The sequence below is a fragment of the Nodosilinea sp. FACHB-131 genome, assembly GCF_014695395.1.
Classification (GTDB): domain Bacteria; phylum Cyanobacteriota; class Cyanobacteriia; order Phormidesmidales; family Phormidesmidaceae; genus Nodosilinea.
Genome location: NZ_JACJOF010000027.1, coordinates 228,159 through 341,892, shown reverse-complemented (window position 1 = coordinate 341,892; position 113,734 = coordinate 228,159). Strand labels below are relative to the sequence as shown.

Sequence of the window (113,734 nt, the reverse complement as noted above, 5' to 3'; positions counted from 1 at the left end):
GGGACTGCTGGGCGACTACCGACAAGCTCTCGAAGACCAGCGCCAGGGCTTAGAACAGCGCCAGCAGGAGTTAGACCAGCAGGCTAGCCAGCTCAATCAGCGCTGGGTCGACTGGCGTCAGGCTGAAACCGCGCTGGTGGCCAAACGCGAAGATCTAAAGCTGCGTCAGCAGCTGGTTAAAACCCACCAGGAGCAGATTCAGACCCTAACGGATACCCTGCAAGCCCAGGCGAACCTGCACCAGAAAATCTACGACCTGCTCAACACTACTGACAAGGTGCGGCTGAGCAAAAAGGTCGATGTAGCGGCCTTGGAGGCTATGGATTTAGACCACCTCCAAACCATGGTGGGCGATCTGGAAAAAGATCTGGAGAAGATGTCTCGCTTTGTCTCTGACCAGGAAGAGGAGCTGAACCTAGAGCAGCAGGCCATTGATGAGATCAAGCTCAAGATTGAGCAGGCCAGCGAGTTTGAGCGCCTTCAGCTAGAAACCGAGATTGAAGAGGAGCAAGACCGCTACCAAATGCTCAACGAGACCCTAGTGGGCCAGCGGCGCAATCTGCTAGAGCGTGAGGAAGTATTAAGTCAGCATCAGGCGGTGCTGCGGCGCCGCCAGGGCCTAACGGTGGAGGAAACGCCGGTTAGCGCTGTCGATTTAGAGCCTTTGCTCAACACCATTGATACTCAGCGTCAGCACACGACGGATACGATTCAGGCTCTAGAGACTGAGGTGAAGAAGCTGCAGGATGGCATTAGTCAGCTTAAGAAGGAGATTGAAGCTGCTGAGGCGGCCTTGGCAACCCGCCGCACTGAGGTAGAAGCCTTTGAGGCAGATCTGCGGCGGCAGCAGCAAGATCTAGCAGGCTTGATGGGCAAGCTAGCGGTTTGCGAAGAACTGCTCAACCCGGCGCAGGAAAGCGTCAACGGGCTGAGACAGTCTTTGGAGAACCTAACTGGGGCGGTGACTAAACTTCAGGAGGTTAACGATTACCAGTTGCAGGCGATCGCAGAGCTGCGCCAAACCGTAGTTAGCGTCGGTGCTCCTCAGGTGGCGGCTTCCTAAGGTCTACCTCAAAAACAGAGGTTCCAAGTGCTAGAGTCGGCTAAGAGACGTCTAGAGGCACAACCGCGCATGATTTGGGTCAACGAACAGATTGATCCGTCAGGGATCATTTACTCGTGCATTGCCTGTAGCGACGAAGCTCAGGCCCAGGACTGCTACCAATCATTCTTAGACAACCTATCCGACGAGCAACGAGCCGCTGGCTGGGTCGCCCAAATACGCACCGTCGAGTCGTGGGATGAGGTGCCTGTGAACGCATTAAAGCTGAGCTATTGAGACCTTATAGCTGAGGGTACAAGTAGCTAGGCAGGACAAAGGCTAGTGACTGGACTGCCGCCAGCGCCAGCGCCGATCGAGCAGCGTGCGGCTCAGCACTCGCACAGGATCTTGAGATTCACCGGAGAATAGGGCAAAGTCTATAGGTCCCCAAGTTTGCTCTGCCTCTTCTGCCAAGGCCAGTAAACAGGGGTCGTCGAGGGCAATGCGATGGTCAAACCGCAGGGTGAGCAAGGGCAAGCCCCCGTGCCCGGCGCCAGTAATAACCCCCCAGTCATACTGGTCTAACAGCGTTTGGAGCGACGCGCTGGCGGCGCGGCGAAACTGCTCAAGCTGCTGTTGCTTCTGTCTAAGTTCTTGTAGGAGTTGGTGATTGGTCAACTTCGAGCCCCTTCACTGACAGCAGTGATATAAACACTCTTACTTGAGTGTAAGGGGCGGCTTAGACTCTAGAGTTGAAGACTTTCTATTGCTCTTTCACGCCATTCTTCTAATCGCCCTATGCCCAGTATGGATTACATCAAACTTGACCAGTTCTTGAAGCAAATGCAGGCGGTCTCTACGGGGGGACAGGCCAAGCTAATAATTCAAGATGGCGAGGTGAGCGTCAACGGTGAGGTCGAAACTCGGCGGGGACGCAAGCTGATCACAGGCGATCGCGTCTCCTTAGATGGGCAGACTTGGGTGGTTGATCTAGCGGCTCTCGGTTAGATGGCTTCCGCCTAAAATGACGCTACTGATCCAGCGGGTCTGCGACAAGGGCTGCCCTACAAAGTTTATCGATGTGTTAAGCAATCTCGAATCTTACCCAGGGAATGCTGATCTAGCCTTAGGGCTATAGAAGATTGAGACCAGTACAAAACCTTTTACTGAGATTTTTAGCGCTATGGGGTTAAGCGATATTTTAAGTGACAAAGCTGTGAAGGCTCAGGTAGTGGCTGACTGTGCCTCCCTAATTGATGGCCAGGTGGCGTCTAAGGGTGGCTTTGGCGGTATGGCCTTAAAAACCACCTACGGAGTCATCAAGGGGATGAACTCAGGCTACATTCCTGGAGCCATTGAGCGGATGTTGCCCGAGGTGGTGACCTCCCTAGAACCCCTGTGGGCTGAGGGCGAGCAGGCGGGCGACCCAGTGGCCTATCTGACTCAGAACCAGGTGCGAGCTGCCGATGTCATCTTAGGCGTGACCGATCGCCGCATTGCCAAGACCGACAACGGGATGGTGCGATCGTCGTATACCAAGCTGCGCCAGTCGGTCAAGGGCGACGTGGAGAGTGCTGTAGCGGGGCTAGCCGAGATTTTTGGCCGCCATAGCGTAGTTGTCTCCTAGGCACTAGAAGACAGACTGCTTAGCCAATGCTTTGGTAGAGCTGATCCCAGTAGGGTTCAGCAAACTTAACTAGCCAGTCTTTGATGTGGTAAGTGGCCCGGCAGTCGTCTTCGTTGTAGCGCAGGATGGCATCTAAGTAGGTGCGATCGCCGGTTTCAGCCCAGGCGTTGTACCAGCAGATTGACTGGGCTCCGTTGGCTCCCTCGTCGCGCCAGTCAAAGCCCATCCAGCGGGCAATGTGCTTGAGGGCGTAGCTTTCGATGGGCAAAGTGACGCCATCGGTGATGCACTTGTGGATATCAAAGAAGCGATCGAGTAGCGCCTCAATGCGGCGGTGGGGTGTGCCGTAGAGCTGCCCCAGCTTGCGAACCGCCTGGGCCTCGTAGGGGCAGAAGTGGTAGATCGGCGCGTAGGGATAGGTGTGCACCAAATCGAGAAAATCGTTCCAGGCGCGGCGCTCCTGGTGGTGGTTTTCGGCCAGCAGGGCGTGGAAGTTAGTCTCACCAGTGCGGTGGTTAACTACCAATACCCCGTGAAGATAGATGAGGTTCTGATCGGGGGCGGCCTCGATATCAAAGTACAGCTCGACTTCGCCCTCGGGTAAATCTTCGGGCCACAGCGGGAACCCATGGGGAGCGTGGGGAGCGCTGCGCGGAATAGCGCGGTTGTCGATTAGGGCCTGAGCCTGGTGAACCAGCTTTTCGGCCACTTGTTCGCCAAAGCCGGGCAGGGGAGCAAGGTGGGCAGGACTGGCCAGGGCCAGGGCGGCAACGGTGGTGAGGTGATGCTGCTTCAGCAATTCGTAGCGGGCAGGGGTAACCCCTGGCAGCAGCGATAGGTGGCGGGTTGCTCTGGCCTCGGTGTAGCAATGGTTAAACCAGTGGCAGAGATCGCAGCGGCTGTGGGAAATAAACAGCTCAGGCGTAGCGGTACTGCGCAGTTCCCTAAGGCAGTCGTTGAGCACCATTTGCAGCTTGGGTACCAGCCGCGCCAAGTCGATGTGGTAGGTTTGCCCACCGCGCAGGGATAGGCAACTGGTGTCAGGCCACACCCCCTGTACCCGCGAGAGCACGTAGGCATGGTAGGCCGCGACCACCTGATAGTCGAGCTTCGGCTTTTTGCCCAACTTGATATCTACAGGTATGTAGACCCAATCGCCCCAGCATGACCAGCCGGGCCGCTTGATCAGCAGGTCGGGCTGGCTCACTAACTGCACCCCATCTACCGCCGAGGGGGTTGCCAATACCCCTTGGCGAATGGCCTCAACCCCCTCAGCCATCAGGGCTAAAGTAGCTCTTGCCCCAGCGGCCCAGTCGCCCGATGGAAACTCGGGCCGGTAGAGGGGATAGTAATCTTCGAGCACTCGCTCACGGTGGGAGAAGCTATCTTGGCGCAGCTTGAGCAGGTAGTCAGAGGGGGACGCCTGCTGGGTGCGATCGCCATACAGATCTAAAAAGGCCCGTCGACTACAGCGCTGGTAGTGAAACAGCACATCGTCGGTGAGCCATTTAATTAGAGGTTTAGGCGTTGTCGTTTCAGCTGGAAAGCTCAGGGGGCTTTGCGGGCCACCCCCTGAACTGGAACGCGGTGGCAGGGGGTGACTAGCAGACAAAACGAGTTGTGGGGCAGGTGCTAGAGAACAAAGAAAAAGGCTGCTGTTGCGGATGCATCGAAGCTGTAGCAGCGCTTAGAGTGCCGACGGGCATGGCCACGCCACAGTGCTGCGACAACCATTGCTGGGTATCATCGCTCCACTGCTGCTGCCAATCACTTCCCATAGCTGACCACTGGGTTGGGAATCAATCCCACGGTTTTTATTTTCTTATTCTAAGCATGTTATACCCTATGGCAGCTTCCGGGGAAGCGAGGCACGGTTTAGGTCGCTTGCGAATGGGCTAAAGCTGCCCCAGGGTTGGGCTGGGTGATATAGGGTTGAAAAGATGCCCTTAATCCCCTAACCGTGATGGATTCTTCTGCCGCTGTGCTCGATCGCCTGGCTCTTCACCGCCAGCAGTTTCCGGCCCTGAGGGGTAAGCAGTACTTTAACTATGGCGGGCAGGGGCCGATGGCCCAGGCTACCCTAAACGCCATTTTTCAGGCCTACCACCGCATGCAGGAAATGGGGCCCTTTTCGGGGGCAACCAACCAGTGGGTGATGGCCGAGGCGGCCCAAACCCGGGCGGCAATCGCCGCTGAACTCGGCACCACCGCCGACACCATTACTCTCACCGAAGATGTCACCGTCGGCTGCAACATTCCCCTATGGGGCATTGCTTGGAAGGTTGGGGATCACATATTGCTGTCAGACTGCGAGCACCCCGGCGTAATCGCCGCCGTGCAGGAAATTTGCCGCCGCTTCGACGTCACCTACAGCCTTTGCCCCCTATTCGAAACCATGAATGGCGGTGATCCAGCCGCAGTCGTGGCTAATCACCTGCAACCCAACACCCGGCTGCTGGTGATCAGCCACATTTTGTGGAATACCGGCCAGGTGCTGCCCCTAGAAGGCATTGTCGGGGTGTGTCACGATCGCCCCAACCCGGTGCTAGTGCTGGTGGATGCCGCCCAGTCGGTCGGTGCTTTGCCGCTGGATCTGCCCGCGCTTGGAGTCGATTTTTACGCCTTTACTGGTCACAAGTGGTGGTGCGGCCCCGCCGGGCTGGGCGGGCTCTATACGCGCCCTGAGGCCATGGCCCAGATTGCTCCCACCTTCATTGGCTGGCGCGGCATTACCACCGATGCTGCCGCCAACCCCACCGGCTGGAAGCCTAACGGTCAGCGCTACGAGGTAGCGACCTCAAACTATCCGCTGCTGGCGGGGTTGCGGACGGCGATCGCCCATCAATCTGAGTGGGGCACTGCGGCTCAGTGCTACCAGCGCCTGGTGGAACTCAGCCAGCGGCTGTGGTCGCAGCTGCAAGAGCTGCCCTACATTCGGCTGGTGCGGCAGACCCCGCCCGACTCAGGTCTGGTTTCCTTCTGGGTTTTGGAGAACGGCGAACCTTCCCCAACCTGGCACAAGCGACTGGTGGATGAGCTAGAAACCCAAAGCGTGTTTTTGCGTACCCTGCAAGCGCCTAACTGCGTCCGCGCCTGCACCCACTACCTCACCCTGGAGTCAGAAATAGATGACTTGGTTGCTGCTATTAAGAACATCCTCTCAGACCTGACATAAATTCAAAGACCCGCTGGCTAGAGACCCACCGGCAACCCGCTAAACTAGAAGTCCGTGAGTACTATTGTGTCCAGATTGCATGATCGCTTCAGGTGCTGCTGACTTTCTCGATGAATACGATGTGGTTGTCGTTGGTGCCGGCCACTCGGGCTGTGAGGCGGCCCTGGCCTCGGCGCGTCTAGGCTGTCGTACCCTGATGATTACCCTCAATCTCGACAAAATTGCCTGGCAGCCCTGCAACCCCGCTGTGGGCGGCCCGGCAAAATCGCAGCTCACCCACGAAGTCGATGCATTGGGGGGCGAAATTGGCAAAATGGCCGATCGCACCTACCTGCAAAAGCGCGTGCTCAACAATTCTCGCGGGCCAGCAGTGTGGGCTTTGCGGGCGCAGACCGACAAGCGCGAATACGCCGCCGTGATGAAAACTATCGTCGAAAACCAGGAGAACCTGGTGATTCGCGAGGGCATGGTGACGGATCTGGTGCTCGGCCCCAACGACGAAGTAGTGGGGGTTGAGACCTACTTTGGTGTCGCCTTCAAATGCAAGGCCGTTATTTTGACGACCGGAACATTTCTGGGCGGCACTATCTGGATTGGCGATAAATCGATGGCGGCGGGCCGAGCCGGAGAGTTTGCCGCCACCGGACTGACCGACACCCTCAGCCGTCTCGGGTTTGAAACCGGGCGACTCAAAACCGGCACTCCGGCGCGGGTTGATCGCCGTTCCATCAACTTCGATGTGCTCGAACCCCAGCCCGGCGATGATGACATCCGCTGGTTTAGCTTTGACCCCGAGGCCTGGGTTGAGCGTGAACAAATGCCCTGCCACCTCACCCGCACCACCGCCGCCACCCACCGACTCATCCAAGAAAACCTGCACCTGTCGCCAATTTACGGCGGCTGGGTCGATTCGAAAGGCCCTCGCTACTGCCCCAGCATTGAAGATAAAATCGTGCGCTTCGCCGACAAAGAGAGCCACCAAATCTTTCTGGAGCCCGAGGGGCGCGACATTCCTGAGATCTATGTGCAGGGCTTTTCGACCGGCCTACCCGAGAGCCTGCAACTGGCCATGCTGCGGACGCTGCCAGGGCTAGAGCAATGCGCCATGCTACGCCCTGCCTACGCTGTGGAGTACGACTACCTGCCCGCCACCCAGTGCTACCCCACCATGATGACCAAGCGGGTTGAGGGGCTATTTTGCGCGGGCCAGGTGAATGGCACCACTGGCTATGAGGAGGCTGCTGCCCAAGGCTTTGTGGCTGGGGTCAACGCTGCCCGGCTGGTGCGCGGTCAGGAGATGCTGGTGTTCTCCCGCGAGCAGAGCTACATTGGCACCCTGCTTGATGATCTGTGCACCAAGGATCTGCGGGAACCCTACCGCATGCTGACTTCGCGCTCAGAATATCGGCTGCTGCTGCGATCGGACAACGCCGACCAGCGCCTGACCCCCCTGGGCCGCGAGATTGGGCTAATTGACGATCGCCGCTGGGACGTCTTCACCCGCAAGTGCGCCAACATTGCTGCCGAAAAAGAACGCCTGCACGAAACCCGGGTCAAAGAGCACGATGAGCTAGGCCAGCAGATTGCGGCGGATACCGATCAGCGGATCAAAGGCTCGATTACCCTGTCCGATTTGCTGCGCCGTCCGGGTCTGCACTACGGCGACCTAGACCGTTACGGCCTCGGCAATCCAGCGCTGATTCGTGAAGAAAAAGAGGGGGCCGAGATCGATATTAAGTATTCGGGCTACATTCAGCGGCAGCAGAACCAGATCGACCAGGTGGCCAAGAGCACCAATCGCAAGCTGCCTGAAACCCTCGACTATATGGCGATCGACACCCTCTCAAAAGAAGCCCGCGAAAAGCTGAACCAGGTCAAACCGCTGACCATTGGCCAGGCCTCGCGCATTGGCGGCGTCAACCCTGCCGACGTCAACGCCCTGCTGGTGTACCTGGAGATTCAGTCGCGGCGTGGGCAGGCGACCCCCGCTGCAATTCGCTAGGATCAAGCTGATTCTCTCTAGCTAACTCTGTTGAGGGCAAACATGGCCAAGCCAATTCTGATCACCGGGGCTTCTAGCGGCATTGGCTATGAGCTGGCGAAGGTATGTGCCGCCCACGGCCACGACTTGGTGCTGGTTGCTCGCCGAGAAGAACCTCTGCTAGCGCTTAAGGATGAGCTACAGTCGGCCCACGGCGTGCTGGTGCTCACCTATCGGGGCGACCTCACCGATACCAACACCCGCTACCAGTTCTATGAATGGACTCAGTTCAAGGGCATTACGCCCTACGCTCTGGTCAACAATGCTGGGTTTGGGTCGGTGGCCGCCTTCGCAGAGGCCGATTGGGAGAAGCAAAACGCCATGCTTCAGCTCAATATTGTGGCGCTAACCCACCTGACTCGACTCTATCTGCCCGCCATGATTGCCCAAAGTCAGGGCCGGATTCTCAATGTGGCTTCTACGGCAGCGTTTTTGCCGGGGCCTTATATGGCGGTGTACTATGCCAGCAAGGCTTACGTGCTGTCCTTTACCGATGCGATCGCCACTGAACTTGAGGGTACCGGCGTCACTGCTACCAGCCTCTGCCCTGGCCCCACTCAATCAGAGTTCCAAACTCGAGCTGAGATTAAAGACGCCAAGCTGTTTGCCAGCAAAACCCTACCCACTTCGGCGACAGTTGCTGACTACGCCTATACAGCCATGGAAAAAGGCCAGCGCATTGCTGTCCACGGTACGAGTAACAAAATGATTTCGCTGGTGACCCGGCTGCTGCCCCGCAAGAATTTGGCCAACATCACAAAGGGACTGCAAAAGCCTGCCTAGGTGAAACCCTTGCGCGATACTGTCCTCAAATCTCGGCTAGTGGCTCATTTGGAGCAGGTGGTGGGCGATCGCAGCCCCTACTTTGCCTCTGCCAACCACTTCTTTGTGCAGCAATACATCCAGCAGGAGTTCTCCCGCTGGGGCCAAGTTGCTGCTCACAGCTTCGAGCATCGCGGTCAACAGCACACCAACTGGATCCTGAACCTGCCGGGGCGAGATTCCCATCGTCCGCCTATTCTAGTGGGGGCCCACTACGACTCAGTGCCCGGTTCCCCTGGAGCCGATGACAATGCCACCGGCGTTGCGGTGCTGCTGGAGCTAGCCCGCGCCTTCGCCGAGCAGCCCGGCAAATCTCCCCTACGCCTGGTCGCCTTTGACCTAGAAGAACTGGGCTTCGTCGGTAGCGACCACTACGCCAGAGATCTACACCAGCGAGGTGAGGATCTGGGGCTTATGCTCTCCCTGGAAATGCTGGGCTACTGCTGTCACCAGCCCCACTCCCAGAAGTACCCACCCGGGTTAGAGCGCATCTACCCTAACCAGGGCAACTACGTCGCCCTGATTGGTCCCTGGCAGAGCATTCCGACTATGGCAGGGCTGTGGTGGGGGTTTCGTGCTGCTGGGGTGCGTAGCCAGTGGCTACCCGTTGTGAACCAGGGAAAGGCTGTGCCCGACACCCGTCGCAGCGACCATGTCCCCTTTTGGGATTTGGGCTACCCGGCCATTCTGGTGACCGACACTGCATACCTGCGCAACCCCCACTACCACCAGCCTACCGACACCCTGGAGACGCTAGATCTAGATTTTCTCACCCAGGTTTGCCAGGGATTAATCTACAGCCTGCGCCGTCTGTGAGGCCTGCTGATAGTCGAAAGCTGCCTTGAGTACCAGGGCCGGATCGACCCACGCCCCGTCATACTTGAGTCCCCAGTGTAGGTGTGGGCCAGTGGTGCTGCCGGTCATGCCCACGCGACCAATGCGTTGGCCTGCGGTCACCATTTGCCCCTGGCGAATCTCAATGCCACCGTCGCGATCGACCAATACCCGGCCGCCTTCTTTCTCGATTACAATGCTGCCCTGCATATGACAGTAGACGTGGGTCCACGAGCCGGATTGAATAATGGCGGCGGTGCCGCAGGCGGTGTGGTCGTGCACCTCAACTACTTTGCCCTCCCACCAGCTGCGAATATAGCTGCCCATGGGGGCGGCCAAGTCTAGCCCGTAGTGAAAGCGGTTGCCCCCCATGGGATGTTGTCGGTAGCCAAAGGGTGACGTGTAGCGCGAAAAATTTTCTAGGGGGAACGATGACCCCAACCAGGGGTTAGCGGCGATCTGCTCTTCGGCAACCACTTGGGGAGTTGATTGAGTGAGTTCTGTCATCGTGCCAATGCCAACGCTAAGCGCAACAATCCAACCCAAGGCTCGCGCCCTGTCAAAGCGACTATCCATAGCTGCAAAACCGAGTTGCTGGAGCCTGCAACAGTACAATTGCATTCATAATAATAGTGCAATTGTACTAATTTGCCAAGCTTTTCCCTTTGGAGATCTGAAGGGGTTGATGGGGTGTGACTCTACAGGCCAAGCTTGGGCCAACTCTGTGGAGCCGGTCCTGATTAGGCAGGCCAAACGCCATTTGCACCTACAGAGCTGCCTCGGGTTAAATCGGGGTTGTAGAATGCAGAGCTGGGCTCAACCTATTGCTCTATTCGCTACCCGCTCCCAAGGCCAGACTGTTCGCGGGCGGTTCTAGCACCTCTACAACGCCGGTTTCGCCATTTACCCGTACCCATTGGCCGGTGTGTAGCCGCTGAGTGGCGTTGGTCACATCCATTACGGCGGGGATGCCGTACTCGCGGGCAATGATCGCTCCGTGGGAGAGACGACCGCCCACTTCGGCAATCAGGCCCTGGGCGCGGGCCAGCAGGGGCGCCCAACCGGCATCGGTGTAGGGCACCACCAGAATGAAGGGGCCATTGGCAGCAGCTACGGCTTCAAGCTGCGTCACTACCAGCACTGGACCCGCAACGGTGCCGGCACTGGCGCCAATGCCAGTGAGCTTTTGCTGCACGGTAGCCGTTGGCATGAGGGGAAGCTGGCGGCTGGGGGGCTCGTTGCCAAACACGAGGTAGGGAACGGCGGGCATCTTCTTGTCTCGCTCGTACTGGGCTTTGCGATCGCCAATCCGCTCCTGCACCGCGCGCCAGTCGGGCATCCTATTCCCCACCAACGCCTGGATTTCTTCCAGGGTGAGCAAAAAGATGTCATCCCGTTCCTGCAAATGCCCTTGCGTTTGCCACTGGGTTGCCAGGGCTAAAACGCTCCAGCGCAGCTCGGCTAGCAGCCGGTTGTAGATAGTATTCACCTGTCCCTTGAGATCGAGGCGACGCTGCACTGTAGTGGCTTTACCTTGTGCGGCGGCAGTTTTTGGGGGTGGTGGCTGCTGCACAAACTGGGCTAGCAGTTCGCGTACTGGGCCAGGGCTTTCTTGCCAGGTGGCTACGGCAATGTCAGTGCCCACGGGGCTGAGGTAGCCATATTGCTCAATAAACTGTCCCATAGCCTTGAGCAACGATTCGCCGTCGGTGCTTTCGGCCAGGGCCGTCATCAACGACGAGCTGTCGGTGATGCGGGCCAGCTCGGGCTTCGAGAGCGTCTGGCGAATGTCTTGGGCGATCGCCCGCAACGCCTCCAAGGCCGCAATCTCGTCATTTTGCATCGGGTTAAGGCTTTCTTCCGGCACCTTAAGCAGGGCGCGGCGCAGGGCAAAGCTCAGCGGGCCAAGGATGTTGTAGTAAGTGACTCGCTTCAGCAGCTCGAGAATCGTGTCTACTCGGTCGAGCAATTCCTGGGGCGTGAGGGCATCCCTGGGGGTATTGGCCAAGGCCTGCAGGGCGGGCTCAAAGCGATCGCGATTCTCCTGGGTAAACTGCTGCTCCAGCTTGAGTTCACGACGCAGCAGGCGTACCAGACCGGGCAGATTCCGCAGCGTGGAGCCCAGGGGAGGGCGACTAAACTTAGCCCCGCGGGTCAAAAACTCCAGGCTTTCGGCGGGCAGGCCCATGCGGCGGAAGATGTCCCCCAGCAGGGTGGCGTTGAAGTAGGCGTGGGCATGGTGCAGCGTAGCGGTGGCTTCAAAGTCGAGCCCACGGGCGCGATCGCCCAGCACCACCGTAAAAATCTCGCCCCACACGCCGCAGGTCAAAGGCCGATTGATCGACCAGGTCAGCGGGCGAATCGTGCCGGGGATCACCTCGGCGGCAATCTTGCGCGTCCACAGCGGTTGCAGCGTGGTGATGGGGCGGCTCTGCAACAGCCATAGGGTGTTGCCGTCAAAGCTCCACTCAATGTCTTGGGGAACGCCCTGGTAGCGGCTCTCGAGGTGGCGAGCTAAGTAGGCCACCTGCTGAAGCAGCCGCGAGGGGGTCTGGCCCTCGCCCTCTACCGTCAGTGTCAGCGCGTCGGAGAGTTGCCAATCGGCTTCGGCGATCGCCGCTAGGGGAGGCACATCGTCGGGCTGCACCAGCACCCGATACTGCTCGGGTGTTACCTGGCCCCCTACCACCTGGTCGGCCCCGCCAGGTAACGCTTCGATCACCACCGCATCGCCGCAGCGGGCAATCGGGTCACGGCTAAAGGCCACCCCCGAAAACTGCCCCTGCACCTGCTGCTGCACAATCACCGCCAGCCCCTGCTCGGGTAAACCCTTGCTCTGCCGATAGGCCTTGGCTTGAGGTGTGCTATAGGACGAGAACACTCGCACGATCGCCGCCGCTAGGGCCTCCTGACTAGTGATGTTCAGAAATGACTGATACACTCCCGCCGCTGAGGCGGTGCCCGTATCTTCGTCCTGGGCCGAGGAGCGGACGGCGAGGGGCTGGGTGGGGGAGGGCTCGGCGATCGCCAGCAGGGCGGTTGGGTCATCTCCGGCGGGCAGCACATAGCCACGCGGCACCGGGTAGCCCCAGGCTGTTAGCTGGCCCAGGGTGGCCGCTTTGTGGCCAAACTTGGTGGGGTCAAGGGGGCGATCGAGGGCAACAAGGGCGCGATCGCCGCGAAAAAACCGAAACATGGTGCGAGACTCCAATCGTCCTTGATCGTCAGGCAAATCGAGATCGTCAGGTAGCTTTTGATAAATCCAGGCGATCAGCCCGCTGAGGCAAGACATCGCCAGCACCAGCTCTCCATCTGAGTGGCGCAGAGCGGTGATCAGCGGCAGCAACACCAGCGACAGCAGCCGACCCTGACGCCGCTCGCGAAAGATGGTAAACCCTAACCCGCTGAGCATAAACGTCAGCAGCGCTGTCGGCCAGTCGTACGCCGCAATGCCCCACACCACGTTGGTGGTACCCGCTCCCTTAGCAAACCAGTAGCGGCCCATCACCAGCCCAATCAGAGCAATAATTTCCCACACTGGGTCTGCCGGAAAGTAGTGCCGCGCCAGTAGCACTACCCCAATGCCCTTGGCCGCCTCTAGTAAGACCGCCACAATGCCCGCCACTTTGCCACCGTGGTAGAAAGCAGCCGACACCCCGACATTGCCCGTGCCCACTCGCCGCAGCCGTTTCCCCGAGAGCAGCCGAGTTGACCACCCTGTCAGGGGCAACCCGCCTACTACCGGAGACAGCACAAAGATTAAAAAGGCACCCCAAACCTGGGTAAGGGTCATAGCCATTGTCGTTAGGGGTTAGATGACATCAGCAAAGGGCCAGGGCATTGTACTACCCCTTAAACCTTACACCGGGAACCTTCAACCCTCTGTATCCTTGAGCCATCATAGGGGTATAACCCTATTCATAGGGTCTAACGTCGTACTGGATGTAGGGCTGTGGCTGAGCTGGCGGCGGCAGGGGCTGCTTTTCGTAATAAAAGTAAGGGCTGGGCGGCATGCGCACCGGATACATCATCGGCTGAGGTGGCGGCTGATAGGTGCGCCGCTGAATGTGCATCAGCCACAGAGCAATAACTGCAAAGGCCGTGCCACCCCCCAAGACCAGCAGCATAAACAGACCCAAAATGCCCCACAGCAGCATGGTCTGAGTCTCGTTGCTGCGCGGTATCGACTCAATCAGTCGCACTTGCTGAGAGGTCATCTCCTCCACCGCCGTCTGGTAGGTGTCGAGTTGCTCCATCACCGCTTCCGTTTCAGCCTGCTGCCGCTCGAGCTGAGCTTTGAGGTCATCGGCCAGATTCTCCTGGGCGCGCAGCTCGTCTTGTAGGCTGTTCACCAGATCTTGCTGCCGGTTCAGATCGCGCTCAAAGCGGTCTTGCTGTAAATCTTGGCCAGCAGTGGGTGGCGATGGCACCGGCACGGTCTGAACGTTCAGACTTTCTGCACTGGGAGGAGGTGGCGGCAGCGACGGCGTTGTTCCCGTGCCGGTTTTGACCAGCAGCGTCAGAATAAACAGTGCACCACCGGCAGCGCAACAGGTGATTAAGATAGGTTTTTCCCTCGTCAATCCCTGCAAGATCTCATTCCCTTGTGGTGGTAGTGTTAGTTAGGATTTTCAGGAACGGTCTTAAAGACGATCAAACCCAGCCTAGAAGAAGGGTAACGCAGCGGTAGGTTTCCCAAGAGCGGTCTAGTAACCGACCTGCTGTGGGAATTGTCAGATATCCTGAGACCTGCGGCCTGCTGCATCCCATTAACAGTAAACAAGATGCAGAAAAAACCCGTGATTTCTAGGATCTATACATCAGATCATTATACATCGGCCCAGAATTGGCACAACAAAAAGCGGGTTTCTGCCAGGGTAGCCAACAAAAGCTAGCTATTTTGGCCGAAACCCGGCTGGGTGACGATGATTTCTAGTCCTAGGGGCTGCTTAGTTGAACGAGCACTCTACTGTAATTTTCAAGTTGCTCTCTGCGGTGCCTTTAGTAACATAGGGAACGCCTGCCTCTCCGCCGACCTTGAGGCCAAACTCTAGGGTGACTTTTTCGACATTAGCGGTGGCCATGTCTTTGAAGGCACTCATGGTGTGGCTGGTATAGGTGCGAATGGTGCCTTCAATGGCCTTAAAGCTCTGAGCTGCCTGAACTTGAACAGCTGAGTTGGCGCTGTTCCATCCCTTGGCGGTGCGGAAGGTTTCGCCAGAGGAGTCGGGGATCGGGGCCGAGTCAGGAGCAACCACGTCGTCGGTGGCCTCCATATAGATCTCGGTGCCATCCTCTAAGCGGATGGGGACCAGTTGAGTCATAGTGCACACTCCGATGGTTAAGATGCGTATCCAATCGCTAGCATTCCCAAAATCTAAGGCTGCTTGCCAAATCTAATACCAATCCTTCTTGGTTACACCCGATCGAACAGGGCGAATGCCACAGAGCCTCTGGCTCGGCTATGCCTAAGCCCCACGGTTTGGGCTGTGGGGAATCGGGGATGTGCGATTCGAATTTGGTAGGTGACATTTCTAGGCAGCGCAGCGCTCGGCTTAAGGCTGATGTTCTGCGCCATCTAAAAAATCGCGGAAGTTAGTCCAGGTGGTTTCGTTTGGGCGATTGTCGTTCAGGGGAGGCGGGGTTTGATATAGAGCAAAGTTATCCGCAATCTGGCTCCGCAGGGGTTCGGGCAATTGCTGCCACGACCCTACGCGAGTGCCGGCCACATGGACCACGAGTTCGCCGGGTTGCCCTCCCATCTTCATCCAGGGTAGCCAGGGAGATATACGGCTCCAGCTGACGGCTATATCGTCTATGTCCTGATCCGCTGAGGCCAGTAGGTGCGATCGCCGCGCCGAAAAGGTGAACATTTCCATCGCATGGTAATGGCCACCAACATAGTCTTGATAATCTCCCCCTAACGGATCAGCGTAGAACAACGGCAACGTCACCGTAAAAAAGAGGAGGTCTGTATCGCCAAAGTTTTGGAACTGAAGGCGTTGCCCAGTGGTGTCGGCCCAAAACGGGGAGGAATTGACAGGATCGTTGGCTACTGGGTGTACGGTCGTGGTTTCTCTAGTCCAGGGATTTTCCCAAGTGTTTAGCAGGGCGTTCGTGTCAGGGTCAAGTAGATCATCACCTCTCGGGTGACTTGTCGAAATCCGGCAGTACCGGTTTCAGACGTCAGTGATGTGCAGGCACGGGTACTCACACCTTGCACATTGAACAAATGGCGATCGGCTTCTCCGGGCCGGCGGCTAAAAACCTTACCCTGCCAGACAAAATACACGGTTTTGCCGTCTTCCACCGAGCAAAGCAATTTGCGAAATACCTGAAGCGCGTCCTCAGGGCGATTGAGATCGAGGGGGGTGGCGATCGCCGCCCCAGACCAGGCAGTGGCAGTCCAAAGCCCGACCGTGACTCCCAACAATTTTGATAGCATGAGCGTTCTCCTCAACGACAGGTAGCTGATGGACCGCTGATGCTGGTTGACCGGTCCGCATGCTTGGCCCAAGGCTGAGATCTCCAACCCTATCAAATCAAGCTATCCGGCCGTTAACCCTGGTTCAAGGTTGCTGGCTTGCACCAGCAGCTTGCGATCGCTCAAGTCTGTGACAATAGGTTTCCCGTACCCCAACCGCCCCCGCAAACGTTTAGATTTTGTTTATAAGAAAAGAGAGAATCTCGGCTCAGAGGGCGACGATGGCAGATTTGGCAACAGATGCTTACACCAACAATGGTGAGTTCTTATACCCGGCTGAGGATGCTCAGCAAATCTTGAGTATCGCGATCGCCCGCCAAACCGAGTCAGGTGAGCTTTCCCGTGCCCAGCTATTAGAAATTGCCGATGAACTGGGCATTTCCGCCGACACTCTAGCCGCCGCCGAGCGCGAGTGGGATGTGCAAAAGTACGAAGTTGCCGACCAAAGGCTGTTCGATAGCCAGCGACAGCAGCGGTTTCACCATGGGCTGTCTCAATTCGCTATCTATGGCGGTTTTTTGCTGCTGTTTTTGGTGCTGACGGGCGGCGTTGGGTTCTGGGGCGGGCTGGTGAAGGCTTTGCTGTACCTCACGGTGGCACCCTGGGGTCTAAAGCTCAGCTGGGATGCCTGGCGCATCTATCGCCCCAATGAATATGGCTACCGCAAGGAATTTCAGCGCTGGCGGCGCAAGCAGCAGATGAAGCGGGTGGTTGGCGGTGCCATGCGGCGCTTGCTGGGGCCATCCTAGCGACTTGCCAAATCTCTCCCTCTGCTGAAAGTTGGGGAGCACAAACAACGGCGTGCAGCCGCGCCGCGATGTAGCCTAGGCGTGGGTATGGGTCTTGGTTAGAGGTGATGCTTGAACGCGCGATCGCACCCAACCAAACCATTCCTCTAGTCCTTCGCCAGTTTTCGCCGAAACCGAAATGATCGTGCAGTGGGGGTTCATCTGCCGCACGTTGGCCGCGATTTGCTCGATGTTCACGTCTAGGTAGGGAGCCAAATCTACCTTGGTGATCAGCAGGCAGTCGGCCTCTTGAAACATGATCGGATACTTAAGCGGCTTGTCTTCTCCCTCAGTGATGCTCAGCAGGGCGACTTTAGCGTGTTCGCCCACCTCAAATTCGGCGGGGCAGACCAGGTTGCCCACGTTTTCGACCAGCACCAGATCGAGGGCATGCGGGTCGTACTGATGCTCTAGGGTGTGGATGCCACCGGCGACCATCTTGGCATCCAGGTGGCACGATCGCCCCGTGTTGATTGCGATCACCGGCACCTCGTACTGGCGCAGGCGATCGGCGTCGAGTTCGGTGGTCATATCGCCTTCGATGACGGCGATCGCTAGCTCTTGGTGCAGCCCCGCCAGCGTGCGTTCCAGCAGTGCCGTCTTCCCTGCCCCTGGGCTGCTCATGATGTTCATGCAGGTGATGCCCCAGCCGTCGAAGTGGGCACGGTTGTGGTCGGCCCCGGCCTGGTTGACGTGAAGCAGATCGATACCCAGGGCGACGTCAAAAGTCTGGTGCATTAGAGATCTCCTTGGGGTTATCGGGTGGCAGGGTCGGGAGTGAGGTGGCCCACCTCTGCGCCATCGTACTCAATGCGATCGATCTTCAACTCCCGCCCCGAGCGAATGTCATCCATTGGGGCTTGGCAGGTGGGGCAAGCATATTGCCGCCCAATCTCGGGTTGATACTCCTGCTGGCAGGGGTGGCAAAACGCAACCAGCGGCACGTCTTGAATCACCAGGGCAGCATTTTCAAGAAACGTTTGGCGAGTCTGCACTTCAAAGGCAAACTGCAACCCCGCCGGTTCCACACAGGTAAACTGCCCCACCATCAGATGAATTTTGGTGATGTTGGGGCGATCGGGCTGCGATTCCCACCAGTTGCGCACGGTGAGAATCAGAGCCTTGGTCATGTCGGTTTCGTGCATAGCGGGGAACAGGGGGGATAAAGAAGGTGAGGGAGATGAGGACGATAAGGGGGAGGGCTAGGGCCACGATCTTCCCCATCACCTCATCCCCCTATCGCCTCATCTTTTCTTCCTACTGCCACGGCTCGTCCACACTCATATTCGCCTCTTCGTGGATGTAGCTGGGCTTCTCGCGGCGGGGTAGCTGGCCCGACTTCACCAGATGGGCCATGGTGTCGCAAATCACGCGGGTGGCCATCAGCGCCGTCATGTCGCTGACATCGTAGGGGGGCGAAACTTCCACTACTTCAATGCCGCAGACGGTGGTTTCTTGCACGATGCGCTTGAGCAGGTAGAGGGCTTCGCGGGGCAGCAGGCCGCCGGGTTCGGGCCAGCCGGTGCCGGGTACAAAGCCCGCGTCGATGCAGTCGATGTCGAAGCTAATCCAGACGCAGTCGGTGCCGTCGGTGGCGCAGGCGATCGCAAAATCGGCAGCGGCGTCGAGGCCCATTTCGGTAATGTCGGTAACGGTGAGAATGTTGGTAGCTCGCTCGCGACACACCTTCACCCCCTGGCGGGGCACCTGCCAGCCGCCGATGCCCATCTGCACCAGGTTTTTGGCTGGGGCATTGGCCATATTGGTGGCGTGGAACCAGGGGCAGGTATGCATGCGCTCATCCAGGTCAGTCTCCTGGGTGTCAACGTGGCGATCGAAGTGGATGATGCCGACTTTCTTGTCGCCCAGGTGGCGGCAGATGCCCCGCACCGTAGGGAAGCCAATGGAGTGGTCGCCCCCCAGCAAAATTGGGAACGCGCCCGAGGCAAACACGTGGGCCACGCCTTTGGAGATCTGGTCGAAGGACTTTTCGTTGTTGGCCGGAATGGTGAACACATCGCCCACGTCGCAGAGGGTAATGCTCTCGCGCAGGTCAATCCCCATCTCAAAGTTGTAGGGTGTGTAGAGGGCTGAAATGCGACGAATGCCCTGGGGGCCAAAGCGGGTGCCAGGACGGTAGGTGGTGCCCGAGTCGTGAGGAATGCCGACGATCGCCACGTCGAATTCCCCAACCCGGCGCACATCTTCTATGTAGGGTGCCTTCAAAAATGTGTTGATGCCCGCGTAGTGGGGCAGCTCGCCGCGAGAGAAGGTGGGAATGGTGCGATCGCGAATGCTCGCCGCTGCCTCTAGGCCATACTCTAGGCCCTGAGAAACTTCCTGCTGCCAGCCGGTCATGGGTAGGCGAGCTTCCATTTCTAAGGCGCGCTGGGCCTCGGTCGAGCTGCCGTTCGGGCTTTGAAATACAGGGTCATTGGATGGGTCGGTAGTCATCGGAAAGCCTCACAGGGTTGCATTGAGCCAAATAAATCGCAGGTTTGGGAAGTGAGCAAAAAGCCCAGGAGATTTAAGCAGCAGCTAGATCTCACTGCTCCCTATCAATCTCCCGGGCTTTTATCCCGCCGTGTAGTTGGCGATTACCAACCCGCCTCTCTCGGACCAGCCGCTTAGCTTGGCAACCAAACCGGAACCCTAGAGGCATAATTTTTGATGCCAACACTCTAAGCCCAGAACCTCCCCCGGTCAAGGCTAGGTCGCAACCGCGTCTTGACTGGAGTCGGAAGGGGTGACTGAGCCATGACGCGGTCGGAACAGGTGGGTATGGTTGGGGTTGTAGAGCTGAGACCTGACCTTCTGCCCTCGCAGCGCTGGGCTAATGATGTACAACGTGGTGCGAATCAGGTCTCTTTCGCGGGTGGTTTTGGCCATCTCCGACAGGGGCACCACTAAGAGCTGCTCATCGGGCCAGCCGATGCGAAAGCAGATTGCCACTGGAGTATCCGGCTCGTAGTGCTGCAAAAGTTGTGCTTGGGATTCTTCCACGTGGCGGGCGCTCAAGTAAAGGCACAAGCTGGTCTTGTGGGCCGCTAGGGAGGCTAAATCTTCTGCTTCTGGTACCTGAGTGCGCCCGCTGATGCGGGTGAGAATGATCGACTGCACCAGACCCGGAATCGTCAGTTCGGCATTGAGCTTCGCCGCCGCCGCCTGGTAAGCGCTAATGCCCGGTACCACCTCAAAGGGTACCTCGGCTGCCGCCAGCGCCTGAATTTGCTCGTGAATGGCGCTGTAGAGGCTAGGATCACCCGATTGCAGGCGAATTACCGATTTTCCGGCCCGCACTCGCTCCACCATCAGCGGCAAAATACCCTCCAGGGTCATGGTGGCAGTGCCGATGCGCTCGGCGTCAGGGCGGGTCCAGGCCAAAATTTGCTGAGGTACCAGAGAGTTGGCGTAGAGAATCACATCGGCCTGACTCAGCAGCCGCTGGGCCTTAATGGTCAATAGCTCCGGGTCGCCTGGCCCCGCCCCAACGATATACACCCCCGGCGCCAGGGTCGCCCCTGCAGCGGGAGCATCGGTAGGAAAATCTTGAATTTTAGAGGAGGTCACAGGGCTAACCATAGGGCAAACGTCAACAATTCACATAGCCACTGGATCATAGCCACTTTGTTTCAAGTAACCGTGAACTCTAGGTATTTCACCGGAATTTAGCGATCGCTCTAGGAGATTGGAGCGGTAGATGCACCCTGATTCGGACCCCTGAGGATAGCTAACTCAGGGGTCTTTTTGTATTGAGACCTGGGCTGTTTCTTTGCCCAACTATACCGGGGGTGGCCCGCTTGAGCCGTTCACAGAAACAGCACGGGTTTGCGCTAATCTGTGACAAATGCATCGAACGCAACACTAGATAGCTGGATTCAGCAGTACGCACCTATGGCTGAAGCAGGACAGGGAGAACGATTGCTCGGAGGCCACTACCGGGTGCTGCGGCAGCTCAGTCGGGGCAGCTTTGGCGATACTTATCTGGCCGAAGACACCCACCGATTTCAAGAACTCTGCGTGCTGAAGGAGTTTAACCCCCAGGTACCAGGCAAGCTGGCTTTGGATAAAGCCCAAACTCTGTTTGAACGCGAGGCCAGCATTCTCTATCAGATCAACCATCCCCAAGTGCCTCGGTTTCGTGAGCTGCTGCGGGATCAGGGAAGGCTGTTTTTGGTCCAAGACTACGTCGAAGGCCCGACCTACCAGGAACTGCTCGATCGCCGTCGTGCCGTCGGCGAGAGCTTTAGCGAAGCGGAAGGGGTGCAGTTTCTCATGCAAACGCTGCCGCTGCTGCAATACCTGCACAGCATCGGCATTGTTCATCGCAATATTTCACCCGACAACTTAATTCAGCGCAATGCCGACGGTCGCCCGGTGCTGATCGACTTTGGCGGCGTGAAGCAGCTGGTGGTGAATGTGCGCTATCAGCTCGGGGTAGCCCAGCCCTACCAGGCGGCCGATGGCACGATCACCCGCCTGGGCACCGTGGGCTATGCCCCCGAAGAACAGCTTGAGTCGGGCCAGGTGAGCCCGGCCACCGACCTCTACGCTCTGGGCATGACGACCCTGGTGCTGCTGACGGGCAAAGACCCCAACGCCCTCTATGACGACCGCCGAGATCGCTGGATTTGGCCAGAGCAGGTTGAGCTATCGGCTACCCTGAGCCAGGTGTTGACTCAGCTGGTGGCTCACGATCCAGGCGATCGCTACCAGTCTGCTGGACAGGCGATGGCTGCCCTTAACCTGGCCCACCCCGACGCGCTCTCGGCATCCTGGTCGCAGCCCATGCCCATTCGCATGCAGCCCACGGTGCCACCGCCCCAGCCTGAACCGCCGAGGCCAGCGCCTACGGTGGCGATCGCTCCGGCGGCTCCCTACGCACCACCCATGGCCTACGATCCCACGGCTACCGTGGCCCCGCCGCCTCGGGCAGTGCCGGTGCAAAAAACATCGTCGGGGTGTTGGCCTGCCCTGGCTGGGTTGCTGGTTATGGTGGGAGTCGCCGGAGGGCTATGGTGGTGGCTAGACCCCCTGAGCCAGTTGGGGGGGGATGGCTCTGACGTTGTTTCGCCCGGCGGCAGTGATGTCAGCAATCCCAACCTCAGTGAGGCTGAGCGCGAGCGCAAACAGGCCCTGCGCGATCGCGCCGTCACGCTCAGCGTTGACTGGTCCTACGTCACCAGCCTGACCGACCAGCTATTTTATGAGCAAAACCCCGATCGCCAGGGTACTCAGCTCACCGATCAGCCCCAGGATGAGCCTTTGCGGGCGGCGTGGGATGCGATCGCTGCCGACAATCTAGACCTGATCGAAGCCAACCTCAGTACTGACGCCCGCAGCAAGCTAGGCCGCTATAACCCCACCGACAGCGATCGCTGGAAGCGCCAGGTCAACGCCCTCTACGTCAGCAGCAACGCCCTCTACGATTTGGCTGATGCCCGGTTCAGCCAGCTGTTTCCAGGGCGGGCAAGAGAGGGTTTTGTCGAAACTGCCGTCGACCAAATTTGGTTTGCTCTGGCCCAAGACCAAGTCAACGCCATGGAAAATGGCGAAAACCTGACCGAAGTTACCTTTGCGCAAGGCACCTTCAACCAGCAGCAGGAAGGCAACCTCAACCCTGGCCATGGCCAGATCTATGTTGTCAATCTCACCGCTCAGCAGCTGCTGCGTCTAAATCTGCAAGCCCCCCCGGAGAGCACCCGCCTCTCGCTCTACGTGCCGGTGCCCACCGACGAGCTGCCCCACATTCTGGCCGATGCCGAGCAAAACACCTGGGCTGGAGAGCTGCCCCAGTCGGGTTATTACGAGATTGTGGTGGTATCTCAATCAGAAAATGTCATTCCCTACCGCCTCACCGTGGCAGTTGATAACGTCATCAACGACATTATTAACCAGCCAGATCCGCCTGAAAAGAACAATTGATGTCAGCACAGCCTGCTTTCTCTAAGCGTTTCCAATTATTACCTTTTGCAACTCCAGGTGCAACTTAGGGCGATATTTGTTTGGGTCAATGCACTTTCCCCGGCTATGAACCACACTCTGCTCAACTCCATTCGGGAGTCTGACGGTCGCTACCTCAGCGATTTAGAACTACGGCCCCTAGCCCAGTTTGTGGCGTCCTTTGATACACGTTTTAAGACCTATACCCGCCTGAGAGCAGACGGTAAAACCCTGGTACTCAACGCCCTGCGCCAGCTCATGGTGGGTTCCTATCGCGAGGTGGTGCAGGTCCACGGAGCCAAGTGTCAGCGCGACATGCTCTATACCCTAGAGTGCATTGCTAAAGCCGTTCTGCTCGATGACCCGGACGGCTTTATGGAAGAGTATGTGATGTGGATGCAGAACATTACCCGCGCCCTGCATAAACAGGACTCTGCGATCGCCGCCTACCGCAGCTTGCAAGCTCAAGTGTTGGCTGCCTTACCGGAGGCGTCAGCCCAGCTCATCAACAGCTATTTAGACAAGCTCATTCAAGCTTTAAGCGATGGCCTGTAGAACAGCCGCAACAACACCGTAACTTCATCCCCAACCTTGATACTGGCCCGAGTCGGTTGGGAAGACTTAGGGTACTGGTGCTTTCATGGTTTGGCGCTCATGAGTCTACGCAATAACGCCTACGCCATAGTTGCTTCGAGGGCAAATATCTTGACTCATTCCGCTGCGCCTAAGCCCTACCTGATCAGGCTTTCGACCTTTCAGCAGCAGCCGCTACTAGGCGACTACAGGCAGGGCCAGCTGTGTCTCAACGACTGCGGCTTGATCGTGGCTGACGAGTGGGTCCGCTCTGCCGCCAATCGCAAAGGCATCGACCTCGATGTTTGGACAATTACCCCTACTAGCCTGCAAAGCATTGTCTTTTTACAGGTGCCAGCTACAGTTGGCGCCGGGCTAACCGGCATTGATGAAGGCCAAAAGCCCTGGCTGCTGTCGTCATTTATTGCTAGCTTTAAAGCGGTAGCGGCCAAGCGCATCAATCTGCGGCTTAACCAGTTGGGGCAGTCGGTGTGGCAGCGCAACTACAACGAGCACCTGATTGGTGACGACGACTATCTCACCGAGCTGCGCTACAAGCTGCAAAGCCAGAACCAACAGCCTACTGTATAGACATCACCCCAAAAGGCTGTGCAGAGTGTTTTAACCGGTCTAGCGATGGCTAGATCTTGTGGGAGCGATCGCCATTTGCCCCAACGGATTGAGTATGAAAAGGCTTAAATTCGGTTCTAGCCCGCTAGTTTGGCCTTGACCAAAGCCTGCACCTTCCCACCATCGGCGCGGCCTTTGAGCTGCTGCATGGCTGGCCCCATCACTTTACCCATATCTTTGGGCAACGAGGCCCCGGTCTGGGCGATCAGATCGTCAATGACGGCTTCGACTTCGGCATCGCTGAGCTGCTGGGGCAGATATTCTTCAATAATGGCTAGTTCTTCAGCTTCCTGGGCAGCCAGCTCGTCGCGCCCGGCTTTTTGGTACTGCTCGATTGAGTCTTTGCGCTGTTTGGCCAGCTGGGTCAGCACCTCTAGTTCTTGGTCGGCGGTAAGCTCATCTTGTCCGCTGGGGCGCACCAAAGACTCTTTTTCGAGAATCACTTTTTTAATGCTGCGAACCGTCTCTAGGCGCACCTTTTCTTTGGCCTTCATGGCGGTTTTGATGTCGTCGCTGATGCGGTCTTTCAAGCTCATGGGGAATCCTTACGCCTATCTCGACGGCGCGTTGTAGGCTACCCTTTCACTTTAATTCAAACCTCTGCTGGGGCGAGCAGGAGATGGGGAAGGTGGGGAGATGGGAAAGATAGAGGGAGAGAGCCAAGGTAAAAGGCAGCATCCCAAACACTCCCTCATCTCCCTTATCCCCCTATCTCCCTCATCTCTTCATTGCGACTCTCCAACTGCTGCTCTAAAAAGTTCACTAAATCAGCGCAGGTGAACAGCTGAGTTTCGTCGAAGTGCTCGCTGATATCAAGGCCAAAGGTTTCGTAGAAATCTTCACAGAGGGTGAGGCTCCAGTCAAACCAGCACACCGCTGGAAACGACAAATCGTCAACCAGGTGATCGCTGGGCTTGACGCGACCGATCTCGAGGCCGGAGTAGTCGGTGAGCTGCTGGTAAGTAAAGTCAATCAGCGGTTTGGGCAGCGGTCGGCGCACTGCCGGCGGGGTCCAATGGTAGCGGTACCACTCGTCGCAGGTGAGGCACGGGCGCGATCGCAGCCACTGGTTCACCCGTTGTCGGGCGACCATGTCGGGGCTGAGGGCCATGTAGGTGGTCAGGCTATTGACAAAGTTTTTCAACGGTTGCCACATCGGTTGCTGGAACGTCAAGCCCTAAAATTGCCTCTTGGGCTTGCTTAGAGTGTGCCCAGGGTGACGGTCTAAGTCATGGTTTGGGCACGAACTTAACTCAACCTACGCTCAATCCGCAAAGCTCAGCTAAGGTAGCGGTAAAGCTCGGGTAGGAAATCGCTGCTGCTTCGGCCCGCTGGATCTGCATTGAGCCTTTGGCTCGTAGGGCGGCGATCGCCAGGCTCATGGCCACTCGATGATCAGTATAACTATCCACGCTGGCCCCCGTGAGGGGGGTGCCGCCGTGGATGGTGAGGCCGTCGGGGTGTTCTTCGATGCGGGCACCGATCTGAGCGAGCTGGCTGGCCATGACCGCGATGCGATCGCACTCTTTGACCCGCAGCTCGGCGGCATCAGTAATGGTGGTGGTGCCCTTGGCAAACAGAGCCGCCACCGCCAAAATCGGCACCTCGTCGATCATGCGGGGAATTAGATCACCGCTGAAGGTGGTGGCCTTGAGGTGGCTGTGGCGTACCCGCAGGTCAGCCACGGGTTCTCCGGTGACCTCACGCGGATTTTCTAAGGTAATGTCGGCTTCCATCGCCTCTAGCGCGTCGAGAATGCCGGTGCGGGTGGGGTTGATGCCCACATTCTCAACGACTAGATCGGAGCCGGGGGTAATGGCTCCGGCTACCAGCCAAAAAGCGGCCGAGCTAATGTCGCCGGGTACTACCACGGTCTGCCCGGTGAGGGTGGCCGGTCCGCGTACGGTGACGCTACAGGTGTCGGGGTCTACCGAAATATTGGCCCCAAAAGCTCGCAGCATCCGCTCGCTGTGGTCGCGCGACAGGCTGGGTTCGGTGACGGTGGTGCTGCCCTCGGTCATCAGCCCGGCCAGCAAAATGCAGGACTTGATTTGGGCGGAGGCGACGGGGGAGTGGTAGTGAATTGGCTTGAGAGATTGCCCCCGCACTGCTAGGGGGGCAAGGCGATTGTTCTGTCGGCCCCAAATCTCTGCGCCCATCAGGCTCAGGGGTTTGATGACGCGATCCATGGGGCGCGATCGCAGCGAACCGTCGCCTGTCACCGCAAAGTAGCGAGCGGGGTGTGACGCCAGCAGCCCCAGCATCAGCCGCAGAGTGGTGCCTGAATTTCCGGCGTTGAGCACGTCTGCCGGTTCCCGTAAATTGCCCAGGCCCACTCCCTGCACCGTTACCCATTCGTCTTCAAGCGATGACATGGTAACGCCCATGGCTTGAAAGCAGGCGGCGGTGCTACGCGGGTCTTCCCCTAGCAGCAGGCCTTGAATGCGGGTCTCGCCCTGGGCGATCGCTCCCAGCATTAGCGATCGGTGGGAAATCGACTTATCCCCCGGCACTCGCACCCGGCCTCGCAGCGCCACCCCGTCGGCAGGGAACTCAAGAGTCAGGGTTTGGTGCGGGGCAGCGTCGGTTAGCTCAATGCGGGCGGTCATGGCAACGGTAATGAAAAGCCGATGCTGATCGTACCCTATTGCAGTCCGGCCTAGGAGGCCACTATAGAGGTCTTGGGGCGGGCAAAGATCATGCGTCCAGCGGAGGTTTGCAGTGACCCGGTCACCACTACCTCTAGCTCTTCGCCGATGTAGTCGCGGCCTTCTTCAACCACCACCATGGTGCCGTCGTTGAGGTAGCCTACGCCCTGGGAGGGCTCTTTGCCCTCTTTGAGAATCTTCAGGTCAATGTCGTCACCGGGCAAGTAGGCGGGGCGAATAGCCTGGGCCAAGTCATTGATGTTGAGGACTTCAACATCTTGAAAGCTGGCGACTTTGTTGAGGTTGTAGTCGTTGGTGAGCAGCATGGCGTTGAGTTCCTGGGCCAGCTTTACCAGCTTGGCATCCACGGTGGGGATGTCATCGTAGTCGACGGAATTGATCAGCAGGCGGTTGGGGTAAGACTCGCGAATGCGGTTGAGTACATCGAGGCCACGTCTGCCGCGATCGCGCTTTTGGTCATTGCTAGCATCGGCCACGTTCTGAAGCTCTTGCAGCACAAACTGGGGCACCAGCAGCTGCCCCTCCAAAAAGCCGGTATCCATTAGCCCTTCAATGCGGCCATCGATAATGCAGCTGGTGTCGAGCACCTTGGTCTTGCTGGGCTTGAGGGTGCCCTCGGCCACCAGGGTTGATTCCAGCGTGCTGGGGCTGATCAGGCGCAGCAGCGATCGCCCATGGGTGTCGGCCAGGTTCATCCCCGATACCGCAAACAGCACGCTGCCTAACACTGCCGTCATCGGCTTAATAAAGCCAAACTCCGAGGGAATGGGCAGCAAAAACAGCGGCGCCAGCATCAGGTTGGCGATCAGCAGGCCCAGCACCAAACCCACGGCGCGGGTGAGAATGCGATCGGGCGGCAGTTCTTTAACCTGGCTTTCTAGGCGGCGGTAGCTGGTCTGCATGACCAGGCCCAAGCCCGTGCCAATCAACCCGCCGAACACGGCGGTCACTGCACCCAGCGCCTCAATGTTGGTGACCTGCTGCAAAATCGGCTGGGGCAGCAGATCAATGCTGTAGAACCCAATGCCCGCCCCGGCCAGGATAAATGAAAAGATGATCAGTGCGTCTAGCATGGTGGTCTGCGGTTCTGGCCTTGATTTTGCAGCGGTTATAGGCTAAGTGCCTATCCCTCTCAGTGTACTCCCCTGGATCAAAAGCAGCCGACGAAACGCCACTAGGGGAGCCAGGTTGGCAAAAGTATACCGCTAATGCCCATCTTCCTAGCCGTCCCACCGGCTCTGCAATAATGGGGGGGTTACTGCACTTGCGTTCTCCATGGCTTTGCCCTTTTTGCGATCGGCGGTGGTTCAACTGACGGCCTACACCCCTCACGTTGAGTCAGCAGACGACCCATCCCCCGCTAATTTCGACATTCTTGACACCAACGAGTGCCCCTACGATCTGCCCGAGGCGCTCAAAGAAAAGCTGGCCTGGCAACTGCACCACGACGTCGCCGCCAACCGCTATCCCGACGGTGGACATGGGGCACTGAAGAGCGCGATCGCCCAGTACGTCACCGAATCTGCCAGCGGAACCGCCATTAACGCCGACCATATCTCCGTCGGCAATGGCTCTGACGAACTGATTCGCTCGCTGCTGATCGCCACCTGCGTCGGCGGTGAAGGCTCGGTCCTGGTAGCCAACCCCACCTTTTCGATGTACGGCATTCTCGCTCGCACCCTGGGCATTCCGGTGGTGTCAGTAGGCCGCAGTGAAGCTACCTTTGAGCTCGATCTGGCCGCAGCGCAGCAGGCGATTGACCAACCCCAGGAAGCCCCGGTGCGAGTGGTGTTTGTGGTGCACCCCAACTCCCCCACGGGCAATGCCCTCACCGCTGCCGAATTGGACTGGCTCAAATCTCTGCCTCCCGAGATTCTGGTCGTGGTGGACGAGGCCTATTTTGAATTCAGCCAGCAGACCACCGTGGCGGAGGTGCTGACTCGACCCAACTGGGTGGTGATGCGGACGTTTTCGAAAGCCTTTCGCCTAGCGGCTTATCGGGTGGGCTATACCGTGGCGAATGCAGAGTTGACTCAGGCGCTCGAAAAGGTGCGCCTGCCCTACAACTTGCCCAGCCTCACCCAGGCGGCGGCTCAGCTGGCCCTCGCCCACAGGCAGGAGTTGTTGGCGGTGGTGCCCGAGATTCAGCAGCAGCGGCGGGAACTGGCCGATGCGATCGCCCAGCACACCCCCCTGCGGCTCTGGCCCAGCGACGCCAACTTTCTCTACGGGCGACTGCCAGTGTCCTCTGGTCAATCTCCAAGCGCAGAGCTAGAGCGCTGGTTCAACTGTCTGCGCAGGCAGGGAACGCTGGTGCGCCACACAGGTGGCGGCTTGAGAATTACCATCGGCACTCCGGCGGAGAATCAGCGAACCTTAGCCCACATGCGGCAGCTGTAGGGTGCTTCGCCAAAATCCTGTCTGTTACTCTCAGTGCGATCGCGCGAATGCCATCTGCCCCTACACCAGGGCTCTAGCGCGGCGGACAGTATAGGGGAGCACGCCTACGAGCAGGGCAAAGGCCTCGTCGGGCACGTTGTCGACAATGCTCTGGTCAAAGTAGCTCTTGAACTGTTCGAGGATAAGCTGGGCGCGATCGATGGGCACCGGCTTATCGGTAAAGTTTTGGGTGAGCCGCACCCACTGTAAGCGAATTTTGAGGGCTTTTTGCTGGGCCTCGGCTGACTCGGGAGAAATGAGTGACAGGCTGCCCAGGGGAATCACAGCCCGGCAGTCGGCGTCCAGGCCACCGCCTACAGCGGCACCAGGACCGGCAAACTCGGTGTAAAACTCTTTGTGGATAATCAAACCGTTGCGACGGCGGCTGTTGACAACCCACAGTTCGCCACCGCGAATTCTAGCCAGAATGTCATCGTCTTCTGGCAGCAGCAGGCCAGACTCAAAAAATGGGTTTGACAGGCTACTCACTGAGCTAACGGCGTAGGGACGCATAGACCGAGATGCCGCAGAAAATCCAGGGGAGTGCAGAGAACTCCCGTAACCTGGCCCTGGAATATTCTGCTCAAAGTTGGAGATCATCCCCGTCACATAGTAGCGACAACAGCTCAATTAGCTACAGTCTGGGTCAGTTTTGGGTGCTCTGGTTACCGAGGTTCCCAGGCCTTCATTCTAGGGTAAACGTCTACCAGGCCCTCGGTGAAGTGTTTAGCTACGCTGAAGTAGGGATAAATTTCTCTGCTTGTAGCTTGATGTTTCTGTGAAGTTGTCCGGCCGGACTAGGGCTTGGTTGGCTGAGGCGGCGGCTGTAGGGTTTTGTGCATCATGAGCCGACGGGCCTGTAGCCCTAGCCACGAGGCTGGTGAGTCCTCGGTCTGCACGACTGAAAATCCTGCCTTGCGGTAAAGCGCTCGGGCCGCTAAGTTGTCTTCCATGACGTGGAGTTGTAGCTCACGGATGCCCCATCGTTGCGCTACCTGTTCGCACGATCGCAGCAGGGCAATGGCAATGCCCTGGCGCCTAAAGGTTTGATCTACAGCCAAATTTGAAATATAGACGTGGCGATCGCCCTGCCAGGGCCAGGGCTGGCGTAGCGAGGCTTCCACAGTACCGGCGATGGTCTCTCCATAGGTTGCAGTAGACCCTGCGGTGGGGGCGGCGACGGCAGCCAGACAGGCGTAGCGAGGCGATTGGGCCTTGAGCCGCTGCTTCAAATCTTCGTAAATGCCGAGCCGAATGAAGGGATAGACCCACAGCCGCCAGCCGTCGCGATCGTAAAAGCTGGTGGTGAGCACATCGGTAAGGCGATCGAGATCGCGCAAATTGGCCGTGCGAACATGCGGCTGGGATGCTGCCGAGGCCGAAAGGGGAGAAATATTTGGGTCGGCCTGTACCATGAGTCTCTGCGGCAAACACAACTATTGCCAGCGCTGCCGTTCGCGGAGCGAGTGCCCAGCACTTAACCGGACGTTTGGCCATCGCCTTAGCAGTCAATATACCCTTCTCCCCCTGCCCAAGGGGTACGATCTAGAGAATCGTTTTATTTACAGCTCGACAACGCTGATACTGTCTTTGGTCTGCCCTAGCGAGGGCATCGCTAGCTATGGCCAACTCTCCGTTTCTGACGACCTTTGCTCGCCACCGCGACCCCAAGCTGCTGTGGCCAGTGGCCGCTGTGGCCTCAGTGCTAACCCACGGCCTGGCCTTGGGCATGGTGCGCACCCTGTCTATTCAAACCCCAGCCCAGCCTGAGGGTGAGATGACTCCGTTACCCATTCAGCTAGTGAATCTCTCTGCCGACCAGGCGGCCCCTGGACTGTCCAGTGCAGCCCCAGGGGCATCAGTTGGCGACGATACCTCGACTGCGGCCACAGTCGAGGCAGATGCTGCTGCGCCCCTAGCGGCTCAAACCGCTCCAGCAGCAGCAGAGGCTCCATCTGTTACCCCCCTTCCCCCGTCGGTAGCACCGCCTGTTTCCTCGCCGCCTCAGCCAGCGACCTCCCCAGTGGATAGCCCCCCGGTTGCCCCGGCCCCTCCGCCTACCCCGGCTCCAGTGACGTCGGGGCCGCCAGTGGCTCCACCTCCCCCCCGTCCGGAGCCTCCAGGGGCACCAGTGCCAGCGGTCAGTCGACCACCGGGGGCAGGGGGCCAGCCGGGGGGCAACAATCCGTTCCCTGGAGGTGCTGACGGCGGCGAAGCACCAGGGAATGCCGCACCGGGTGGAGGCGGGGCTGAGGGGCAGGGCGGACAAGTGGTGCCCATAGGAATTCGCCTTGACCCCAATGGCAGGGATATTCCAGAAACGGCTCCGCAGCTGTTGAACACCAGCGCTATTGCCATGCAGCCTTTGGCCTCGAGCTGTGGGTTTGCCAACTTAGATGCGCTGCTGGTAGGAGTCCCGGCTGCCTCGGTGCAAATGCAGATTCGGGTAGAGCCCAGCGGCGAAATTTCCAATGTTCGGCTGCTGCAGGGCACGGGCAGCAGCGCGGTGGATGATTTGGTGAGTTGCGTAGTGCGTCAGCGTCTGCGGCTGCAACCGGCTAGCTCGGCCGGGGTGTCCCAGCTGACAGATGCATTTATTTTGGATGCTCAGATTCAGTTCTAGAACTGTCTATATTGGATGGGGCTTTTGTATGCCGGGAGCGAAGTTTCTAGGAAAGAATTTGGGACGACGGCGCAACAACCTCGCTTTTTACGATCAGCAGGCTGCCCGCTGGTGGGACGAAACTGCCACCATTGCGCCGCTCAACCGCTTGAACCCGCTAAGGTTCAAATATTTTGATCGGGTCATACCCCACTGGAAAGGACTGAGGGTGCTAGATGTGGGCTGTGGCGGGGGCTTTACCTGCGAGTTTTTGGCTCACCAACAGGCTCAAGTGTGGGGGCTAGACCAGTCAGCCCGCTGTATTGCGGCCGCTCAGGCCCATGCCGAAGCGGAGGGCTGGCCGATTACCTACCGCTGGGGCGTGGCAGAGGCGTTGCCCTTTGAGGCAGCTGCCTTTGATGTGGTGGTCTGTGTGGATGTGCTCGAGCACGTGGCCGACCCCCTGAAATCAGTGCAGGAAATCAGCCGGGTGCTGAGACCTGGTGGGTTGTTTTGCTTTGACACGATCAACCGCACGGCGCGATCGCGTTTAGTCATGATCTGGCTGCTAGAAAATATCCTGCGCCAGATTCCGGTAGGTATTCACGACTGGGAGAAGTTCATCACCCCCGATGAGCTGCGCGCCATGCTGAGTCAGGCGGGCTTTGAAGCGGTGAAGATGGATGGCTTCAATCTGTTTGGCAGCACGGTGAGGGAAGCGATGGCGGCCTATCGGCTATATCAGACGACAGGCAAGTTTGAGGCGCGCTTTGATGGGGATATGCGGGTGATGTATATCGGCACGGCGGTCAAGGGGGGTGCGGAGCAGACAGGTGAGCGAGGTTAACATTCGCGCGGACGGTGTAGATGGGTGGTGGCGTTGAAGCGTTTGATGCGCCACAGTTCGCTATTAAGACGGTTGGGGCCGGGTTGGAGCCAGCGATCGCGATCGAGCCAAAACTCAAACAGGGCGGTGTTGGCCATGGGCAGACCCCAGGCGCGATCGCAGCCCATCAGGCAGGCGATTGCGTGCTGCAAAATCCAGTGGTGACCAATGACGAGAACGCGATCGCCATTGCGGTGACGTTCGAGCAGTCTACCCACCACTCGCTGGGCTCGGTTGTGGCCCTGCTCCAGGGTTTCGGCCTGAGGAATAGGCTGCCAGTCGAGGTTAGTTTCGAGCTGGTGGCAGAGGTCGGGGTAGCGATCGCAAGCTTCGGCCCAGGTCAGGCCGGTAAAAATGCCGGCGTCGTATTCTTTGAGGTCGTCTAGCAGGGTCACGGGCACCGTCTGACCAGAGGCCATAGTCACAGCCTTCGGCGGTTCCGTGGTAGCGGCGTGTGGGGCTGCTCTCGGCTCATCAACCGCTTGAAAAGTCTTTTCTCCCAAGCCTTTGACTATTGCTGCCAGGGTGGCGGTAGAGCGTGTCAAGGGGCTGCAATAGATGTGGGTAGGGTGCCAGTCGGTAGTAGCCAGATGTTGGCCCAGCCGTCGCGACTGCTCCATGCCTAGAGGGGTTAGCCCGGTAGAGCTGCATCCTTCCATTCGGCCCTCGGTGTTGCCTACCGACTGGCCGTGACGCACAAGCAGTAGTTTGAGAACGGTCATCGGCTAGATTCAACGGTAAGCTATCCCGAACCTAGTCTAGGCTGCCTGAGGAACGGCTTTGCTGCCTTCTGCTGTTTTCTATGGACGGCTCGTATAGCGTTATGGTCAACCAGGCGCGATCGGCGGAAGACTTTCTGTACCTGAAGGTGAAGCCGGCGATGGATTTGGGGGAGTCGAGGGTGAGTGGGCCGGGAGTGAGGGGTAGGCTAGGGGAGTGGGGAAAGTGTCTATTGATGCGCCCACAATGCTGGAAGCATGCCAAGATGCTAGAAAAATTGCCTAGATTTGCGGTTTACCTATGGTTTGTTCGGTTCACCCAACGTCGCCTTTTGCCTGCCGCTGTGGCCTAAATGATGTTGATCGCCAGCGGTTGGGCCTATTCCTTAGCGTAGTGCTGGGGTTCGCGGTGGTGGAATGGCTGGTGGGTAGTCAGAGCCACAGCCTAGCGCTTCAGTCAGACGCGGGGCACATGCTGACTGATGTGGGGGCGATCGCCCTGGCGCTGTCGGCGAGCTGGCTGACGCGTCTGACGCTGGCCCGCCCTCGACCGGGGCAGCCTCGTTTGGAGGCGATCGCGGCTCTGGTCAATGGCCTGGGGCTGTTGGCCATGGCAGGGTTGATCTCCCTAGAAGCCTGGCAGCACCTAAGTGCGCCACCTGTGGCCCTGGTCAGTGGGCCAATGCTGGGAACGGCGCTGGTGGGCTTGGGCATTAACGGGTTTGGGGTGTGGCTGCTGCACGGCCAGGGTAACGAGTCGCTAAATCGGCGCGGGGCGTTTTTGCACGTAGTCGCTGACCTGGTGAGTTCGGTAGGGGTGATTGTGGGGGCGCTGTGTATGGCCCTGTTCCACTGGTTTTGGGTGGATGGGGCCTTGAGTTTGGCGATCGCCCTGCTGATTGGCAGCAGCGCTCTGCCGCTGATCTACCAAAGCTGGGGTCACTTGAAGGGCAACGCTACTCCAGACCTGTCCTCCCTGGGGTTTCTGGAAGCTGGGCGCACTGACCTGAGTGCCCACATTTTGGGATCCTCTTCCCCTAGCGTGCCGTTGGTAACGGCTTTGGGTAACAAACCTAGCGGATTAGCGGCAAAACTGCGCCACAACGGCTTTTAGATTCTAATATTCATAGCTAGGTGGCCATCTCTGCATGGGCCAGCACTGCACTGTGTCTACGGGAGTTCAACCATGGGTACCTGGGTTAAGGAAACCGATGAAGCTTTTTACCTGATGCAGGGAAACCAGTGGATCTCCCGCATTCAGAAGCGCCCCTCTGCCGCCAACCCTAACGAACGGGTGCTAAATGTGGAGGGCATGCGGGACTGGTTTTTGCGAGCGGATTCGCCCCTAGCCATGACGGTGTCGGTAGGGACTGGCGGGCCAGAACCAGAGCAGGCTGGGTCTTCAGGGGGTCAAACCCCACCGCCCGAAGGCGAAACTCCACCCCCTACAGACGGCGGCACCTCGCCTGTCGATCCTGGTTCGGGAGGAGAACCCGCTCCTGAGCCCGCTAAGAGCCTGACGCTGCGAGTCAAAAGCACGACCTACTTCAAGCTACAGCCCAAGCTGGCCGGCGAGCTTACCGACGCTGAAAAGGTGCTGGTGACCAATGGTACGACCTTGGACATTCAGTACTACATCGATGTGGGCAAAAACCACTGGCAGGTGCAGCTGCTTGAACCTACCCTGGGCGACAAAACCAATCGCAGCTGGTATGTCTACACCCCAGACATTGATGTGCTGACCGGCGTTCGGCTGCGGGTGATCAGCGATACCCTCTTCAAGACTGAGCCTAAAATTTCGTCGCAGCTGAGCGAGTCGCAGAAGTTGTTTGTTAAAAATGGCACTCAGGTGAATCTGCTAGCTTTTAAGCCAGCAGCGGGTGACCACTACGAGATTGAACTTGCCGATGCGATCGCGGGGGCCGAAGTCAACACCAAGTGGTATGTCTACAGCCTCGACACCAAGGTAGACGGCAACCGTCAGACCTTGGAGGTTACAGGCGACACCATCTTTAAGGCTCGGCCAGTGCAAGCTAGCCAGCTCTCTGATGCCGATAAAGTGCTGGTGAAGAAGGGCACGGTGTTCTTGTTGAACTCCTACGCTCAGCCTGAGAGCAACCATGTGCGGGTGGCCCTGCAAGGGGCCTTTCTTGGCCCCCAAAACCGTACGTCTTGGCATGCCTATGTGCCTGATATTCAAATTTCGGGCACCGAGCTTGGCAACCGTCCCAGTGACCAAGGGCCAGGGCAGCCCACTAACCCAGCCGATCGGGGCGTGGCAATGAGCTTCCCTGGGTTTACGGGCACCTACTACTCCAACGACCCGATTCAGCCTAAAAATCGCTACGGGGTGCGGGGCAACTTTACCTGGGGCGAGGCTCTGCACGTCAACCGCTCTACGGGGGCCTATCGTCGCCCCGCCAACGCTGGCGTCATCTACAACATTTTGAAAGTGGCCGATGCCATGGAAGAAATTCGCAAGATGTACGGCGATAAGCCACTAAAAATTAATTCCTGGTATCGTGACCCGGCTACCAATGCGGCGGTCGGCGGAGCCTCGATGTCGCGTCACCTATCAGGCGATGCGGTGGACTTTGTGGTGCCCGGCGTGCGGTGCTATGACGTGTATGCGAGGCTCAACGGCTGGTGGGGCAGCCGGGGCGGCTTGGCCAGCTCTTCGGTGTTTACCCACATCGACGTGCGGGGTTACCGAGCCCGTTGGAGCTACGGCTACTAGGCCAGGTCGCGTTTTGCAAGTTTGGATGGCTCTGCGATGGCAAAAAACTCGTCGTAGAGCCGTTTTGCGATCTCGGTATCCTTTGCCAAATCGCGCTGCAATAGCTTCGATTGACACCTCACGTGCTGTAGGGGCGCAGCATGCTGCGCCCCTACGCGGGGGAATTAGAGATGTTAGAAGGTTTTTAGGTCTAGCAATGCTCACGCTGGTGCTGAGCTTGGGAGGGATTCCGGTAGCAGGCCTGGCGCTTTTGCCTCCGCCAGAGACGGCTCTTACCCCCGATCTGGCAAATTTTCCCTTGGTGAGATCCTACGATTTAGGCATGGCCAATCTGGCCCAGAGTGGCACGGAGGTTGGCATCATGCCGCTGGCGCTGACCGGGGCGATCGCCCTGCCTCCCGGTGATTCCACCATTCCCTGGGTTGTGGTGCTCCACGGTCGCCATGCTGGGTGTCATTTTCAGCCCGAGGCTACTAGCCAGTGGCCCTGTGCTCCTGAACCTCGCTTTGATCTGGGCTTTGCCTACCTGGCCCAGTCTTTAGCTGAGGCCGGCTACGGTGTGCTGATTCCTAATCTAAATGCGGCCTTTAGCGAAACCTACGGGGCCACCGCTGACACCCGCAACGACTTTGCTGACCAGCGCAGCGGCCAAATTATTGACGCCCACCTAACCCGCTTGGCCCAGGCCCACCAAGGGGATGATGCCGGCTTTGGAATTTCTCTGACTGGGCGGGTTGACTCGACTCGTCTGGCGATGGTGGGTCACTCTATGGGCGGTGGCGCAGCGGCCCTCAGCGCCCTGCAAGGCAGAACCGTCTCTGGCCTGAGCCCGTCGGCCTTGGTGCTGATTAGCCCTACGCGCAGCTACCCCATGGCCCAACGCCCCGATGCCTATCAGCTACCAGATGTGCCGACAGCGGTGATCGCTGGGGGGTGCGATCGCGACATTTTTGACCTCAGCAGCCTCTACTACGTCGAAATGGCCCGGCAGCAGCCCCGCACAACGCCGGTTGTGGGGCTACTGCTGACGGGGGCCAACCACAACTATTTCAACGCTGCTGTGGCGGAGGATGACTACTACCGCAGGCCCAACAATGGGCCGTTGTGCAACCCGCAGCGATCGCGCGACCGCCTGTCGCGGGTGGCCCAAGAAAACTTTCTTGCTCAGTACACCCAAGCGTTTTTGCGCACCGTCTGGCCTGCCTCTGGGGAGGTGGACGTGGCTGAGGTGGGCATGGCTCCTGATCGAGTGGCCCCAGTGGAGCTGTTTGGTCAGTCGGTACTCACTGCTCTCGTGTCTCCCAATGCCCAGCGCTACACCGTGTTTGAGGCCGAGAAGGCTCCGGTATCTATTCTCACTGCTGGGCTAAAGGCAACCTTCTGTGAGCCGCTGACCGATTGCCAACAGACCTCACGGCCCTACCCCCACTTTCCCACCCTGCTTACCCTGGGGTGGGAGGCCGCTACAGAATCGCTGCAAGTACCTCTAGAGGGCGTCAACATCAGCAACTTTACCAGCCTTGAACTGCGTCTCGCCCCTGATCCATCTTGGTCGATACCCCAGGGGCAGCCGGTGTTTGCGGTGGTGCTGCGCGATCGCCAGGGGAGCGCGGCGCGAGTTGAAATTCTCTCTACTGTGCCTGCTTTGAGGCAGTTTGAGGCTGACTCTACCCACGGCAACACGGCACCCCTCTATCCCAGCGCCCTGCGCATTCCCCTAGGGCAGTTTTCAGGCGTAGATCTGGCGGCGTTGACGAGTGTAGAGCTGGTGTTTGATCAGGTTCCCCAGGGCAAGCTGCATCTGGCCAGCATTGAGTTTGTGGGGCAGAATTAGGCTTCCTAAATGCCTTCAAAGGTGCTGTGGCGGAAGGTGTAGCCTGCTGCCTTGAGTTTTTGGTTCGACACGCGCACGTTGTAGGGGCGGGCACTGGGTTGTGATGGATCCCACTGTACGGGCTCTAGCTGGTTGGCTTGGCAGACGCGATCGATCAGCTCGCGCACGGTGGGGATTTCGTCTTGCACCAGGTTGTAGAGGCCGCTAAGGGAGTGAGTTTGGGCATGGGCGATCGCCCCGACGATGTCATCTAAATGAATCCAGTTGCTGCCTTCGTGGCCAGAGCCGGGGCGGGTGGTGCCAGCGGCGCGGCTGTAGATTTTGGACAGCTCTCGCCCTGGGCCATAGATGCCGCCGAGGCGGAAGATACAGACGTTGCGATCGGGTGTAGCTGCTCCTAGCAGCGTTTGCTCGGTCTCGGCCATAGTGCGGGCGTTGTCGGTGGCGGGTTTGACTGGGTCGTCTTCTCTCACCCAAGCCCCGTCGTAGTTGCCATACACGGAATAGCTGCTGGTGAAAATAATTTGCTTCATGTTGGGGGACTGCTCGAGAGCGCCCACGACTGTTTGAGCTGTCTTTAAGTAAACGTCTTCGTAGTTCGCTTGGCGACCGGCCCCTACGCAGATGAGCAGTGTGTCTTGGTCTTGCAGGAGGGCGACAATGCCGTCTGCATCTGACCCACTGACCACCTGCACAGCATCGGCTACTGTCTGCAAATCACTCACTCGATCAGAGCTGGTGGTCGTGGCTGTTATATGAATTCCTTGGGATTTCCACAGGTGCGCTACGGCCTTGCCGACATACCCACAGCCCAAAATTGCTGCCTTCATCGTTTTAGCCTCCTCAAGGCGTCAATAGCTGCATTTTTACGTGCTTCTTTTTTGCTCCGCCCTTGGCCAATGCCGTAGCTAATTTCGCCTACGTAAACCTCAACAGCAAATTCTTTTGCGTGATCGGGGCCAAATGCTTTTTGCAACCGATATTCTGGCAGGCTTGAACTCCCAATATGAGCTTGCACATACTCTTGAAACTCACTAACCGGATCTGTAGCTCGAAAGTCTAACGCCATATCGACTAAGGGTTTGAAGATGGATGCTACATACTTGTATGCAGCATCTAGACCGGCATCTAATCGATAAGCACCAATCATGGCCTCAAACGCATCAGCTTGAACACTGGGATTATCTCGCTCATGCTGTGCGCCAGTCCCTAAACGAAGCATTGGTGGGATGCCTAGCTGTACTGATAGGGATGCCAAAAAGAACTTTCCAACTAAGCGATCGCCCCGTTTTGACATTTCTCCCTCAGTCATTGTGGGATAACGAGTGAAGAGTAAGTCTCGAACTACTAGTTCAATAATGCTATCACCCAAAAACTCCAGGCGCTCATAATCGAATCCTTCTTCAGGATGTTCATAGGCGTAGGTGCTGTGGGTAACAGCCTGCTGTAATAATGCTGAATTTTGGAAGTTAGGCAGGGGCATTAGAGTTGATAAACTACTGCGAGAGAGCTTTTCAGGAAGCCTTCTTAAAAAGACTTCCTGAAGCTTTAGGAGCCGAGAGTGCTATGCGGCTTCCTTGCTGAATTTTTGCAAATCTTCTACGAAGAAGATATCTTTTGGATTTAACTTTTGCAATCGCTGACTCACATTATTATGTCGGCCTATAACAATGACTCTACGCTCTGACATCTGACAAGCTCTGATAAGAGGTGAAAAATCTTTATCTCCTGTTACCAAAACAAGAATATCAGGCATCCAATGGATACTTAACCGAGCAAAGTCGCTCATTAAACGGTTGTCAAGTTCGTTTCTTGTTTTAACAGCGACATCAACACATTGCCAACCTTGTAACTGCAATTTATGCTCTGTTTCTTTTGGGATTGCACGCCAGTGGTGATAAGCATACAAAAAGGGTATGTCACCTAAGCTATTAACAAAATCGATGATTGTCGAACCATATTTCTTTAAACAAACGTTTTGACCATCAGCAAAAACGGCTACAGTAGGTCGTTGCAATTTTTCAGAGCCTAAATTTCTTTGAGCCATGTAATTGACCAAAAAACAACGGCTCGGATTAATTAGAAAACAAACTATTATTCAGCTACTGGATTCACTTAGTGATGGTACACCTCAGCAGCGCACTTACCACCAAACGATTCACAGTAACTAGATCTACATAGCAATCGCAAAGGGCGTATGGCTATACTGCCAACCGACTTTTACCCGCTAACCCCATAGCTATGCGCTCTGTGCGATATCTATGTAGGCCTAGTTAATGTTGATAACAGCTCATGACTAATACCGAGCTTGTATAAAAAGTAACTCAGATCCTTTCGTGGGGCAATAGTACAATTGCATCAATATCCGCTGCCGTCCTGCACCCTAAACTAGTCCAGTTATAGATTCGCACCCTTGAGTTCCGACATATCAACACTTAAGCACTGTCGCCGCTACGGCAAGCAGCAGATCGGCTTTGCTGCTTCCAAGACCGTTTTACTGAGGAAAGTACCTGAGCAGTCGAATCTGCCCAAACCGGCAGAGTTATTCGCGACACTGAAGTTGCACTGTACGGGCAATGCTCGCACCGCTGCGACATTTCCCCCACGGCTAGGTGAGGATAGCGAGCAAAGATTAAATCGCGCACCACAACTTCAAGAATGCCGTTGCCCAAAAACTCTAGGCGATCGTAGTCGGGGCCTTCGTTAGGGTGTTCGTTGGCGTAGCTGCTGTGGGTGAGCGCTTGCCGAAGCAAGGCTGGGTTTTGGAAATGAGGCAGGGGCATTTTGGACTCGACAGTAAAACCGGGTTCCTTGCTCTAAACTCTAAAAGCTAATTTAGCTATTAAAGCTTAGTTGGAACCCGGTTTCCGAGTTGGTGAGCTTGAGGCAGTTCAATGGTGCCTGTGAGGTAGCGATCGCAGTTTCCTACGACCCACATCCCAATTGCTTACTTATGTCACTAGTGGAGTAGGGCGTAAAGCCCATAGTTACTATCAAGCCGCAGGCGGAAAAGACTTATAACCTAATGCAGATTTTGGACTGTGCTGACCAAACAAAGTTTTGACCTTGTAAAGCTTTAACAAGGCTTCTTCAGCGTCGGGATATCGCTCCATCAGGAAATTGATCATCTCATCAGCCGTACAGCTTTTCTGAGTGCCGCCATTCCAGCTATGAAACTCCTTATGGACTTCCTCGTTAAGGGTCATAAGGTTATCTATGCAGGCAGCTAGGTCTGGATAGTCTCTGTCGGAGTAGATATGATGAGCAGCGAGATTAAATTTATTGGACTTACCGTATTTACTGCGAGTAATTTGGCAAGTTTCTTTATCTCGCTTTTTGGCAGCCGCTTTGGCTTTAGTAATCTCTTTTTGCCGAGCCGTCTCGGCGTCGATGATTAAATTAAGTGTCTTTTTCCCTACTACCTCAACGGCTTTACACCATTCCCTACGGTCTTTCATAGTCAATGACTGAGCTAGTTCCCGGCTTAACCGATCAAAGCCAGATAAGGAATAGTATCTAACTCCATCAAAGTCGTCGAAATCTTCAAATTTAACAAGCGGCCTTTCAGAGCGTTGAATTGAATCAAAGGCACGGTTAAGACGAGCGTAGCTCGTGCAGAAGATGTTAACCGCATCCTTCTTGGACAGAAAGTATCTATTATTTCTAGGACTTAGAGAACTACAGTTCTCATGGATTTTGCGGCGAACGAAAGCATTTCGGAGTTTTTCCTTATGCTTGGTTATGAATTCAACAATATTGTCCCAGAGGCTCTTCGGCTCTACTGAGTCCATATACTTTGCGATCGCAAAGGCCCCGTGCTCCGCAAAGATTCGTTCTTGAAGCTTTTTGTTTAAGTAGATATAGTGATCGTTCTCTCTTAAATCCCACTCATCATTGGGATCAGACTCAAAGAAGGCTATGATTTTATCTAATTTACTAACAGAAATCCCTAAGGCATCTGCTAGGTCTTTCTCCTTGATGGTGAAACTCGAAGTGTCCTTTGCCATTTCTAAGCCTCCGCACCAATGCTTTGGTACATGGTGTTGATGCGGTCAAAAACTTTGGTATCGCCCGTGCCCGAAGTGTCTGGATGATACGTTTTACTTAAAGCGTGATAAGCCTTTTTGATATCTTCTTTCGAAGCCGACTTCGGATTGAGGTCAAATACTCGCCAAGGCAAGAAGTATTTGAAGATATCAATTCCGTTGATGCAGCCGTAGCCCTCTTCCTGATCTTCTCCAGGAAGAACGCCAATAAACTTTCGGTATAGAACTTCCCAAGAATCTTTCAGGCCTAAGTTCATTGGCTCCATGCCGTCTGTGGCCATCTTGAAAGAGCCGGATTTCTTCAACTCAGTCGTATCCTTGACCTCAAAATAGCTGTAAACAGCCTTTTTAAGGTCAGCCATTGACAATGGCTTGATCTTCTTTGTTACTTTCTTAACTGCTTTATCTTTCTTCTTATAATTGACAATAACAAATTGAGCAAATTCAAGAAGTGCTTCGGAGTCAATCTTGTAATGCTCGGCGAGGCGACTGGCCTCGTTTTGAATAAGTGAATTAAGCTGATTAGATGGCATAGCAAATTCGCTTTAGATTTGAAGGTAAAACTGCGTATAGCTACCTATATTCTGGTAGGCACTATTAGCTTTCCCTAGATTCTGCTCTACTGCAACAACCTAAAAAGGTTTTCATGGAAGTTCAAATGTTCTATCTGAAGCTGTGATTTGCTCAATCTCTTGTTGGGCTAGTAAAGCTGAACTAATAAATCGTTGTAAAGAGAGCGTTCTCTTTACACGAAGCGATATCAATTGATTAGTAAGCACCACCTGTTATCTATTCAAAATATCACCGCTATTTAGCGGTGAGCTATTCAACATATTTCGCTAGATAAAAGTTTATTTAGCCTTGGTTAAACATTCATCCAGACTTGCGATCGCCCTTATTAGCCCCTTGCTACAACCATCGCCATCCCTGTTAGCTTCATCAGCCACCTTGGAGGGTTCGGCCAGTCGTCGCAATCATTCATCCGGCTAACGCGATCGTTCCTACAGGCCCAAAGATCCTCAGCCACCAACAGAGATCGTTCATATCCCGGGCACAATGCTTTATCAATCCCTGCGGATTGTGCATCTCACACCGTTGAAGCTTTTACCAGTAGAGCAATAGGTTCATAACGCCAAGCGTTAAAGGGTACGCAATCCTCAAGTGATTATGCGCTCAATGCAACAGAACAAATCCATTGACTGAGGCAGCGTATTCATGCAAAGAAACGCTGTTCGGCTAAGATAGCTGCAACAGCGTTTCTTGATTAGTTTCGGCTGTGCTTAGGTTGGCCTATGCAGCAGAGCAGCTTGCTTTTGGGATTCGGCATAGATTCTGAGAGCTGCTGCCATATGTTGCTCTGCGCCTTCCCCTTGAGACTGAAACCAGTTCAAGGTTTCGGCATCAATGGGCACAGTGACTATAGAAGCCGATGATTGATGAGGCATTCGTAGCTTTGCTTTTGCAAAGAAAGCCTCATCAAGCGGCGGAATGTCAGAAGTGTCAATATCCTCATCGGTCATTGCGTCAATTCTGGCCCAATCGGTCTTGGATGTATTGTTCATAGCGCTTTCGTTCATGCGAGAGTGCCTTTCTTAAAGAAATGACGCGAATGATATTTGCTTCTGGCTCTGTAAATATGATCACGATAATGCGACCATTCAGCAACCCGATACCCATCCATCGGTCTTCACCATAATCATCACGCTCATCTAGATCGATCAGCAACGGCAAGTCAAAGATTCGATACGCGTCTGCGAAGTCGAAGCCATGCTTGCCGATGTTGGTCTCATTCTTTCGGTCATCCCACTCAAACTGCATAGGCGGCTCAGGTTAGGGCAGTTCGGTGGTGCCCATCAGGTAGCGATCGCACTCCCGCGCCGCCCCACGCCCTTCATTGATCGCCCACACCACTAGGCTCTGGCCCCGACGACAATCCCCAGCGGCAAACACCCCCGGAATTGAAGTGGTGTACTGCTCATGCTCAGCCTTCACGTTGCTGCGGCCATCTTTTTCTAGGCCCAAAGCATCGATCAAGGGCTGCTCCGGACCAAGGAAGCCCATCGCCAGCAGCACCAGATGCGCAGGGACAACCTTCTCGGTGCCGGGCACGTTCTGAGGCACAAACCGACCATTTTCGTCTTTGCCCCACTGAATCTGCACTGTGTGGACAGCTTTCACGTTGCCCTGCTCATCGCCCTCAAACTTGGTGGCGGTAGTCAGGTAGGCGCGGGGGTCGTCACCAAACATCGCAGCGGCTTCCTCCTGGCCATAGTCCATCTTGTAGACCTTGGGCCACTCCGGCCAGGGGTTGCCCGCCGAGCGGGTTTCGGGCGGCTGGGGCATGATTTCCACCTGGGTGACGCTATTGCACCCGTGGCGAATGGAGGTACCCACGCAGTCGGTGCCCGTGTCGCCGCCACCGATAATCACTACATCTTTGCCCGCCGCCGAGATGTAGTCGTTGCCGGGGTAGCCATCCAGCAGCGATCGCGTATTGGCCGTGAGAAATTCCATCGCAAAGTGAATGCCCTTCAGCTCGCGCCCTTCGATGGGCAGGTCACGGGGCTTAGTGGAACCGGTGCAGAGCACTACAGAGTCGAACTCATTGAGCAGATTGTCAGCCGAAATGTCTTTGCCGACTTCGGTGTTGCAGACAAAGGTGACGCCCTCAGCCTCCAGCACGTCTAGCCGACGCTGCACTACCTGCTGCTTATCGAGCTTCATGTTGGGAATGCCGTACATCAGCAGGCCGCCGGGGCGATCGGCCCGCTCGTACACGGTGACCCAGTGGCCCGCTGAGTTGAGCTGGGCAGCGGCGGCCAGTCCAGCGGGGCCAGAGCCAATCACCGCGACTTTCTTACCCGTGCGCTGCTGCGGTGGCGTGGGAGTAATCCAGCCCGACTCCCAACCCTTTTCGGCGATGGAATACTCAATATTTTTGATCGTCACCGGGGGGTTGGTGATGCCCAGCACGCAGGAACCCTCGCAGGGAGCAGGGCAAACGCGCCCGGTGAACTCGGGGAAGTTGTTGGTCTTGTGCAGCCGCTCCAGGGCTTCTTCCCACAGGCCCCGATAGACCAGGTCGTTCCATTCTGGAATCAGGTTGTTGACGGGGCAACCGCTGGCCATACCGCTGATGGTCATGCCCGTGTGGCAGAAGGGGGTACCGCAATCCATGCAGCGAGCGCCCTGAGTGCGGAGGTTTTCCTCCGGCATGTGGAGGTGGAACTCGTCCCAGTTGCGAATGCGATCGGCGGGGGCAACTTCTTGCGCCACTTCCCGCAGGTATTCCATAAAGCCAGTCGGTTTTCCCATGGTGTTTGTCCTGCAAAGTGTGTTGATGGGGAGACAGGTAGGATGGGCAATGCTTGCATGCCTACCAAAAAAGTTTCTTTGGAGTAATTAGGCAGGGTCTATCGACCTTTGCCTCTTTACAGATTGCGTAGGTTGGGTGAAGCGTCAGTGGAACCCAACATTGCCGAAGTTTTCGTTGGGTTCCACTCTGTTCCACCCAACCTACGCTCTAACTCGAATTTGAATAGTCTTTGTCTCCATGAGTAGCATTCAGTTGGGCTGTCATTAGATTGGTTGATAGGTGGGCATTGCCCACCCTACGGGGATTTCGCGATCGTAGGGTGGGCACCGCCCACCAAAAATTAGGCAGTTAAGCAGTAGCACCTCACCCTACAATTCATACCCAACCGCTAACTTCCGCCGATGCGGGCAACGTCGCGGGCGTTTTCTTCAAACGCTGCCGTTAGGGCATCGTCGCCGGTGAGGCCATCTGCCAGGGCTTTTTGAATGTGTTGCAGCACCCGCTTGTAGTCGCGGGGCATCACCTTCACAAACTTGGTGATCGCGTTATCCCAGTCTTCGAGCAGGCTCAGCCCCCGCTTGCTCTGGGTGTAATCGACATGACGCTGAATCAGCTCTTGCAGGTCGCGAATTTCTTCGGGGTCAGTGAGCTGCTCCAGATCCACCATTTCGGTGTTACAACGAGTGGCAAAATCGCCAGCTTCGTCGAGCACGTAGGCGATGCCGCCGCTCATGCCGGCGGCAAAGTTGCGCCCGGTTAGCCCCAGCACGATCGCCTTGCCGCCGGTCATATATTCGCAAGCGTGGTCGCCGACGCCTTCTACTACTGCGGTCACACCCGAGTTGCGCACACAGAAGCGCTCACCCGCTAGCCCCCGAATGTAGGCTTCGCCACTGGTCGCGCCGTAGAAGGCGACGTTGCCAGTGATGATGTTTTCAGCGGGCACAAAGGTCGACTGCTTGGGCGGGTAGACAATTAGCTTGCCGCCGCTGAGGCCTTTGCCCAGGTAGTCGTTGGCTTCGCCTTCCAACTCTAGGGTGACGCCCTTGGGCACAAAGGCCCCAAAGCTCTGCCCAGCGCTGCCCTGGAAGTGGAGGTGAACGGTGTCTTCCGGCAATCCCTCCCAGTGGCGTTTGGTGATCTCGTTGCCGAGAATGGTGCCGACGACGCGGTTGACGTTTTGGATTGGCAGGGTGGCGCTGACCTTTTCGCCCCGCGCGATCGCAGGTTCGCACAGCTCCAGCAACGTGGTCATATCCAGCGATTTCTCCAGGCCGTGGTCTTGGGCCATCTGGCAGTAGCGCCCGACTTCGGGGCCAACCTCCGGCTGGTGCAGGATGGGGGAGAGGTCGAGGCCCTTAGCTTTCCAGTGGGCGATCGCGGCCTTTGGCTCCAGCACATCGGTGCGACCTACCATCTCATCCAGGGTGCGGAAGCCCAGTTGGGCCATCAGCTCGCGCATATCCTGGGCGATGAACCGCATGAAGTTGACCACGTGGTCGGGGTCGCCCATGAAGTGCTTGCGCAGCTCAGGATCTTGGGTGGCGACACCCACGGGGCAGGTGTTCAGGTGGCAAACCCGCATCATGATGCAGCCCAGGGAGATCAGGGGAGCGGTGGCAAAGCCAAACTCTTCGGCCCCCAGCAGAGCGGCGACGACGACATCGCGCCCGGTTTTCATTTGGCCGTCGGTTTCGACGACGACCCGACTGCGCAGGTTGTTCAACACTAGGGTTTGGTGGGTTTCCGCTAACCCCAATTCCCAGGGTAGACCGGCGTGCTTGATGGAGGTTTGGGGTGAGGCCCCAGTGCCGCCATCGAACCCCGCGATGAGAATCACATCGGCGTGGGCTTTGGCCACCCCAGCGGCGATGGTGCCGACCCCAACTTCGGACACCAGTTTGACGTTGACGCGGGCATCGCGGTTGGCGTTCTTGAGGTCGTGGATCAGCTCGGCCAGATCTTCAATGGAGTAGATATCGTGGTGGGGCGGCGGCGAAATCAGGCCCACGCCGGGGGTAGAGTGGCGCACCTTGGCAATCCAGGGGTAGACCTTGCGGCCCGGTAGCTGACCACCTTCGCCAGGCTTGGCCCCCTGAGCCATTTTGATCTGGATCTCTTGAGCTTGAGACAGATAGAGGCTGGTGACGCCGAAGCGGCCAGAGGCTACCTGCTTGATGGCGCTGTTTTTGGAGTCGCCTTTTTCATTCGTCCAGGTATAGCGATCGGGGTCTTCGCCGCCTTCGCCCGTGTTAGATTTGCCGCCCAGGCGGTTCATGGCGATCGCCAACGCCTCGTGGGCCTCCTTAGAAATCGACCCATAGCTCATCGCCCCGGTCTTAAACCGCCGGGTGATGGCCTCGACAGGCTCCACCTCGTCCAGGGGAATCGGCTCTCGCTGCTTGAACTGAAGCAGGTCGCGCAGGCGGAACATCTGTTTCTCTTGCTCGTTCACCAAGGCGGCGTAGCGCTTATAGGCCTCGTAATCGCCCGTTCTCACCGCTTTTTGCAGTGAGTGAATGATTTCGGGGCTAAACAGGTGGGCTTCTCCCTCTTTGCGCCACTGGTAATCGCCGCCCGCATCCAGAGTAATGTGCTCGGTAGGGCGATCGGGGAAGGCGTGGCGGTGGCGCTTGAGGGCTTCTTCAGCTAATACGTCTAGCCCGACACCCTGAATGCGGGAGGCCGTCCAGGTAAAGTACTGGTCAACAACGGTGTGGTTGAGGCCCAAGGCTTCAAAGATCTGCGCACCGCGATAGCTCTGAATGGTGGAGATGCCAATTTTAGAGGCGATTTTGATCACCCCCTTGGTGACGGCCTTGATAAAGTTTTGGCAGGCTTTGTCGAACTCCATCGGCGGCAGCAGCTGATCGCTGATCATGCCCTCGATGGTGTCAAACACCAGGTAGGGGTTGATTGCGCCGCAGCCGTAGCCGATCAGGGTGGCGAAGTGGTGCACTTCGCGCGGTTCGCCCGACTCTAGAACCAGACCGACGCGGGTGCGGCTGCCGTTGCGAATCAGGTGGTGGTGCAGGCCAGCGACAGCCAGCAGCGCGGGAATGGGGGCGTGGTCGGCGTCAAGGGTGCGATCGCTCAAAATAATCAGGCTGGTGCCCTGGGCGATCGCCTCATCCGCCGCCGCAAAGATCCCGTTCAGCGCCGCCTCTAGCCCCGCTTCACCCTCAGCTGCCTTGAACACAATGGGCAGCGTCGTCGAAGGAAATCCGCTAGCCTCAGCATTCTTCAGCTTGGTCAGCTCCGCATTGGTGATGATCGGCGTTTTGAGGTTAATCAGCCGACAGCTCTCCGGCTCGGGCTGGAGCAAATTGCGCTCGCTGCCGATGGTGGTGTCTGCAGAGGTGATGATCGCCTCGCGAATGGAGTCGATGGGCGGGTTCGTCACCTGGGCAAACAGCTGGTGGAAGTAGTCGTACAGCAGCCGAGGCTTATTCGACAGCACGGGTAGCGGCGTGTCAGTACCCATGGCACCGACAGCTTCCACACCGCTTTCGGCCATGGGCTTAAGCAGCAGGCGCAGCTCCTCAAAGGTATAGCCAAAGGCAGTTTGGGCGATCGATAGGGGCACAGGGGTGGGTAGGGGCGCAGCAGGCTGCGCCCCTACGGGATTTGTGCCATTGCCGTTTAACCCTGCGGGGTTTGTGGACTCCGGCAGATCTGCCAATTTCACCAAGTGCTGATCGAGCCATTCGCGGTAGGGTTGCTCAGCGGCGATTTGGTGCTTGATCTCTTCGTCAGAGACGATGCGGCCCTCTTCCATGTTCACCAAAAACATGCGGCCCGGCTCCAGGCGACCCTTGTAGGCGACCCGCTCGGGTTCGATGGGTAGCACTCCGGCTTCCGAGGCCATAATCACCAGGTCATCCTTGGTGACCGTGTAGCGGGAAGGGCGCAGGCCGTTGCGATCGAGCACCGCACCCATCATGGTGCCGTCGGTGAAGGCGATCGCCGCCGGGCCATCCCAGGGCTCCATCAGGCAGGCGTGGTATTCGTAGAAGGCTTTTTTCTCGGCGCTCATCGACTCATGGGCCGTCCAGGGTTCAGGCACCATCATCATCATGGCGTGGGGAAGCGATCGCCCGGCCAGCGTCATCAGCTCCAGGGTGTTGTCGAAGATGCCAGAGTCGCTACCTTCTTTGTTGATCAGTGGCTTGGCGCGATCGAGATCACCGCCAAATAGCTCAGCCTCAAACATCGACTGGCGGGCATACATCCAGTTGATGTTGCCGCGTAGGGTGTTGATTTCGCCGTTGTGGGCCACATAGCGATAGGGGTGCGCCCGCTCCCAGCTGGGGAAGGTATTAGTGCTAAAGCGCGAGTGCACTAGGGCCAGCGCGCTTTCCATTGCCTCATCGGCCAGGTCGGGGAAGTACAGCCCCACCTGCTCTGGCGTCAGCATGCCCTTATAGACCACCGTGCGGCACGACAGGCTGGTGGCGTACCAGTAGGGGTCGGCGGGGTGAATGGCGGAGTGGGTGCGCTTGCGAATGATGTATAGCTTGCGCTCAAAGGCCTGGTCGTCGGCCAAATCGCCAGAACGCTGAATAAACACCTGCTGCATAAACGGCTCGCTGGCCTTGGCCGTCTCTCCCAGAGAGGCGTTGTCGGTGGGCACATCGCGCCAGCCCAGCACCTGTTGCCCCTCTTCTGCGGCAATTTGCTCAAAAACGCGACGACCCTGCTCACGGTCTGCCGGGGTGGGCGACGAAAAGAAGAAGCCCACGCCGTAGTGCTCTGGCCCCGGTAGGGTAATGCCCTCTGCCGCTGCCACCTTGGCCATAAATTTGTGGGGCATTTGCAGCAAAATGCCTGCCCCGTCGCCGGTGTTGGCCTCAGCCCCTACCGCGCCCCGGTGAGCCAGGTTGACCAGAATTGTCAGCCCCTGCTGCACAATAGTGTGTGACTGAGCGCCCTTCATATGGACGATGAAGCCAACGCCACAGGCATCGTGTTCGTACTGTGGATGGTAAAGACCTTGAGCTTGGGGCGGTTGAGATAGGGTCATTGATTTATCGAGCAACAGGAAGGAACTCAAACAGGCATAGCTATAGACCGTGCCTAGCTATTCTGCGATGAGCCATGGGGTGTTGACTAGTCCCTTAAGAAAATAATCAGATCAATGCCTTAAGAAGTTTGCGAAATATCACAAAGCCTAGGGTTTTTTGACGCCAAGAATTTCTGCTAAATCAAGCACATCTACAAGAAAAGATATATTGTGGCTAGTGGGTTCTCTTGAGCGAGCTAGAACCGCTGGTGTTGATGCTGGCAAACTGGTTCTCTATCAAGCTAAGAGGCTGTTTGCAAAGGCATCTGTCGTGCTTAGGTGACCTATCCCCTTCAAAGGGATATATTCAAGCTTAAAATCTCTTCTGAAAAGGGATATTCAAGGAGAAGCTCAGCTTTTTGCTGTACAGGAATAGAACCCTTAAGTCCAACTCTAAAGCATCTTGCTGTAGTGAGTATTCAACAACAAAGCTAAGCGTAATTACGCTTAGCTTTGCTCAAATATACTGACTGATACAGTCGAGGCTGAGCATTCTGAAATATAGCTGCCCCATCGCGATTCTTGTGGATTTAAAGGGCCAACAAATTGCGTGATCTGTTGAATGAGCAACGACTGCAAAAATTACATATTCTTACAAGCTGTGTTGAGTAGAGCGCGTGATCTGGTTGCGTGGCCGTTGGTCAGACAAATGCTGTGAACAACGATCGTAGTTTGTTCGATCACTAAGAAATGACAGCCTCATTTTGCTGCTTCTAATATTGTGGCGAAAGAACATACTGCGATCGCCTCATAAGACTGTGCCACTGAGCAGAGCTCCCTGCTTCTTAACCTTTCCAGAGTTCTATCCCTACTTCCTCACCACTTCCTAGGCAGTTCAGCAGCTTTTCCCCTGTTTAAGCTCGTGAGAGGCCTGTCTAACAAGAGCACGCTCTTTATATGATCTCTTGCTAAATGTCAATATTCCCCCCGATGGTTACTTTGTCAGGGTTTGTAAGTTTTTTGGCGCTACTTCAAGGCTTCTGACCCTTGATTTTGCGTCTTTCTAGCACCTATTCCTAAAGGTAGATGACGGGATAGAAGCAGCTTTCCGAACCACTAGCTTCATAAGAAATTTATTGAGCTTCATTAAAACTTCAATTAATCTCTAGTTAACCTTACCTACCATGTCTTAAGTATAAGTTTACCTTTAGATAACCTTTGACCTACTTTTGCATAGGTTATCTATCGCCATTGCTATTAAGTGTTGCCCCCAACTTAAGGATTTATAGACATGGTGAAGCAAGGTGCATCGCCCCGCCTTACTGCGACTTCGGCCGTCAACACGTTAACCCGTGAGCGCAACACTCAGCGCCCACTCGTCAAATCTCCCTTCTTTATTTGTTGCTCAGGGCGGTCTGGTTCTACCCACCTGCGTCTCATGCTGGACTACCACCCTCAGCTATCTTGTGTTGATGAAGTGGGTTACATCACCGAACTGGTGTCTGATGATGGCGATGTACCTGATGTTGCAACATACCGCCAATGGCTAGAATCCGATTTTGTTTTTCAATCTTGCTGCGACTTTACTATTGACCCTGGTCTAGATTTCTATGAGTTGGTAAACGATTTTCTTTGCCAACAGCAGGATTGCAGCAATAAACTGGCAGTGGGTGCGATCAGCCATTTTGATTTCATTCGGCTTTTAAAGCTTTGGCCAGATGCACGTTTTATTCACATGGTGCGAGATGGGCGGGACGTTGCCTACTCCTGGATGAAGGAGATGCATTTGTTTGAAAATCCTTGGTTCGCCGCTCAAAAATGGCGTGAGGCAGAGCAGGATTGGGAGCGGTTGGCCCAGCATCTTCCTGAGGGGCAGTATCTAGAAATTACCTATGAGAATATGGTCAATGACACGGTAGGTACACTGACAGAAGTTTGTCAGTTCTTAGGTGTTGACTACGATGCTCAAATGCTGAACTTCAGTAAAGCAGGAAGCTACTTCACTCGGCCAGATCCAAAGTTCAGTGGTCTATGGCGATCGCATCTCTCTCCTTGGGAAATACAAGTAGCAGAAGCCAACATTTCAGATTTGCTCATTGATAGAGGCTATAGACTGAGCGAACTGCCCAGGTTGACGGTTAGCTCTCTAGATCTGAAGCGGTTTAAGCTGGTGGAGAAGGCATTTATGTGGCGGCAACGCATTGGCTTTTTTGGCCTACGTCTGTCAGCAGCTGAGTATTTCTCACGTCGCCTTGGTCTGCAGGGGTGGCACCGACGGGTAAAACAAAACATGCATGCGATTTCGATTCCTGCTTTAAAGCGCTAGTGGCCCAACAAGGTAAGACTGCCTCCGCGTTTGCCGCATTCACCCTCATCCCCGGCCCTTCTCAAAAAAGAGAAGAGCTGGGGATTTCTATATTTATGAGGTGTGAGTTCTGTTAGAGACCGCAGGCCGGTCGCAACAGGACGAAGTTGAACTCGTAGGGCGGACGCGATCGCTAGGCTCATCCTCACAGCCACAAGGGTGACATAAAGCTGTACTAACTTCTTCGATTTGGGATCCCTAGAGCGACGCAACAGAATGGCGGGGGGATAACGCAGTGGGGTGGCGATCTGGGTGGGCAATTGCCTCAAGCAGGCCAATCCGCCGCCTATAAAGCGCTGAGGCTAATTTAATCCACCGAACCCCAGCGCCGGTACGCAAGGCTTGCTGCGAATAGAACGTCCTTATTGAAAATCTGTTGCATTAATCCCGAGGTTTGGGTATCTTAGTAACAACGATAGTCAATAGCAAAGCAACCGATGTCCCCAGGGTATCGCGTCCAGTAATTCTTAGAAAAATGCCTTAATGCTTTCTGGGAAAGGGATCCAGCTTTTTCAAGCCTCGGCTGAGCCCAACACCTTAGCGTTTAGTTCAGAGTTAGTTTCAATAAGTTCTGACCCCTAGCGGTCATCACTATGGAGATTCAGTCGAGTTAATATGCACGTTTTAGAGTCAGATTATTTAGGGTCAGGGCAAGACCTACAAAATACTGCCCCCGCTCAAACCGTGGTTGATTTAGACCGGGTAACCCGCTGGAACGTCTACCGCCGCCTGCAAGAGTTGCACATGGTGTGCACCTGTGGTGGCGATCGCTCCCTCACCGTTGCCATCCACACCCCCGCCGACGCCCTGCTGGTGTGGAGCGTGGTACAAGCTGCCATCCAGCCCAAGCTATTTCTCGCTGACCATCTCAAGCGCTGCTGGCAGCAAAGGAGCTTGACATGAGTCTCCACGAGTCCGCCACCCTAGAGGTTGGAACCGCAATGCCCACTGGCCAAGTGCTCAAGGGTCAGTACAGCGGGGTCTATCGCTCCGACAAAGGCAAGATTAAGGGACTGCTGCTACAAGCGGGTGAGGCCAAGTTCACCGTTAAGCTGCCGAAATATTTGCGCCCCATGCTGGTGCGAGAGCTAGCACCGGGTGACTTCGTCCAGGTCTGGGCCTATCCCGAAGACGATCGCTGGCGGGCGATCAATGTTTTGCCTCTGCCCCAGTGCGAGGCGGAGATGCTGCGTCAGCAGTGGGGCGACCTTGCCCCTGTTCCAAAGCCGGCTCAGACCTCGCAAAAACGCATGTGCATCGAGGTCTGCACTAAGGGCAAATGCTACAAGCAGGGAGCTCGTCAAGTCCATAGCGCCCTGCAAGAGGCCGTAGATCGCGATCCAGCTTTGGCCCATGTTGCTATTAGGGAAACTGGCTGCATGAAAGCCTGCAAGCAAGGCCCAAACCTGCGCCTGCCCAATGGCCGAATGCTGCACAGAGTCAACCCCGCCGAAGCTCTAGCGCAGCTAGATGCAAAACGTTGACCGCTTAGGACTTCGACCCCCAGCGGTAGGAGCATGGGCTGGTGCTCGTGACCTTTGTGGGGCTTTCAAGCTGGATTATCTGGAAGGTTTATCTCGATGCGTAGGTGGTGAGCGTGGGCGATCGTCAGCTGGAGGACAACTACAGCAAAATAACCCTGCCCTCAGTTAATGAGCAGCAGGGTTTGCAGAGGGCTCTTCTCAGCAACTACCAGCCCAGCTTGAGGCTGTCTGGAGTGAGGAAGTGCTCTAGATGGTAAGCCCGCTCCTCGGTCTTCAGCAAAATTTGCTCGTAGAGGTAGCGAGTAGCGCGATCGCCCAAACTTTCAGCTTGGGCAGCCAGCCGACGAATCAGTTCAATCAAGGCCTGCTCAGCTTTCAGATCGTGGTCGATCATGATGCGGCAGCGGTAGGTGTCGTCGTTTTCCATGTCGAAGCAGCACAGCTCAGCCAGCTTGCCGAAGCTCAGAGGAGGAATGCCTCCCAGCCCGTGCAGGCGCTCACCAACTTCGTGAGCGTGGCCTTGGGCCGCTTCGTAGCTCTCCTCAAAATAGTTGTGGAGCATGTAGTACTCAGAACCTTCCACAACAAAGTGGTGCTTCTGGTACTGCAACGACAGGGCTGTAAAGCTGGCGTAGAGCGTCGCCAGTCCATCCACCACCGGCTCTGTAACCGACTTCTCGAGCAGAACTGGGTTGTTTGCAACCTCGCCATAGGTTTGCAGCAGAGTTTCAGTAATAGGCATAAGCATCCCCCTTTTTCAGCAGTGAAAGCAGCCCTAGCCTTTCAGGGTTGCTTACTGAGCCTAGCTCATTTTTTTAAATCCTGCTAATAACTTTGTTTACCTAAAAAAGTATGGAGAAATGCAGAATTCAACCGTCAATATGGATAGCGAAAATGATTTTCAATAGGTTTAATTCTTTGTATCGAAACTGATTGGCGATAGGCTCAAACCCCTTGCTGAAAGCCACTTTCAATAAGAACGCCTAATTTAATCAGCCCAGGGCGATCGCCCAAAACCCTGCTTTAGTTATGCCCTTCGTTAGATGTCAACGCTCTAATTTATATGGCCAACCTAACTGCTTTCTTCAATTGTGATGACAGGACGATGGAACAAGATCCCGCTCTGCCTAGTTTAAACCAGGAGCCCGAACTACTCAAAACTGTTCTTAATAAAGAGGGGTTTCGGTTCACTAACCAGCGGCAAAAAATACTGGACTTGTTTCAGTCGGCAGCTCTAGGTCATCATCTTAATGCTGAAGAAATTCATCAACAGTTGCTAGATCAGGGAGAAAAAATCAGTTTTTCTACCATCTATAGAGCGCTGCACGTCATGGTCAGGCTAGGGCTGCTGCAAGAGCTAGAGCTAGCCGAGGGCAGAAAGTATTACGAACTCAATACTCCCTTTATGAATCAGCACCACCATCTGGTGTGCGTTCACTGCGGCGATGTGAAAGAGTTCGAAGACGCCAAAATGACCCAGGTGGGCAGCAATGAGAGTGCCTCCCACGGGTTCTCGCTGCTGAACTGCCAGTTTACGGTGTATGGCATTTGCCCCAGTTGTCAGTCACTTCTGAGCTAGATGGCGGTAGTAGTGCCAGAGCAGGTAGGCAACCGCGCCCCGGTAGGGATCGAGAGTCGCTGTAGAGACCAATAGGTCTTTGCGGGTGGGTCGTTGCTCTAGATTTTTTAGCCGCTGATAGCTAATTTGAATGGCCAAATCTGAGGCGGGAAAACTGCTCAACCGCTGGAGGCAAAACAGCAGGTAGACTTCCGCTGTCCAAACCCCAATGCCCTTGATCTGGGTCAGCTGTTCGATCGCCTCTGCGTCAGGCAAGGTAGCGAGGGTTTCTAGGCTGAGCTGACCCGATAAAATGGTGGCCGAAAGCCGTTGACAGGTGGCGATTTTAGCCTGGCTTAGCCCCACCTGTTTGAGGGTGCTGTCTGGAGTGGCGGCGATCGCCTCAGGGGTCAGCTCTATGGTCGCCACTAGCCGCTGAAAGATCGCCTGGGCAGCCCTCAACGACAGCTGCTGCCCCATAATAACGCGCACCAGCGATGGAAACCCCGCCGCCCAGATGCGAACGGTGAGGGGGCCAGCTTCAGCCTCAATGCGCTGAAAGGTAGGATCGCGATCGCACACTACCGCCACCGCCTGCCGCAGCTCAGAGCTGGGCGGCAACAGCTCGCTATTGAGGGTTTTTGCTGCATCGCTAGGTGCCATGGCGAAAAAACATCCAAAATCTAAAATCCAAAATCGCCCTACCGGCTGCTGAGCCACAGTACCACCGGCAGGGTAATCACGCTGAGAAAAGTTGAGAGCAGAATGGTGCGGGCTACGCGCGTGCGATCGCCGCCCAGCTCCGTCACCCAAATTAGCGAATTCACCGCGACCGGCATCGCCGCCTGTAGCACCAGCACTTGGCGGTCTAACCCCTGCAAGCCCAGTGCCGTGCCAATGCCGTAGGCCAGCAGGGGTGCTACTCCTAGCCGCAGTACCGAGCCGATCAATTCATAGCGGCCAAACACCAGCTCTGTTCGCGCTAGCTGCACCCCCAGCGTCAGTAGCGCCACCGGAATTGCACCCTCCCCCAGTAGCGCTATGCCCCGCTCCAGCGGCAGCGGAAACGCTTCCTGCGTAGCCTGGAGACCCATACCCGCCAAAGCAGCCCAAAACACCGGCAGTCGCAGCGTTACATTGAGCCCCACCTTCAGCCCGGCCTGCTTCAGCACAATGGGGAACACGCTGGCAATCATCACGCTAGAGCCCACCAGGTACACCACCGCCCGCTCTAGCCCGGCCTCGCCAAGGGCAAACAGAATGAAGGGCAGCCCCAGGTTGCCCACGTTTGAGAACAGCACGATGGCAATCAGACTCTTTTGCTCATCCATCGAGAAGCCGAGGCGACCGCTCAGCGCCACCGCCAGCAGGTACAGCACTACAGTGTTGAGCAAGAAGCTGGCGACGATCGCGATCGCATTCCCCAGCGCTAAAGTGGTCTGGGCCAAGCTGGTCAGCACCAGCGCCGGCAGCAGGGCATAGATATTTATCCGCGCCAGAGTTTGCATGTCTAGCTCAAAGCTGCGCCCCACTCCAAACCCCACCAGCGCCACCAGGGCAATGGGCAGCATCGCCGAAATCAAAACCTCCATAGATGCCTAGTCACCTTCGCATCACTGCCTATGCCATAGTGACTGTTTCGAGGGCAATGTGAGCGACTAATAAGGCGATCGCCGATTTTAAAACTGCCGACTCCACTCCTTTGGCCAGCGCTCAACCACTACCTTGGTTTGCGTAAAAAATTCCACCGCGTGCGCCCCCTGGCCGTGGAGATCGCCAAAGAAGCTGTCTTTCCAGCCACTAAAGGGAAAAAAGGCCATCGGTGCCGCCACGCCGATATTGATGCCGATGTTGCCAGCGGTGGCCTCGTAGCGGAATTTGCGGGCGGCGGCACCGCTGTTGGTGAACAGGCAGGCCATGTTGCCCCAGGGGCTCTGGTTGACCAGGGCGATTGCATCCTCGATCGTTCCCACCGACACCAGCCCCAGCACCGGGCCGAAGATTTCCGTATGGGCGATTTCTCCGGTAGGGGGCACGCCCTGCAACACCGTAGGTTTGACGAAGTGGCCTGCCTCCAAATCGGGGATTTGGGCATTGCGACCATCGACTAAAACGGTCGCCCCCTCCTCTGCCCCGGCTTGAATCAGGCTCTCGATGCGCTGCTGGCTCTGGGCCGTAATTACCGGCCCCATCTGCACCTCGGGGTCGAGGCCATTGCCAACTGTGCGGGTGGCGGCGGTGTGGGCGATCGCATCGGCGAACCACTCGGTCGCGTCCCCCACCGTCACCGCCAGGGATGCGGCCAGGCAGCGCTGCCCGGCACAGCCAAAGGCGCTATCGGCGACAATGCGCGTGGTCATGTCGCGATCGGCATCGGGTAGCACAATCACCGGGTTTTTGGCCCCGCCCTGGCACTGCACCCGCTTGCCGTAGGCCGCCGCTTGAGCGTAGATGTATTTGGCGACCGGGGAGGATCCGACAAAGCTAATGGCGCGAATGGCGGGATGTTTCAGAATCGCATCCACCGTTTCTTTGGCCCCATTCACCAGGTTCACCACGCCGGGGGGAAAGCCAGCCTGATCTAGCAGCTCGAAGATGCGCTGCATGGTCAGGGGTACTTTTTCAGAGGGTTTGACGATGTAGGTGTTGCCGCAGGCCAGGGCGTAGGGCATGAACCAGAAGGGAATCATGGCGGGGAAATTAAAGGGGGCGATCGCTGCCGCCACCCCCAACGGTTGCCGAATCATAAACTCATCGATGCCGCTGGCAACATCCTCCAGCACCGTGCCCTGCATCATCATCGGGATGCCGCAGGCCACCTCCACGTTCTCGATCGCCCGCTGCAGCTCTCCTTGCGACTCGGCCAGGGTTTTGCCGCACTCCTGGGTGATGATCTGGGCTAGCTCGTCCAAGTAGGTTTCCAGCAAGTCTTTCAGCTTAAACAGGGGTTGCACTCGCTGGGGAGGCGGCACTCGTCGCCACTCCTCAAAAGCTTTCGCTGCAGCACGGGCAGCTTGGTCGACCTCATCCTTTGGAGAAACAGGCACCTGGCCGAGCACTTCACCCGTGGCCGGGTTGTTTACCGCGAGCACATCCCCCGCCACAGACGGTACCCACTGGCCATTGATGTAGTTCTTTAGAATCCCCGATTCGGTCATAGCGATGCCGTGATGACTACTCACTAAGCATCATAAGCGCTGTTTTAGCCCACGATTTTTCCGCATCGGGCGTAGAGACTGCGCCCTTACCTTAACGGCATCTTTTGTGCCAGGGGTAGGGGCGTAGCATACTACGCCCCTACGGGGTACCTGATTATAAATCTGGCTTTCCCAAATCGCAGATCTATACTGCGGCCTTCTCCTTGGCCAAAAACTTCTCTAGCTCGGTCAGGGCGTCGGCATCGACCTTGGTCTGCATGGGGCAGAATTTAGGGCCGCACATGGAGCAAAACTCGGCAGTTTTGTAGATATCGGCGGGCAGAGTTTCATCGTGGTATTCCTTAGCGCGCTCGGGATCCAGCGACAGCTCGAACTGTTTGTTCCAGTCGAAGTTGTAGCGGGCGTGGGACATGGCATCGTCGCGATCGCGTGCCCCTGGCCGATGCCTAGCAATATCCGCCGCATGGGCCGCAATCTTGTAGGCAATTAGCCCCGCCCGCACGTCTTCGGCATTGGGCAGACCCAGGTGCTCCTTCGGCGTCACATAGCAGAGCATGGCCGCCCCACTCCAGCCTGCCAGCGCTGCGCCAATGGCGGAGCTGATGTGGTCGTAGCCCGCTGCAATATCTGTCACCAGTGGCCCGAGCACGTAGAAGGGCGCTTCGGCGCATTCCTCCATCTGCTTTTTGACGTTGTAGTCGATCTGATCCATCGGCACGTGGCCAGGGCCTTCGACCATCACCTGCACGTCGTGCTCCCAGGCTTGGCGGGTGAGCTGGCCCAGGGTTTTGAGTTCGGCCATTTGGGCGGCATCGGTGGCGTCGTGCAGGCAGCCGGGGCGAAGAGAATCGCCCAAACTAAAGGACACGTCGTAGCGCTTGAAGATTTCAATGATGTCGTTGAAGTGGGTGTAGAGGGGGTTTTGCTTGTGGTGGTGCAGCATCCAGCGGGCGAGAATGCCGCCGCCGCGCGAGACGATGCCGGTAATGCGATCGCGCACTAAAGGCAAGTGCTCAATCAAAATTCCGGCGTGAATGGTCTGGTAATCAACCCCCTGCTGAGCGTGCTTTTCAATAATGTGCAGAAAGTCATCAGCGGTAAGGTTTTCAATGTTGCCGTGAACGCTTTCCAACGCTTGATATACCGGCACTGTGCCGATGGGGATGGTCGAGGCATTAATGATGGCGGTGCGAATGGCGTCGAGATCGCCGCCCCCAGTCGACAAATCCATCAGGGTGTCGGCACCGTACTTCACGGCCAGGTGCAACTTGGCCACTTCTTCGTTGATATCTGATGAGTTGGGTGACGCGCCGATGTTGGCATTGACCTTACACTTCGAGGCGATGCCAATCGCCATCGGCTCCAGGTTCGGGTGGTTGATATTGGCGGGGATGATCATGCGACCCCGCGCTACCTCATCGCGGATCAGGTCGGCGGGCAGGTTCTCCCGCCGTGCCACGTAGTCCATCTCTTCGGTGATGATGCCCTGGCGGGCGTAGTGCATCTGCGACACGTTGGTGTGGCCCTGACGCTTGGCGATCCATTCAGTTCTCATGGTTTACCTCTGATGTGGCGCTAGAGGTCTGACCTGGTGGATCACGTCGGACAAGGGAGGATGGGTAAAGCCGAAAAGAGTGGAGCAATCGCGGGCAAAGCTCAGCAGTTTGCTGAATCTTCACCCAATACCCTGGCATAGCGCCAAAACATCGATTTAACCCGTCGTTTCGGTTGATAACCTCAAGCAACGCTTTCCTCCGCTGGTATTAACCAGGTCAGGTTCTGAGGGTATGATCTCAGTCCGATGCGATCGGACACCCCTAGCTTGCTGGCATCGTACCACTGATATCTATGGGGAAGCGCGAATTAGTTACGGTTCCTCACAGAGCGTACCGACGCCCTACAGTCAGCACGCAGGACGCAGACAAAAACTGTTAGCCATAAATACTCCTACTGACAGGTAAAGCGCTAACTAACTTAGTTCTTCAGTCAGAGGAAGGGGCATCGCGTAGCTATTAGGATGCACTTAGTGTTACCGCCGATTTTTTCTATAAAAGCGGCGACGCTATCAGCTGAGACCATGAAGCTTCTTTGAGCATAGAGCGCAAGAAGGATAGAAAAGCTAGCTACTACAAGCAGTAACCAATCGAGTTCCACAGTCTAGATAGTTGGGAGCAGTATAGCTACCGCTTTTATTTACTAGTAATAGACATTGCTGTTCTTACGGAAAGTTTTGTCGAAAAATTTCGTCGCACGGAGTATCTTAAAATGAACAACATGAACAGTGAACAAAAATGTGCATTAGCACTGGGAATCATCTTTACCTTTTTAGGAATTGCTGGTTTCATTCCTGCTCTCATCAACCTGCCTGGCGCAGGAATGGGAGCTAGTGTACCGGTAGACACAAGCGCAATTCCAGTTAGCGGTGGGCCTACTTACATAGCTGCTTACCTAAGAGGTTTTGGCTATTTGTTTGGGCTCTTTCCGACTAACCTGCTTCACAATATGGTTCACCTGGCCATTGGCGGCTTTGGTCTGTTTTCGGCTACAGGTAAAGAAGGGGCATTTAGGTACAATCGATTCTTTGCCATTAGCTATTTGCTGCTTGCCATCATGGGGTTGATACCGCTCTCAAATACCCTCTTCGGCATCATGCCCATCTTTGGCAACAACGTTTGGTTCAATGCTGTAACAGGGGCGATCGCAGCTTATTTCGCCTTCGTCTGGCATCCTAGCCATCCCGAAGAAACCGCTCCTTCTACCCAGTAGTTGTCTAATATCCCTGCCATCAGCTAACGATACAAAACTAAGAACCCCGTAGGGGCGTAGCATGCTACGCCCCTACTACATGTTGGGGTATTCATTCGGGATTTGGTCTGATTGGGGGTATTCATTCGGGATTTGGTCTGAAAACCTATAGCAGCGGGTCATTCGCTTGGCGTTGTGTATCGTTCAAACCATCGGCCTGCAGCGTGTCGCTTTCCCCGTAGGCGCGGATATCGCGGCTGATAATGTCGAAGTCAAACACTTTCGTTTTGCCACCCTGAGCTTTGAGTTGGATCCAGGCTAGGCAAATCAGCGTCGAGACCACAATCGGTGCTGCAAAGCTAACCAGCAGATCGCCTGCAAAGGGCAGACCATTCCAGGGGCTAAAGTCGGGCCGGGGGAAGAACAGAGCACCGGTTGCGATCGCCGCCACCGCACTCCAGAACGCCATCGTGCCCGTCAGTCTTCTGGAGTAGAGGCCAAACAGCACTGGAAACAGCGCTCCGGCACAGACCAGATCGGCCAGCAAAAATAGGTACAGCACGTTGTAACCCCGTGACGCAATCAGAATTGCGGGAATGCCCACGGCGACCGTCAGCACCCGACTCAGCCGCAAAATGCCATGGGTAGATTGACTGGGGAAAAAGCGCAGCAGCTCGGGCGTAAACACGCTGGCGATACCGTTCAGCAAAGAATCCAGGCTGCTCATTACCAAGGCCAGCACCAGCACCAGCACCGCAATGCTCACCCAACCCGGCAGTTCTAACGCTTGAATGAGGGAGAAAAAGGCGCGATCGTCGTTGAAGCCAAAGTGCATAGCCAAAATGCCTAGCAGCCCAGAAATGAACAGCATGGGCAGAATCACTAGGAAGGAGCCTAAAAACGATCGCCGCACCACCTGATCCGTCTTGCAGGCGTAGATGCGCTGCCAGTTGGTCTGATTAAACATTTCGGCGGCAATCACCGCAATAAATAGAGTAGCCCCAAACTTGATGCCAGGGCCATTCGCTAACGTCAGCAATTCGGGTGCAGCTTGGGTCACGGGGGCGATCGCATTTCCCCAGCCGCCTAGGGCAAACACCGCAATGCCAAAGCTCAGCAGCAGCAGCGGCACAATCACCGCAAACTGAATGGCGTCAGTAAAAATTGTTGCCTCCAGGCCACCCACTAGGGTGTAGATAAACACGGCAGTGATCACTAGCAGAGCAGTGAGCCAGAGGGGCACCCCGGCCATGAGTTCAACGGCTTTGGCAACTGCCGTCAGCTCGGCCGCCAGGTACACAAACATGTAAAACACCACAATCGCCAGCGTCAGCCGATACATGGCATTGCCAAAGCGGTGCAGCACATACTCATTTAGCGAGTGGCCCTTGGGCATGAGAAACCGCATACGGGTACCCATAAAAGCAAACAGCGCCGCCGGGGTAGCCTGGCCAACGCAGTAGCCGATAATTCCGGCGATGCCGCTGGTGGCTCCCACCTCGGGCGGGCTAAACAAAATCCAAGCGCCCATGGCCGAGGCCACAATGGTCGCTAGAGCCATGCCGGTGCCCACACTGTTGCGGCTCACCATGTAATCTTCGAGGCTAATGGTGTGACGGCTAGCCTGTAGCAACCCAAGCAGGGTAAAGCTAGCCGCCGTAATCAATATCACAGCGATCGCTGTCGCACCAAGGGTCATAAAAACGCACCTCACAAACAACGGTGTGGCGCTAGAGGGCGTTCCTGGGCGGGTCGTTGAGCAGGTGAGGACGGGTAAAATCGAACGCTATAGAGCTACAGCTAGCGAGCATCAGTTTTGTGCTGATACTGCACTAATCGTTCTAGAACTGTTTCTAGAACGCCTATAGGCTCGTCGTTTCGGTACGTGACCTCAAGCAACGCTTTCCTCCGCTGGTATCAACCAGGTCAGGTTCTGAGGGTATGATCTCAGTCCGAATTGCTCGGACACCCCTAGCTTGATAGCATCCTACCACTGGCGTTTGCAGCCAGCGCAAATGGGTTACAGCTTCGCAACGCATCGCTGCCTGTAGAAAAGCTTTTTCTACAGAAGATAGTCCTACATCTGCTTGAGGTGGTGGAGGCTAAAGAGCTGATGCTCATCCATCCACACCTGTACCGGCTGAAAACCCGCTTCCATCGCCAAAAGCTGGAACTCATCCACCGTGTACTTATAGGAGTGCTCAGTGCGCAGGGTTTCGCCCGGTTGGAAGGAAATTTCGGCATCGCCTAGGCGCACGGTTTGGTCGCAGAGGCTGGCGATCGCCATCTCAATCCGTCCTTGGGCCTCGTTGTAGTGCGCCCGATATCCAAACTGGGCCAGGTCAAAATCGGCCCCCAGTTCTCGGTTGATCCTTTCCAGTACATTCAGAGCGAAGGCTGCCGAAACCCCTTGAGCATCGTCGTAGGCGGGTTCGAGAATGGCGGCGGATTTCTTTAGATCTACGCCAACAATCAAGTCACCCAGCACCGCCACGGTTTTGAGGAAAGTGATCACCTCGGTCGGCTCCAAATTGCCAATGGAAGAGCCGGGAAAAAAGCCGATGGTGGGACGGTTCTGTAGCTCAGGGATGGCAGCGATAGGCAGAGGTTGAGTGTAGTCGGCACAGACGGCGATCGCATCCAATCCCTCAAAATCTCCCATCAGTGCCGCGCAGGCCTCTTGCAGATGCTGCCGCGAGATATCGACCCCCACGTAGGTCGTCACCTGGGGCGCTGCCTTCAGCAAAATGCGAATTTTTTGGCTGCTGCCACTGCCCAATTCGACGAGAGCACGACGATCCAATGCCGCTGCAATATCCTCGGCATTGTCCCGCAGAATTTGCATTTCGGTGCGGGTCAGGTAATACTCTGGCAGCTGACAAATGGCGTCAAATAACTCTGACCCCCGCTTGTCATAGAGAAACTTAGGAGACAGCGTCTTTTGCGGCTGACTCAGACCCCGCAGCACTGCGCTGCGAAAGTCTTCCACAGGGGGGTGAAAGTCGTAGAGCTTGACGGGAGAGGGCTTGGTTTGGAAGGTAGGGGGCATGGGGGGATGGGGGAGTGGATGGGTAGGAGGGTGGATGGGTAGGAGGGTGGATGAGTGGGAGGGAGGGTGGATGAGTGGGAGGGTACTGGCTTGAAATTTAACCCATCCACCCATCCACCCATTTACCCATCTACCCCCTTCGCTAGCCGTAGGCCGCTAAACTGCCACCGAGCACTGGGCGGAAAGAAATTGCGGTAGCTGGGGCGAATGTGGCCGGGCGGAGTGACGCAGGAGCCGCCGCGCAGCACCATTTGGTTGCACATGAACTTGCCGTTGTATTCTCCCACGGCGCCGGGGGCGGGGCGAAAGCCGGGGTAGGGCAGGTAGGCGCTCTGGGTCCATTCCCAGACATCGCCGTAGAGCTGCTGAAGGTTGTGAGATGCAGATGCGGGTTGTGGGTGCAGATGGTTAGCGGCGAGGAGATTGCCTTGTACGGGCATCTGGGCGGCGGCCACTTCCCATTCGGCTTCGGTGGGGAGGCGATCGCCGCGCCACTGGGCAAAGGCATCGGCCTCGAAGTAGCTGAGGTGGCATACCGGTGCCGCTGGGTTCACGGGCTGCATGCCGCCCAGCGTAAACACCCACCATTCCCCGTCGCGCTGCTCCCAGTACAAAGGCGCTTGCCAGCCTTCGCTCTGCACCATGGCCCAGCCCTCAGCTAGCCAGTGGGCAGCGGTCTGGTAGCCTTTGTCAGCAATAAATTCTAAATATTCGCCGTTGGTGACGAGGCGGTTGGCTAAAGCAAAATCTTGGAGATAGACCCGATGGGCTGGGCTTTCGTTGTCAAAGGCAAACCCAGAAACTTGATGGCCAAGGTCATAGAGGCCGCCGGGAAAATCTACGAACGCCAGCGGTGGTGAGGAGTCAGCTTGTCCCAAAGCGACATCTGAGCGGTAGGTGGGGCGTAGGGGGTTGATCGCTAGGTTGTATTTGAGATCGGTGAGCAGGAGTTCCTGGTGCTGCTGCTCATGGTGCAGGCCAAGGGTGGTGAGTTCTGCCACGGCGGGATGGTCGGCGCGACTGCATAGCAGCCTTTCCATCGCTGCATCCACATGGGCGCGATACTCGTAGACCTCTTTTACCGTGGGGCGCGATAGCAGACCGCGCTGGGGTCGAGGGTGGCGATCGCCTATCGCCTCATAGTAGGAGTTAAACAAGTAGCCGTAGCCAGGGTGAAATTCTCGGTAGCCTGCGAGGTGGGGGCGCAGCAGAAAGGTCTCAAAAAACCAGCTGGTGTGGGCTAGATGCCACTTTGGAGGGCTGACATCGGCTATGCTCTGTACGCCATAGTCTTCAATCTCGAGCGGTTCACAGAGGGTCTCGCTGAGGCGGCGCACAGCCCAATATTGAGCAACTAGATCAGTGGCGGCTGAGACGTCTTGAGGTGGTGCAAGGGGTGAAGAAAGCGTCATTTTGGGGATTTTGGGGGATATTGCTGGCAATTGTGACAGATAGCACTCGCCACAAAATGATGACTACCTTAACGTGTCTAAAACCTTCCTGAGAGTATTCCGACTCTAGCCTCATCCCAAACCATGCTCTACTGAACGGTTGGTCTCAGTAACCTGGGCTAGGATTCTCAGTTAGATGGAATACCCGTGGAAAGTCTTGCTTCAGCTTGAACCCTAGGGTTGACCCAGACATCTATCTATGGAGAAACATCCCATGGCCGTTTCAGGGCAAAACCTCTCCACTAGTGGTACGGTTCTGCCTACCCAGCAACAAAACCTAGCCTGTTAACTTAGTTACATGGGTTTCAGGAATGACTGAGCGACTCCATGTAGATAGTCAACAGTGATCTAGACAACAAAACGTTAGGGTTCTAATCCCAATGGGGAACAATAACCCTATCCAGCTCAATTCGATAAACCCAGGCCGCACGCACACTGCTAGCCAAGCGAGGTATCTCCTGTGAGCAATTCTTCCGGTAAAGCCCAAGACCTTTTCAACGGCTTCAAAAACTCCTCTGAGCATCCCAACTCCCTCATGCAGTACGTCCATGGCATGAGCCCTGAGACGATTGCCCAGCTCTCCAATCCTGCTTCTACCGAAGTGCAGCAGATGATGGAACACAACATTATCGGCCTGCTCGGTGGGCTGCCTTCTCAGCACTTCGATGTAGAAATCACCACTAACCGCGAAAGCCTGGGTCGTCTGCTGGCCTCTGCTATGATGAGCGGGTATTTTCTGCGGGGTGCCGAACAGCGCATGGCCTTCGAGGACTCGCTGATGTCGGCCGAATCTGCCCCTGAGATTGAGTGAGCCCTAGTCAACCACCCGTCCTAGCGGATCAGCCAAGTTTCGATTCCTCCTTTGGCCATCGCCGTTCTACCGCGCGCGATACTGAGGGTTCTTACACAACGAGCAAAAGGAGGGTTCTAAACCCTCTTTCCCCCAATCCGGCCCTGGCGACTCTGCCCTGGCCGGATTTTCCTGTTGAGGCGTTGCGAGCGGAGCTGCTGGCCTGGTATGGCGACTGTGGCCGCACCCTGCCCTGGCGTAATATCGACAACCCCTACGCCATTTGGATCTCGGAGATCATGCTCCAGCAGACCCAGGTGAAGACGGTGCTACCCTACTACCAGCGCTGGCTAGAGCAGTTCCCCACCGTGGAGGCGCTGGCCGCCGCCGATCAGCAAACGGTGCTCAAAGCCTGGGAAGGGTTGGGCTACTACGCCCGCGCCCGCAACCTGCACCAGGCCGCTCAGCGCATTGCGGCGGAGCACAGGGGTAAAATTCCCCAAGATTTTGACACCATTACCACGCTCCCTGGTATTGGCAAAACTACGGCGGGGGGCGTTCTCAGCTCAGCATTTAATCTGCCCCACGCCATTCTCGACGGCAATGTGAAACGGGTGCTGGCCCGGCTGGTGGCGCTGCCGGTGCCCCCAGCCAAGGCGCTGAAGGATCTGTGGGTGCTTTCGGAGCATCTGCTTGATCCTCAGAACCCACGTGACTTTAACCAGGCGTTGATGGATCTGGGTGCAACTCTCTGTACGCGGCGCAATCCTCAGTGCGATCGCTGCCCCTGGCAGGCCCACTGCCAAGCCTATAATCGCAATATTCAATCGGAGCTGCCCATGTCAGAAACCAAAGGTCCCCTGCCCCACAAGCAAATTGGCGTCGCTGTGATTTGGAATGGGCAAGACCAAATTCTGATCGATCGCCGCAAGCAAGAAGGGCTACTGGGCGGGCTGTGGGAGTTTCCCGGCGGCAAAATCGAGCCCGGCGAGACAATTGAGGCCTGCATTGCGCGGGAAATTCAAGAAGAACTGGGGATTGAGATTGCGGTGGGCGATCGCCTCTGCACCGTCACCCACGCCTATTCGCACTTCAAAGTGACCCTCAACGTGCACCACTGCACCCATCTGAGCGGTGACCCCCAGCCCATCGAGTGCGACGAGGTGCGCTGGGTCACCCTCGACGCCATTGAAGAATTTCCCTTCCCCAAAGCCAATATCCACATCATCAACGCCTTGCGGGCCTACGCGGTAGGCCAAACACCCGTGGATGTGGTTGAAACTGCGCCTGCAACGTAAATAAACCGCCATAGTTTACAGACATCGCTCTTCTCCTCGGGTTTGATAGAAAGGGTTGTTTGGAGCGCTGCGTAGCTATGGGCATTGGGAACCGAGGGCTGGGTTGGAACAAGTGGGCGCAATGGTCAAGGATTTTGCCTGTGGGGCAACGGCTGACCTTGGGTTTGGTTGGCTCAACACTAGCCATGAGTACCGTTGCGCCACTAGCCACCCGTGCCGCCGAAACCGAAAGCTGGCACCACCTGCCCACCAACACCGCTTTGGTGATGCTGATTGATACCACTACTGACACCTGGGGTCAGCTTAGTCAGTACCAACTCTTTAAGCTGTTGGACGAGGAACAGGGGCTGACCCCAGCCCTACCGGGGTTGCCCTACCTGCCCTATGGGATTGACTTTGCCAGCGAGGTAGCCCCGTGGATCGGCGACACGGCCGTGGTGGCTCTGCTGCCGGTGCAGCCCGGGGAGACAGCAACCATTGCTGAGGCCTCGATTATGGTAGCCCCGATCGCTAACGCTGAGGCCTTTACCACCTTTCGCGATACCTTATTTGAGCTGCAGGGGGATGCCCCGGAGCTCACCTCTGCTTTAGGCACTGAGATCTACTTTTGGCCCGCCCCCGAGTTTGAAGATTGGTCTGAGCCAGCCATTCCAGAAGCCTGTGACTCCGCCGATGTCGATACTGGTGCCTGTACTTGGGACGATGAGGCGGAACCAGAAGTTATCGATGAGAGCAGCTTTGAATCTGAAGGCGCCGAGATTGCGCCCCTGAAGGCCCACCCCACCCAAACGCAAATTTTACGTTTCAACGGAGCCATAGGGCTTCCCCTCACCGTCAAACCTTTCCACGAAGAGGGGGAACTTGAAGTTGAGGTGCCGGTGCCTATGCCAGAGTTGGGCCCTAGCGGCCTAGCCGTAGCTTTTTTGCCCGACGCCCTAGTTACGGCAGAAGACCCCGCCGCCATTGAGCAATACCTGCGCCTGCGCCAGAGTGAAGCCCAGTCCCTTGCTGATAGCCGAGAATTTCAGCGCACCCTAACCAATCGCCAGCGCACCCAAGCTCTCTTTGCTGTCTACGGCAACGCCCTTGAGTTGCTGAACTACGACCTCTCGGCAACCACCCTCCCCGCCGCCGAGCTGCCGCTGCCTTTCCCCACGCCCCCTACCAGCCTAGATGATGAGACGTTGCAAACCCTGCGATCGCTCAACTTTGGCGGCACTCTAGAGGCTCTGGTGTACCCCATGGCAACCGGTATGCAGTTTCGAGGCCGCTACTACTACGATGCGGTGCCCTTTACCTTTGGCCTTACTCCCACCGTGGCCAACGCCGACAGCCCCCTAGAGCTACTGCCTGCCTCGACTTTTGTGGTCATGAGTGGCCGCAACATCGCGGGCTTTTGGCGCACTGTGGCCAGCATTTTAGACCAGGCCAGCGACTTTACCCGCGATGGGCTAGCTACGGTACGCGCTGGGTTCACCCTCTTCACCGGGCTCGATCTCGACGACGATGTCTTTGGCTGGATGGACGGGGAATATGCGATCGCTGCCTTTCCCACTGAGGGTGGCCCCTTGCAGTACGCGGGGCTAGGGCTGCTGTTGCAAACCAGCGATCGCCCCACCGCCGACCGCACCCTGGCCGCAGTGGATGACTTGCTGCCCAACGTTGGCTTGGCCGTCAACCCTAGAATCGTCAATCAGCAGCCCGCCACCAGCTGGGAGCTGTTTTCTAGCTTGAGCGGGGACTACGTGCCCGACCTTAGCGTGGGCAGCCACGGCTGGGTCACCGACGATACCCTGGCTATTACCTCTGGCGCAGTACCCATGGCCAGTGTTTTGGCCCCCTCACCCCACGACCCCCTCGCCGACTTTTTCTTATTTGATGAGGCGACGGCGACATTCCCCACTCCCAACAATGGCTACTTTTATCTGAATGTGGGCGCTACCCTAGCCCTGGCCTATGAGGTGTTTGGCTTCCACGACGACCCCAGCTTCGATGTCGCCAAACCCTACCTCGGCAGCCTGCGCAGCCTCAGCGCTACCACCGCCCTCACCCCCAACCACATGGAGTTTCAGGGCCAGCTCGGCCTCGCCCCCCGCAGAGATTAGGGGAATGCCCTCGTTCGAAAATCGCTATGCTTAGCCTATTGAACAGGTCGTAGAGTACCCATGAAAACTCTCGAAGATATTCAGCGCTGGCTCGTGCTACACAAGCCATTGCTACAAGAACGTTACATGATTAGTGAATTGGGAGTCTTTGGCTCCTACGTTCGGCAGGAGCAAACAGAAACCAGCGATGTGGATGTTCTGGTAGAGTTCTCTGAGGTTCCTAGCCTGCTGAAATTTATCAATTTAGAGAACTATCTCAGCGACAATTTAGGCATCAAGGTTGACCTAGTGCATAAGCGTGGGCTCAAGCCTCGATTGGGGGAACGCATATTGGCAGAGGTGATCTACGTGTGAGCAAACGCCAAGTTGAGGATTACTTACAGGATATTTTGGATGCGATCGCTGCGATCGAACAATTTACAACAGGCATTGATTTTGCAGCCTTTTCTCAGAACACAGAGAAATTCTTTGCAGTTTCTAGGGCCATTGAAGTTATTGGCGAAGCCGTCAAGCGCATACCTGATGAAATCAGACAAGATCATCCTGAAATTCCCTAGCGTGACATAGCAGGTATGCGAGACAAGCTAATTCATGATTACTTTAATACAGACGTCGAAATCATTTGGCAAGCAGTTCAGATAGACATTCCTCAGCTAAAAAATCTTATTCCAAAAGTGATAAACAACCTCAAAAATTAGTCCTGTTCATCTATTCAATAGTCATGGGGTTCAATTAGCCATGCTGTCGTCGGAAGCCAAAATTGCCCTGTTGATTGATGCTGACAACGCACCAGCGGCGAAAATTGAGGCAATTTTGGCAGAGATCGCTAAGTATGGTGTCGCCAACACCCGCCGCGCCTACGGCAACTGGAAAAACCCCGCTCTCAAATCTTGGGAAGACAACCTTCACGAGTTTGCCATTCGCCCGGTACAGCAGTTTGACCTTACCAAAGGCAAAAACGCCACCGATGCAGCGCTGATCATCGACGCGATGGATCTGCTCTATACCCGCAACCTCGACGCCTTTGCCATAGTCACCAGCGACTGCGACTTCACTCCGCTGGTGATGCGGATTCTGACCGATGGCTTAAGGGTTTATGGGTTCGGCGAAAAGAAAACTCCTAAACCCTTTGTCTACGCCTGCTCAACCTTTCTCTACTTAGAAAACCTAGGTCAAGAGTCCGATGCTGGCTCTACTAAACCTGTCGAAAGCGTTAAGAAAACCACTAAGGAACTGCGGCAGGATACCAAGCTGGTCAGTCTGCTGCGCCGCGCCGTCACCACTGCCCAAGATGAGGACGGCTGGTCAAACCTGGCTGTAGTTGGAATACATGTCTCTAACCAAGCTTCTTTTGACCCGCGCAACTATGGCTACGCCAAGCTCAGCACTCTAGTAGACGCCACCGACTTATTTGATCTCCAGCGCCGCCAGAACGGCATTTACGTGAAAGACAAGCGTGAGGCCAAGGGAGCCAGACCTCAGACCCCGATAGAATAGGTGCTATGCAAGGGTCATTAACATGACAGAGCCAGTGCTTCAAGCCAGGCGCATTCTTAAAACTCGGGTGGATGCCACCAGCTACGAGGATGCCTGCGATCGCATTCAAACCTGGGCTACCACCGAGCGATCGTGCTACGTGGTCGCCGCTAACGTCCATGTGGTGATGACTGCCTACTGGAACTCGCAGTACCAAAGCATTCTCGAAGACGCCGCCCTGGTCACGTCCGACGGCATGCCCCTGGTGATGGGGCTGCGGCTGCTCGGGACACCTGGCCAGAGCCGCGTTTACGGGCCTGATTTGATGCTGGCCTGGTGCGATCGCGCCGCCCAGCTGGGCCTGCCGATCTACCTTTACGGTGGCACCGTCCCGATGCTGGAGAAGATGGCAGTTTACCTCCAGCAACAATTCCCTGGTCTGCCGATTGCGGGCACCTATGCTCCACCCTTTCGCCCGCTCTCGACCGAAGAAGCCGCTGCCGATGTGGCGCGCATCAACCAGTCGGGGGCGAGAGTGGTGTTTGTCGGCCTGGGCTGCCCTAAGCAAGAGCAGTGGATGCACCGCCACCAGGGCCAGGTCAACGCCGTGATGATCGGCGTCGGCGCGGCTTTTAGCTTCTTTAGCGGCGATGTCTCCCAGGCACCTCGATGGATGATGCGCCTGGGGCTAGAGTGGCTCTACCGCTTTGGCCAGGAACCGCGCCGTCTGTGGCAGCGCTATCTCGTCAATAACCCTATGTTTGTGCTGCTGTTTGGAGCGCAGGTGGTTAGATATCGGCTGTGGGGAGCGCGGGGCAGGGAAACGGGTACAGGGTTTAAGGTTTAGGGTTTACGGCTGCTGTGTCCCTTAAACCCTGTACCTGGCACCTCAAACCCATTCTCGAATGATGGATTCTCAGCACAATTGCGGAATACTAGGGCAACCTCATCCCTATGCGTCTGCCCCCTGCTATGGCCCCCGTTATTCAATGTCACCGTGCCGTACCCGCCGTGATGCAACAGCGGCCCCGCCACCGCCAAGATATTCGCGCCCCCCGAGGGCTTAGATTTCAGCTACGCGATGCCTTTGCTGGCTCGGGGCGGCGGGCGCTAGTGCTGCTGGCTACGGATATTCTTGCTCTGGGGCTGTCGTGGCACATTGCGCGATCGCTCAACCAATTTTTCTCGCCCATTCCGCCCCAGCTGGTGTGGTGGGTGTGGTTGGGGCTGCCCAGCCCATTTTGGGTGCTGGTGGCCTGCGCTGTGGGGCTGTTTGCCTACGGCGGGCTCTACGACACTAAATCCCAGGCGCAAAAGCACCTGCGGGCGGGCAAGCTGCTCAGTCTGGTGTACCTGGGTGCGCTGGTGGTGATGTACTTCTATGACCCCAAGCTGGATTTGCCGCGATCGCTGTTTTTCTCGGCCTGGCTCAGCGGGGTAGGGCTGGTGGTAGCACTACGGCTAGTGGCAACGCTGCTGCTGCGCCCTCTCACTAGGGCCAAGGTGCCCGCCTCAGTCTTTTTGATTGCTCCAGCCCCTCGCCTCAAGCGCCTAGCTGATGTGCTCTCTCAGCGAGCCCAAGTGCCGGTAATTGGGGCAGCCCTGGCCACTACTGCCAACTCGGCCACCACCTACCAGGCAATTGTGGCTTCCGGGGCCACCCTGGTGCTGGCTGAGAGCATTCCCTCTGCCGACCTGGCCTCTGAGCTGTACTGGAAGCTGCGGCGGGCGGGCATCGCCATGCAGCTGCTCCCCACCAGTCGGGATATGCTCTACCGCCGGGGCACCCCCGAAACCGTAGCGGGCCTGCCCACCCTACGCCTCGATGCTCCCCTGATGGGTGGCTGGGACTACCGCCTCAAGCGTTGGATGGACTATCTGGGAGCGGGCCTGGGTGTGATCGCTTTAGGGCCAGTGCTGCTGGGCATTGCTCTAGCCATTCGCCTCGACTCAGCCGGGCCGATATTCTTTCGCCAGGAGCGGGTAGGCCTGCACGGCAACATCTTCCAGGTGTGGAAATTTCGCACTATGGTGGTCGATGCCCCTCGGCTCCAGGCCGGGCTAGAGCAGCACAACGAGTCGGCAGATGGGGTGCTCTTTAAGGTTAAGCACGACCCGCGCATTACTCGGGTGGGTCGCTTGCTGCGCCGCACCAGTCTCGATGAGCTGCCCCAATTGTTTAATGTGCTCTGCGGCCAGATGAGCCTGGTAGGACCGCGTCCGCTGCCGGTGCGCGATGTGGCCAAGTTCGACGGCTGGCACAACATTCGTCACCAGGTGTTGCCGGGAGTGACGGGGCTATGGCAGATTTCGGGCCGTTCTGACATCGACACCTTTGATGATGTGGCCCGCCTCGACCTGCACTACATCGACAACTGGTCGCTAAACCTCGATTTAGAGATTCTCACCGCCACCCTGGGCATTGTGCTTTGGGGGAAGGGGGCCTATTGACCGCTGGTTCATCCCCAACGTCAGGGGCACCGGATTCTGGCGATGCGATGGACTCGGGAGTTAGCCATCGTCGGGGCTGGGCCAGCCAAAAGCCCGGCTTTTGGCTGGCTGGAGGACTGGTGCTACTGATCTTTAGCTGGCTGCCCCTGAGCTACTACCGCATGGTGGGCTGGGCTTGGATCTTGCTGTGGCAGGCAGGCGGCGTGGCGCTGCTAGTAGGGCTGTGGCGGCGGCTGCGTTGCCCAGAGCCTTGGAGAACTGAGGCAGAACGAGCATCGGGTTCAGAACCGGAACGGGCATTTTACGCCTTGGGTTATGGACTAGATTGGGTGGCGCTGGGCACGGGCATCATCTTGGGGCTGTCGGCCCTGGTATCGCCCTTTCCCCGCGTGGCGTTTTGGAATGTCAGCCTGGTGGTGACCTACATAGCGGTGCTGTACTTCTACCGCAATGTGGTTGACCGTAGCTGGCTGAGCCGCTTACGGCTGTGGTGGGGGCTAGTCGTGGTGGCAACCGGGGCCGCAGTGGTGAGCCTGGTTTTGTGGCGACCCGATGGAACTATGTGGGCGGCAGATAGTTTTCTGACGGCGCTGCGTAACCATCAGCCTCTGGGGCACCACAACTTTGTGGGAGGCTATTTTGTGCTGATGCTGCCTCTGGCGGTGGCGGCGGCAGTGGCCACAACGGGTTGGCTGCGAAGAATTTGGATAGCTTCCGCTGGGCTGATACTGGTGGCGTCATACGTCAGCGGGTCGCGGGGGGCAGCGTTAGGTCTAGTGGTGTGGCTGCTGGTCACTTGGCTGAGCCGCTTTAGAGACCTCAAACCCTCCCAGCGCTGGCGCTGGGGTTTGGCCGGGTTAGGGGGGGCGGTGGCGCTGGGGTTGGCCCTAGCTAGCAATCCCCGCATTCGCGCCTGGTTTAGCGCGGGCGGTATTACCGACGGCCCCACCCTCGATCGCTGGTTTATGCTGCGATTAGGCGGCAATATTCTGCGCGATCGCCCCTTGTTTGGGGTTGGCCCCGGCGTCATGAGTCGAGTGTCAAACCTCTATCGCCCGATCGAAACCGGGGCGGGCTTGGAACACATTCAGCAGCTCCACAACACTCCGGTACAGATTGCGGGAGAGCTAGGGTTGGTCGGGTTGGGACTATTTCTAGTCGGTATTGTGCTTGTTCTGCGCTTGTGGATCGGGCTTTGGCGGCAGCCGCTTGAGCCCGCGGATCGGGCGCTGCTGGGGGGCATTGGCGGCAGCCTGCTAGCCTACGGAGTCTCTAGTCTGACCGACTACCAACTGGAGAATATCCCGATCGCGGGCGTGCTGCTGGGAATTGTGGTGGTGCTGCTGGCGTTGGGCGCTCGCTATCTACCCACAGCTACACCTTTGGGGCAGGATGCCAGACGGCGATCGCGTCTGGCGGTTGCTTTGTGGCTGGGGCTGCTGTTGACCCTATGGCTACCCTTTACACTCACCGTGGCCTACAGTGCCCTGGCCGACAGAGCCTTCTACAACCAGCGGCTCAACCTGGCTGACACGCGCTGGTACAAGGCCTACCGCCTCAGCCCTTGGGATCCGACCGCCTCGGCGGTGGCCAGTGAGGCGCTATGGGGTCTAGATCAGGTGTTGAGCAGCTCTGACGCTGAAGATAACGTGCGATCGCTGCTGCTTGACTACTCTCACCAAGCCCAGCAGGCCGCTCCCAACGATGCCTGGTTTAACCACAATCTGGCCGTTTTACACCAAACTACTGACCCCGCTACCGCCCTGTCCTATGCCGCCCGCGCCGTGCAGCTCATGCCGCGTCACCGCCACTACGGATACTGGCTGCTGGGCGATCTGCTGCTGAAGACGGGGAACGAAGCAGGTGCCATTGCTGCCTTCACCTTAGAAGCCCTGGTCAACCCCGCTGCGCTGACCTATCCCCAGTGGAAGGCCGCGCCCTATCAGGCAATCTATGCCTCCGTTGTGCAGGCTACCCTAGCTGAGTACGATGCCCTACTCGCGGTTGTCGCTCCTGGTGCTCCCGGCTTTGCCACCCTTTACGAAACCCGTGCCCTGCTCGCCTGGTGGACCGAGCAACCCCTGATTGAGGTCGATCCCAACCTGCTGCGGCCTGTGGTTTCGGGGTTGCTGCTGGCCGACTCTGATCCTGATGCTGCCCTAGAGGCGATCGCGAACCAACTGCGCCTAGGGCAGCAGAGCCCCGAGCTGAGGCTGCTCGCCGCCTGGCTTGACCCAAACACCTACCCCCTCACTCCTCTAACTCAGCCTCAGGATGGCCCACCCGATGTAGACGCTCTGTTGATTGAAGAAAGCTTGAGCACTCAACCTCTGCGCCTGTGGTTAACTGCCATCGTCACCAACCCAGAGGAGGGCTATCGAGGGTCGCTCACCTTTGCCTACCGCAACTACCAGGCCAAACAAATTACCCTCATGCTGGCGCCGCAAAACCTCCAGCGCTATACCCTGGTAGCTAAGCTCAACCTCTTCCCCCCCTGGCCGCGGGAGTTTCTGCCCCTCGATCGCCGCATCGAAGCCCTGCGCACCGAGGCCCTGAAGCTACCCCACCCTACCCACAACCACTTTCGCCTCGCGAGTTTAGATTAGTTTGACGAACAGCCTGCCATTCTAGCCGCCCCCATCCCTATTTCTCTAGGAAAGCTAAGCGCTTGCAAACGGGGTCAGGGCACCGCCTGCTCACCCCCTACCCATCCACCCCTTACCCATCCACCCCTTACCCATCTACCCCCTACCCATCTACCCAAGCCATGACTGAGGATGCCCTCCCGAAACCCAAGCCCGCTGCCCAAGACCCCAGCGATGGCGCTCTATCAGCCCTGCTCATAGGGGCGTTCTACACCGTTTTCACCCTGCTACCGGGCAGCAGCACCCTGATAGTGGCTTGGCCCTGGGTATTTTTGTGGCAGGTAGGGCTGACTCTACCCATGCTCTGGCTGCTGTGGCAACTGTGGCACCGCCCTTTCAAAAAACTTGGGAATGGGTTTGACTGGGTAGCCCTGCTGGCCGTAGTTGGGCTGGTAGTCTCTACGCTGGGGGCAGAATTTCCGGCCCAGGCGCGGTGGTATGGGTGGGCCGCGATGGGGGCGATCGCCACCCTCTACGCTCTGGGCAGCTGGCTTCGCCATTCCCAGCGTTTCTACACCCTGCTGCGGTTTCAGGGCTACCTGGGTCTGGCCTTTATCCTGCTCAGTCTGGTGTTGTGGACCACGCAGATCTATCAGCCTGAGCTGGCCCGGTTGGCAACGCTTCAGGGTTACGGCGTCAACCAAGCTTTTAACTTTGGCCTCACCAGCCTGCGCAACTGGCAGCCCATTGGCCACCAAAACTACGTGGCGGGCTATTTAGTGCTGGTGCTGCCATTATTGGCAGGGCTGGCTTGGAGCGATCGGGGCTGGCGACGCTGGCTATGGCTGGTGGGTATGGTGCTCGGCTTGCTCAACCTCTACACCACTAGCTCGCGCGGCGGCTGGCTGGCGCTGATGGTGACTGGATTGATCGCGGTGGGCATTTCCCTGCTCTACAACCGATTTCCTCGGCCCCTGGCTCTGGCGATCGGTGGCACCGCCCTGGGGTTAGGAGTATTGGGAATTTTCGCTAACCCCCGGCTGCGGCAGGTGCTAGGCAGCGTGGCCCAGGGCAACTTTGCCGGAGGAGAACTGTCTTACCGAGCGGTGACCAACGCTACGGGATGGCGCATGGGCCTGAGCCGTCCCTTTACTGGGGTGGGGCCGGGCAGCGTGCCGCTGGTCTACCAGAAATATCGCCCCCACTGGGCCGGGCGTGATGCCGAGCTACAGTTTCAGCTGCACAGCACCCCGGCGCAGCTGTGGGGTGAGCTGGGCCTTTGGGGCATCGCTGTAGCGCTGGCATTGGTGCTGGTGCTGGTGCTGCTGACGGTACGGTGGATGCGGCAAGGGGCGCAGGACACCCCCAGTCGGCTGCCCCCAGTACTGGTGTGGAGCCTGCTGGCGGGACTGTTTGCTTTTGGGCTGATCAGCCTGACCGACTACCAGTTGGACATTCCGGCGATCGCAGGCACCCTCGCCCTCTACCTGGCCGTGCTGGCTCGCGCCTTTAACCCCGTTTCCACAACTGAGGACATTGCTGCGCCGCCCCGTCGTCACCGCTGGCTGGCCGGGGTGGGCCTGGGCCTGACGCTGGCCATGACCTTCTGGCTGGTGCCCACCCACCGCGCCTGGGGCACCGCCAGCAGTGGCTTTTCGGCGCTCACCGCCGAGCCCGCCGACATCGATCGCTTTGCCAACCAGCTTGAGCAGGCCCACAATCTGGCCCCCTGGGAGCCCTACTACCCCTATCAGCTGGGCTATCACCTGGGCGAGTTTGCCCTGCAATCGGCCGCTAACCCACCCCTGCGCCAGGTGCTGCTCGACGACGCGATCGCCTGGTTTAAAGCCGGCAACCAGACGGTGCCCTATCAGGAGTTTGGCCACTCGAACTTGGGATGGCTTCAGGTTGAAAAGGGCCAGTTCGATGAGGCTGAGGCATCGTTTCGGGAGGCGATCGCCCTGGTGCCTGCCAAGATGGGCGTGTTTTTCGGCCTGGGATTTGCTTGCCTGCAAACTGGCAACCGCGACTGCGCCACCGAAGCCTTTGCCCTGGAGGCCATCCGCCATCCCGCCCTGATAACTAGCCCCCTGTGGCGAGTGGAGGGATTTGCCGATGTCTACTCAGCCGTGCTCGACCAGGTTGAACAGCGCTACGACGAACTGATCCAGCAGGCCAAAGAACCCACTTTGAGCGGCTTTTTGCACCAGGGCCGGGGCAGTCTGCGCTGGTGGCGCGGCGACTTGGCCGGGGCAACCGAAGACTGGCAGACCAACGGCGGCGACCTCCAACAGGGCTTTTTGAGCCTAGCTGAAGGACAAACTGTGGACGTCAGCCCCTGGCCCGAAACCCCGGCCAAGTACGCAATTCTCGCCTGGCAAACCCCCGCTCAGCGCCAAGCGCTGCTGGAAAGAGCCTGGGTCAGTCAGCCCGAAGACATTGATGACCTGGCCCAGGCTCTGCCAGAGCCCCAAATTATTGCCCAACTCGTAACCAGCATGGAGACGGCCACAGATTTTACCGACTGGCTTCAGCGCACGGCGCCTAGCTGGCAGCCCCGCAGCCAGCGCCTGGGCTTTGGGGTGCTCAGCCGCCACATTGATGGGCCTAATCCCTCGGACTTTTTGCCTCGGGTGGAGAACATTCCTGTGGTGCAGTTTTTTGAGCCGCTGTTTACCTCGCCGACGTTCTTGCCAGCGCTAGATAGAGCTTTGGAACCGTATCAAGCTGAGCTGCGATCGCAGTAGCAGCTTTTTGGTGGATAGCCGTCCCGGCTGTCCACCAAGAATCCATTCAGAACCCCTCCTAAACTTTGAATGCCCCCTTTTGGGATGGGCCTCTGACCCGTCTTGCCATGGTTGGCTCGAATAATTCAGGTCAGAGAAATTAGAGTGACCAAATAGGACTTTGCCCTAGTCGTCAGCGTGGGCGTGGCGGTGGTAGAGGAAATCTAGAGCTTCGTTGCGCAGCTCGTAGAATTTGGGGTCTTCCATCATGCGGGCGCGCTCGCGGGGGCGGGCAAAAGGCACCAGCATGATCTCGCCAATTTTGGCGGCGGGGCCGTTGGTCATCATCACGACGCGATCGCTCAAAAACAGCGCTTCGTCAATGTCGTGGGTGATCATCAGCACCGTGATCTGGTGGTCGCGCCAGATGGTCAGCAGCTCCTCTTGCAGCTCTTCCCGCGTGATCGGATCCAGCGCACCAAAGGGTTCGTCGAGAATCAACACCTTGGGGCGCAGGGCCAGGGCACGAGCAATGCAGACCCGCTGCTTCATGCCGCCGGAGAGGGCACTGGGCTTTTTGTTGGCCACATCGGCCAGGCCCACCATTTCCAAGTGCTCCATGACGATGCGCTTTTTAATCGCCTCAGATTTGCCAGGGAACACCGACTTCACGCCCAGGTAGATGTTTTCGTAGGCGGTGAGCCAGGGCAGCAGGGAGTAGTTTTGGAACACCACCATGCGATCGGGGCCGGGGGCTTGAATTGCCTGGGTTTGTAGACGCACTTCGCCGTTGGTGGGCTGGCGAAACCCGGCCACCATATCCAGCAGGGTCGATTTGCCGCAGCCCGAGTGGCCAATGACGCAGACAAACTCGCCTTCGTTGATGGCCAGGTCGATGCCATCGAGCACGACAAAATCGCCGGTGGGAGTGGGATAGACCTTAGAAAGGTTGTCGAAAATCAGGAACGGTTCCTGAGTGGCGTAGCTGGGAGAGGTTTGAGTAGGGGAGTTTAGCACTTGCATGGTCTGGGGAGTAGTGGGTGAGGAAAGGAGGAAGCGATGGCAACAGGGACTTAGCGCTGCTAACTGGTCAGCTGGGTTGGCCGTAGGCAGCAAGAGTTAGGCTATCGTTAGCTCATCCATAGGCACTTCTTCGATGCGCAGATCGCGCTTGATGGCGAACTGATCGAGGTATTTCAGCGGCTCGTCGGGGTCGAAGACAAGGCCGTCAAACAGGTGGATGGGATGGCGATCGCGCCCCGTATCCACCAGCCCCATCTCGCGGGCTGCCTGGCCAAAGATGTCGGCCCGCTTCACCCGCTCGGCCACGGCCAGCCAGTTGCGAGGGAAGGGCGTGATGCCCCAGCGGGCCATCTGGGTCATCATCCACACCGCCTCAGAGACATCAGGGTAGTTGGCTTTGCCGGTAAAGAACTGAATGTAGTTGAGCACGTGCTCGGGCTGGCTGCCGTCGCCGCGATTGTAGGGGTCTAAAAAGCCTTGGCGAATGTGGGCTTCGTCGGCCCCAACGTATTCGGGCTTGCAAAGCAGATCGACTATTTCTTCGCGGTTGCGGCGATCGTCGCAGTATTCGCAGGCTTCGAGCAGCGCTTTGACCAGAGCCAAGTGGGTCTTGGGATACTGTTCGGCCCAGGCTTCGGTGACGCCGAGCACTTTCTCTAGGTGGCCGGGCCAGATGTCGTTGTCGGTTGCCATCACTACACCCGACCCTTCGCTGACGGCGCGAGCATTCCAGGGTTCGCCGACGCAGTAGCCATCGATGGTGCCCGCCTTCAGGGTCGAGACCATCTGCGCTGGAGGAATCACCGTGACGCTGACGTCGCGATCGGGGTCGATGCCGCCGGAGGCTAGCCAGTAGCGCAGCAGCAGATTGTGCATGGAGGTAGGGTGTACCGCCGCCAGGGTGTGCACCTGATCGGGGCGACGATCGATCGCCGCTTTAAAGTCGCCCAGGGTGCGCACCCCTGCATCAAACAGGCGCTTGCTAAAGGTAATGGCGTTGCCGTTGCGGCTGAGGGTGAGGGCGCTAACCATGGGCCGAGGCCGCTGGTTGCCGTAGCCCAGAGTCATGCCTAGGGGCATGCCCGCCACCATCATGGCGGCGTCGAGGCGACCGGTCGCCACGCCGTCGGCGATCGCATTCCAGCTGGGCTCCCGGTTCAGCGTCACCTGGCTCAGGCCGTGGGCTTCAAATAGGCCCTTTTCTTTAGCCACTACCAGGGGCGCGCAATCTACTAGGGGAATAAAGCCCAGCTCCAGATTCACCTTCTCCAGGCCGTTGGCGGCCATGGCCACCACGGGCTTGGCCTTGTGCAGCTTGGCCCGCTTCTGCTGGTTGAGGAAGTAGACGATCTCGTTGCGCAGGCTGTAATAGTTGGGGTGCTTGACCACCTCCATGCGCTCGCGGGGCCGAGGGAAGGGCACATCGACAATCTGGCCGACGTGGGCCTCGGGGCCGTTGGTCATCAGCACGATGCGATCGCTCAGCAGCAGCGCCTCATCCACATCGTGGGTGACCATAACGCAGGTGACTTCGTTTTCCTGGCAGATCTTCATCAGCTGTTCTTGCAGCCCGCCGCGAGTCAGGGCATCGAGGGCGCCAAAGGGCTCGTCGAGCAGCAGCAGTTTGGGGCGAATGGCCAGGGCGCGGGCGATCGCCACCCGCTGCTTCATGCCGCCCGAGATTTGGCCGGGGCGTTTGTCGGCAGCCTTTTGCAGCCCCACCATCTCGATGTGGTGGTCGATCATGCGATCGCGCACCGCCTGGGGATGCTTCTTCATTACCCGGTTCACCGCCAGGGCAATGTTTTCGCGCACCGTCAGCCAGGGCAGCAGCGAGTAGTTTTGAAACACCACCATGCGATCGGGGCCAGGTTCTGTGACCTGCCGACCTTCCAGCACAATGCCGCCTGCGCTGGGAAGGTCGAGGCCCGAGAGAATGTTGAGCAGGGTCGATTTGCCGCAGCCCGAGTGACCCACCAGGGAGACAAATTCCCCTTTGTGGATTTGCAAGTCAATGTTTTTGAGGGCAATATACTCACCGCCATCGGGCAGCTTAAAGACGCGATCGATGTGGTCAACTTCAACAAAAACAGCCATGGTGCGCAGGGAATGAAGGTGCAATTCGAGCGGGCGAGTCAGAAAGTTTGGCGCAGAATCGGAGAAGGTTAGGGTGGGCATTGCCCACCACACACCTTTGACAGAATCACAGGTTTAGGTCAGCGCGTCCCTTAAGGCGTTGGCGATTTGGCCTTTGGGCCGCGCAGGGAAATCGTGGGCAGTGCCCTACTGCTTTTGCTCTTCGGGCAGTACCAGACCGCCAATGAATACGATCAGGCGATCGAGCAGCAGACCGACGATACCCACGTAAAGGATGGCGATGATAATGTCGCTGATGCGAGAGCTGTTCCAGGCATCCCAAATGAAGAAGCCGATGCCCACGCCGCCAATCAGCATTTCTGCCGCCACGATCGCTAGCCATGAGAGGCCAATGCCAATCCGCAAGCCAGTGAAAATGTATGGCACGGTAGCCGGAAACAAGATTTTGAAGAAATACTCGGACTTAGACAGCTGGAGCACCCGCGCCACATTGTTGTAGTCCTGGGGAATCTGGCGTACGCCCTCGGTGGTGTTGATGATAATGGGCCAGATTGCCGTAATAAAGATCACGAAAATAGCGGAAGGATTTGCTTGCTGAAACGCCGCCAGCGAAATGGGCAGCCAGGCCAGGGGCGGCACGGTCCGCAGAATTTGAAACAGCGGGTCGAGGGCGCTATACATCAACGAGCTGGTACCCACCAAAATGCCCAGGGCGATACCCACAACAGCAGCCAGGGTAAAGCCTAGGGCTACCCGTTGCAGACTGGTCCACACCTGCCAAAACAGACCCTTGTCGGTGCCACCGTAGTTAAAGAAGGGGTTGATGATCAGTTCCCAGGTTTCTTGCACCGTGCGCACTGGGGTGGGCAGGTTGGCATCAGGCCCCATGGTGAGCACCTGCCAGATGACTAAGAAAATCAGAATTGCCACCGCTGGGGGAACCAGTCCCTTGAGCGCATCCAGAGACGAATTGGCGAACTTTTGCAGGTTAAAGCGCGATCGCGCCGGGCGAATATCGAGGGGTGCCGTCATCGTTGTTAAGTCTCCAGGGCTTGTGCGAAGGAACAGCGTAATCAAACAGGCAAGGCAGGAAAGATAAAGGGCCTCTCCGCTGCCCCTCTCCCGGTGGGAGAGGGGTTGGGGTGAGGGGGATGGTGGGCAGTGCCCACCCTACGGGAAGCGTTTACACCCGCTTGATCTTCAGGCTGTCGAGGTAGGCCTGGGGATCTTCGGGGTCGAAGGTAATGCCGTCAAAGAAGGTCTCGACTCCACGAGAGGTGCTCTTGGGAATCATGGCTTCTTGGCCTAGGGCAGTAGCCGCTTCGCGCCAGAGGTCTTCGCGGTTGACCGCATCAACCCACGCCTTGGTGTCGGTGTCAGCGGGCAGCTTACCCCAGCGGATATTCTCCGTTAAGAACCACAGGTCGTGGCTCTTGAAGGGGTATGAGGCATTGTCAGCCCAATATTTCTGCATCAGGTCGGGCAGCTCTTCGACGCGGTCTGTACCAAAGTCGAACTTCCCTTGGGAGCGATCAATAATGTCTGTAACGGGCACATTAAACCAGGCGCGTTCAGAGAGAATCTTGCACATTTCCTCCTTGTTCTCAGGCTGATCGCACCACATAGCACCCTCTAGTGCTCCCATCAGCAGCGCTTTGGCAGCTTTGGGGTTGGCATCGACCCAGTCGGCCCGCATACCTAGAGCTTTCTCGGGGTGGTCTTTCCACAGTTCGCCTGTGGTGAGAGCGTTGTAGCCAATTTTCTGGTTCACCAATTGCAGCGGCCAGGGCTCGCCTACGCAGAAGGCATCCATATTGCCCACTTTAATGTTGGCCACCATCTGGGGCGGGGGCACCACAATGGTCGAGATATCTTGGTCGGGGTCGATGCCGCCAGCCGCTAGCCAGTAGCGCATCCAGAGGTCGTGGGTGCCACCGGGGAAGGTCACTGCGGCCTTGAGTTCTTTGCCTTCGGCTTTGCGCTTGGCAAACGCTTCTTTCAGCGGTGTGCTGTCTTTGGTGACCTTGAGATCGAGGTAGTCGTTGGAGAGCGAAATCCCCTGGCCGTTGGTGTTAAGACGGGCCAGGATGTACATTGGCACCTTTTTGCCATCGGTGACGATGCCCTCAGAAATTAGGTAGGGCATGGGGGTGAGAATGTGCGCCCCATCAATGCCGCCGCCACTAGAGCCCAGCACCAGGTTGTCGCGGGTGGTGCCCCAGGAAGCTTGCTTCTCAACCGATACGTCGGTCATGCCGTACTTGTCAAAGAAACCTTTGACCTTGGCGATGATCAATGGAGCAGAGTCGGTTAGCGCAATAAAGCCCAGCTTAGCGGTAGTTGTTTCTGGGGCCTCGGCCGAGTTGACCGGCGCCGCGGTCGGGGTATCTGATGAAGCTGAGTCAGATTCGCCCTGACTGCAAGCGTGGAGCAGCACAGTACCGGCTGCTGCGGTGCCGGCAGTCATCAAAAATCTACGGCGATTTAGTCGAGTCATATTGCGCTCACTCCAACGTTAGGCAATGCGGTGAATTGAAAAAATAATCGGGCAGCGGCGTCTCACCGTTGTAGTCATCCCCGAGGAAACCTGAGTCTCAACCTAAATTGCTGCTCACAGATGCCCGTGTTTAGCCTTCCATAGAATCAGAAATTGTCTAAACAAATTGTGGCAAAGTTGGCAGAACAAACAGGAGATAGGTAATTGATTAGGAGACTTTGAGCTAAGATTCGCCTCCAGAGCAGCAAGGCTCTGGGTGGAACGCTGCAAGGGGAGGAGATTTTCTGTCGGGTTCAAACCGTTTCAGCAAAGCAGTGCTTGAAATTTACAAAGCCGTAGCTCCACGATTTTTTATTGATTAAAATACCGAGTAAAAATCCAGCATTTCTGTGGCTTTGCACTGCGGTATTTGAGCTTAAATTATTCAAACTTTGCAACGTGTTTTGTATTTTTAGTTACGCTTTGTAGCAAGCCATCCTCTTATCGCATGAACAACATGTAGGATTTGCATAATTCGCCGGGTAGGCCATGTCTCAGCCCAGCGCTTACCATAACGACAGCCCAAGCTATGGGTTGAGGGTTGTGTAGAGGGCTGCTCCAGGAGCGATTGCAACCATGGTGTTGCCAACAAAGTGGCGAATATTGCTGACGGTGCTGCCGCTGACTGGCCTGTATGGGTTGGCTAAGGTGGCCGTACACCGCCTGGGTTGGGAGCCCTGGGCCTTTGATCCCCTCACCGGATCGCTATTTGGGGCGGCGACCTTTGTGATTGCCTTTGTGCTCAACGGCACCCTGAGCGACTTTAAGGCCAGTGCCGATATGCCGGTGCAAGTGGCCAATGCCATTGAGGCTATTCAAGACAGCAACTTGCTGGTGGCTAAGGCCAATGGAGAGTATGACCCCAACCCCCTAACTCAAAATCTGGTGGCTATTTTGCAGGCCACCCTCGACTGGCTAGAGCGAGAAAAACCCCAGGAGGCGATCGCCCCAGCCCTCGACCAGCTCAACGTCTCCCTGGCGGGGATGTTGCCCTACACCAGCGGCCCCATCATCAGCCGTACCCAGGCTGAACAGGCCAAAATTCGCCTGCTGCTGGCCTACATTGGCATCAATCGCGATACCGATTTTGTAGGGCCGGCCTACGTGCTGCTAGAACTGTTTTTGGCGGGGGTCTTGTGCGCCCTGCTGCTGATTGGAGCCACCAGCTTTAGCGAAACCCTGGTGGTGTCGTGCCTGCTGTTTACTGCGTTTACCTACCTACTGCTGCTGATTCGCGATCTGGATGACCCGTTTCAGTACGACGGGCGCTCGAGCGTTGATGCTGATCTGTCAATCTTGGTGGCTCTGCGCGATCGCCTACAGCAAACCTTGACACCGTGATGGCACCTCAAAAGGAGCCGGGCGTCCACTGCATATGCCACTAACACTGGCACATGTCCAGACACCCGGTTTCTCAGCCAAGACCTCTTAACTCAGATGTCTCGCCCTTACAAGAACTTGTTGGCCATGCCGATCAGCCCGGCCATTTGACCCAGGTCAACCTCGCCCGAGAGCACCTTTTGCAGCAGCCCGCCGCCCTGGCCATTCGACCCTTTGACTAAGAACTGAGCAATCAGCGGGGTCACGCTTCTGACCATGGCTGGGTCGGCTCCGACTCGCTGGGCGATCGCGCTAATCTGATCGTTGGCCAGCAACCGCTCTACGGCACCCGTCGCCGCGACGGTTTGCAGCGTCCCCATTAGACCTCCCGGATTGCCTCGGCCCTTATCCTGCAGCACGCCCTGGAGGCTGCTGGCGATACCGCCGATCTTGTTGTTGTCCACCGGGGCGTTGTTGAGGTTCCCCAGCAGTGAGCCGATCAGGCTACCGTTAGCTTCAGTATCGGAGGAGGCGATCGCCTGGTTGACTATACCCATTAAATCCATCGTTATCACCGTTTTAGTCACGTCTCGCACAGGCTAAACTCTTTGCCCAGCATCAGCAAGGCATTTTTGCAGCTGAAAATTCCTACCGAGCGCTACCGGCGGTCAGGCTAAACCGTTTAGCGCGATCGCTCTTTTCCTCAAAGTCGATCACCGGTCCTAGAGGCACAATCTGGTGCGGGTTCACCCCAGGGTGGCTCATGTAGTAATGGCGCTTGATGTGGTCTAGATTGCAGGTGTTTCTGAAGGCGGGCTGTTGGTACAGGTCGCGCAGGTAGCCCCAGAGGTTGGGGTAATCGACAATGCGCCGCAGGTTGCACTTAAAGTGCACGTAGTAGACCGCATCGAAGCGATAGAGAGTGGTGAACATGCAGATATCGGCCTCGGTGAGGCGATCGCCGCACAGGTAGCGCTGGCGATCGAGCACGCCTTCCCAATGATCGAGGGCGTCGAACAGTTCGGTCACCGCCTCTTCGTAGGCAGACTGCTTGGTGGCAAACCCGGCCCGGTACACGCCATTGTTGATAGGCTGATAAATGGCATCGATGGCGCTGTCGATTTTGTCTTGCAGGTTGGCGGGGTAGAGGTCAATGGCGTTGGTAGCTACCTCATTCCACTCCGTGTCGAGCATGCGAATGATCTCTCGCGACTCGTTGTTCACAATAGTGTTGGTCTGCTTATCCCACAGAATGGGCACTGTCACCCGGCCAGAAATATCGGACTTGGCCTTGACGTAAATCTCCCGCAAATACTGTACGCCGTTCACTGAGTCGGGAATTGCACCGGGATAGTCGCTAAAGGCCCAGCCTTCGTCGCCCATGTAAGGATCCACTACCGATACCGAAATGGCGTCAGTCAACCCCTTCAGCTCGCGCATGATCAGCGTGCGGTGCGCCCAGGGGCAGGCCAGCGAGACGTAGAGGTGGTAGCGATCGGCCTCTGGCTTAAATTCGCTGCTGCCATCAGCTCTAGTGAAATGGTGAAAGTCGGTTTCGGGACGCACAAAGCGGCCTTTATCGTCTTCTTGGCTACGGTCTTTCTGCCATCGACCGTTCACAAGTAGGCCCAATCCCATAGAGTCTCCTCTAATTTTTCTTCAAATATCGGGTTTCAGCGTACGGCGTCTCGCCGAGGCTGTCCTCTGGCTTGAGAAGGAATTCCATTAATAGGTAGCTGAAGCTTTTGGGCTAAAGTCAATCTCTATGAAGCCGCTTTCTCACGCTCACCTCGGCCTCGCTCTGCTGAAAACCGCCTTCATTGGCCCAAGGATGTCATTCAAGAAGAGGTAGGGGGAAGCCAAATTGAGCCTCTGATGAGTCGCTCCAAGGGCGATCGCATAGCCTTACCCCAATGTGAGACGCTAGAAACCAGTGTTATCTGGACTCGCCCCCTATGCAGGTTGCCTGGCAAGACGTTAAGCCCTACGAAGACATCGTTTACCAAAAGGCCGATGGCATCGCCAAAATCACCATCAACCGGCCCCACAAACGCAATGCCTTTCGTCCTAAAACCATTGTTGAACTGTACGAGGCTTTCTCCAACGCCCGCGAAGACAGCCGCATTGGTGTGGTGCTGCTGACCGGAGCTGGCCCCCACACCGACGGCAAATACGCCTTTTGCTCTGGCGGCGACCAGAGTGTGCGTGGCCACGGCGGCTATGTTGGTGACGACGGCGTGCCCCGGCTCAATGTGCTCGACTTGCAGCGGTTAATTCGCTCGATGCCCAAGGTGGTGATTGCCCTGGTAGCGGGCTATGCGATCGGCGGTGGCCATGTGCTGCATGTGGTGTGCGACCTCACTATTGCTGCCGATAACGCCATTTTTGGTCAAACTGGCCCTAAAGTGGGCAGTTTTGACGGCGGTTTCGGAGCCAGCTACCTGTCTCGCATGGTCGGGCAAAAAAAGGCCCGCGAAATCTGGTATCTCTGCCGCCAATACAGTGCCCAGGAAGCTCTCGATATGGGCATGGTGAACTGCGTGGTGCCAGTGGAGCAGCTCGAAGCCGAAGGGGTGCAATGGGCCCAGGAAATTCTGCAAAAAAGCCCGATCGCCATTCGCTGCCTCAAAGCGGCCTTCAACGCCGACTGCGATGGTCAAGCAGGGCTGCAAGAGCTAGCAGGGAATGCTACTTTGCTCTACTACATGACCGAAGAAGGCTCTGAGGGTAGGCAAGCGTTTCTGGAGAAGCGAGAGCCCGATTTTCGGCAATATCCCTGGTTACCGTAAGGAGTGGATGGGTAGATGAGTAGGTAGGTGGATGGGTGTAGGGTGAGCACTACCCACCACCAGCACTAAAGTAATGTCTTTCACCAGGGTGATCGCGCTAAACTTGTACAATTGATTGCACAGGTTTTTCACATGCGAGTCGTCACCTTTAGCGAAGCCAGAAACAAGCTGAAAGCTATTCTGGATCAAGTGACCAACGACGCCGACTACACCGTCATTACCCGACGCGATGCTGGGGATGCTGTCGTGATGTCGCTTGATTACTTCAACAGCTTGCTAGAGACTGTCTATTTGCTTAAATCTCCCGCCAATGTGGCTCATTTAGAGGAGTCGATCGCTCAGTACCGTCAAGGTCAAACTACCGAAAGAGACCTGCTCGATGGGTGAGCGCAAGCTGGCATGGACAGATGCCGCGTGCAAAGATTATCTCTATTGGCAAACTCAGGATAGAAAGGCCCTCAAACGAATTAATTCACTGATTCAGGCGACCAAGCGCCTTCCCTTTGAAGGCATGGGCAAACCCGAACCTTTGAAGGAAAACCTATCGGGCTTCTGGTCACGCCGCATTGACGATACCCACCGCCTGGTCTACGCGGTAGACGACCAGTATTTGACCATTATTTCCTGTCGCTATCATTACTAGCCAAAATATTGAACAGGCAAGAGTGCGATCGCTGGCTCAGATTTGCTCTTGCGATCCATTCTAGAGGTGGGTGCGGAGTTCTCTTCAGGGATAAATGATGCTCAGAGCGATTGATCGAGATCTTTGGGTGACCGAGCAGCCCTTGCGGTATTTTGGGCTGAGTATAGGCACCCGCATGACAGTGATTCGCTTGGCTAGCAACGAGCTAGTCGTTATTTCACCAATTCAGGTAAGTGATGAATTGGTAGGCGAGCTGAATGAGTTGGGCACCGTCACGCATATCATTGCGCCTAACCTGTATCACTACCTCTTTGCCGCAGAGTTCAAGGCGGCATACCCAACGGCAACGTTCTGGGCCACGGCGGGGTTAAAGGCAAAGCGGCCAGAGTTGGTGATCGACCGAGTTATAGAAGGTAGTTCAGACAGTCCGTGGGCTGGAGTTGAGCGCCTGTTCTTCGATGGCTTTAGAACCCTTGGCCCAAGCGGCCCAGATCCGTTAGATGAGTGGGTGTTTTTTCATGTCGCCAGCCGGACGCTGATATTGACGGATACGGCTTTCTGCTTTGATGAGAGCTTTCCGTGGATGACACAGCTAGTAACGAGAGTTGGCGGCGGCTACAGAAGCCTCAGTCCATCGCTGTTAGAACGCCTGGCAACTACAGAAAAAGACAGGGTTAAAGCCTCAGCAGAACAAGTTCTCAGGTGGGATTTTGATCGAGTGATTATGGCCCACGGCAGCATCGTTGAGCAGGATGGCAAGCAGCAATTTAAGCGTGGGTACGAGCAATTTTTAGGGTGTGCATTCTAGGTCAGCTCAACCGCTACCCACCCAATAGGCAAGCCCACTGGGGCAGATGACGATCGCACCCCGCAGTGATAGGCTGCGAAAAGCCCGTCGTGATTGACTTTCGTTGCCTATGAACCTTCTACTTGAGCGCATTCAGACCAGCTTGCTTGATTTGGTAGGGCAGTTTATTCAGCTCTTGCCGGGGATCGCGATCGCGCTGGTGCTGGTGTTGCTAACGGGGTACGCCGCCAAGGTGACCCAGAAGATGGTGGGCAAAATCACTAAGCGCCTTGTGCCTAACCGATCGCTGCAACTGCTGGCCGTGCAGGTCACCCGCATTGGCACCTGGGCAGTAGGGATCATTATTGCAGCGGTGATTGCCTTTCCGGATCTGCGATTGGGCGACGTTATTGGCCTATTGGGGTTGGGCTCGGTAGCCATTGGCTTTGCCTTTCAAGACATCTTTAAGAACTTTTTGGCTGGAGTTTTGCTGCTGGTAGAAGAGCCCTTTCGCCTGGGCGATCAGGTGGTAATGGGCGACTATGAGGGCACGGTAGAGTCAATTAAAATTCGCTCGACCCAGCTGCGCACCTACAACGGAGAGCTGGTAGAAATTCCTAACGCTATGGTGTTTACCAATCCGGTGCGGGTGCTGACCGCCTTTCGCAGCCGTCGCACCGACCTGGATATTGGGGTTGACTACACGACCCCGTTGCCCCTGGCTAAGCAGACTTTTTTGGAGACCCTCAGCCGTACCGATGGCGTGCTCAGCGCCCCAGAGCCTGAGGTCGATGTGGTGGGCTTTGGCGAGAGTTCTATTGACTTTAAGCTGCGCTACTGGACGACGCCTCAAATCGGTGAGGTGCGCCGGGTTAAATCGCGGGTGGCGATCGCTCTCAAGGCCGCCTGCGACGAGGCAGGCATTGCAATTCCCTACCCCATTCGCACGGTGCATCTATTTGATCAAACTCAGTTCAGCGAAAGCAAACGTTTGAACAACGGCGACTCAGTAATGCAATAGCTGCGCTCTAGGCTCCCCCGGCGATTCATTGCTCCTGCGTCCTCAGAGAAAGCCTACAAAACTGAGGCAAGGTTTGTCATCTCTTTAATGTGCCAGGACGGGCGATCGTCTTTATCCCCCGTAGATAGGGGATAGATAAGAGAGCACACGCGAGAAGATGACGCTAAAACAGATGCACAGCGCAACGCCGGGGCTGAGACTAAATTCGATTGGGAATCGTTTTGGCCGCAAAAAACGGCAGCGCTGGGCGGGGGGGTTGGCCGCTGTTGCCTGCCTGGTGGCCGGCCCGGCTTGGGCAGAACCAGAGGCACCGTCGGCAGAGGCGCTGGCAGTGCAGCCCTGGGTGGGCGTTAGCTTTGAGACTGCCGGGGGAAGCCAGGATTTTGGCAGTCTGGAAGGATTTTTGCCCCTGGGGCAAGTGCCGGGGCAGCAGATTTGGTTCTTGCAGGGCCGAGCGCGGCTCGATACAGCCGGATTTTTGGGCAGCAATCTGCTGCTGGGCTACCGCACCCTGAGCGGCGATCGCGCCAGTCTGACCGGAGGATACATCGGCGTCGATACCCAGGCCCATGGGGGAGGAACGTTTTACCAAGCGGGGGCCGGCCTAGAACATGTCCGCAATGGATGGGAGCTGCGGGGCAATGTCTATTGGCCGCTGGGCGATCGCAGCAGCACCACCACTTTGCTCAGCGCGCCATTTTTTGAGGGCAATCAGCTGCTGCTGCCCACGACTCGGCAAGTCGCCATGGCCGGTGGGGATGTGAGCGTGGGCGGGGCGATCGCCACCTTGGGATCCCTGGGTACGCTCAATGCCTACGGGGGGCTCTACTACTACAGCCCTCCTGACCAACCAGGTTTCTTAGGCGGACGAGCCTGGCTGGCCGCCAGCCCTACCCCGGGGCTAAATCTGCGGCTGGGCATGCAGTACGACGCCTATTTTGGAGCCAATGTGCTGCTGCAAACGGGCTTTAGCTGGGGCGGGTCTGGTCCCCAAACAGCGGCGACAGGACTGGCGCTGGGGCAGCCAATTCAGCGCACCATGGGCATTACCTTGGGTGCCGAAGCCCAGGTTCAGGCAGCGCTCGACCCTGATACCAACCAGGCCTATCGGTTTTACCATGTGCAGCCGGGCTCCAGTGCCGCTGGCGATGGCACCGCCGCCGCTCCCTATGGCGCGATCGATCCGGCACTGGGTGTAGCCAGCAGTGGCGATCGCGTCTACGTTCAGCCGGGCAATTTGGCCGGCGGTTTCACCATTCCCACCGGGGTGCAGGTCTTGTCTCCCGGCCCGCTTCAGCCCTTGCGTACCCAGGTGGGCAATTTGGTCCTGCCAGGGTCGGGCAGCGGCCTGCTGCCCCACGTACCCGGCACCGTGACTATGGGGCATGACAGCCTGCTGTCGGGATTTGCCGTCGCCCCAGAACCCGGTCAGGATGGGATCCAGGCCCTTGGGGTGCGGTCGGTGACGATTCTAGATAACCAGATTCTGGCGGCGCGCAACGGCATTTTGCTGAATGATGTCAGCGGAAATGTGATCGTTCGCCGCAATCAGATTCAGGACGCCAGCCAAAGCGGGATCTTGCTCAATCTCTCGGGCCAAACAGTAAACACCGCTGACCTGAGCAACAACGACATTCATCAGGCAACGGGCGACGGTTTGTTGGTGAGGGCCGCTGACAGCAGCCAGATCAGCAGTCTGCAACTCAGCCAAAACCGCATTGGCAGCAGCGGCGAAAACGGCCTAGCCGTGCTAGCTGACAACAGCCGCTTGGGGACTGTGGCGATCAATCAAACCCAGATTGCCACCGCTGGGGAAAACGGCGTACTGGTCTTGGCCAATGACGGTGGCCAAATTGATAGCCTAACGCTTCAGCAGCTCGACCTCGGCACTACCGGCACCAACGGCCTGCTGCTACTGGCGAGCGACGGTGGCGCTATCGGCGACGTTACCATCGCCGACGTCGCCGTAGAGCAAAGTCATGGCAATGGGGTGCTGGTACTGGCCGAAAATGGCAGTGACCTTGGCCCCCTTGACCTAACTCAACTTCAGGTGGCGGCTGCCGCCGAGAATGGGGTGGCCGTGTTGGCCTTTGGGGGCAGTCGCTTAGGTCCCCTCACGCTCAGCCAAAGCAACCTGGGCCAGGTGGGCAGCAACGGGGTGCTGGTGCTGGCCGACACCAGTAGTGCTCTGGCCAATACCACCCTAAACACCGTTACGATTCAGTCGGCCGGGGCCAACGGCCTGCTGGTTTTGGGCCAGAACGGCTCTAGCCTGGCGACGGTGACGGTCAATGACTTCACTGTGGGCCGGGCCGATGCCAATGGCCTGGTGCTGATTGCCGATAGCGGCTCCCAAATTGCCACCGCCACGCTAAGCGCCCCCCAGGTGGGCAGCGCTGGCGAGAATGGGGTGCTCGTGCTGGCGAACAACGGCGGCCAGATCGCCACCGTTACCCTCGATAGTGGGAACATTCAGCAAGCTAGTCAAAATGGAGTGCTGGTGCTGGCCAGTAATGGTAGCCAGATCCAATCCTTAGCGGTAACCAACACGGGGATAGGCAGTGAGGGAGCCGCGATCGCCAGCAGTGGCATTCTTATTCTGACCGCTCAGGACAGCCGCATAGAGACCGCAACTGTAGAGGGCAACCGGCTAACGGGGATAGGTGCCACTGGCATTGAGCTGATCGCCAGCGATCAAAGCCAGCTGGGTACAGCTCGCATTAGCGGTAACCAGCTCCAGGCGATCGCCGACGATGGCATCTTTGTGCTGGCCGAGGGCCAAAGCCAAATCAGCCAGACCACTATTGCCGGCAACCAACTCCAATCCATTGACCGAGCGGGCATTCAGGTTTTGGCGCTCAACCAGGGGCAGATCGCAGCCACGCAAATTAGCGACAACACCCTCGACACCATTGGCGCAGACGGCATTGTTGCCTTTGCCGCCACGGGAGGACAGCTTGCCACCGTCACCGCTGATAGTAACCGAGTCAGCCAAGTTGCCCAAAACGGCCTGAGCCTTTTTGCTACCGATGGTGGCACCATCGACCAGGCTGCTCTCGTCAACAACCAAACCCAGACGGTTGGCAATAACGGCATCTTTGGCTTTGCCGGTGGCACCAGTCGTTTCTCGACGCTCCGCGTGGTGAGCAACCAGATTCAGGGGTCGGGCAATCAGGCCGTAGAACTCGGCAATGAATCGGCCCAATCCTTCTGTGCCCAAATCAACAACAACCAAAGTATTGCTACTACAAATTTCGATGCCAACCTGTTTGTTGGGGCGGGCAGTACTCTGCAAGTAGTCGATTTAGCTCAGCTGAATCAGTTGAATAACGGTACCTTTACTCAGATCAACAACGCTGGGGCCACCGCCGGTAGTTCGGGCAGTCCTCCCTGCCCCTGATGGGCGTTACTTAACGCAGGGATGATTTGCCCCAATGCTCTCGTCGCCCTTCAAAATTTCCCAGCATTGGGAAATTTTGAAGGGCGACCAGGGGCTATTGCGTCTACAGATGCGTTTCTCAATTCAGCAGCGCCAGGCTTATGCGCCTTGGGTCGCACTGCGAATACAGCAGCCAATATGGGTGTCGATTTTAAGAATGTGGCTGGTCAGCCAGTCGGCCAACTGCTGATAGATTTCTATGGCTACCGCCTCGCTGGCGTCGCTAGCTTTGTAGCGATCGTGCAGGTGGCCAAAGGTTTCAATGAAGGTGGCGTGGGCCTGCTGGTTGACTTCGGCAATGGGGCACTTGTGCTTGGCGGCACAGGCTTCCTCATGCTCAAAGTGCCATTCGGCGTAGAACTTAAGAAAGGCGAAAAGCTTTTTAATGGCGGTGCTGCCTTTGTGGTGGGCGATCGCCAGACCTAAATCATTGACGGCGGCAATCAGCTCTTTGTGGTGGGCGTCGATCATCGGTACGCCAGTGCTGAGGGAGTCGTCCCAGGTGAAGGGCTGGAGAGTGCTGCTTTCCATGGCGGGTTGGGGGGAAATTAGGGAATGGGGGAGATGGGGAGGTTTTGAGTTCTCAGTTTTGAGTTGAGGTGTTGAACTGGGAATTCAAAACTTAAAATTCAAAATTCAAAACTTGTCTTTCGCTGTTTCATGGCTCGCCATCAGCAACGGTATGAGGGTAGCCAGCCATAGACCCAAAGCGGTGTCATAGGGCAGGGTGTGATGGAGCCAGAACCAGAGTGTGACGGCTAGGCCCGGGGGGCTAGTCAGCAGGTCGGCCAGCTTGAGCAGGCCGAGAAAGCCTTGGAGGAGTCGCAGGGCATCGTGGGTCATGGCTACACCTTGCCTTTGAGAAATCCAACGAGGTTTTGCAGAAAAGACTGGCTGACCGGGGCGGCACCCGCTGCGTCGGCCGTGACGGTGGTGGCAAACCCCTGCTCTAGTGGGGTAGGAGCAGCGAGTTCGAAGGCGGCGGGGGGTGGGGCGGCTACCATCGGCATCTCTTCAGCCAGGCCAGTGACAATCAGACGAAAGGCAATCTGCTGGGCCTTGGCCACGGGTAGGTTAAGCTGCTGGGCAATATCCTTGATGGCCATGGTGCCGTTGGTAAACTCCCACACCTGCCATTCGTTGGGGTTGAGGCGCAGGCTGGGCTTGCTCTCGACCACGCTGATCAAGGCTGAGGAAGGGTCGGGCAGTTTTTCATCGAGGGCGTTCCAGTCTTTGAGGGCGCGCAGCCCGGACAGGGTGACATCGGTGGCAGTAGCGATCAGCCCGGTCATTTCGGAGACGGGCAGTGGGGCTTTAGGGTCAAACTGAAACCAGCCGTCGGGGAGGGCAAACAGGGCGCACACCTGCCGCATCACCTGGGTATAAAACAGCAGCTTGAGCTGTTCGGCGGTGAGCACGCCCTGATTCTTGAGGCACAGGCCTAGGGGTGTGTGAATCTGGCAGGTTTGGGCCAGCCGCGAGACGGCGCGATCGCCCATCCAGCCTCGCTGGGCAATCAGCCGCATCAGGCCCTGCTGGTCGAGGCTGTTGCCAGCGGCAACAATTTGCCCCTGGCTCAGCCAGATGTGGTGGTTGTGGCGAGCGATAGTGGTGGGGTCGGTGAGGGTGCAGATCGTTAACAGGCCGGTTTTATTGCCCTGTTCTACTAGCTGAAACAGTTCGGGCAAAGAGAAATCGGCGAGGTATCCAGTGACAGTCATGGGTGTTATCCCTTTCTGCGGGCGAGTGAGTGGGTTAGACGGAGGAATCGGGGGGAGTGGATATGGAGTTGGGCTGGGGAGTTGACGGTTTTGTACCGCTAGCTTCAACGCCGCATCCGTAAATCCCGCATGTTTTTAACTGAATTTCAGTGGCGTTGCATTGGCAGGCCGCTAAGTTGTAGGGGCTAAGCTGCCCGCCCAGGTAAACTGCACCAGGGAAATGACCGCCTGAGCTACCGATGCGGTTTCGTTGGCGTTGACGGCAACGATGGGCGGGCGGCGAGTGGGGTCGGGGTAGCCAAGGGCTAGGGCAATGTTGGCGGCATCCCAGGCGCCGGAGCAGTCGGTGTGGGTGAGACCGATGATCATGGGTGAGGGCGATCGCTGCTTCATGAACGTCATGATGCGGCGAGCCTCGCGAAACTCGTGGGGCCGATGGGCCGCTACTAGCAAAATGTAGGCGTGAGCTTTTTGAATCAGAATGTCCCACATGAAGTCGAAGCGCGACTGGCCTGGGGTGCCATAGAGATGTAGGGCCATGTCGGGGCCAAACTGGAGGCGACCAAAGTCGAAGGCGACGGTAGTCCGCTTTTTGATCAGCAGGGCGTCGTCGGTAGCGCGGCGGTCAGTGTCTACCACCTCAATTTCGCTGACGGATCGAATAAAGGTGGACTTGCCAGCCCCCACAGGGCCGGTGACCACTAAACGCATGATTTCCATGGGTGGGCGGAGGCAATGAAGAACAAGGTTAACTGTCGTGGGGACAGACCCTAAAATTGATGAAGTGCAGCGCTTTTGCCTAGGGAAGATCGGGCATTTCCCTGGCCGGTGAGGAACATCCTTGAGTAGACCAGCTTCCTCAGCTCTTGCAGTCAAAGATTCGCTCTGTACCCCCCTTCTTAAGGGAAAAGGGGGGATTCCTGAAGATGTATCTCACCATCATGGGCATCGCTATACAAGCACAGCGTCTTATCCCCATGGTTCATCCTGCCTGGGGGATGAGCGGTTACATCAAAACGGCTTTTAGCTCGCTGAGGGTGCGCTTGATTTCGAGCATCAGCAGGCCCTGCTTAGCCGCTTTGTCGGCCAGTACCAGGAACACGGCATCTTCGCCGCAGCTAGTGAGAATGCCGTAGCCTTTGTCGCCCTCAACAAAAATGCGATCGATGCCGCCCCGAGCTAGCTCGCTGCCGATGCGATCGCCTAGGGACAGCATGGCGGCCGACATGGCGGAAACCCGCTCTTCGTCCATGCCGCCGGGCAGGCTGGCCGCCAAAGGCAGACCGTCGGGGGTGACCACTGCCGCCCCTTGAATGTCGGTGGTAGAGGTGACAAAGCTTTGCAAAATGTTGGTGAGTTTTTCGGTGCTAATCGCCATGGTTAGTTCTCTCTTTGGTTAAGGAAAATGAGGGTAATAAAGCTGAAGTGAGATCAACAGAAAAAGCGTGTGATTGGCTGTTACATTGCCGTGGCACCGGTTTTGACTAGCCGTCTAAAGAGACCCTCAGACCAGCCTGTTTCTTTCAGCACCGCTGCCGAAGAAACTTCGATATAGGCTTGCTCAATAAAGGCCAGATCGACCATGCAAATTTTGGCTAGGGCATCGCGCAGCTGGTCGTTTTTCCCGTCGGTCTGGGCGCGCTTGCCGGCCTCATGTACAACCACAGCCATGGCGGGCACCACGTGCTGGGGGCCGATGCCGATACGCACGTGAATTAGACCAATGCGCCAGCGCCGCTCGGCGTAGGCGTCGCCCCAGTTATCCATGCCGGTGAACATTTCATGGAACCAGTCCACAAAGGTTTCGCGCAGCCGGTGAATTCGGCCCTCAGATTCGTTGAGAATGGCGCTCATCTCGGCATCGCGACCTAGATATTCATAGAAGTAGTCGGCCATTTCTGGGGCGATTTCTAAACCCCAATCGGCTGTGGATTGAAGTACTTTACGGTCGTCGGCAGTGAGGCCAATGCGCGACACCATCTTAGACATAAACTCATTGGGCTCAAGACTCATTTGGCGAATCCTTAAAGTAGGGCTTTGTTTCAACATCCTTGTTTTATCGCTTGAGCCCTAGGAGTCAACATGGCGTGAATACCTAAGATTTTGAAACTTAGAGATTTTGTAGAGAGTTCAAAACATGACCGTTTGTTTGAACTTTAATCACAACTTTGGCGGGTATTTTTTGAGATGGGGAACACCCTTATTGCTTAAAGGCGGTGTTAGCAACTCACCCACATAAATAAAGTGTTGTAACTGACTTAAACAACATTGGGACTGTTAATATCAGTAGAGCAATGCTAAAGCTAATGTTTAAGCGATTGCACTTTAGAAACCCCTAAATTGTTTATTTCGGGATTGTGCAACTGATCTTGTACTTATAGATGTATTTGTAGACAAAAGTTGCGTTCTCTCAGATAACTCTGTTTTGAACTAGAAGCTGTTCCCCCGTTAGTGCTGTCTAAGCTGGGTCTATTTGTCAACAGTATTAAGCTATGCAAAGAAAAGGCTGATTCTGCTCCGCCGCAGGCTGCGTGAGATTGCGGATATCCGCGATATATTTCTTAAAATAGAGTGGCGTAAGCGGGCTATTGAGCCCTGTTTTGCGGCTAGAAAGCTATATAGTGAGATGCGATCGCAGCACTATAGCTCAAACGGGCGACCAGTTGCCCATTGCTAAAGCCGCATCCATCGTCAGCCCAACCAATTTTTGGCACCTAGAGGCAGTTAGACCCATGGCCCGACGACCAACGGCAGATGACGGGGTAGATCTAGCCCCCTATATCGATCACTCTTTGCTCAGCCCTACGGCTACGGCTGAACAGGTGGCCCAATGGTGTGCCGAGGGCGATCGCTACGGGTTTGCCTCGGTTTGCATTGCCCCCTGTCATGTGCCCCAGGCCGTCGATCTCTTGCACAACACTAAAGTCAAAGTCTGTACAGTGATTGGCTTTCCCACTGGGGCGACGACCTCAGGCACTAAGCTTTACGAGGCTCAAGAAGCGGCTGAGCGGGGGGCCGACGAGCTCGATGTTGTCATCAATCTGGGGTGGCTCAAAACGGGCAATACCGATGCCATTCACCGAGAGATTGCCACCATTTGTGAAGAGACCGGTCTGCTGGTCAAAGCCATTCTCGAAACCGCCGTGCTCACCCCGTCAGAGATTGCTCTGGCCGCTGAAGTTTGCATGGATGCCGGAGTTTCATTCCTAAAGACCAGCACCGGTTGGCAGGGGGGCGCTACCGTCGAAGTCGTGCGCCAATTGTGGGAGCTGACCCAGGGCCGAGTGGGCATTAAAGCCTCGGGCGGCATTGGCACGGCCGCCCAGGCGGTGGCCCTAGTGCAAGCAGGGGCAACTCGCCTGGGCACCTCGCGCGGAGTCGATCTGATGCGGCAGCAGAAAGAAGAGCCTGCCGGTGCAGAGGCGATCGCTGACCGCTCTTAGGCTAGTACTTGACCGAGCTGATTGTGACGGGAGACAGTTAGGCTCAAGGGTTTGGGGTCTAGGGTTCACGGTTTGCCTTGAACCTTAGACCCTAAACCCCACTAAGTTGTGATCTCTAGCTCAGGTTGAGCTTGAGGGCAATTAGGCCGACGAGCGTGATTAGTCCGAGGGACTGGCGGAAGTAGTTGACCCCAGTGAACAGTTCTAGCCAGGCCCAGGTGAACCAGGTGCCAAAGGCCACTAGCTCGACGGTGGTTTGCAGTGGGCCCTCGGGAAGAACCGCTTGGAGAACCGTCGCCGTTCCCGCTACCAGAACGGGCAAGTTTGGCGGCTGAGCGATCACCAGGTTGCCTTCGCGATCGCGGAAGATGCGATCGAGCCCGGTGGGCTGGGGTCCATTGAGATATTCTGAATTGCGATCGGTGGAAGATGACATGGTCATAATTTAGATACGGCTGCAAGTGATGCTAAAGCCGATCTACAAGCCAGTGCCTATATCGAACGTGGGATTAACCGCTATACCCGCAGGCGCGTGGTCGAGTAATAGAGTAGTGGGTTGATTGGGCGACCGCTGATGTGAGGTCAAGCCAGTGAGGGGTTTAAGCCCCAAAGGGGTTGGTGGGCAGACCGGGCACGGGGGCTGCGATCGCAAACAAATCCCCCGAATAAAACCCCTGCTGAATCTCCTTTTGGCTCAGCCCCACGGAGGCGGTGGTGACGTAAAGCATCGATAGGTTCGGGCCGCCAAAGGTGGGGCAAGTGGGGCGCTGCACGGGCAGTTTCACCCGACCCAGGGATTCCCCAGAGGGGCTAAAGCAGGCCACGCAGCCACCATTCCACAGAGCCGTCCAGATATTGCCGTCGCTGTCGAGCGCCAGGCCGTCGGGCTCTACACCTTCGTCTTCGTCGCCCAGGTCGATGGCAACGGTGCGATCGCTGATTTCCCCCGTTGCCCCATCAAACCGGTAGGCAAAAATTTTGCGCTGGGGTGAGTCAGTTAAATAAAAGGTGTGGCCGTCGGGACTCCAGCCCAGCCCGTTGGAGATCGTCAGCTCTGTTTCCATGGTGCGCACCGAGCCGTCGGGGTCGTAGCGGTAGAGGGCTGCATGGCCAGGGTGGTCTGGGCTCATAGAGCCAATCCAGAAGCGGCCCTGGGGGTCACACTTGCCGTCGTTAAAGCGGGTGCCGGGGGCGTCAAATTCAAAGGTGTGGAGCGTTTCGACCTTTCCTGAGGTGAGATCGAGGCTGGTGATGCGATCGCCCATGGCTACCAGAAGCTTTTCGCCCGCCATCAGAGCTATGGCGCTGCCCACATCGCCCACATCCCAGTGGCAGTCGTCGCCGCTGCTGGGCTCAAATACATGGACGCGGTGGTTGAGAATATCGACCCAGTAGAGCACTTGCTTATCGCCATCCCACAGAGGGCCCTCCCCCAGGCGGGCGCGAGCATGAAGTACGTTTTGGGTTGATAGCTCAGGCAGAGTCGCAGCGGTCATAGGGGCACCGGGGTTACTTACAGAAGCGTCGCACAGGGCGGATGGGGACATCCCTATCTAAGGGCAGAGGCCGGGCTTGAGAAGCAATACCACGGCAGCATGGGGGGGCAAGGGTATAGGGTGCAGGGTATAGGGTCTAAGGCGCTCCTTAAACCCTACACCTTATACCTGACACCTCTATAGCCCTGCCGCCTGACGAATTGCATTGGTCATTTCAATCTGCTCCTGGCTGAACCCAGCCTGTTCTAAGTGGTCTAAATAAGCTCGGCCTGTGTAGCGATTGTCGAGCGAAAGCGCCTGACGGTAATTGGCGATCGCCTCGGTATTGTTCCCGGCTGACCAATAAGCTAGCGCCAGCGCTACCCAGGGATGGGGGTTGTCCGGCTCCAGCTCGGTAGCGGTTTGGGCGGCAGTGATCGCCTGCTCCCCCTGCCCCAGCCGCTGGTAGGCCAGGCTCAGGTTGTAATGGGCAATTTCGTTGCCGGGCTCCAGTTCGGCAGCGCGGGTGTGGGTCTCCACCGCTGCCTCTAGCTGCCCATCTACCAGATAGACAATGCCCAGGGCATTGAGGGCGGGGATGTGCTCTGGGCTATAGCTCAGGGCGGTTTGCAGTGCATCAACGGCAGGAGCCGCGAACCCGGCGAGGTGCTGAGTCCAGCCCAGCAAGACCTGGCCTTCGGGGTTGCGGGGGTCGAGGGCGGCGGCGATCTTGAGGGTGGCGATCGCCCGTTCCATATCTCCCTGCTGCCGAAAGGCTAGCCCCTCCTGCCTGTAGCGAGCCGCTGTCGCCCCATCCACCAAGAACGTTGGTAACGCCAAATTGTCCAGCGCTTCTGGGGAAAGCGTCGTCGGCTGCCACGGCACCGCCGCCTCCCGCTGGCAGCTCGCCAGAACCAAAGCCGTGCAGAGTAGCCAACTAGAGACTTTTCCCATAGATCGTGTTTGCTGGATTTGTTGAGGGGCTCGGGTTAATACTTTATAGGCTCCTGCCACAAACCGCTCTACGCCCAATCTCTTCCCTATTTCCTCAGCCTTTTCCCCAGAGGGTTCTCCCTGAACTGTTTGGAGTCACCGTTTCATGGCATACCAGTCCCGGCTCTGCGATCGCCTACAAACAACGCCCTCAAGTGTCCCCAAATGGTGGATGCAGCCCAGCCAGCCGTTAGCGTTTACCTTTTGCCTTAAAATTTGGTCACGGCGGTTACCCTCCCCACAGCTCGGCTTTCAGTTAACTTCTTCAACGGCACCCTATGGCTACCGGATATCTCGCGCTTGTACTCCACGCCCATCTGCCCTACGTGCGTCACCCCGAGAGTGACTACGTTTTAGAAGAAGAGTGGCTCTACGAGGCGATTATCGAGACCTACGTGCCCCTGCTCACCATGTTTGAGGGGCTCAAGCGCGACGGCATCGACTTCAAGCTCACCATGAGCATGACGCCGCCCCTGGTCTCCATGCTGCGCGATCCGCTGCTGCAAGAGCGCTTCGACGCCCACCTGGCCATGCTCGAAGAACTCACCGAGCTAGAGGTCGAGCGCCACGTCCACAACGGCCACCTGCAATATTTAGCTGAAAACTACGCCAAAGAGTTTAACCACGTCCGCAACGTGTGGGAGAGCTACAGCGGTGACCTGGTCACTGCTTTTAAGCAGTACCAAGACAGCAACAACCTCGATATCATCACCTGCGGGGCTACCCACGGCTACCTGCCGCTGATGAAGATGTATCCCGAAGCGGTGTGGGCGCAAATTCAGGTTGCCGCCGAGCACTACGAAGACACCTTCGGCCAACCCCCCAAGGGCATTTGGCTGCCTGAGTGCGCCTATTACGAAGGCCTCGAGCGCATGGTGGCCGACGCGGGTCTGCGCTACTTCCTCACCGATGGCCACGGCATTCTCTACGCTCGACCCCGGCCTCGGTTTGGCAGCTACGCCCCCATCTTTACCGAGAGTGGTGTGGCCGCCTTTGGCCGCGATCACGAGTCATCGCAGCAGGTGTGGTCGTCCCAGGTGGGCTATCCCGGTGCGCCTGAGTATCGCGAGTTTTACCGCGACCTGGGCTGGGATGCCGAATACGAATACATCAAGCCCTACATCATGCCCAACGGCCAGCGCAAGAATGTGGGCATCAAATATCACAAAATTACCGGCAAGGGCCTGGGCCTCTCCGACAAGCAGCTCTACGACCCCTACTGGGCCAAAGAAAAAGCCGCCGAGCACGCCGCCAATTTCATGTACAACCGCGAGCAGCAGATTGGCCACCTCCACGGCCTAATGCAGCGCCCGCCGATCATTGTTTCGCCCTACGACGCCGAGCTGTTTGGCCACTGGTGGTACGAAGGTCCCTGGTTCCTCGACTACCTGTTCCGCAAGAGCTGGTTTGACCAAAGCACCTACGAAATGACCCACCTGGCCGACTACCTCGAAGGTCACCCCACCCAGCAGGTGTGTCGTCCCTCCCAGTCGAGCTGGGGCTACAAGGGCTTCCACGAATACTGGCTGAACGAAACCAACTCCTGGATTTACCCCCATCTGCACAAGGCCGCCGAGCGCATGATCGACCTGGCCAAGCGCGAACCCGCCGACGAGCTGGAGTGGCGCGCCCTTAACCAGGCGGCGCGGGAACTGCTGCTGGCGCAGTCGTCTGACTGGGCTTTCATTATGCGTACGGGAACGATGGTGCCCTATGCGGTGCGGCGAACCAGGTCGCACCTGATGCGCTTCCAGAAGCTGTGGGATGACATTCTGCGCGAAAAAATCGACTCCGGCTGGCTAGAGAAGATCGAGGTGGTCGACAACATTTTCCCCAACATCAACTACCGCGTCTATCGCCCGCTTTAGCCTCTCTCACAGAACCCTGATTTCTTTAAAAATGAGGTTCTGGGCTTTGACAAATTAAAATGCTACGTAAAGCGTTGCTTGATGCCATGGTTATTGCTGCGCCAGAACCCAAGTCTGACCTGCTCCCGGTGGGTGAACAGCGGGTGCTGCTGCGTGGCGTGTCTTGGCAAGGATACTTGCAAATTTTAGAGGCGCTGCCCCAATCGCGCGGGTCGCGGCTCACTTACGACGACGGAGTTTTAGAAATCACCGTGCCGTTAGAAGATCATGAGTTTTCGGGGCGGCTGATTGAACGGTTTATTTTGACCCTAGTGGAACTCATGGGGCTGCGGATCAAGACCATGGGGTCAACCACAATGAACTATCCTGGTCTTAGAAAAGGGGCCGAGCCTGACAACGCCTACTACATTCAAAATCAACCCCTGGTGAAGGGTCGCAATGTGGTGTTTGGCGAAGACCCACCGCCTGATCTTGTAGTCGAAGTAGACATTACCCACACTGATATCGCCAAAAATCAGTTCTATGCCGGCCTAGGGGTGCCAGAGTTTTGGCGCTTTAACGGCACGGTTTGGCGAGTGTATGTGCTGCAAGACGGTGTTTACAGTGAGGTGGAGCTAAGCCCAACGTTTCCCCAGGTGTCTAAGGAACGGCTCTACAAGTTTTTAAGCACTGCTAAGGATGATGAAATTGCCGCTGTACAAGATTTGCGGGCTTGGTGGCAAGCGAATAATTAGCCCAAAGAGCAGTGGTATTTGCCGCTCAGCCTGCGATCGCAACCGGGTATTCTAGACACGACAGAATTCTGTCGCTAGAGCATACCTATGGTGTCTTGCATGGTCGTCAACCCTGGGAAAACGGTGCGGGTTTCTATTGGCGTCATATTATTAGGCCTGGTTGAAGCCGGTGGGGCGAGCTTTAACCCAGGGCGCGCTCAAGTGGAGCCGATCGCATCACCACCGGCCTATTGGGATGCCGTTGAAGATGCCAAAACGCCAGAACCCAACGAGGTCTTTAGAGACCTAACCGCCATTACGCGCCAAAACAGCGCTCTAACCTGGAATGAGCAGGGCCAAGTTCTAGTCGCGACCTGGGCCGATTGGGTAGGCTACACCCAAAATGTGGGGCATCAACTGATCGTCACTCGCGATGTCTGGGTTACAGCCGTCCCCGACCTGCAACGCTTCTGCAAAACCTATACTCCAACCGCCGAGGTTCCTTTGGCGGCACGCCTTGGCCAGGTGCTCGGTTTGCCGCCTGAACCTGCTGCCCAGGCTGCCAATCGTCAGGTGGTTGAGATCTGGGTCGATCCACAGTTTCTCTTTCGCCCTAGCCCCGACCCTGAAATTACTGACCATGAGGCTGAACTGCGCTTTCGCACCGCCAATGAATTCGTCTCGGTGCCGATCGCCTATCAGCACTGGTTTTATGCCCAGTACGATCAGCGCTATCAATATCAGGGGCAGCCGATCGCAATCAATGGTGCAGAACCTCCCAATGCCCTGCCCTATCCGTGGACTCAGCTGGGCTATACGTATGATTGGGGCGATCGCGCCGACTGGGCTACGCTTGACCCAACCCGCCCAGACAATGTGGGCTTGAGCGAGTTCGTGATTCGTCAGTGGTCACCGATCGCAGTCCAAGCTGCGCAGCCGGTTAACGACTACTGCCACTAGGGGCGCAAACTCAGACACAAGGTAGGACGATCAGGGAATTAAGAGGCTACTGCCTTTTTCTTCTCCACCAGAATCATTCCTCGCAGCAATATTTTGCTAGAAGCGTGCTGAGAGTACAACAGTACATGGTTAAAGTCTTGGAAGAGTACAATTTTGCTATGGTCAGCAGGGTGTGTCATCACTTTGTGTGATGCGTCGAAGGCAACTCTTGAGAACAAAGCAATGGCTCTCAACGATACACCAGGCCCAAAAGGTCAACGCTCAATCTCAAAGCGACAACTGGCATGGCACATTACCCTACGAAGCACTGTGATAGGGCTGATGTCAGGGGCAATACTGGGCGCCCTTTTTGGCTTTTTCCCACTTCCACTTCTCTTGATCTTGACAGGAATAGTCGGTGCTGGCTTGGGCTTAGGACTAGGGTTGATTAATGGGCTACTGTTGAGTGCTATAGCGTGCCTGTTTCTTTACCCACTACGGTCAGTTTGGCTCTATCACCTCATCGCCAAAGTTATGGGTGCTTTAATAGCTGGGGGCGGGGCTGCTGTTTTTGGACCTTGGTATTTTTCATCGCAAGGAATGACGCCTAGTTCAGCCGTGACAATTGGCTTTGGCTCTGTAATAGCGTCTATTATTGCTGGCTGGGCTGGCGGGCTGGCGGGGCAAAACCTTGCCCAGTGGTATGAACAAAAAAGTGTAGCTGCTCAGCATGAATCAATAACTAGACAAACTTCGTCTGGTGCAAACTCTTTGCAGAAGCTGAAGCGATATCTGGGCAATATTTTATTGTCACAAAAGGCCGGTTGGATTAGTGTTGCCATCTTCTCATTGTTTAGCTTTTTTCTGAGGAATAGGGTTCTGCGGTTTCTAGTCTGCGGCGATCTGGTTACAGATGTGTATGCTTGTCTCCCATCTCCTCGCCTTTATACTTCAGTGATAGAAGGTCTTAAAGTCGCTCTTCCTATTACCTTTCTAATCGCGTTGATGGTGGTACTACTGCAACGACTATATATAAGGCATTCGTAGTCGAATAACACTGAATTAAAGCTAATGAAGTGCAACCCAGCGTTAACTCGGCTTTATTAGTTCTGCTGGCGACTGACGCAGTCTACGGTGTTGCTGTACTGCGATCGCGCCGTCTTTGCCCCAAACCGCCTGGACGTTAAGCGAGTTTGTGGTTCGCTAGCGGTACCGATCGCGCCCAAGGCAGCACAGCCTGTTGACAATTGCTGTCGCCAACGAGCCAGGGCTCAAGCCCCCATGAAACTGACAACTCTAGCCATTAAGAACTATTCTCAAGAAGATGGTTTTCTCTTTGGCATGGCTAAACAACCCTTCGCAAAATTTCCGACGGCCTGGTCGCGGCGTCAGTTTCTGGGCTGGGGGGCTGGGGGCGTTGGGGCCGTCGCGACGGCGGCAGTAGCGGGGTCAACTTGGGCGGGGCGATTGACCTCCGGCCACCCTTTCGGAACGCAAGCCGCGCGCATTCCCTCATTGCCCGAGGGCTATGCGCCGCCGACCGACAATAGCTTTGACCCCATGACCCTGCTGCGAGACTTTGACTACGGCACCCTCAAGTCAGAAAACGGCCGCCCTGTGCGCGAGTTTGAGGTGACGGCTAACAGCTCACCCCTCCAGCTCAACAGTGCCATTACCTTCATGAGTTGGAACCTCAACGGCAGAGTGCCGGGTCCCACCTTGCGAGCCAAAGCCGGGGAGCGGGTGCGAATTGTCTTCCACAACCAGGACGGGCATTCTCACAGCATGCACTTCCACGGCATTCACCCCGCTGAGATGGATGGGGTCCAGCCGATTCGCCACGGTCAAACGATGGTGTACGAGTTTGAGGCGGGGCCGTTTGGCGTGCATCCCTACCATTGCCATGTCGCTCCGGTGACGCGTCACATCAGTAAGGGGCTCTACGGCCTGTTTATTGTGGATCCGCCTGAGGGTCGTCCACCTGCGGACGAGATGGTGCTGGTGATGGGCGGCTTTGACATCGACAACAATGAGCACAACGAGCTGTATGCCTTTAACGGCGTTCCTAACTACTACCGCGATCACCCAATTCCCATCTACCAAAACCAGCGGGTGCGGCTATATTTGCTCAATATGATTGAGTTTGACGTAGCGGTGACCTTCCACATCCATGCCAACCTGTTTCAAATTTTTCCGACGGGGCGCACCCTCACCTCAACCGGCGATTCTGACGTGATCACCATGGGCACCGCTGAGCGCCACATTCTGGAGTTTGCCTACCCCTATCCCGGTCAATATATGTTTCATCCCCACCAGGATGCGATCGCAGAGCACGGCTGCATGGGGCTGTTTGATGTCTTGCCGGCCTAGGTTTCAAGCCTCGCTCGCCGCCGCCGCTTCGGATCTTATTGACATGCGATCTCAGATAGCCCTAGGCTCATAGAGATAAGACTAAACGCAATTTATTCTCAATTGACACTGATATGGCAAAGCAACTCAAGCCTGTAGAGCTGTTCCTGGCGGTTGGTTTAGCGGCGACGTTAGGAGCTTGTGGCGGGCCAACACCTGAAGGTGGTGAAGCCAGTACCGAACCCTCTCCCACCGCAGATGCGGCCCATGGCGGCGGCGAGGGCGGCGAAGGTGGCGAGGGCGGTGAAGGTGGCGAGGGCGGTGAAGCTGGAGCCACTAGCAATCCTGATGCCGACTATATGACCAGCCTGGCGCTGATGAAAGGTCACCTGATGGTGGCAGAAGAGCTGATCGCCGCCGGTAACTATGAGGAAGCTGAACCCCATATTGGCCACCCGGTTGAAGAACTGTACGGTGGGGTCGAGGCTCAGCTCGCCGAGCGCAATGTGCCGCCGTTTAAAGACCAGCTCAATGAGCTGCTTGATTTGACCAAGTCTGCCCCTGAGAGCGATCAGCTCAAAACCGAGTTCGACGAATCGACTGCAGCGATTGATGGTGCGATCGAGGCCTTACCCGCTGACCAGCGCCAATCCCCTGACTTTGTGCTGGGAGTCATCACCCAGGTTCTCAAAACCGCCGCTGAAGAATATGAGGCTGCCGTGGTGGATGGCAAAATCGTGGAAGCAGTTGAGTATCAAGACTCGCGCGGGTTCGTTGTCTATGCCGACCAGCTGTACCAAACCATTGCCCAGGAGATGGAAGAGACCCGCGCTGAGGACCACACTGCGATCGCCAAAAGTTTGCAAGAGTTAAAGACAGTTTGGCCTACGGTAACTCCTCCAGAAACACCGGTCAAAGAGCCTGCTGATGTCCATATCCTGGTCTTGCAGGTCGAACAGCGCAGTTCGTAAGCGGCTACTCGCCGGGGCACTGATAGCGTTGCCTAGTGGCCTTTGATAGCGGTGGGGTTGTTTGGCTAGAACAGCCAGATTCATGGTGGATAGGTCGGGGTTAGCTACGTAGGGCGCAGCTACAGCGGGCGAAACGTGGCAGAATGCCTGCGATCGCCTTTGTTGCACCCCGACCCTCATGGAAATTGACCCCGAACTGCTAGACCCCTCAACTCGCTACAAGCTGCTGATTGGCAGCGTCGTGCCCCGTCCGATCGCCTTTGTCTCCAGCCTGTCGCCTGAGGGCGTGGCCAACTTGGCCCCCTTCTCCTACTTCAACGCGGCGGGCCACAAGCCTCTGGCGCTGATGTTTAGCATCAGCCTCAAGCCCGACGGCAGCGAAAAAGATACCCTACGCAACGTGCGCCCCCCCAGCGAAGGCGGCACTGGTGAATACGTGATCAACCTGGCGGTTGAGTCCTACGCTCACCAGGTGGCGGAATGTGCCGAGCCGTTACCCTATGGCAAGTCGGAATTTGACTATGTGAACCTGTCGCCTGCCCCTAGCCGAGTGATCAAACCGCCCCGCGTGGGAGAGTCGCCCGTGGCCTTTGAGTGCCGCACCCTGCAAATTGTGCCGGTGGGTGAGTTTCACATTGTGATTGGCCAGGTGGTGCACCTGTTTGTGCGTGACGATGTGCTGGGCGAGAACAACCGCATTGATGTTGATAAAGTAGGGGCGATCGGGCGCATGGCGGGCTATGAATACTGCCGCACGGGCGATCGCTTTGAGATTCCCAACGGCTTCCCTAAGTAGCCCCAGGTCTAGTGGGATGATGGGTAAACAAGCAATCGGAGGGCGGCGGATGAGCGATGTGAGTGAGCAAGATTTGAACCATGCGCGGCGAGCGATCGCTCTGTCCCACAGCGCCCGTCAGGCCGGCAATCGCCCCTTTGGTGCCGTGCTGGCCGATGCCTCAGGCCAGGTGCTGGCCGAAGCCGAAAATAACCAGATCACCGAGCAAGACTGCACCGGCCACGCCGAAACTGTGCTGCTGCGCCAAATGGATAAAGGGTTGAGCCTAGATACCCTCAAAGACTGCACCCTCTACGCCAGCACCGAACCCTGCCCCATGTGCTCTGGGGCGATTTTTTGGAGTGGGGTGGGGCGGCTGATCTATGCGCTGGGCAGCGATCGCCTCTACAACTTCCAGGGCGAGTCTCCTTTTCAGCTGCATTTAAGTAGCCGCGAGGTACTTAAGCACGGCAAGCGCTCAGTTGAAGTGATTGGTCCTGTGCTTGAAGATGAGGCACTGGCGGCCTTTGAGGGTTTTTTCTAAACTTGTTTGCCGTTGATTTAGCCATCCTGGGGTTATGGATCTATTCAAATTTGCGCTGGGGCCCTACGAGTTTTTCGCTGCCATTCTTGGGGGTGTGCCCCTCATATTGGCGATCTTCTTGCTCTACAACCCGGCCATTAGCCTGCAAGCTTTTATCGGTTTGATCTTAACCAAGTTCTCCCTGCAGGTGGTGATTGCGTTGGCGTTTGCTAGCTACCTCTTAGGAGGCTTAGCGCAGGGCGTGACCTGGAAGTTTTTTTTGGCCCTGTGTAGTCTGTCGAAGCGAGACTTCGATTATTTCCCAGCTGAAATTCTGCTCAACAGAGGCGAGTGGCTGCAAGGGCTGGCCAAAGACACTGATCCCAAAACCCTCGATTTTGAGAATCGCTTAGTGCTGCTGCTGCACGATAAAGTTGGCATGCCAAAAACGATGAACCATCTCTATTCGAGGGTTTGCTCGTATCTAAAAGAAAATAACAGGCCCTCTCTGGTTACCGCAGATCTGTACCAGGCTACCCATATCATGTACCGCAACATCTCGTTTGGGCTGCTGATCCTAGGCGGAGTGTTTTGGGTCAATATTTTTCGCGTCGGAGCGGCATCTTTTGAGCAGGTGGCGTTGTTCTTTGGGGCTTTAGTGTTGTCTTACATCGCATTTGTGCGATCAGTTTCTTTTAAGCGGTGGTATGCCAGAGAGGTTTTGCTGGGGTTTTACTTCGCTGCCTGTGGCAATTAATTGCGCTACCGCAGCGGGTGATGCTCAGCCAAAAGTTTTTCAACCTTGGCTTCGTCAATGCGGGCGGTGACCTGCCTAGCTTCGTGCAGGTCGCGCACCGTTTTAGAAAGGCTGGCGGTAGATCCCAGGGCAAACAGGGTGCCCATGCCCATGTAGCCTTTTACCCAGCCATCGACCGGCAGGTAAAAGATGCCCAGCGATAGGCTGCCTACCGACAGCAAAAAGGCCAGCCAAGTTTGCACGACCCAGGCTTGACTATGACTGGATGGCGGCTGCACAGAATTCATCGGCTTACTCCTTAACGGTGTGAATAGCTACGTCAACCCTAGGCGAGTCTTCCGCTACGGCATCTACGGTGGAGACACTTTTTGAAACGCCCCAGGGTGCAGCAGTATCGAGAGCCGTCCATGACTGTTACAGCAGTTGATTGAGTTAGGCCACTTTGACAGGCGGAATCCTTGGCCCTCTGGGGGCCAGTCATTGGCCATACACTCGCCATCTCGGAGCTGAAGTAAAGAATTCTCTCAGAGGCTCCCATCACCGCTATATCTTCGCGACAATCAAAACCGTTGGGTCTACCAGGGCTGCGCGGCTCAGGGTGTTTCGGCAAACTCACGCTGACCACCGCCACCAAGGAGACTCACCCGATGAAACTGGCCTACTGGATGTATGCCGGCCCGGCGCACATTGGCACCCTGCGCATTGCGAGCTCGTTTAAGAACGTGCACGCGATTATGCACGCGCCGCTGGGGGATGACTATTTTAATGTCATGCGATCGATGCTAGAGCGGGAGCGCGACTTCACCCCCGTTACCGCCAGCATTGTCGATCGCAACGTCCTCGCGCGCGGCTCCCAAGAAAAGGTGGTCGATAATATCGTCCGCAAAGACAAAGAAGAGCAGCCCGATTTAATCGTACTCACCCCCACCTGCACCTCCAGTATTCTGCAAGAGGATCTGGCCAACTTTGTGCAGCGCGCCAGCCTTGACTCCCAGGGCGACGTGCTGCTGGCCGATGTCAACCACTATCGAGTCAACGAGCTGCAAGCCGCCGATCGCACCCTCCAGCAGATCGTGCAGTTTTACCTGGCTAAAGCCCGCAAGCAGGGCACCCTTCCCGAGGGCAAAACCGAGAAGCCTTCGGTGAATATCATTGGCATGACCACCCTAGGCTTCCACAACAACCACGACTGCCGTGAGCTACGCACCTTGATGGCTCAACTCGGCATTGAGGTGAATCTGGTGATGCCCGAGGGCGCACTGGTAACCCAGATCAAAGACATGGGTCGCGCCTGGTTTAACCTCGTGCCCTACCGCGAAGTGGGGCCGCTGACGGCAGAATACCTCAAAGAAGAGCTGGGTATGCCCTACGTCGACATCACCCCCATGGGCATTGTCGAAACCGCTCGCTGCATTCGCGCCATTCAAACGGTGCTGAACGATCAGGGGGCCGATGTAAATTACGACGCCTTCATCGACGAGCAGACCCGGTTTGTGTCGCAGGCGGCCTGGTTCTCGCGATCGATCGACTGTCAGAACCTAACTGGCAAAAAAGCCGTGGTGTTTGGCGACAGCACCCACGCCGCCGCCATGGTCAAGATTCTCGCCCGCGAAATGGGCATCCATGTGGTGCTGGCGGGCACTTACTGTAAGTACGACGCCGAGTGGTTTGCCGCTGAGGTGGGCGAGTACTGCGACGAGATTCTGGTCAGTGAGGACAATGGGGAAATTGGCGATCGCATTGCCCAACTCGAACCCGCCGCTATTTTCGGCACCCAGATGGAGCGCCACGTGGGCAAGCGGCTCGACATCCCCTGCGGCGTGATTGCTGCCCCCATTCACATTCAAAACTTCCCAGTGGGCTATCGACCGTTCATGGGCTATGAGGGGGCCAACCAGATCGTTGACCTGGTCTACAACTCCTTTACCTTGGGTATGGAGGACCACCTGCTGGAGTTCTTTGGCGGCCACGATACCAAAGAAATTCTCACCAAAACCATGAGCGCCGATGCCGCTGTCGAGGCTGGGTTAGGCTGGAGCGCCGACGGCCTGGCCGAGCTGCAAAAGATCCCCGGCTTTGTGCGCGGCAAGGTGAAGCGCAAC

General features: G+C 56.8%; 103 protein-coding genes, 2 pseudogenes and 3 riboswitches (2 of these 108 only partly in view). Of the genes and pseudogenes, 51 read left to right on the top strand and 54 right to left on the bottom strand.

The window, feature by feature from the left end:
- Both hmpF and H6F75_RS17980 read left to right on the top strand, forming a co-directional pair.
- Positions 1-1,063 carry the 3' portion of a pilus motility taxis protein HmpF gene (gene hmpF, locus H6F75_RS17985; protein ID WP_190753823.1) on the top strand. The gene continues 689 nt to the left of window position 1, outside the view, so the window shows 1,063 of its 1,752 coding nt (coding positions 690-1,752); its start codon lies beyond the left edge, outside the window; it ends in the stop codon at positions 1,061-1,063.
- Positions 1,064-1,132: 69 nt separating this feature from the next.
- Complete coding sequence (locus H6F75_RS17980) at positions 1,133-1,339, top strand: glycogen debranching protein (RefSeq protein WP_073608126.1); 207 nt, start codon at positions 1,133-1,135, stop codon at positions 1,337-1,339.
- 42 nt (positions 1,340-1,381) lie between these two features.
- Here the strand turns inward: H6F75_RS17980 and H6F75_RS17975 are convergent, their stop codons facing one another.
- Positions 1,382-1,720, bottom strand: coding sequence for a hypothetical protein (locus tag H6F75_RS17975; RefSeq protein WP_190753822.1), 339 nt, complete (start codon positions 1,718-1,720; stop codon positions 1,382-1,384).
- 120 nt (positions 1,721-1,840) lie between these two features.
- Between H6F75_RS17975 and H6F75_RS17970 the strand changes: the two genes are divergently transcribed.
- Together H6F75_RS17970 and H6F75_RS17965 are read left to right on the top strand one after the other, a co-directional pair.
- Positions 1,841-2,050, top strand: coding sequence for an RNA-binding S4 domain-containing protein (locus H6F75_RS17970; RefSeq protein WP_190753821.1), 210 nt, complete (start codon positions 1,841-1,843; stop codon positions 2,048-2,050).
- A 175-nt stretch (positions 2,051-2,225) separates the two neighbouring features.
- On the top strand, positions 2,226-2,669 hold the full coding sequence (locus H6F75_RS17965) for a hypothetical protein (RefSeq protein WP_190753820.1): 444 nt from the start codon (positions 2,226-2,228) through the stop codon (positions 2,667-2,669).
- A gap of 19 nt (positions 2,670-2,688) precedes the next feature.
- Here H6F75_RS17965 and H6F75_RS17960 read toward each other — a convergent pair whose 3' ends face one another.
- Together H6F75_RS17960 and H6F75_RS17955 are read right to left on the bottom strand one after the other, a co-directional pair.
- Entirely contained in the window at positions 2,689-4,281 is a 1,593-nt protein-coding gene (locus H6F75_RS17960; protein ID WP_242020101.1) for a TM0106 family RecB-like putative nuclease, read from the bottom strand.
- On the bottom strand, positions 4,271-4,447 hold the full coding sequence (locus H6F75_RS17955) for a hypothetical protein (RefSeq protein WP_190753819.1): 177 nt from the start codon (positions 4,445-4,447) through the stop codon (positions 4,271-4,273). The genes H6F75_RS17960 and H6F75_RS17955 overlap by 11 nt, the downstream gene beginning before the upstream one ends.
- A gap of 185 nt (positions 4,448-4,632) precedes the next feature.
- Here H6F75_RS17955 and H6F75_RS17950 point away from each other — a divergent pair, with 185 nt between their 5' ends.
- The 4 genes from H6F75_RS17950 to H6F75_RS17935 all read left to right on the top strand — a co-directional run bounded on the left by H6F75_RS17950 (position 4,633) and on the right by H6F75_RS17935 (position 9,523).
- Entirely contained in the window at positions 4,633-5,844 is a 1,212-nt protein-coding gene (locus tag H6F75_RS17950; RefSeq protein ID WP_190753818.1) for an aminotransferase class V-fold PLP-dependent enzyme, read from the top strand.
- Between the two features lie 79 nt (positions 5,845-5,923).
- Positions 5,924-7,846 carry a tRNA uridine-5-carboxymethylaminomethyl(34) synthesis enzyme MnmG gene (mnmG, locus tag H6F75_RS17945; protein WP_190753817.1) on the top strand — a complete coding sequence of 641 codons (1,923 nt, stop codon included), beginning with the start codon at positions 5,924-5,926 and terminating at the stop codon, positions 7,844-7,846.
- Positions 7,847-7,888: 42 nt separating this feature from the next.
- Positions 7,889-8,668 (top strand): SDR family oxidoreductase, encoded by a 780-nt coding sequence (locus H6F75_RS17940; RefSeq protein WP_190753816.1) that lies wholly within the window; start codon positions 7,889-7,891, stop codon positions 8,666-8,668.
- Positions 8,669-8,677: 9 nt separating this feature from the next.
- Positions 8,678-9,523 (top strand): M28 family peptidase, encoded by an 846-nt coding sequence (locus tag H6F75_RS17935; RefSeq protein ID WP_190753815.1) that lies wholly within the window; start codon positions 8,678-8,680, stop codon positions 9,521-9,523.
- Here H6F75_RS17935 and H6F75_RS17930 read toward each other — a convergent pair.
- The 5 genes and pseudogenes from H6F75_RS17930 to H6F75_RS28200 form a co-directional block, all read right to left on the bottom strand.
- Entirely contained in the window at positions 9,497-10,117 is a 621-nt protein-coding gene (locus H6F75_RS17930; protein ID WP_190753814.1) for a M23 family metallopeptidase, read from the bottom strand. The two genes, H6F75_RS17935 and H6F75_RS17930, sit on opposite strands and share 27 nt — an antisense overlap.
- A gap of 253 nt (positions 10,118-10,370) precedes the next feature.
- Positions 10,371-13,334, bottom strand: coding sequence for a glycerol-3-phosphate acyltransferase (locus H6F75_RS17925; protein WP_190753813.1), 2,964 nt, complete (start codon positions 13,332-13,334; stop codon positions 10,371-10,373).
- Positions 13,335-13,455: 121 nt separating this feature from the next.
- Positions 13,456-14,124 carry a hypothetical protein gene (locus tag H6F75_RS17920; protein WP_206754690.1) on the bottom strand — a complete coding sequence of 223 codons (669 nt, stop codon included), beginning with the start codon at positions 14,122-14,124 and terminating at the stop codon, positions 13,456-13,458.
- A gap of 366 nt (positions 14,125-14,490) precedes the next feature.
- Positions 14,491-14,865, bottom strand: coding sequence for a CU044_2847 family protein (locus H6F75_RS17915; protein ID WP_190753811.1), 375 nt, complete (start codon positions 14,863-14,865; stop codon positions 14,491-14,493).
- Positions 14,866-15,096: 231 nt separating this feature from the next.
- A pseudogene (locus H6F75_RS28200) lies at positions 15,097-15,986 on the bottom strand (DUF1838 family protein).
- Positions 15,987-16,246: 260 nt separating this feature from the next.
- Here H6F75_RS28200 and H6F75_RS17900 point away from each other — a divergent pair.
- A complete protein-coding gene (locus tag H6F75_RS17900) occupies positions 16,247-16,774 on the top strand; it encodes a 2TM domain-containing protein (RefSeq protein ID WP_190753809.1) in 528 nt (175 codons plus the stop codon).
- A gap of 75 nt (positions 16,775-16,849) precedes the next feature.
- Here the strand turns inward: H6F75_RS17900 and hypB are convergent, their stop codons facing one another.
- From hypB to cobM, 4 genes are all read right to left on the bottom strand, one after another.
- On the bottom strand, positions 16,850-17,551 hold the full coding sequence (hypB, locus tag H6F75_RS17895; RefSeq protein ID WP_190753808.1) for a hydrogenase nickel incorporation protein HypB: 702 nt from the start codon (positions 17,549-17,551) through the stop codon (positions 16,850-16,852).
- A gap of 17 nt (positions 17,552-17,568) precedes the next feature.
- Entirely contained in the window at positions 17,569-17,958 is a 390-nt protein-coding gene (gene hypA, locus H6F75_RS17890) for a hydrogenase maturation nickel metallochaperone HypA (protein WP_190753807.1), read from the bottom strand.
- Between the two features lie 112 nt (positions 17,959-18,070).
- On the bottom strand, positions 18,071-19,267 hold the full coding sequence (locus H6F75_RS17885; RefSeq protein ID WP_190753806.1) for an agmatinase family protein: 1,197 nt from the start codon (positions 19,265-19,267) through the stop codon (positions 18,071-18,073).
- A 107-nt stretch (positions 19,268-19,374) separates the two neighbouring features.
- Positions 19,375-19,480, bottom strand: a riboswitch (guanidine-I (ykkC/yxkD leader).
- A gap of 42 nt (positions 19,481-19,522) precedes the next feature.
- Positions 19,523-20,395, bottom strand: coding sequence for a precorrin-4 C(11)-methyltransferase (gene cobM, locus H6F75_RS17880; protein WP_242020097.1), 873 nt, complete (start codon positions 20,393-20,395; stop codon positions 19,523-19,525).
- A gap of 312 nt (positions 20,396-20,707) precedes the next feature.
- On the opposite strand from cobM, the gene H6F75_RS17875 reads away from it, so the two are divergent.
- From H6F75_RS17875 to H6F75_RS17865, 3 genes are all read left to right on the top strand, one after another.
- The gene (locus H6F75_RS17875; RefSeq protein ID WP_190753805.1) at positions 20,708-22,738 is read left to right on the top strand and encodes a serine/threonine-protein kinase; all 2,031 of its coding nucleotides are present in this window, start codon (positions 20,708-20,710) and stop codon (positions 22,736-22,738) included.
- Positions 22,739-22,843: 105 nt separating this feature from the next.
- Positions 22,844-23,311 carry a hypothetical protein gene (locus H6F75_RS17870; protein WP_190753804.1) on the top strand — a complete coding sequence of 156 codons (468 nt, stop codon included), beginning with the start codon at positions 22,844-22,846 and terminating at the stop codon, positions 23,309-23,311.
- 99 nt (positions 23,312-23,410) lie between these two features.
- Positions 23,411-23,920: a transposase gene (locus H6F75_RS17865; protein WP_139297000.1), complete on the top strand. Its 510-nt coding sequence runs from the start codon at positions 23,411-23,413 to the stop codon at positions 23,918-23,920.
- A 116-nt stretch (positions 23,921-24,036) separates the two neighbouring features.
- Here H6F75_RS17865 and H6F75_RS17860 read toward each other — a convergent pair whose 3' ends face one another.
- The 4 genes from H6F75_RS17860 to H6F75_RS17845 form a co-directional block, all read right to left on the bottom strand.
- Entirely contained in the window at positions 24,037-24,495 is a 459-nt protein-coding gene (locus H6F75_RS17860) for a GatB/YqeY domain-containing protein (RefSeq protein ID WP_190753803.1), read from the bottom strand.
- 164 nt (positions 24,496-24,659) lie between these two features.
- Entirely contained in the window at positions 24,660-25,115 is a 456-nt protein-coding gene (locus tag H6F75_RS17855; protein WP_190753802.1) for a hypothetical protein, read from the bottom strand.
- Between the two features lie 97 nt (positions 25,116-25,212).
- Entirely contained in the window at positions 25,213-26,568 is a 1,356-nt protein-coding gene (gene aroA, locus H6F75_RS17850) for a 3-phosphoshikimate 1-carboxyvinyltransferase (protein WP_190753801.1), read from the bottom strand.
- Positions 26,569-26,618: 50 nt separating this feature from the next.
- Positions 26,619-27,701 (bottom strand): PIN/TRAM domain-containing protein, encoded by a 1,083-nt coding sequence (locus tag H6F75_RS17845; protein WP_190753800.1) that lies wholly within the window; start codon positions 27,699-27,701, stop codon positions 26,619-26,621.
- Between the two features lie 202 nt (positions 27,702-27,903).
- On the opposite strand from H6F75_RS17845, the gene H6F75_RS17840 reads away from it, so the two are divergent.
- Positions 27,904-29,028, top strand: coding sequence for a histidinol-phosphate transaminase (locus H6F75_RS17840; protein WP_190753799.1), 1,125 nt, complete (start codon positions 27,904-27,906; stop codon positions 29,026-29,028).
- A 60-nt stretch (positions 29,029-29,088) separates the two neighbouring features.
- Here H6F75_RS17840 and H6F75_RS17835 read toward each other — a convergent pair whose 3' ends face one another.
- Together H6F75_RS17835 and H6F75_RS17830 are read right to left on the bottom strand one after the other, a co-directional pair.
- Entirely contained in the window at positions 29,089-29,580 is a 492-nt protein-coding gene (locus H6F75_RS17835; protein ID WP_190753798.1) for a hypothetical protein, read from the bottom strand.
- Between the two features lie 284 nt (positions 29,581-29,864).
- Positions 29,865-30,482 (bottom strand): GNAT family N-acetyltransferase, encoded by a 618-nt coding sequence (locus H6F75_RS17830; RefSeq protein ID WP_190753797.1) that lies wholly within the window; start codon positions 30,480-30,482, stop codon positions 29,865-29,867.
- Positions 30,483-30,688: 206 nt separating this feature from the next.
- On the opposite strand from H6F75_RS17830, the gene H6F75_RS28550 reads away from it, so the two are divergent.
- Both H6F75_RS28550 and ubiG read left to right on the top strand, forming a co-directional pair.
- On the top strand, positions 30,689-31,690 hold the full coding sequence (locus H6F75_RS28550) for a hypothetical protein (RefSeq protein ID WP_190753796.1): 1,002 nt from the start codon (positions 30,689-30,691) through the stop codon (positions 31,688-31,690).
- A gap of 28 nt (positions 31,691-31,718) precedes the next feature.
- On the top strand, positions 31,719-32,516 hold the full coding sequence (gene ubiG, locus H6F75_RS17820) for a bifunctional 2-polyprenyl-6-hydroxyphenol methylase/3-demethylubiquinol 3-O-methyltransferase UbiG (RefSeq protein ID WP_190753795.1): 798 nt from the start codon (positions 31,719-31,721) through the stop codon (positions 32,514-32,516).
- On the opposite strand, the gene H6F75_RS17815 is transcribed toward ubiG, so the two are convergent.
- Complete coding sequence (locus H6F75_RS17815) at positions 32,513-33,277, bottom strand: histidine phosphatase family protein (protein WP_190753794.1); 765 nt, start codon at positions 33,275-33,277, stop codon at positions 32,513-32,515. The two genes, ubiG and H6F75_RS17815, sit on opposite strands and share 4 nt — an antisense overlap.
- A 298-nt stretch (positions 33,278-33,575) precedes the next feature.
- Between H6F75_RS17815 and H6F75_RS17810 the strand changes: the two genes are divergently transcribed.
- The 3 genes from H6F75_RS17810 to H6F75_RS17800 all read left to right on the top strand — a co-directional run bounded on the left by H6F75_RS17810 (position 33,576) and on the right by H6F75_RS17800 (position 37,845).
- Positions 33,576-34,388 carry a cation diffusion facilitator family transporter gene (locus H6F75_RS17810; RefSeq protein ID WP_190753793.1) on the top strand — a complete coding sequence of 271 codons (813 nt, stop codon included), beginning with the start codon at positions 33,576-33,578 and terminating at the stop codon, positions 34,386-34,388.
- 72 nt (positions 34,389-34,460) lie between these two features.
- Entirely contained in the window at positions 34,461-36,011 is a 1,551-nt protein-coding gene (locus tag H6F75_RS17805; protein ID WP_190753792.1) for a D-Ala-D-Ala carboxypeptidase family metallohydrolase, read from the top strand.
- Positions 36,012-36,207: 196 nt separating this feature from the next.
- On the top strand, positions 36,208-37,845 hold the full coding sequence (locus tag H6F75_RS17800) for a hypothetical protein (RefSeq protein ID WP_190753791.1): 1,638 nt from the start codon (positions 36,208-36,210) through the stop codon (positions 37,843-37,845).
- Positions 37,846-37,850: 5 nt separating this feature from the next.
- On the opposite strand, the gene H6F75_RS17795 is transcribed toward H6F75_RS17800, so the two are convergent.
- From H6F75_RS17795 to gltB, 10 genes are all read right to left on the bottom strand, one after another.
- On the bottom strand, positions 37,851-38,675 hold the full coding sequence (locus H6F75_RS17795) for an SDR family oxidoreductase (protein ID WP_190753790.1): 825 nt from the start codon (positions 38,673-38,675) through the stop codon (positions 37,851-37,853).
- Entirely contained in the window at positions 38,672-39,328 is a 657-nt protein-coding gene (gene rnc, locus H6F75_RS17790; RefSeq protein ID WP_190753789.1) for a ribonuclease III, read from the bottom strand. The genes H6F75_RS17795 and rnc overlap by 4 nt, the downstream gene beginning before the upstream one ends.
- An 81-nt stretch (positions 39,329-39,409) precedes the next feature.
- Entirely contained in the window at positions 39,410-39,892 is a 483-nt protein-coding gene (locus H6F75_RS17785) for an NYN domain-containing protein (protein ID WP_190753788.1), read from the bottom strand.
- A gap of 388 nt (positions 39,893-40,280) precedes the next feature.
- Complete coding sequence (locus H6F75_RS17780) at positions 40,281-40,628, bottom strand: hypothetical protein (RefSeq protein ID WP_190753787.1); 348 nt, start codon at positions 40,626-40,628, stop codon at positions 40,281-40,283.
- Positions 40,629-40,838: 210 nt separating this feature from the next.
- On the bottom strand, positions 40,839-41,852 hold the full coding sequence (locus H6F75_RS17775; protein WP_190753786.1) for a hypothetical protein: 1,014 nt from the start codon (positions 41,850-41,852) through the stop codon (positions 40,839-40,841).
- Between the two features lie 2 nt (positions 41,853-41,854).
- Positions 41,855-42,424, bottom strand: coding sequence for a DnaJ domain-containing protein (locus H6F75_RS17770; protein ID WP_190753785.1), 570 nt, complete (start codon positions 42,422-42,424; stop codon positions 41,855-41,857).
- Between the two features lie 747 nt (positions 42,425-43,171).
- Complete coding sequence (locus H6F75_RS17765; RefSeq protein ID WP_190627094.1) at positions 43,172-43,468, bottom strand: hypothetical protein; 297 nt, start codon at positions 43,466-43,468, stop codon at positions 43,172-43,174.
- Positions 43,416-43,709 carry a BrnT family toxin gene (locus H6F75_RS17760; protein ID WP_190753784.1) on the bottom strand — a complete coding sequence of 98 codons (294 nt, stop codon included), beginning with the start codon at positions 43,707-43,709 and terminating at the stop codon, positions 43,416-43,418. Before H6F75_RS17760 ends, H6F75_RS17765 begins: the two co-directional genes overlap by 53 nt.
- A 12-nt stretch (positions 43,710-43,721) precedes the next feature.
- A complete protein-coding gene (gene gltD / locus H6F75_RS17755; RefSeq protein WP_190753783.1) occupies positions 43,722-45,206 on the bottom strand; it encodes a glutamate synthase small subunit in 1,485 nt (494 codons plus the stop codon).
- A 389-nt stretch (positions 45,207-45,595) separates the two neighbouring features.
- Complete coding sequence (gene gltB, locus H6F75_RS17750) at positions 45,596-50,230, bottom strand: glutamate synthase large subunit (protein ID WP_190753782.1); 4,635 nt, start codon at positions 50,228-50,230, stop codon at positions 45,596-45,598.
- Between the two features lie 1,270 nt (positions 50,231-51,500).
- On the opposite strand from gltB, the gene H6F75_RS17745 reads away from it, so the two are divergent.
- The 3 genes from H6F75_RS17745 (at position 51,501) to H6F75_RS17735 (ending at position 54,058) form a co-directional block, all read left to right on the top strand.
- The gene (locus H6F75_RS17745) at positions 51,501-52,535 is read left to right on the top strand and encodes a sulfotransferase (RefSeq protein WP_190753781.1); all 1,035 of its coding nucleotides are present in this window, start codon (positions 51,501-51,503) and stop codon (positions 52,533-52,535) included.
- A gap of 654 nt (positions 52,536-53,189) precedes the next feature.
- Positions 53,190-53,477: an Asr1405/Asl0597 family protein gene (locus H6F75_RS17740; RefSeq protein ID WP_190753780.1), complete on the top strand. Its 288-nt coding sequence runs from the start codon at positions 53,190-53,192 to the stop codon at positions 53,475-53,477.
- Positions 53,474-54,058 (top strand): (2Fe-2S) ferredoxin domain-containing protein, encoded by a 585-nt coding sequence (locus H6F75_RS17735; RefSeq protein WP_206754689.1) that lies wholly within the window; start codon positions 53,474-53,476, stop codon positions 54,056-54,058. The genes H6F75_RS17740 and H6F75_RS17735 overlap by 4 nt, the downstream gene beginning before the upstream one ends.
- Before the next feature lie 205 nt (positions 54,059-54,263).
- On the opposite strand, the gene H6F75_RS17730 is transcribed toward H6F75_RS17735, so the two are convergent.
- On the bottom strand, positions 54,264-54,800 hold the full coding sequence (locus H6F75_RS17730) for a ferritin-like domain-containing protein (protein ID WP_073608086.1): 537 nt from the start codon (positions 54,798-54,800) through the stop codon (positions 54,264-54,266).
- 363 nt (positions 54,801-55,163) lie between these two features.
- Here H6F75_RS17730 and H6F75_RS17725 point away from each other — a divergent pair, with 363 nt between their 5' ends.
- The gene (locus H6F75_RS17725) at positions 55,164-55,637 is read left to right on the top strand and encodes a Fur family transcriptional regulator (protein ID WP_190753778.1); all 474 of its coding nucleotides are present in this window, start codon (positions 55,164-55,166) and stop codon (positions 55,635-55,637) included.
- On the opposite strand, the gene H6F75_RS17720 is transcribed toward H6F75_RS17725, so the two are convergent.
- From H6F75_RS17720 to thiC, 4 genes are all read right to left on the bottom strand, one after another.
- Entirely contained in the window at positions 55,623-56,279 is a 657-nt protein-coding gene (locus tag H6F75_RS17720) for a DNA-3-methyladenine glycosylase 2 family protein (RefSeq protein ID WP_190753777.1), read from the bottom strand. The genes H6F75_RS17725 and H6F75_RS17720 overlap by 15 nt on opposite strands.
- A gap of 38 nt (positions 56,280-56,317) precedes the next feature.
- A complete protein-coding gene (locus H6F75_RS17715) occupies positions 56,318-57,208 on the bottom strand; it encodes an AEC family transporter (RefSeq protein ID WP_190753776.1) in 891 nt (296 codons plus the stop codon).
- Between the two features lie 87 nt (positions 57,209-57,295).
- Positions 57,296-58,774, bottom strand: a complete 1,479-nt coding sequence (locus H6F75_RS17710; protein ID WP_190753775.1) for a CoA-acylating methylmalonate-semialdehyde dehydrogenase — start codon at positions 58,772-58,774, stop codon at positions 57,296-57,298.
- A 184-nt stretch (positions 58,775-58,958) separates the two neighbouring features.
- Positions 58,959-60,329, bottom strand: a complete 1,371-nt coding sequence (gene thiC, locus H6F75_RS17705) for a phosphomethylpyrimidine synthase (protein ID WP_190753774.1) — start codon at positions 60,327-60,329, stop codon at positions 58,959-58,961.
- 177 nt (positions 60,330-60,506) lie between these two features.
- Positions 60,507-60,603, bottom strand: a riboswitch (TPP riboswitch).
- A 436-nt stretch (positions 60,604-61,039) separates the two neighbouring features.
- On the opposite strand from thiC, the gene H6F75_RS17700 reads away from it, so the two are divergent.
- Positions 61,040-61,540, top strand: a complete 501-nt coding sequence (locus H6F75_RS17700; protein ID WP_190753773.1) for a DUF4383 domain-containing protein — start codon at positions 61,040-61,042, stop codon at positions 61,538-61,540.
- A gap of 145 nt (positions 61,541-61,685) precedes the next feature.
- Here H6F75_RS17700 and H6F75_RS17695 read toward each other — a convergent pair whose 3' ends face one another.
- The 3 genes from H6F75_RS17695 to egtB all read right to left on the bottom strand — a co-directional run bounded on the left by H6F75_RS17695 (position 61,686) and on the right by egtB (position 65,980).
- The gene (locus tag H6F75_RS17695; RefSeq protein WP_190753772.1) at positions 61,686-63,218 is read right to left on the bottom strand and encodes a Na+/proline symporter; all 1,533 of its coding nucleotides are present in this window, start codon (positions 63,216-63,218) and stop codon (positions 61,686-61,688) included.
- A 187-nt stretch (positions 63,219-63,405) separates the two neighbouring features.
- Positions 63,406-63,502, bottom strand: a riboswitch (TPP riboswitch).
- Between the two features lie 94 nt (positions 63,503-63,596).
- Positions 63,597-64,568 carry an L-histidine N(alpha)-methyltransferase gene (gene egtD / locus H6F75_RS17690; RefSeq protein WP_190753771.1) on the bottom strand — a complete coding sequence of 324 codons (972 nt, stop codon included), beginning with the start codon at positions 64,566-64,568 and terminating at the stop codon, positions 63,597-63,599.
- Between the two features lie 122 nt (positions 64,569-64,690).
- Complete coding sequence (egtB, locus tag H6F75_RS17685; protein WP_190753770.1) at positions 64,691-65,980, bottom strand: ergothioneine biosynthesis protein EgtB; 1,290 nt, start codon at positions 65,978-65,980, stop codon at positions 64,691-64,693.
- Between the two features lie 499 nt (positions 65,981-66,479).
- Between egtB and H6F75_RS17680 the strand changes: the two genes are divergently transcribed.
- The 10 genes and pseudogenes from H6F75_RS17680 (at position 66,480) to H6F75_RS17635 (ending at position 79,471) form a co-directional block, all read left to right on the top strand.
- On the top strand, positions 66,480-66,830 hold the full coding sequence (locus H6F75_RS17680) for a DUF760 domain-containing protein (protein WP_190753769.1): 351 nt from the start codon (positions 66,480-66,482) through the stop codon (positions 66,828-66,830).
- A gap of 182 nt (positions 66,831-67,012) precedes the next feature.
- Positions 67,013-68,107 (top strand): A/G-specific adenine glycosylase, encoded by a 1,095-nt coding sequence (gene mutY / locus H6F75_RS17675; RefSeq protein WP_190753768.1) that lies wholly within the window; start codon positions 67,013-67,015, stop codon positions 68,105-68,107.
- Between the two features lie 185 nt (positions 68,108-68,292).
- Complete coding sequence (locus tag H6F75_RS17670; protein WP_190753767.1) at positions 68,293-70,212, top strand: DUF3352 domain-containing protein; 1,920 nt, start codon at positions 68,293-68,295, stop codon at positions 70,210-70,212.
- A 60-nt stretch (positions 70,213-70,272) separates the two neighbouring features.
- Positions 70,273-70,566 carry a nucleotidyltransferase family protein gene (locus H6F75_RS17665; RefSeq protein WP_190753766.1) on the top strand — a complete coding sequence of 98 codons (294 nt, stop codon included), beginning with the start codon at positions 70,273-70,275 and terminating at the stop codon, positions 70,564-70,566.
- A pseudogene (locus H6F75_RS17660) lies at positions 70,563-70,910 on the top strand (DUF86 domain-containing protein). Before H6F75_RS17665 ends, H6F75_RS17660 begins: the two are co-directional and overlap by 4 nt.
- A 40-nt stretch (positions 70,911-70,950) precedes the next feature.
- Positions 70,951-71,709, top strand: coding sequence for an NYN domain-containing protein (locus tag H6F75_RS17655; RefSeq protein WP_190753765.1), 759 nt, complete (start codon positions 70,951-70,953; stop codon positions 71,707-71,709).
- 22 nt (positions 71,710-71,731) lie between these two features.
- The gene (locus H6F75_RS17650; RefSeq protein WP_190753764.1) at positions 71,732-72,535 is read left to right on the top strand and encodes a WecB/TagA/CpsF family glycosyltransferase; all 804 of its coding nucleotides are present in this window, start codon (positions 71,732-71,734) and stop codon (positions 72,533-72,535) included.
- 107 nt (positions 72,536-72,642) lie between these two features.
- A complete protein-coding gene (locus H6F75_RS17645; RefSeq protein ID WP_242020091.1) occupies positions 72,643-74,139 on the top strand; it encodes a sugar transferase in 1,497 nt (498 codons plus the stop codon).
- A gap of 47 nt (positions 74,140-74,186) precedes the next feature.
- Entirely contained in the window at positions 74,187-76,745 is a 2,559-nt protein-coding gene (locus H6F75_RS17640; RefSeq protein ID WP_190753763.1) for an O-antigen ligase family protein, read from the top strand.
- A 62-nt stretch (positions 76,746-76,807) separates the two neighbouring features.
- A complete protein-coding gene (locus H6F75_RS17635) occupies positions 76,808-79,471 on the top strand; it encodes an O-antigen ligase family protein (RefSeq protein WP_190753762.1) in 2,664 nt (887 codons plus the stop codon).
- A 165-nt stretch (positions 79,472-79,636) separates the two neighbouring features.
- Here the strand turns inward: H6F75_RS17635 and H6F75_RS17630 are convergent, their stop codons facing one another.
- The 4 genes from H6F75_RS17630 to H6F75_RS17615 form a co-directional block, all read right to left on the bottom strand.
- A complete protein-coding gene (locus H6F75_RS17630) occupies positions 79,637-80,473 on the bottom strand; it encodes a nitrate ABC transporter ATP-binding protein (RefSeq protein WP_190753761.1) in 837 nt (278 codons plus the stop codon).
- A gap of 96 nt (positions 80,474-80,569) precedes the next feature.
- The gene (locus tag H6F75_RS17625; protein WP_190753760.1) at positions 80,570-82,570 is read right to left on the bottom strand and encodes a nitrate ABC transporter ATP-binding protein; all 2,001 of its coding nucleotides are present in this window, start codon (positions 82,568-82,570) and stop codon (positions 80,570-80,572) included.
- 186 nt (positions 82,571-82,756) lie between these two features.
- Positions 82,757-83,602 (bottom strand): nitrate ABC transporter permease, encoded by an 846-nt coding sequence (ntrB, locus tag H6F75_RS17620; protein WP_190753759.1) that lies wholly within the window; start codon positions 83,600-83,602, stop codon positions 82,757-82,759.
- A 151-nt stretch (positions 83,603-83,753) separates the two neighbouring features.
- Entirely contained in the window at positions 83,754-85,067 is a 1,314-nt protein-coding gene (locus H6F75_RS17615; protein WP_190753758.1) for a CmpA/NrtA family ABC transporter substrate-binding protein, read from the bottom strand.
- Positions 85,068-85,682: 615 nt separating this feature from the next.
- Between H6F75_RS17615 and H6F75_RS17610 the strand changes: the two genes are divergently transcribed.
- Positions 85,683-86,447, top strand: a complete 765-nt coding sequence (locus H6F75_RS17610) for a hypothetical protein (RefSeq protein WP_190753757.1) — start codon at positions 85,683-85,685, stop codon at positions 86,445-86,447.
- Positions 86,448-86,554: 107 nt separating this feature from the next.
- On the opposite strand, the gene H6F75_RS17605 is transcribed toward H6F75_RS17610, so the two are convergent.
- Positions 86,555-87,022: a hypothetical protein gene (locus H6F75_RS17605; RefSeq protein ID WP_347710671.1), complete on the bottom strand. Its 468-nt coding sequence runs from the start codon at positions 87,020-87,022 to the stop codon at positions 86,555-86,557.
- 52 nt (positions 87,023-87,074) lie between these two features.
- On the bottom strand, positions 87,075-88,064 hold the full coding sequence (locus H6F75_RS17600) for a glutathione S-transferase family protein (RefSeq protein WP_190753756.1): 990 nt from the start codon (positions 88,062-88,064) through the stop codon (positions 87,075-87,077).
- Between the two features lie 317 nt (positions 88,065-88,381).
- Here H6F75_RS17600 and menB point away from each other — a divergent pair, with 317 nt between their 5' ends.
- From menB to H6F75_RS17570, 6 genes are all read left to right on the top strand, one after another.
- Positions 88,382-89,215, top strand: coding sequence for a 1,4-dihydroxy-2-naphthoyl-CoA synthase (gene menB, locus H6F75_RS17595; protein ID WP_190753755.1), 834 nt, complete (start codon positions 88,382-88,384; stop codon positions 89,213-89,215).
- Positions 89,216-89,347: 132 nt separating this feature from the next.
- Entirely contained in the window at positions 89,348-89,602 is a 255-nt protein-coding gene (locus H6F75_RS17590; protein ID WP_190753754.1) for a type II toxin-antitoxin system prevent-host-death family antitoxin, read from the top strand.
- Positions 89,595-89,858 (top strand): Txe/YoeB family addiction module toxin, encoded by a 264-nt coding sequence (locus tag H6F75_RS17585; RefSeq protein ID WP_190753753.1) that lies wholly within the window; start codon positions 89,595-89,597, stop codon positions 89,856-89,858. Before H6F75_RS17590 ends, H6F75_RS17585 begins: the two co-directional genes overlap by 8 nt.
- 94 nt (positions 89,859-89,952) lie before the next feature.
- The gene (locus tag H6F75_RS17580) at positions 89,953-90,666 is read left to right on the top strand and encodes a DUF4336 domain-containing protein (protein WP_347710670.1); all 714 of its coding nucleotides are present in this window, start codon (positions 89,953-89,955) and stop codon (positions 90,664-90,666) included.
- Between the two features lie 109 nt (positions 90,667-90,775).
- Positions 90,776-91,666 carry a mechanosensitive ion channel family protein gene (locus H6F75_RS17575; RefSeq protein ID WP_190753752.1) on the top strand — a complete coding sequence of 297 codons (891 nt, stop codon included), beginning with the start codon at positions 90,776-90,778 and terminating at the stop codon, positions 91,664-91,666.
- Between the two features lie 157 nt (positions 91,667-91,823).
- Positions 91,824-95,066 carry a right-handed parallel beta-helix repeat-containing protein gene (locus tag H6F75_RS17570; RefSeq protein ID WP_190753751.1) on the top strand — a complete coding sequence of 1,081 codons (3,243 nt, stop codon included), beginning with the start codon at positions 91,824-91,826 and terminating at the stop codon, positions 95,064-95,066.
- 138 nt (positions 95,067-95,204) lie between these two features.
- On the opposite strand, the gene H6F75_RS17565 is transcribed toward H6F75_RS17570, so the two are convergent.
- The 6 genes from H6F75_RS17565 to H6F75_RS17540 all read right to left on the bottom strand — a co-directional run bounded on the left by H6F75_RS17565 (position 95,205) and on the right by H6F75_RS17540 (position 98,839).
- Positions 95,205-95,636, bottom strand: coding sequence for a hemerythrin family protein (locus H6F75_RS17565; protein WP_190753750.1), 432 nt, complete (start codon positions 95,634-95,636; stop codon positions 95,205-95,207).
- Positions 95,637-95,741: 105 nt separating this feature from the next.
- Positions 95,742-95,948, bottom strand: coding sequence for a hypothetical protein (locus H6F75_RS17560; RefSeq protein ID WP_190753749.1), 207 nt, complete (start codon positions 95,946-95,948; stop codon positions 95,742-95,744).
- Positions 95,949-95,950: 2 nt separating this feature from the next.
- A complete protein-coding gene (locus H6F75_RS17555) occupies positions 95,951-96,826 on the bottom strand; it encodes a DUF4388 domain-containing protein (RefSeq protein WP_190753748.1) in 876 nt (291 codons plus the stop codon).
- Positions 96,827-96,997: 171 nt separating this feature from the next.
- Positions 96,998-97,546, bottom strand: a complete 549-nt coding sequence (locus H6F75_RS17550; protein WP_190753747.1) for an ATP/GTP-binding protein — start codon at positions 97,544-97,546, stop codon at positions 96,998-97,000.
- A gap of 286 nt (positions 97,547-97,832) precedes the next feature.
- Positions 97,833-98,204: a roadblock/LC7 domain-containing protein gene (locus H6F75_RS17545; protein WP_190753746.1), complete on the bottom strand. Its 372-nt coding sequence runs from the start codon at positions 98,202-98,204 to the stop codon at positions 97,833-97,835.
- 80 nt (positions 98,205-98,284) lie between these two features.
- Positions 98,285-98,839, bottom strand: a complete 555-nt coding sequence (locus H6F75_RS17540; protein WP_190753745.1) for a protoglobin domain-containing protein — start codon at positions 98,837-98,839, stop codon at positions 98,285-98,287.
- A gap of 719 nt (positions 98,840-99,558) precedes the next feature.
- On the opposite strand from H6F75_RS17540, the gene deoC reads away from it, so the two are divergent.
- The gene (deoC, locus tag H6F75_RS17535) at positions 99,559-100,269 is read left to right on the top strand and encodes a deoxyribose-phosphate aldolase (protein ID WP_190753744.1); all 711 of its coding nucleotides are present in this window, start codon (positions 99,559-99,561) and stop codon (positions 100,267-100,269) included.
- Positions 100,270-100,384: 115 nt separating this feature from the next.
- Here the strand turns inward: deoC and H6F75_RS17530 are convergent, their stop codons facing one another.
- The 3 genes from H6F75_RS17530 to H6F75_RS17520 form a co-directional block, all read right to left on the bottom strand.
- Positions 100,385-100,705 (bottom strand): hypothetical protein, encoded by a 321-nt coding sequence (locus tag H6F75_RS17530; protein WP_190753743.1) that lies wholly within the window; start codon positions 100,703-100,705, stop codon positions 100,385-100,387.
- 163 nt (positions 100,706-100,868) lie between these two features.
- Positions 100,869-101,765 (bottom strand): SMP-30/gluconolactonase/LRE family protein, encoded by an 897-nt coding sequence (locus tag H6F75_RS17525; RefSeq protein ID WP_190753742.1) that lies wholly within the window; start codon positions 101,763-101,765, stop codon positions 100,869-100,871.
- Positions 101,766-101,942: 177 nt separating this feature from the next.
- Positions 101,943-102,698 (bottom strand): tetratricopeptide repeat protein, encoded by a 756-nt coding sequence (locus H6F75_RS17520; RefSeq protein ID WP_242020087.1) that lies wholly within the window; start codon positions 102,696-102,698, stop codon positions 101,943-101,945.
- Positions 102,699-103,015: 317 nt separating this feature from the next.
- On the opposite strand from H6F75_RS17520, the gene H6F75_RS17515 reads away from it, so the two are divergent.
- From H6F75_RS17515 to H6F75_RS17500, 4 genes are all read left to right on the top strand, one after another.
- Entirely contained in the window at positions 103,016-104,605 is a 1,590-nt protein-coding gene (locus tag H6F75_RS17515; protein ID WP_190753741.1) for a glycoside hydrolase family 57 protein, read from the top strand.
- 86 nt (positions 104,606-104,691) lie between these two features.
- Complete coding sequence (locus H6F75_RS17510; RefSeq protein WP_190753740.1) at positions 104,692-105,339, top strand: Uma2 family endonuclease; 648 nt, start codon at positions 104,692-104,694, stop codon at positions 105,337-105,339.
- Between the two features lie 87 nt (positions 105,340-105,426).
- The gene (locus H6F75_RS17505; protein WP_190753739.1) at positions 105,427-106,278 is read left to right on the top strand and encodes a hypothetical protein; all 852 of its coding nucleotides are present in this window, start codon (positions 105,427-105,429) and stop codon (positions 106,276-106,278) included.
- 222 nt (positions 106,279-106,500) lie between these two features.
- Positions 106,501-107,304, top strand: coding sequence for a hypothetical protein (locus H6F75_RS17500; RefSeq protein WP_190753738.1), 804 nt, complete (start codon positions 106,501-106,503; stop codon positions 107,302-107,304).
- Between the two features lie 56 nt (positions 107,305-107,360).
- Here the strand turns inward: H6F75_RS17500 and H6F75_RS17495 are convergent, their stop codons facing one another.
- Positions 107,361-107,504, bottom strand: coding sequence for a hypothetical protein (locus tag H6F75_RS17495; protein WP_190753737.1), 144 nt, complete (start codon positions 107,502-107,504; stop codon positions 107,361-107,363).
- A 94-nt stretch (positions 107,505-107,598) separates the two neighbouring features.
- Here H6F75_RS17495 and H6F75_RS17490 point away from each other — a divergent pair, with 94 nt between their 5' ends.
- From H6F75_RS17490 to H6F75_RS17470, 5 genes are all read left to right on the top strand, one after another.
- A complete protein-coding gene (locus tag H6F75_RS17490; RefSeq protein ID WP_190754165.1) occupies positions 107,599-108,627 on the top strand; it encodes a multicopper oxidase domain-containing protein in 1,029 nt (342 codons plus the stop codon).
- Positions 108,628-108,740: 113 nt separating this feature from the next.
- Positions 108,741-109,577, top strand: a complete 837-nt coding sequence (locus H6F75_RS17485; RefSeq protein WP_190753736.1) for a hypothetical protein — start codon at positions 108,741-108,743, stop codon at positions 109,575-109,577.
- 178 nt (positions 109,578-109,755) lie between these two features.
- The gene (locus H6F75_RS17480) at positions 109,756-110,373 is read left to right on the top strand and encodes a flavin reductase family protein (protein ID WP_190753735.1); all 618 of its coding nucleotides are present in this window, start codon (positions 109,756-109,758) and stop codon (positions 110,371-110,373) included.
- Between the two features lie 49 nt (positions 110,374-110,422).
- Positions 110,423-110,896, top strand: a complete 474-nt coding sequence (locus H6F75_RS17475; RefSeq protein WP_190753734.1) for a nucleoside deaminase — start codon at positions 110,423-110,425, stop codon at positions 110,894-110,896.
- A 34-nt stretch (positions 110,897-110,930) separates the two neighbouring features.
- A complete protein-coding gene (locus tag H6F75_RS17470; protein ID WP_190753733.1) occupies positions 110,931-111,632 on the top strand; it encodes a hypothetical protein in 702 nt (233 codons plus the stop codon).
- A gap of 5 nt (positions 111,633-111,637) precedes the next feature.
- On the opposite strand, the gene H6F75_RS17465 is transcribed toward H6F75_RS17470, so the two are convergent.
- Positions 111,638-111,919 carry a YiaA/YiaB family inner membrane protein gene (locus H6F75_RS17465; protein WP_190753732.1) on the bottom strand — a complete coding sequence of 94 codons (282 nt, stop codon included), beginning with the start codon at positions 111,917-111,919 and terminating at the stop codon, positions 111,638-111,640.
- A gap of 360 nt (positions 111,920-112,279) precedes the next feature.
- Between H6F75_RS17465 and bchB the strand changes: the two genes are divergently transcribed.
- Positions 112,280-113,734: the 5' portion of a ferredoxin:protochlorophyllide reductase (ATP-dependent) subunit B gene (gene bchB / locus H6F75_RS17460; RefSeq protein WP_190753731.1), read on the top strand. It continues 84 nt past the right edge of the window; the window shows 1,455 of its 1,539 coding nt (coding positions 1-1,455); it begins with the start codon at positions 112,280-112,282; the stop codon falls past the right edge of the window.

Bases quoted from the DNA above. Each gene is read 5' to 3' on its own strand.
- H6F75_RS17980 (WP_073608126.1), top strand. From the start codon at position 1,133: ATGATTTGGGTCAACGAACAGATTGATCCGTCAGGGATCATTTACTCG.
- H6F75_RS17970 (WP_190753821.1), top strand. From the start codon at position 1,841: ATGCCCAGTATGGATTACATCAAACTTGACCAGTTCTTGAAGCAAATG.
- H6F75_RS17965 (WP_190753820.1), top strand. From the start codon at position 2,226: ATGGGGTTAAGCGATATTTTAAGTGACAAAGCTGTGAAGGCTCAGGTA.
- H6F75_RS17955 (WP_190753819.1), bottom strand. From the start codon at position 4,447: ATGGGAAGTGATTGGCAGCAGCAGTGGAGCGATGATACCCAGCAATGG.
- H6F75_RS17950 (WP_190753818.1), top strand. From the start codon at position 4,633: ATGGATTCTTCTGCCGCTGTGCTCGATCGCCTGGCTCTTCACCGCCAG.
- mnmG (WP_190753817.1), top strand. From the start codon at position 5,924: ATGATCGCTTCAGGTGCTGCTGACTTTCTCGATGAATACGATGTGGTT.
- H6F75_RS17940 (WP_190753816.1), top strand. From the start codon at position 7,889: ATGGCCAAGCCAATTCTGATCACCGGGGCTTCTAGCGGCATTGGCTAT.
- H6F75_RS17930 (WP_190753814.1), bottom strand. From the start codon at position 10,117: ATGGATAGTCGCTTTGACAGGGCGCGAGCCTTGGGTTGGATTGTTGCG.
- H6F75_RS17925 (WP_190753813.1), bottom strand. From the start codon at position 13,334: ATGACCCTTACCCAGGTTTGGGGTGCCTTTTTAATCTTTGTGCTGTCT.
- H6F75_RS17915 (WP_190753811.1), bottom strand. From the start codon at position 14,865: ATGACTCAACTGGTCCCCATCCGCTTAGAGGATGGCACCGAGATCTAT.
- H6F75_RS17900 (WP_190753809.1), top strand. From the start codon at position 16,247: ATGGCAGATTTGGCAACAGATGCTTACACCAACAATGGTGAGTTCTTA.
- hypB (WP_190753808.1), bottom strand. From the start codon at position 17,551: ATGCACCAGACTTTTGACGTCGCCCTGGGTATCGATCTGCTTCACGTC.
- hypA (WP_190753807.1), bottom strand. From the start codon at position 17,958: ATGCACGAAACCGACATGACCAAGGCTCTGATTCTCACCGTGCGCAAC.
- H6F75_RS17885 (WP_190753806.1), bottom strand. From the start codon at position 19,267: ATGACTACCGACCCATCCAATGACCCTGTATTTCAAAGCCCGAACGGC.
- cobM (WP_242020097.1), bottom strand. From the start codon at position 20,395: ATGGTTAGCCCTGTGACCTCCTCTAAAATTCAAGATTTTCCTACCGAT.
- H6F75_RS17875 (WP_190753805.1), top strand. From the start codon at position 20,708: ATGGCTGAAGCAGGACAGGGAGAACGATTGCTCGGAGGCCACTACCGG.
- H6F75_RS17870 (WP_190753804.1), top strand. From the start codon at position 22,844: ATGAACCACACTCTGCTCAACTCCATTCGGGAGTCTGACGGTCGCTAC.
- H6F75_RS17865 (WP_139297000.1), top strand. From the start codon at position 23,411: ATGAGTCTACGCAATAACGCCTACGCCATAGTTGCTTCGAGGGCAAAT.
- H6F75_RS17860 (WP_190753803.1), bottom strand. From the start codon at position 24,495: ATGAGCTTGAAAGACCGCATCAGCGACGACATCAAAACCGCCATGAAG.
- H6F75_RS17855 (WP_190753802.1), bottom strand. From the start codon at position 25,115: ATGTGGCAACCGTTGAAAAACTTTGTCAATAGCCTGACCACCTACATG.
- aroA (WP_190753801.1), bottom strand. From the start codon at position 26,568: ATGACCGCCCGCATTGAGCTAACCGACGCTGCCCCGCACCAAACCCTG.
- H6F75_RS17845 (WP_190753800.1), bottom strand. From the start codon at position 27,701: ATGCTAGACGCACTGATCATCTTTTCATTTATCCTGGCCGGGGCGGGC.
- H6F75_RS17840 (WP_190753799.1), top strand. From the start codon at position 27,904: ATGGCTTTGCCCTTTTTGCGATCGGCGGTGGTTCAACTGACGGCCTAC.
- H6F75_RS17835 (WP_190753798.1), bottom strand. From the start codon at position 29,580: ATGCGTCCCTACGCCGTTAGCTCAGTGAGTAGCCTGTCAAACCCATTT.
- H6F75_RS17830 (WP_190753797.1), bottom strand. From the start codon at position 30,482: ATGGTACAGGCCGACCCAAATATTTCTCCCCTTTCGGCCTCGGCAGCA.
- H6F75_RS28550 (WP_190753796.1), top strand. From the start codon at position 30,689: ATGGCCAACTCTCCGTTTCTGACGACCTTTGCTCGCCACCGCGACCCC.
- ubiG (WP_190753795.1), top strand. From the start codon at position 31,719: ATGCCGGGAGCGAAGTTTCTAGGAAAGAATTTGGGACGACGGCGCAAC.
- H6F75_RS17815 (WP_190753794.1), bottom strand. From the start codon at position 33,277: ATGACCGTTCTCAAACTACTGCTTGTGCGTCACGGCCAGTCGGTAGGC.
- H6F75_RS17810 (WP_190753793.1), top strand. From the start codon at position 33,576: ATGGTTTGTTCGGTTCACCCAACGTCGCCTTTTGCCTGCCGCTGTGGC.
- H6F75_RS17805 (WP_190753792.1), top strand. From the start codon at position 34,461: ATGGGTACCTGGGTTAAGGAAACCGATGAAGCTTTTTACCTGATGCAG.
- H6F75_RS17800 (WP_190753791.1), top strand. From the start codon at position 36,208: ATGCTCACGCTGGTGCTGAGCTTGGGAGGGATTCCGGTAGCAGGCCTG.
- H6F75_RS17795 (WP_190753790.1), bottom strand. From the start codon at position 38,675: ATGAAGGCAGCAATTTTGGGCTGTGGGTATGTCGGCAAGGCCGTAGCG.
- rnc (WP_190753789.1), bottom strand. From the start codon at position 39,328: ATGCCCCTGCCTAACTTCCAAAATTCAGCATTATTACAGCAGGCTGTT.
- H6F75_RS17785 (WP_190753788.1), bottom strand. From the start codon at position 39,892: ATGGCTCAAAGAAATTTAGGCTCTGAAAAATTGCAACGACCTACTGTA.
- H6F75_RS17780 (WP_190753787.1), bottom strand. From the start codon at position 40,628: ATGCCCCTGCCTCATTTCCAAAACCCAGCCTTGCTTCGGCAAGCGCTC.
- H6F75_RS17775 (WP_190753786.1), bottom strand. From the start codon at position 41,852: ATGGCAAAGGACACTTCGAGTTTCACCATCAAGGAGAAAGACCTAGCA.
- H6F75_RS17770 (WP_190753785.1), bottom strand. From the start codon at position 42,424: ATGCCATCTAATCAGCTTAATTCACTTATTCAAAACGAGGCCAGTCGC.
- H6F75_RS17765 (WP_190627094.1), bottom strand. From the start codon at position 43,468: ATGAACGAAAGCGCTATGAACAATACATCCAAGACCGATTGGGCCAGA.
- H6F75_RS17760 (WP_190753784.1), bottom strand. From the start codon at position 43,709: ATGCAGTTTGAGTGGGATGACCGAAAGAATGAGACCAACATCGGCAAG.
- gltD (WP_190753783.1), bottom strand. From the start codon at position 45,206: ATGGGAAAACCGACTGGCTTTATGGAATACCTGCGGGAAGTGGCGCAA.
- gltB (WP_190753782.1), bottom strand. From the start codon at position 50,230: ATGACCCTATCTCAACCGCCCCAAGCTCAAGGTCTTTACCATCCACAG.
- H6F75_RS17745 (WP_190753781.1), top strand. From the start codon at position 51,501: ATGGTGAAGCAAGGTGCATCGCCCCGCCTTACTGCGACTTCGGCCGTC.
- H6F75_RS17740 (WP_190753780.1), top strand. From the start codon at position 53,190: ATGCACGTTTTAGAGTCAGATTATTTAGGGTCAGGGCAAGACCTACAA.
- H6F75_RS17735 (WP_206754689.1), top strand. From the start codon at position 53,474: ATGAGTCTCCACGAGTCCGCCACCCTAGAGGTTGGAACCGCAATGCCC.
- H6F75_RS17730 (WP_073608086.1), bottom strand. From the start codon at position 54,800: ATGCCTATTACTGAAACTCTGCTGCAAACCTATGGCGAGGTTGCAAAC.
- H6F75_RS17725 (WP_190753778.1), top strand. From the start codon at position 55,164: ATGGAACAAGATCCCGCTCTGCCTAGTTTAAACCAGGAGCCCGAACTA.
- H6F75_RS17720 (WP_190753777.1), bottom strand. From the start codon at position 56,279: ATGGCACCTAGCGATGCAGCAAAAACCCTCAATAGCGAGCTGTTGCCG.
- H6F75_RS17715 (WP_190753776.1), bottom strand. From the start codon at position 57,208: ATGGAGGTTTTGATTTCGGCGATGCTGCCCATTGCCCTGGTGGCGCTG.
- H6F75_RS17710 (WP_190753775.1), bottom strand. From the start codon at position 58,774: ATGACCGAATCGGGGATTCTAAAGAACTACATCAATGGCCAGTGGGTA.
- thiC (WP_190753774.1), bottom strand. From the start codon at position 60,329: ATGAGAACTGAATGGATCGCCAAGCGTCAGGGCCACACCAACGTGTCG.
- H6F75_RS17700 (WP_190753773.1), top strand. From the start codon at position 61,040: ATGAACAACATGAACAGTGAACAAAAATGTGCATTAGCACTGGGAATC.
- H6F75_RS17695 (WP_190753772.1), bottom strand. From the start codon at position 63,218: ATGACCCTTGGTGCGACAGCGATCGCTGTGATATTGATTACGGCGGCT.
- egtD (WP_190753771.1), bottom strand. From the start codon at position 64,568: ATGCCCCCTACCTTCCAAACCAAGCCCTCTCCCGTCAAGCTCTACGAC.
- egtB (WP_190753770.1), bottom strand. From the start codon at position 65,980: ATGACGCTTTCTTCACCCCTTGCACCACCTCAAGACGTCTCAGCCGCC.
- H6F75_RS17670 (WP_190753767.1), top strand. From the start codon at position 68,293: ATGAGTACCGTTGCGCCACTAGCCACCCGTGCCGCCGAAACCGAAAGC.
- H6F75_RS17665 (WP_190753766.1), top strand. From the start codon at position 70,273: ATGAAAACTCTCGAAGATATTCAGCGCTGGCTCGTGCTACACAAGCCA.
- H6F75_RS17655 (WP_190753765.1), top strand. From the start codon at position 70,951: ATGCTGTCGTCGGAAGCCAAAATTGCCCTGTTGATTGATGCTGACAAC.
- H6F75_RS17650 (WP_190753764.1), top strand. From the start codon at position 71,732: ATGACAGAGCCAGTGCTTCAAGCCAGGCGCATTCTTAAAACTCGGGTG.
- H6F75_RS17645 (WP_242020091.1), top strand. From the start codon at position 72,643: ATGCGTCTGCCCCCTGCTATGGCCCCCGTTATTCAATGTCACCGTGCC.
- H6F75_RS17640 (WP_190753763.1), top strand. From the start codon at position 74,187: ATGGACTCGGGAGTTAGCCATCGTCGGGGCTGGGCCAGCCAAAAGCCC.
- H6F75_RS17630 (WP_190753761.1), bottom strand. From the start codon at position 80,473: ATGCAAGTGCTAAACTCCCCTACTCAAACCTCTCCCAGCTACGCCACT.
- H6F75_RS17625 (WP_190753760.1), bottom strand. From the start codon at position 82,570: ATGGCTGTTTTTGTTGAAGTTGACCACATCGATCGCGTCTTTAAGCTG.
- ntrB (WP_190753759.1), bottom strand. From the start codon at position 83,602: ATGACGGCACCCCTCGATATTCGCCCGGCGCGATCGCGCTTTAACCTG.
- H6F75_RS17615 (WP_190753758.1), bottom strand. From the start codon at position 85,067: ATGACTCGACTAAATCGCCGTAGATTTTTGATGACTGCCGGCACCGCA.
- H6F75_RS17610 (WP_190753757.1), top strand. From the start codon at position 85,683: ATGGTGTTGCCAACAAAGTGGCGAATATTGCTGACGGTGCTGCCGCTG.
- H6F75_RS17600 (WP_190753756.1), bottom strand. From the start codon at position 88,064: ATGGGATTGGGCCTACTTGTGAACGGTCGATGGCAGAAAGACCGTAGC.
- menB (WP_190753755.1), top strand. From the start codon at position 88,382: ATGCAGGTTGCCTGGCAAGACGTTAAGCCCTACGAAGACATCGTTTAC.
- H6F75_RS17590 (WP_190753754.1), top strand. From the start codon at position 89,348: ATGCGAGTCGTCACCTTTAGCGAAGCCAGAAACAAGCTGAAAGCTATT.
- H6F75_RS17585 (WP_190753753.1), top strand. From the start codon at position 89,595: ATGGGTGAGCGCAAGCTGGCATGGACAGATGCCGCGTGCAAAGATTAT.
- H6F75_RS17580 (WP_347710670.1), top strand. From the start codon at position 89,953: ATGATGCTCAGAGCGATTGATCGAGATCTTTGGGTGACCGAGCAGCCC.
- H6F75_RS17575 (WP_190753752.1), top strand. From the start codon at position 90,776: ATGAACCTTCTACTTGAGCGCATTCAGACCAGCTTGCTTGATTTGGTA.
- H6F75_RS17570 (WP_190753751.1), top strand. From the start codon at position 91,824: ATGACGCTAAAACAGATGCACAGCGCAACGCCGGGGCTGAGACTAAAT.
- H6F75_RS17565 (WP_190753750.1), bottom strand. From the start codon at position 95,636: ATGGAAAGCAGCACTCTCCAGCCCTTCACCTGGGACGACTCCCTCAGC.
- H6F75_RS17560 (WP_190753749.1), bottom strand. From the start codon at position 95,948: ATGACCCACGATGCCCTGCGACTCCTCCAAGGCTTTCTCGGCCTGCTC.
- H6F75_RS17555 (WP_190753748.1), bottom strand. From the start codon at position 96,826: ATGACTGTCACTGGATACCTCGCCGATTTCTCTTTGCCCGAACTGTTT.
- H6F75_RS17550 (WP_190753747.1), bottom strand. From the start codon at position 97,546: ATGGAAATCATGCGTTTAGTGGTCACCGGCCCTGTGGGGGCTGGCAAG.
- H6F75_RS17545 (WP_190753746.1), bottom strand. From the start codon at position 98,204: ATGGCGATTAGCACCGAAAAACTCACCAACATTTTGCAAAGCTTTGTC.
- H6F75_RS17540 (WP_190753745.1), bottom strand. From the start codon at position 98,839: ATGAGTCTTGAGCCCAATGAGTTTATGTCTAAGATGGTGTCGCGCATT.
- deoC (WP_190753744.1), top strand. From the start codon at position 99,559: ATGGCCCGACGACCAACGGCAGATGACGGGGTAGATCTAGCCCCCTAT.
- H6F75_RS17530 (WP_190753743.1), bottom strand. From the start codon at position 100,705: ATGTCATCTTCCACCGATCGCAATTCAGAATATCTCAATGGACCCCAG.
- H6F75_RS17525 (WP_190753742.1), bottom strand. From the start codon at position 101,765: ATGACCGCTGCGACTCTGCCTGAGCTATCAACCCAAAACGTACTTCAT.
- H6F75_RS17520 (WP_242020087.1), bottom strand. From the start codon at position 102,698: ATGGGAAAAGTCTCTAGTTGGCTACTCTGCACGGCTTTGGTTCTGGCG.
- H6F75_RS17515 (WP_190753741.1), top strand. From the start codon at position 103,016: ATGGCTACCGGATATCTCGCGCTTGTACTCCACGCCCATCTGCCCTAC.
- H6F75_RS17510 (WP_190753740.1), top strand. From the start codon at position 104,692: ATGGTTATTGCTGCGCCAGAACCCAAGTCTGACCTGCTCCCGGTGGGT.
- H6F75_RS17505 (WP_190753739.1), top strand. From the start codon at position 105,427: ATGGTGTCTTGCATGGTCGTCAACCCTGGGAAAACGGTGCGGGTTTCT.
- H6F75_RS17500 (WP_190753738.1), top strand. From the start codon at position 106,501: ATGGCTCTCAACGATACACCAGGCCCAAAAGGTCAACGCTCAATCTCA.
- H6F75_RS17490 (WP_190754165.1), top strand. From the start codon at position 107,599: ATGGCTAAACAACCCTTCGCAAAATTTCCGACGGCCTGGTCGCGGCGT.
- H6F75_RS17485 (WP_190753736.1), top strand. From the start codon at position 108,741: ATGGCAAAGCAACTCAAGCCTGTAGAGCTGTTCCTGGCGGTTGGTTTA.
- H6F75_RS17480 (WP_190753735.1), top strand. From the start codon at position 109,756: ATGGAAATTGACCCCGAACTGCTAGACCCCTCAACTCGCTACAAGCTG.
- H6F75_RS17475 (WP_190753734.1), top strand. From the start codon at position 110,423: ATGAGCGATGTGAGTGAGCAAGATTTGAACCATGCGCGGCGAGCGATC.
- H6F75_RS17470 (WP_190753733.1), top strand. From the start codon at position 110,931: ATGGATCTATTCAAATTTGCGCTGGGGCCCTACGAGTTTTTCGCTGCC.
- H6F75_RS17465 (WP_190753732.1), bottom strand. From the start codon at position 111,919: ATGAATTCTGTGCAGCCGCCATCCAGTCATAGTCAAGCCTGGGTCGTG.